This is a genomic window from Peribacillus sp. NPDC097675 (assembly GCF_050277655.1).
Classification (GTDB): Bacteria; Bacillota; Bacilli; order Bacillales; family DSM-1321; genus Peribacillus.
Genome location: NZ_JBNNSK010000010.1, coordinates 57,672 through 173,014, shown reverse-complemented (window position 1 = coordinate 173,014; position 115,343 = coordinate 57,672). Strand labels below are relative to the sequence as shown.

At 40.7% G+C, this 115,343-nt stretch carries 99 protein-coding genes and 1 pseudogene (2 of these 100 cut by a window edge); 21 read left to right on the top strand and 79 right to left on the bottom strand.

Annotated elements, in window-relative coordinates; genetic code table 11:
• The 14 genes from ACQKL5_RS15940 to ACQKL5_RS15875 form a co-directional block, all read right to left on the bottom strand.
• On the bottom strand, window positions 1-697 hold the 5' portion of the coding sequence (locus ACQKL5_RS15940) for a flagellin (protein WP_427609863.1). Its footprint begins 1,028 nt before the window's first position; 697 of the gene's 1,725 nt are visible here — the first part of the coding sequence; the start codon lies at window positions 695-697; its stop codon lies off the left edge, out of view.
• Between the two features lie 138 nt (window positions 698-835).
• Window positions 836-1,069 (bottom strand): carbon storage regulator CsrA, encoded by a 234-nt coding sequence (gene csrA / locus ACQKL5_RS15935; RefSeq protein ID WP_427609862.1) that lies wholly within the window; start codon window positions 1,067-1,069, stop codon window positions 836-838.
• Window positions 1,069-1,515, bottom strand: a complete 447-nt coding sequence (fliW, locus tag ACQKL5_RS15930) for a flagellar assembly protein FliW (RefSeq protein ID WP_427609861.1) — start codon at window positions 1,513-1,515, stop codon at window positions 1,069-1,071. Before fliW ends, csrA begins: the two co-directional genes overlap by 1 nt.
• 8 nt (window positions 1,516-1,523) lie before the next feature.
• Entirely contained in the window at window positions 1,524-2,102 is a 579-nt protein-coding gene (locus ACQKL5_RS15925; protein ID WP_427609860.1) for a DUF6470 family protein, read from the bottom strand.
• Window positions 2,103-2,151: 49 nt separating this feature from the next.
• Window positions 2,152-3,033 (bottom strand): flagellar hook-associated protein FlgL, encoded by an 882-nt coding sequence (gene flgL / locus ACQKL5_RS15920; protein ID WP_427609859.1) that lies wholly within the window; start codon window positions 3,031-3,033, stop codon window positions 2,152-2,154.
• Window positions 3,034-3,047: 14 nt separating this feature from the next.
• Window positions 3,048-4,622 carry a flagellar hook-associated protein FlgK gene (gene flgK, locus ACQKL5_RS15915; protein WP_427609858.1) on the bottom strand — a complete coding sequence of 525 codons (1,575 nt, stop codon included), beginning with the start codon at window positions 4,620-4,622 and terminating at the stop codon, window positions 3,048-3,050.
• 30 nt (window positions 4,623-4,652) lie between these two features.
• Window positions 4,653-5,141 carry a flagellar protein FlgN gene (locus tag ACQKL5_RS15910; protein WP_427609857.1) on the bottom strand — a complete coding sequence of 163 codons (489 nt, stop codon included), beginning with the start codon at window positions 5,139-5,141 and terminating at the stop codon, window positions 4,653-4,655.
• 76 nt (window positions 5,142-5,217) lie between these two features.
• On the bottom strand, window positions 5,218-5,481 hold the full coding sequence (gene flgM, locus ACQKL5_RS15905; RefSeq protein ID WP_427609856.1) for a flagellar biosynthesis anti-sigma factor FlgM: 264 nt from the start codon (window positions 5,479-5,481) through the stop codon (window positions 5,218-5,220).
• 239 nt (window positions 5,482-5,720) lie between these two features.
• Window positions 5,721-6,137, bottom strand: coding sequence for a TIGR03826 family flagellar region protein (locus ACQKL5_RS15900; RefSeq protein WP_427609855.1), 417 nt, complete (start codon window positions 6,135-6,137; stop codon window positions 5,721-5,723).
• An 87-nt stretch (window positions 6,138-6,224) separates the two neighbouring features.
• Window positions 6,225-6,917, bottom strand: a complete 693-nt coding sequence (locus ACQKL5_RS15895) for a ComF family protein (RefSeq protein ID WP_427609854.1) — start codon at window positions 6,915-6,917, stop codon at window positions 6,225-6,227.
• Entirely contained in the window at window positions 6,910-8,298 is a 1,389-nt protein-coding gene (locus ACQKL5_RS15890; RefSeq protein ID WP_427609853.1) for a DEAD/DEAH box helicase, read from the bottom strand. Before ACQKL5_RS15890 ends, ACQKL5_RS15895 begins: the two co-directional genes overlap by 8 nt.
• Window positions 8,299-8,412: 114 nt before the next feature.
• A complete protein-coding gene (locus tag ACQKL5_RS15885) occupies window positions 8,413-9,255 on the bottom strand; it encodes a DegV family protein (RefSeq protein ID WP_427609852.1) in 843 nt (280 codons plus the stop codon).
• Between the two features lie 169 nt (window positions 9,256-9,424).
• The gene (locus tag ACQKL5_RS15880; RefSeq protein ID WP_427609851.1) at window positions 9,425-10,108 is read right to left on the bottom strand and encodes a response regulator; all 684 of its coding nucleotides are present in this window, start codon (window positions 10,106-10,108) and stop codon (window positions 9,425-9,427) included.
• Between the two features lie 48 nt (window positions 10,109-10,156).
• Complete coding sequence (locus tag ACQKL5_RS15875) at window positions 10,157-11,308, bottom strand: sensor histidine kinase (protein ID WP_427609901.1); 1,152 nt, start codon at window positions 11,306-11,308, stop codon at window positions 10,157-10,159.
• A 604-nt stretch (window positions 11,309-11,912) separates the two neighbouring features.
• Here ACQKL5_RS15875 and ACQKL5_RS15870 point away from each other — a divergent pair.
• Both ACQKL5_RS15870 and ACQKL5_RS15865 read left to right on the top strand, forming a co-directional pair.
• Entirely contained in the window at window positions 11,913-12,548 is a 636-nt protein-coding gene (locus tag ACQKL5_RS15870) for a YigZ family protein (protein ID WP_427609850.1), read from the top strand.
• A gap of 162 nt (window positions 12,549-12,710) precedes the next feature.
• Window positions 12,711-13,733, top strand: coding sequence for an LCP family protein (locus ACQKL5_RS15865; protein ID WP_427609849.1), 1,023 nt, complete (start codon window positions 12,711-12,713; stop codon window positions 13,731-13,733).
• Window positions 13,734-13,792: 59 nt separating this feature from the next.
• Here ACQKL5_RS15865 and ACQKL5_RS15860 read toward each other — a convergent pair whose 3' ends face one another.
• The 7 genes and pseudogenes from ACQKL5_RS15860 to ACQKL5_RS15830 form a co-directional block, all read right to left on the bottom strand.
• Window positions 13,793-16,681 (bottom strand): CDP-glycerol glycerophosphotransferase family protein, encoded by a 2,889-nt coding sequence (locus ACQKL5_RS15860; RefSeq protein WP_427609848.1) that lies wholly within the window; start codon window positions 16,679-16,681, stop codon window positions 13,793-13,795.
• 186 nt (window positions 16,682-16,867) lie between these two features.
• Window positions 16,868-17,917 (bottom strand): glycosyltransferase family 4 protein, encoded by a 1,050-nt coding sequence (locus ACQKL5_RS15855; protein ID WP_427609847.1) that lies wholly within the window; start codon window positions 17,915-17,917, stop codon window positions 16,868-16,870.
• 547 nt (window positions 17,918-18,464) lie between these two features.
• Window positions 18,465-19,208 carry a WecB/TagA/CpsF family glycosyltransferase gene (locus ACQKL5_RS15850; RefSeq protein WP_427609846.1) on the bottom strand — a complete coding sequence of 248 codons (744 nt, stop codon included), beginning with the start codon at window positions 19,206-19,208 and terminating at the stop codon, window positions 18,465-18,467.
• 335 nt (window positions 19,209-19,543) lie between these two features.
• Window positions 19,544-20,341 carry a teichoic acids export ABC transporter ATP-binding subunit TagH gene (tagH, locus tag ACQKL5_RS15845; RefSeq protein WP_427609845.1) on the bottom strand — a complete coding sequence of 266 codons (798 nt, stop codon included), beginning with the start codon at window positions 20,339-20,341 and terminating at the stop codon, window positions 19,544-19,546.
• A gap of 15 nt (window positions 20,342-20,356) precedes the next feature.
• Window positions 20,357-21,166, bottom strand: a complete 810-nt coding sequence (locus ACQKL5_RS15840; protein ID WP_427609844.1) for an ABC transporter permease — start codon at window positions 21,164-21,166, stop codon at window positions 20,357-20,359.
• Window positions 21,167-21,169: 3 nt separating this feature from the next.
• Window positions 21,170-22,372 (bottom strand): annotated as a pseudogene (locus ACQKL5_RS15835) (CDP-glycerol glycerophosphotransferase family protein); the annotation flags it as partial.
• A gap of 59 nt (window positions 22,373-22,431) precedes the next feature.
• Window positions 22,432-24,567 carry a CDP-glycerol glycerophosphotransferase family protein gene (locus ACQKL5_RS15830; protein ID WP_427609843.1) on the bottom strand — a complete coding sequence of 712 codons (2,136 nt, stop codon included), beginning with the start codon at window positions 24,565-24,567 and terminating at the stop codon, window positions 22,432-22,434.
• 420 nt (window positions 24,568-24,987) lie between these two features.
• Between ACQKL5_RS15830 and tagD the strand changes: the two genes are divergently transcribed.
• From tagD to ACQKL5_RS15815, 3 genes are all read left to right on the top strand, one after another.
• Window positions 24,988-25,386, top strand: coding sequence for a glycerol-3-phosphate cytidylyltransferase (gene tagD / locus ACQKL5_RS15825; protein ID WP_427609842.1), 399 nt, complete (start codon window positions 24,988-24,990; stop codon window positions 25,384-25,386).
• Window positions 25,379-26,560, top strand: coding sequence for a CDP-glycerol glycerophosphotransferase family protein (locus tag ACQKL5_RS15820; RefSeq protein ID WP_427609841.1), 1,182 nt, complete (start codon window positions 25,379-25,381; stop codon window positions 26,558-26,560). Before tagD ends, ACQKL5_RS15820 begins: the two co-directional genes overlap by 8 nt.
• Window positions 26,561-26,685: 125 nt before the next feature.
• Complete coding sequence (locus tag ACQKL5_RS15815) at window positions 26,686-28,416, top strand: transglycosylase SLT domain-containing protein (protein ID WP_427609840.1); 1,731 nt, start codon at window positions 26,686-26,688, stop codon at window positions 28,414-28,416.
• A 38-nt stretch (window positions 28,417-28,454) separates the two neighbouring features.
• Here ACQKL5_RS15815 and ACQKL5_RS15810 read toward each other — a convergent pair whose 3' ends face one another.
• Window positions 28,455-30,659 (bottom strand): PA14 domain-containing protein, encoded by a 2,205-nt coding sequence (locus ACQKL5_RS15810; protein WP_427609839.1) that lies wholly within the window; start codon window positions 30,657-30,659, stop codon window positions 28,455-28,457.
• Between the two features lie 271 nt (window positions 30,660-30,930).
• On the opposite strand from ACQKL5_RS15810, the gene ACQKL5_RS15805 reads away from it, so the two are divergent.
• The 5 genes from ACQKL5_RS15805 to ACQKL5_RS15785 all read left to right on the top strand — a co-directional run bounded on the left by ACQKL5_RS15805 (window position 30,931) and on the right by ACQKL5_RS15785 (window position 38,109).
• On the top strand, window positions 30,931-33,072 hold the full coding sequence (locus tag ACQKL5_RS15805) for a S8 family serine peptidase (protein ID WP_427609838.1): 2,142 nt from the start codon (window positions 30,931-30,933) through the stop codon (window positions 33,070-33,072).
• A 204-nt stretch (window positions 33,073-33,276) separates the two neighbouring features.
• On the top strand, window positions 33,277-34,332 hold the full coding sequence (locus tag ACQKL5_RS15800; RefSeq protein ID WP_427609837.1) for a LysM peptidoglycan-binding domain-containing protein: 1,056 nt from the start codon (window positions 33,277-33,279) through the stop codon (window positions 34,330-34,332).
• 112 nt (window positions 34,333-34,444) lie between these two features.
• Window positions 34,445-36,148 (top strand): M14 family zinc carboxypeptidase, encoded by a 1,704-nt coding sequence (locus ACQKL5_RS15795; protein WP_427609836.1) that lies wholly within the window; start codon window positions 34,445-34,447, stop codon window positions 36,146-36,148.
• Window positions 36,149-36,354: 206 nt separating this feature from the next.
• A complete protein-coding gene (locus tag ACQKL5_RS15790) occupies window positions 36,355-37,281 on the top strand; it encodes an LCP family protein (protein ID WP_427609835.1) in 927 nt (308 codons plus the stop codon).
• 420 nt (window positions 37,282-37,701) lie between these two features.
• A complete protein-coding gene (locus ACQKL5_RS15785; RefSeq protein ID WP_427609834.1) occupies window positions 37,702-38,109 on the top strand; it encodes a hypothetical protein in 408 nt (135 codons plus the stop codon).
• 171 nt (window positions 38,110-38,280) lie between these two features.
• On the opposite strand, the gene ACQKL5_RS15780 is transcribed toward ACQKL5_RS15785, so the two are convergent.
• Together ACQKL5_RS15780 and secA2 are read right to left on the bottom strand one after the other, a co-directional pair.
• Complete coding sequence (locus ACQKL5_RS15780) at window positions 38,281-39,165, bottom strand: accessory Sec system S-layer assembly protein (RefSeq protein WP_427609833.1); 885 nt, start codon at window positions 39,163-39,165, stop codon at window positions 38,281-38,283.
• Window positions 39,165-41,540 carry an accessory Sec system translocase SecA2 gene (gene secA2, locus ACQKL5_RS15775; protein WP_427609832.1) on the bottom strand — a complete coding sequence of 792 codons (2,376 nt, stop codon included), beginning with the start codon at window positions 41,538-41,540 and terminating at the stop codon, window positions 39,165-39,167. Before secA2 ends, ACQKL5_RS15780 begins: the two co-directional genes overlap by 1 nt.
• A gap of 253 nt (window positions 41,541-41,793) precedes the next feature.
• Here secA2 and ACQKL5_RS15770 point away from each other — a divergent pair, with 253 nt between their 5' ends.
• Window positions 41,794-42,441, top strand: a complete 648-nt coding sequence (locus ACQKL5_RS15770) for an NlpC/P60 family protein (protein ID WP_427609900.1) — start codon at window positions 41,794-41,796, stop codon at window positions 42,439-42,441.
• A gap of 83 nt (window positions 42,442-42,524) precedes the next feature.
• Here ACQKL5_RS15770 and ACQKL5_RS15765 read toward each other — a convergent pair whose 3' ends face one another.
• Entirely contained in the window at window positions 42,525-42,989 is a 465-nt protein-coding gene (locus tag ACQKL5_RS15765) for a hypothetical protein (RefSeq protein ID WP_427609831.1), read from the bottom strand.
• A gap of 433 nt (window positions 42,990-43,422) precedes the next feature.
• Here ACQKL5_RS15765 and ACQKL5_RS15760 point away from each other — a divergent pair, with 433 nt between their 5' ends.
• From ACQKL5_RS15760 to ACQKL5_RS15750, 3 genes are all read left to right on the top strand, one after another.
• A complete protein-coding gene (locus ACQKL5_RS15760) occupies window positions 43,423-46,134 on the top strand; it encodes a YhgE/Pip family protein (protein ID WP_427609830.1) in 2,712 nt (903 codons plus the stop codon).
• A gap of 88 nt (window positions 46,135-46,222) precedes the next feature.
• Window positions 46,223-47,644, top strand: coding sequence for an alkaline phosphatase (locus ACQKL5_RS15755; RefSeq protein ID WP_427609829.1), 1,422 nt, complete (start codon window positions 46,223-46,225; stop codon window positions 47,642-47,644).
• 140 nt (window positions 47,645-47,784) lie between these two features.
• Window positions 47,785-48,333 (top strand): undecaprenyl-diphosphatase, encoded by a 549-nt coding sequence (locus ACQKL5_RS15750; protein WP_427609828.1) that lies wholly within the window; start codon window positions 47,785-47,787, stop codon window positions 48,331-48,333.
• A gap of 50 nt (window positions 48,334-48,383) precedes the next feature.
• Here ACQKL5_RS15750 and ACQKL5_RS15745 read toward each other — a convergent pair whose 3' ends face one another.
• The 6 genes from ACQKL5_RS15745 to ACQKL5_RS15720 all read right to left on the bottom strand — a co-directional run bounded on the left by ACQKL5_RS15745 (window position 48,384) and on the right by ACQKL5_RS15720 (window position 56,200).
• A complete protein-coding gene (locus ACQKL5_RS15745; RefSeq protein WP_427609827.1) occupies window positions 48,384-49,598 on the bottom strand; it encodes a right-handed parallel beta-helix repeat-containing protein in 1,215 nt (404 codons plus the stop codon).
• A gap of 187 nt (window positions 49,599-49,785) precedes the next feature.
• On the bottom strand, window positions 49,786-51,585 hold the full coding sequence (locus ACQKL5_RS15740) for a SpoIID/LytB domain-containing protein (RefSeq protein ID WP_427609826.1): 1,800 nt from the start codon (window positions 51,583-51,585) through the stop codon (window positions 49,786-49,788).
• Between the two features lie 111 nt (window positions 51,586-51,696).
• Entirely contained in the window at window positions 51,697-53,892 is a 2,196-nt protein-coding gene (locus ACQKL5_RS15735) for a bifunctional glycosyltransferase/CDP-glycerol:glycerophosphate glycerophosphotransferase (protein WP_427609825.1), read from the bottom strand.
• Window positions 53,893-54,516: 624 nt separating this feature from the next.
• Window positions 54,517-54,708: a hypothetical protein gene (locus ACQKL5_RS15730; RefSeq protein ID WP_427609824.1), complete on the bottom strand. Its 192-nt coding sequence runs from the start codon at window positions 54,706-54,708 to the stop codon at window positions 54,517-54,519.
• A 187-nt stretch (window positions 54,709-54,895) separates the two neighbouring features.
• A complete protein-coding gene (locus ACQKL5_RS15725) occupies window positions 54,896-55,081 on the bottom strand; it encodes a hypothetical protein (RefSeq protein ID WP_427609823.1) in 186 nt (61 codons plus the stop codon).
• 987 nt (window positions 55,082-56,068) lie between these two features.
• Window positions 56,069-56,200, bottom strand: coding sequence for a hypothetical protein (locus ACQKL5_RS15720; protein ID WP_427609822.1), 132 nt, complete (start codon window positions 56,198-56,200; stop codon window positions 56,069-56,071).
• Between the two features lie 244 nt (window positions 56,201-56,444).
• On the opposite strand from ACQKL5_RS15720, the gene ACQKL5_RS15715 reads away from it, so the two are divergent.
• Window positions 56,445-57,766 (top strand): IS3 family transposase gene (locus ACQKL5_RS15715; RefSeq protein WP_427609821.1). Its coding sequence is split into 2 segments (ribosomal slippage): window positions 56,445-56,580 and window positions 56,580-57,766, totalling 1,323 coding nucleotides; the frame shifts between segments, so codons are not numbered across the junction.
• A 338-nt stretch (window positions 57,767-58,104) separates the two neighbouring features.
• Here ACQKL5_RS15715 and ACQKL5_RS15710 read toward each other — a convergent pair.
• From ACQKL5_RS15710 to ACQKL5_RS15700, 3 genes are all read right to left on the bottom strand, one after another.
• Complete coding sequence (locus ACQKL5_RS15710; RefSeq protein ID WP_427609820.1) at window positions 58,105-61,068, bottom strand: hypothetical protein; 2,964 nt, start codon at window positions 61,066-61,068, stop codon at window positions 58,105-58,107.
• Window positions 61,069-61,649: 581 nt separating this feature from the next.
• A complete protein-coding gene (locus ACQKL5_RS15705; protein WP_427609819.1) occupies window positions 61,650-63,662 on the bottom strand; it encodes a penicillin-binding transpeptidase domain-containing protein in 2,013 nt (670 codons plus the stop codon).
• 152 nt (window positions 63,663-63,814) lie between these two features.
• Complete coding sequence (locus ACQKL5_RS15700) at window positions 63,815-65,254, bottom strand: hypothetical protein (RefSeq protein ID WP_427609818.1); 1,440 nt, start codon at window positions 65,252-65,254, stop codon at window positions 63,815-63,817.
• A 221-nt stretch (window positions 65,255-65,475) separates the two neighbouring features.
• Between ACQKL5_RS15700 and ACQKL5_RS15695 the strand changes: the two genes are divergently transcribed.
• Window positions 65,476-65,622 (top strand): hypothetical protein, encoded by a 147-nt coding sequence (locus ACQKL5_RS15695; protein WP_427609817.1) that lies wholly within the window; start codon window positions 65,476-65,478, stop codon window positions 65,620-65,622.
• Window positions 65,623-65,651: 29 nt separating this feature from the next.
• Here ACQKL5_RS15695 and ACQKL5_RS15690 read toward each other — a convergent pair whose 3' ends face one another.
• Window positions 65,652-65,984: a hypothetical protein gene (locus tag ACQKL5_RS15690; RefSeq protein ID WP_427609816.1), complete on the bottom strand. Its 333-nt coding sequence runs from the start codon at window positions 65,982-65,984 to the stop codon at window positions 65,652-65,654.
• A 237-nt stretch (window positions 65,985-66,221) separates the two neighbouring features.
• Window positions 66,222-66,350, bottom strand: a complete 129-nt coding sequence (locus tag ACQKL5_RS15685) for a hypothetical protein (RefSeq protein ID WP_427609815.1) — start codon at window positions 66,348-66,350, stop codon at window positions 66,222-66,224.
• A 195-nt stretch (window positions 66,351-66,545) separates the two neighbouring features.
• On the opposite strand from ACQKL5_RS15685, the gene ACQKL5_RS15680 reads away from it, so the two are divergent.
• Window positions 66,546-67,439: a helix-turn-helix domain-containing protein gene (locus ACQKL5_RS15680; RefSeq protein WP_427609814.1), complete on the top strand. Its 894-nt coding sequence runs from the start codon at window positions 66,546-66,548 to the stop codon at window positions 67,437-67,439.
• 200 nt (window positions 67,440-67,639) lie between these two features.
• Here the strand turns inward: ACQKL5_RS15680 and ACQKL5_RS15675 are convergent, their stop codons facing one another.
• The gene (locus ACQKL5_RS15675) at window positions 67,640-68,188 is read right to left on the bottom strand and encodes an REP-associated tyrosine transposase (protein ID WP_427609813.1); all 549 of its coding nucleotides are present in this window, start codon (window positions 68,186-68,188) and stop codon (window positions 67,640-67,642) included.
• Window positions 68,189-68,334: 146 nt separating this feature from the next.
• Here ACQKL5_RS15675 and ACQKL5_RS15670 point away from each other — a divergent pair, with 146 nt between their 5' ends.
• Window positions 68,335-69,957 carry a hypothetical protein gene (locus ACQKL5_RS15670; protein WP_427609812.1) on the top strand — a complete coding sequence of 541 codons (1,623 nt, stop codon included), beginning with the start codon at window positions 68,335-68,337 and terminating at the stop codon, window positions 69,955-69,957.
• Entirely contained in the window at window positions 69,950-72,922 is a 2,973-nt protein-coding gene (locus tag ACQKL5_RS15665; RefSeq protein ID WP_427609811.1) for a DEAD/DEAH box helicase, read from the top strand. The genes ACQKL5_RS15670 and ACQKL5_RS15665 overlap by 8 nt, the downstream gene beginning before the upstream one ends.
• A 32-nt stretch (window positions 72,923-72,954) precedes the next feature.
• Here ACQKL5_RS15665 and ACQKL5_RS15660 read toward each other — a convergent pair whose 3' ends face one another.
• From ACQKL5_RS15660 to ssb, 9 genes are all read right to left on the bottom strand, one after another.
• Window positions 72,955-73,377 (bottom strand): hypothetical protein, encoded by a 423-nt coding sequence (locus ACQKL5_RS15660; RefSeq protein WP_427609810.1) that lies wholly within the window; start codon window positions 73,375-73,377, stop codon window positions 72,955-72,957.
• Between the two features lie 204 nt (window positions 73,378-73,581).
• The gene (locus ACQKL5_RS15655) at window positions 73,582-77,322 is read right to left on the bottom strand and encodes a S8 family serine peptidase (protein ID WP_427609809.1); all 3,741 of its coding nucleotides are present in this window, start codon (window positions 77,320-77,322) and stop codon (window positions 73,582-73,584) included.
• A gap of 226 nt (window positions 77,323-77,548) precedes the next feature.
• Entirely contained in the window at window positions 77,549-78,451 is a 903-nt protein-coding gene (locus tag ACQKL5_RS15650) for an ABC transporter permease (RefSeq protein WP_427609808.1), read from the bottom strand.
• Between the two features lie 11 nt (window positions 78,452-78,462).
• Window positions 78,463-79,467: an ABC transporter permease gene (locus ACQKL5_RS15645; protein WP_427609899.1), complete on the bottom strand. Its 1,005-nt coding sequence runs from the start codon at window positions 79,465-79,467 to the stop codon at window positions 78,463-78,465.
• A gap of 113 nt (window positions 79,468-79,580) precedes the next feature.
• A complete protein-coding gene (locus ACQKL5_RS15640) occupies window positions 79,581-81,197 on the bottom strand; it encodes an ABC transporter substrate-binding protein (protein WP_427609807.1) in 1,617 nt (538 codons plus the stop codon).
• Between the two features lie 47 nt (window positions 81,198-81,244).
• Window positions 81,245-82,213, bottom strand: coding sequence for an ABC transporter ATP-binding protein (locus tag ACQKL5_RS15635; protein WP_427609806.1), 969 nt, complete (start codon window positions 82,211-82,213; stop codon window positions 81,245-81,247).
• Window positions 82,194-83,198 (bottom strand): ABC transporter ATP-binding protein, encoded by a 1,005-nt coding sequence (locus tag ACQKL5_RS15630; RefSeq protein ID WP_402962240.1) that lies wholly within the window; start codon window positions 83,196-83,198, stop codon window positions 82,194-82,196. The genes ACQKL5_RS15635 and ACQKL5_RS15630 overlap by 20 nt, the downstream gene beginning before the upstream one ends.
• Before the next feature lie 295 nt (window positions 83,199-83,493).
• Window positions 83,494-83,793 carry a hypothetical protein gene (locus ACQKL5_RS15625; RefSeq protein WP_427609805.1) on the bottom strand — a complete coding sequence of 100 codons (300 nt, stop codon included), beginning with the start codon at window positions 83,791-83,793 and terminating at the stop codon, window positions 83,494-83,496.
• Between the two features lie 17 nt (window positions 83,794-83,810).
• A complete protein-coding gene (ssb, locus tag ACQKL5_RS15620; protein ID WP_427609804.1) occupies window positions 83,811-84,176 on the bottom strand; it encodes a single-stranded DNA-binding protein in 366 nt (121 codons plus the stop codon).
• 323 nt (window positions 84,177-84,499) lie between these two features.
• Between ssb and ACQKL5_RS15615 the strand changes: the two genes are divergently transcribed.
• Window positions 84,500-84,934: a YwpF family protein gene (locus tag ACQKL5_RS15615; protein ID WP_427609803.1), complete on the top strand. Its 435-nt coding sequence runs from the start codon at window positions 84,500-84,502 to the stop codon at window positions 84,932-84,934.
• An 80-nt stretch (window positions 84,935-85,014) separates the two neighbouring features.
• Here the strand turns inward: ACQKL5_RS15615 and ACQKL5_RS15610 are convergent, their stop codons facing one another.
• The 8 genes from ACQKL5_RS15610 to ACQKL5_RS15575 form a co-directional block, all read right to left on the bottom strand.
• A complete protein-coding gene (locus ACQKL5_RS15610) occupies window positions 85,015-85,335 on the bottom strand; it encodes a hypothetical protein (RefSeq protein WP_427609802.1) in 321 nt (106 codons plus the stop codon).
• Window positions 85,336-85,589: 254 nt separating this feature from the next.
• A complete protein-coding gene (gene fabZ / locus ACQKL5_RS15605) occupies window positions 85,590-86,018 on the bottom strand; it encodes a 3-hydroxyacyl-ACP dehydratase FabZ (RefSeq protein ID WP_402962230.1) in 429 nt (142 codons plus the stop codon).
• A 120-nt stretch (window positions 86,019-86,138) separates the two neighbouring features.
• Complete coding sequence (locus tag ACQKL5_RS15600) at window positions 86,139-86,396, bottom strand: DNA-directed RNA polymerase subunit beta (RefSeq protein WP_427609801.1); 258 nt, start codon at window positions 86,394-86,396, stop codon at window positions 86,139-86,141.
• Between the two features lie 187 nt (window positions 86,397-86,583).
• Window positions 86,584-87,432: a flagellar hook-basal body protein gene (locus ACQKL5_RS15595; RefSeq protein WP_427609800.1), complete on the bottom strand. Its 849-nt coding sequence runs from the start codon at window positions 87,430-87,432 to the stop codon at window positions 86,584-86,586.
• A gap of 54 nt (window positions 87,433-87,486) precedes the next feature.
• Complete coding sequence (locus ACQKL5_RS15590) at window positions 87,487-88,323, bottom strand: flagellar hook-basal body protein (protein WP_427609799.1); 837 nt, start codon at window positions 88,321-88,323, stop codon at window positions 87,487-87,489.
• Between the two features lie 283 nt (window positions 88,324-88,606).
• Window positions 88,607-89,608, bottom strand: a complete 1,002-nt coding sequence (locus tag ACQKL5_RS15585) for a rod shape-determining protein (RefSeq protein ID WP_427609798.1) — start codon at window positions 89,606-89,608, stop codon at window positions 88,607-88,609.
• 303 nt (window positions 89,609-89,911) lie between these two features.
• Complete coding sequence (gene spoIIID / locus ACQKL5_RS15580) at window positions 89,912-90,184, bottom strand: sporulation transcriptional regulator SpoIIID (protein WP_402962220.1); 273 nt, start codon at window positions 90,182-90,184, stop codon at window positions 89,912-89,914.
• Window positions 90,185-90,639: 455 nt separating this feature from the next.
• Window positions 90,640-91,539, bottom strand: a complete 900-nt coding sequence (locus tag ACQKL5_RS15575) for a peptidoglycan DD-metalloendopeptidase family protein (RefSeq protein ID WP_427609797.1) — start codon at window positions 91,537-91,539, stop codon at window positions 90,640-90,642.
• Between the two features lie 151 nt (window positions 91,540-91,690).
• Here ACQKL5_RS15575 and ACQKL5_RS15570 point away from each other — a divergent pair, with 151 nt between their 5' ends.
• Window positions 91,691-92,116 carry a VanZ family protein gene (locus tag ACQKL5_RS15570; RefSeq protein ID WP_427609796.1) on the top strand — a complete coding sequence of 142 codons (426 nt, stop codon included), beginning with the start codon at window positions 91,691-91,693 and terminating at the stop codon, window positions 92,114-92,116.
• Between the two features lie 21 nt (window positions 92,117-92,137).
• Here ACQKL5_RS15570 and spoIID read toward each other — a convergent pair whose 3' ends face one another.
• The 25 genes from spoIID to ACQKL5_RS15445 all read right to left on the bottom strand — a co-directional run.
• Complete coding sequence (gene spoIID / locus ACQKL5_RS15565) at window positions 92,138-93,172, bottom strand: stage II sporulation protein D (RefSeq protein WP_427609795.1); 1,035 nt, start codon at window positions 93,170-93,172, stop codon at window positions 92,138-92,140.
• Window positions 93,173-93,374: 202 nt separating this feature from the next.
• Window positions 93,375-94,676, bottom strand: a complete 1,302-nt coding sequence (gene murA, locus ACQKL5_RS15560; RefSeq protein ID WP_427609794.1) for a UDP-N-acetylglucosamine 1-carboxyvinyltransferase — start codon at window positions 94,674-94,676, stop codon at window positions 93,375-93,377.
• A 32-nt stretch (window positions 94,677-94,708) separates the two neighbouring features.
• Entirely contained in the window at window positions 94,709-95,458 is a 750-nt protein-coding gene (locus ACQKL5_RS15555; RefSeq protein ID WP_427609793.1) for a YwmB family TATA-box binding protein, read from the bottom strand.
• 166 nt (window positions 95,459-95,624) lie between these two features.
• A complete protein-coding gene (locus ACQKL5_RS15550) occupies window positions 95,625-95,867 on the bottom strand; it encodes a DUF1146 family protein (protein WP_427609792.1) in 243 nt (80 codons plus the stop codon).
• A 149-nt stretch (window positions 95,868-96,016) separates the two neighbouring features.
• Window positions 96,017-97,543, bottom strand: coding sequence for an NADH-quinone oxidoreductase subunit NuoN (gene nuoN / locus ACQKL5_RS15545; RefSeq protein WP_427609791.1), 1,527 nt, complete (start codon window positions 97,541-97,543; stop codon window positions 96,017-96,019).
• 2 nt (window positions 97,544-97,545) lie between these two features.
• Window positions 97,546-99,069 carry a complex I subunit 4 family protein gene (locus tag ACQKL5_RS15540; RefSeq protein ID WP_427609790.1) on the bottom strand — a complete coding sequence of 508 codons (1,524 nt, stop codon included), beginning with the start codon at window positions 99,067-99,069 and terminating at the stop codon, window positions 97,546-97,548.
• Complete coding sequence (nuoL, locus tag ACQKL5_RS15535) at window positions 99,066-100,937, bottom strand: NADH-quinone oxidoreductase subunit L (protein WP_427609789.1); 1,872 nt, start codon at window positions 100,935-100,937, stop codon at window positions 99,066-99,068. Before nuoL ends, ACQKL5_RS15540 begins: the two co-directional genes overlap by 4 nt.
• Before the next feature lie 43 nt (window positions 100,938-100,980).
• Complete coding sequence (gene nuoK / locus ACQKL5_RS15530; protein ID WP_427609788.1) at window positions 100,981-101,295, bottom strand: NADH-quinone oxidoreductase subunit NuoK; 315 nt, start codon at window positions 101,293-101,295, stop codon at window positions 100,981-100,983.
• Complete coding sequence (locus ACQKL5_RS15525) at window positions 101,292-101,816, bottom strand: NADH-quinone oxidoreductase subunit J (RefSeq protein WP_427609787.1); 525 nt, start codon at window positions 101,814-101,816, stop codon at window positions 101,292-101,294. The genes nuoK and ACQKL5_RS15525 overlap by 4 nt, the downstream gene beginning before the upstream one ends.
• Window positions 101,813-102,232 carry an NADH-quinone oxidoreductase subunit NuoI gene (nuoI, locus tag ACQKL5_RS15520; protein ID WP_427609786.1) on the bottom strand — a complete coding sequence of 140 codons (420 nt, stop codon included), beginning with the start codon at window positions 102,230-102,232 and terminating at the stop codon, window positions 101,813-101,815. The genes ACQKL5_RS15525 and nuoI overlap by 4 nt, the downstream gene beginning before the upstream one ends.
• A gap of 34 nt (window positions 102,233-102,266) precedes the next feature.
• Window positions 102,267-103,271: an NADH-quinone oxidoreductase subunit NuoH gene (gene nuoH, locus ACQKL5_RS15515; RefSeq protein ID WP_427609898.1), complete on the bottom strand. Its 1,005-nt coding sequence runs from the start codon at window positions 103,269-103,271 to the stop codon at window positions 102,267-102,269.
• A 1-nt stretch (window position 103,272) separates the two neighbouring features.
• Window positions 103,273-104,373: an NADH-quinone oxidoreductase subunit D gene (locus ACQKL5_RS15510; RefSeq protein ID WP_427609785.1), complete on the bottom strand. Its 1,101-nt coding sequence runs from the start codon at window positions 104,371-104,373 to the stop codon at window positions 103,273-103,275.
• Window positions 104,374-104,377: 4 nt separating this feature from the next.
• A complete protein-coding gene (locus tag ACQKL5_RS15505) occupies window positions 104,378-105,262 on the bottom strand; it encodes an NADH-quinone oxidoreductase subunit C (protein WP_427609784.1) in 885 nt (294 codons plus the stop codon).
• Window positions 105,263-105,739, bottom strand: coding sequence for a NuoB/complex I 20 kDa subunit family protein (locus ACQKL5_RS15500; RefSeq protein WP_427609897.1), 477 nt, complete (start codon window positions 105,737-105,739; stop codon window positions 105,263-105,265).
• A gap of 26 nt (window positions 105,740-105,765) precedes the next feature.
• A complete protein-coding gene (locus tag ACQKL5_RS15495; protein ID WP_427609783.1) occupies window positions 105,766-106,140 on the bottom strand; it encodes an NADH-quinone oxidoreductase subunit A in 375 nt (124 codons plus the stop codon).
• 366 nt (window positions 106,141-106,506) lie between these two features.
• Window positions 106,507-106,908: a F0F1 ATP synthase subunit epsilon gene (locus ACQKL5_RS15490; protein ID WP_427609782.1), complete on the bottom strand. Its 402-nt coding sequence runs from the start codon at window positions 106,906-106,908 to the stop codon at window positions 106,507-106,509.
• Window positions 106,909-106,932: 24 nt separating this feature from the next.
• Window positions 106,933-108,330, bottom strand: coding sequence for a F0F1 ATP synthase subunit beta (gene atpD, locus ACQKL5_RS15485; RefSeq protein WP_402962187.1), 1,398 nt, complete (start codon window positions 108,328-108,330; stop codon window positions 106,933-106,935).
• An 87-nt stretch (window positions 108,331-108,417) separates the two neighbouring features.
• The gene (locus tag ACQKL5_RS15480) at window positions 108,418-109,278 is read right to left on the bottom strand and encodes a F0F1 ATP synthase subunit gamma (protein ID WP_427609781.1); all 861 of its coding nucleotides are present in this window, start codon (window positions 109,276-109,278) and stop codon (window positions 108,418-108,420) included.
• 37 nt (window positions 109,279-109,315) lie between these two features.
• Entirely contained in the window at window positions 109,316-110,824 is a 1,509-nt protein-coding gene (gene atpA / locus ACQKL5_RS15475; protein WP_427609780.1) for a F0F1 ATP synthase subunit alpha, read from the bottom strand.
• Between the two features lie 24 nt (window positions 110,825-110,848).
• Window positions 110,849-111,385, bottom strand: a complete 537-nt coding sequence (locus ACQKL5_RS15470) for a F0F1 ATP synthase subunit delta (protein WP_427609779.1) — start codon at window positions 111,383-111,385, stop codon at window positions 110,849-110,851.
• On the bottom strand, window positions 111,382-111,903 hold the full coding sequence (gene atpF / locus ACQKL5_RS15465) for a F0F1 ATP synthase subunit B (RefSeq protein ID WP_427609778.1): 522 nt from the start codon (window positions 111,901-111,903) through the stop codon (window positions 111,382-111,384). The genes ACQKL5_RS15470 and atpF overlap by 4 nt, the downstream gene beginning before the upstream one ends.
• Window positions 111,904-112,071: 168 nt before the next feature.
• Window positions 112,072-112,296 carry a F0F1 ATP synthase subunit C gene (gene atpE / locus ACQKL5_RS15460; RefSeq protein WP_048685857.1) on the bottom strand — a complete coding sequence of 75 codons (225 nt, stop codon included), beginning with the start codon at window positions 112,294-112,296 and terminating at the stop codon, window positions 112,072-112,074.
• 63 nt (window positions 112,297-112,359) lie between these two features.
• On the bottom strand, window positions 112,360-113,055 hold the full coding sequence (gene atpB / locus ACQKL5_RS15455) for a F0F1 ATP synthase subunit A (protein WP_427609777.1): 696 nt from the start codon (window positions 113,053-113,055) through the stop codon (window positions 112,360-112,362).
• 22 nt (window positions 113,056-113,077) lie between these two features.
• Window positions 113,078-113,446: an ATP synthase subunit I gene (locus tag ACQKL5_RS15450; RefSeq protein WP_402870330.1), complete on the bottom strand. Its 369-nt coding sequence runs from the start codon at window positions 113,444-113,446 to the stop codon at window positions 113,078-113,080.
• A gap of 477 nt (window positions 113,447-113,923) precedes the next feature.
• Window positions 113,924-115,343, bottom strand: the 3' portion of a protein-coding gene (locus ACQKL5_RS15445) for a S8 family serine peptidase (RefSeq protein WP_427609776.1). Its footprint extends 815 nt past the window's final position; only the last 1,420 of its 2,235 coding nucleotides appear in the window; its start codon lies beyond the right edge, outside the window; its stop codon occupies window positions 113,924-113,926.

Here is a 115,343-nt window from a genome sequence, read left to right as displayed (position 1 = left end):
GAGTGTTCGCTGAACCATCTGTTGCCCTAACATCTACCGTAAATGAGTTTGCAGCATCACGTGTAACCTTGATATCATTAGGTTTACTCGTATCTAAAGCATTCCAAGCTAAGCCATTATCTGCTGCACCAGCAACATTGAAATCGAATTTTGCTGAAGCACCATTTGTCCATGTAATAGGATCAACACCCACTTTTACAGTGCTGTCTTTTGCTAACACTTGTGTTACCTTTGTTGGTGTTGTTGTTACTGCAGGAGATACTTCAAATTTAGAAGAAAGGTCACCATTCACTAGTTTTTTAGTGTTAAACTCAGTAGTATTACCGATACGGTTAACTTCAGAAGTCAACTGGTTGATTTCTTTTTGAATTTCATTTCGGTCAGTGTCAACATTTGTATCGTTACCTGCTTGAACAGCAAGCTCACGCATACGTTGAAGAATGTCATGCGTTTCGTTTAAAGCTCCTTCAGCAGTTGCTATTAAAGATATACCATCTTGTGCATTTTTAGAAGCCATATCTAAACCACGGATTTGTCCGCGCATTTTTTCAGAGATTGCTAAACCAGCTGCATCGTCCCCAGCTTTGTTGATACGCATACCTGAAGCTAATTTCTCCATTGATTTAGATTGTGCTGAAGTTGCACTTGATAACTGACGATGTGTGTTAAGAGCTGCGATATTGTGATTGATAATCATTTTTGTTTCCTCCTTGAGTTTTCTGTTCCCACATCCATGTGGTTTTTTACGAAGAGTAGTGAATAAGTCGGCCGCCTATTTCACTAACCATCGTTCTATATATAATATCGACATGCTTAGAAACATATTTAGTAGATTTTAAGATTTTTTCTTAAAAAATGCATTTAAACTTTCCAGTAGATTGGTTTCTATTTTGGAAGCCTTGTTATTTTCCTCTTGTATGGAGAGGTAGACTTCTTTTCGGTGTATATCCACATTTTTTGGTGCATTGATACCAAGCTTAATCTGTTCCCCTTCTATCGCAAGCACTGTAATTTCAATATCATTTCCTATTACGATCGATTCATTTGGTTTCCTTGTTAAGACAAGCATTAGTCTTCCCCCTGTTCTACTTCTAGAGGTTCAATAAGCAAATGCTTATTCATATAATTACTACCATTCATGATAAACTGTTTTCCAGTTTTTTTATGACTATTTAAAATAATAGGAGCTTGAAGATTGGCAGTTGTTTGATTGAAAGGATCATGAATGGTTAAAATGACAAGCGTTATGACATCTTTTTCTGTTTCGATTTGTAAAGTAGAAAGTACTTCATCAGTCAGCTTCACTTCATAGTCACGAAAAGTATCAAAAGGATTCGTTACGATGAAGGCCACTTCTTTTGTTTCAATAGATTGAAGAACAAAGAATGGTGTTTCTTCTAATGGTAATAAACAAAACTGCTTTTCCTCCAGAAACCCTGGTATTCCGCTTTCAAATCTATAAATATCTTCCTCTGCTATTTCTAATTCACCTTGAAATTTTGTTGATTTAATCATATATGTCTTCACTCACCTATCTCATCTGGAAATAAATTAATGAAATCTATATCCAGAGAATTTTTTTGTAGAACTTCTACATCCGTATTACCTGGCATATATTCATGGGTTGGTCTATTAATTTGCACATTAATATTTGGCTTTTGCGGAGTTACTTCAATATCAACTTGGGCCGGTTGATAGTCTAGCTTCACACTGAAATGGGAGGGAATCCACCCGAGATTGAATTGCTTCTCTGGACCTTTGCTATTTTGTTTTGCCAGTGAAGCAATTGTATTCCCACCGTTTTCAATATGCCTTAGCTCTGTCCCCTGTTGAGATCTTCTTGCCATACCAGCCAGCCAATCTTGGTACCCTTGCTGGGCAAATTCCTCCACCCGTTTGGATAGGCTTTTCAAATCCATATCTTCTCTGGCCTTTGACTGATCGATCGTCAGTTTCCCCTGTGTTGTTTGAATTTCTAAAATGGCTTTCGGCTGTTCAATTGATAGATCTGCTGCTTTTTGTTCCAGTTGCTGTACCGGTTGTTCGATGTTCAATCCAATTTGCATCGATGTAGATTGCATCCGAATTTGCGGCATTTGCATCTTCATCACTCCTCTCTTTATAGAAAAAAACTATCCGGTTACGAATAGCTTAGCGAAGAAAGTCTAATAAACTCGGTTGCATGATTTTGGCACCAATACTCAATGAAGCACTGTGAACACTTTCTTGTGTCGTTAAATTCATGATGGCTTTTTCGATATCGACATCCTCGTTTTTTGAAAGAATCTCTGTTGCGAAAACCTCTTGCTGGCCTAGGCGGTCCGTCATCAACTCGATTCGATTCTGCCTCGCACCCACTTGGGCCTGCGTAGCTAAAAAGCTATCAATCGTTTTATCAAGTTCTGCCAACATCGCACCAACATCACCATTGCCTTCGAGCGCATCAATTGTTTGTTGAATACTACCATCCTTGGCAAGAGCATCTCCAAAAACCTTTGATCCATCTGTATTAATTTGAATTGAAATTCCAGAGAACACTTCAAGATTAATAGGTTCCGTACCGTATGAGATTTTCCCAGTAGTAGCATCAGTCACAGATGAGGGTTTCACATTCGTATTCTGTCCATTAAAAATATACTTACCGCCAATCTGTGTATCACCGATACTGACTAGATGTTCTTTCAATTGCTTAATTTCTTCAGAAATATTACTCTTCTGGTTTTCTTCATACGTCCCATTACTTCCCTGCACTGTTAACTCACGAATTCTTTGAAGTGCAGATATCGATTCGGTAATCGCATCATCCGTACTATCAATCCAGTTCGTTGCTTCCGAGATGTTACTCTTATATTGCTGGATTTGATTGAGGTTCGTCCGATACCCCATCCCCATCATCGCTGCAACAGGATCATCGGAAGGCTTCGAGAATTTCTTTTGCGATGAAACTTGTTCCTGCAGTTTGCCCAATTTCTCATAGCTACTGCTTAGGTTGGTTAACATATTATTGGTTAGCATCGATTGTGTTACGCGCATCTATATCACTCCTATTATCGACCTACAGTTCCCATTCCATTAATGATTCTATCGAGCATTTCGTCGACCATCGTCACCATTCTTGCCGATGCATTGTAAGCCTGCTGGAATTTAATCATGTCAGTCATTTCCTCATCTAATGACACAGAACTAACAGATGCTCTATTTTGGTCCACAGATTCTGCCAGCGCTGCTGAGTTAGAGAGGTTCTTTTGAGAACTTTGAGAATCAACACCCAAGTTCCCAATAATTCCAGAATAATAGGTGTCGAAGCTGCCTGTTAGGTTCATTTTCTTTAATTCTTCTATTCCAGCTGAGGTTTTGAGAGTTTCATAATCACTAAAAGCTTTCTTTTTCAAATCAGCCAAGAGCTTAGCATTCTCATTATCCCCTGAAGCTCCGCTTGTTTTCCCTGCAGCAATCAGTGAAGAATCTTTTAAAATAACACTATTCACCTTAATACTTTGAGCAGCACTTCCATCAGCACTGATTTCGAAAAAGTTGAGACCTGATTTATCATTAGCTCCTAAAGCAAACCCATCTTGATGAATCTTATTAAATTCATTCACAAAAGCCTTCGTCATATTATCAAGCTTTTGCAGCATATCAGGATAAGAGCCCCCTGTTGTGCCATCAGTTTTTTTATATCCGAAGTTTTCAATCAAACCAGCTAGTTCTCCAGAAAACTTGAAGTCTTTCAAGGTTTTCGAGCCGAACTTTACTCCGTCTACCACACCTGACTCATCATAGCTCACTTCCACTTTCGCTGTCCCGAGCATCCCCGTCTTGTTCACGCTGATTAGATTGACTGGAGGTGCATAAGAGGAACCGTCTTCTTTCATTAGCTCGATGTTGTATAACCCAGTTGCCACATCGCTTGCTTTGCCGTAGTCGGTTGGAATGACGTTTTTCACGTTGACGCTGACAAGCTGCGATAGGTTGTCAACGAGCACGTCCCGTTTATCATAGAGTTCGTTCGGAACCAAACCGTGTGGTTCCACTTTACTGATCTGCTGATTAAGCTGATCGATTGAGCTGATGATTATGTTAATTTCGTTCGCTTTGACGTTGATTTGATTGCCAATGTCCGTTTTCACGCTTGTAAGCGAGTTGTAGTAGTAATTCAGTGTATCAGCGACCATCACACCTGTTGAGGCCACAACTTCACGAGCACCAGAATTTTCGGCGTTGGCTGTTAACCCTTGGATTGAATTCCAGAACTTCTCCATCGTGGCTGCCAAGCCGCTATCGGTAGGCTCGTTCATGATGCCTTCCATTTTTGATAGTGATTCGCTCATGGCACCGTAATAGCCGAGTTTATTACTTTGCGTTCTGTATTGGGCATCCAAAAAACTATCACGGATTCGTTGTACAGTTTCTGCTTCAACACCCGTCCCAATTTGACCGGCTATACGCGGGCTATTCATCCCGACGGTAGGAAAACCGGATGTTTGTTCCAGGTTGACCCGTTGCCTTGAGTAGCCTACCGTGTTGGCATTGGAAACGTTATTTCCTGTCGTATACAAGGCACCTTGCGAGGTAGTCATTCCACGCTTTGCTGTTTCGAGCCCCATAAAGCTTGAAATCATATGTTCAAACCTCCATCTATTTTCTCTATCTTACGCTTTTGAATCAAACATGCCTAAGCCGCTTTTCGCAGACTTTTGGGCCGTCTTGCCATAGTTCATATTCTGATTTTGTGGTCGTAGCATATTTAGGGAGACATTTATGAATTGAAGAGATTGATAGATCAATTGCTGGTTTAAGCTGTTTTGCTCTTTCAGCTTGGCCACTTCTTGTATCAATTCCGTTTTAAGGTTTTCAAGCGCAATCGTTTCACTCGTATTAGTGAATTCCCTTACAGTGGTAATGGAAAATTCCTGATTTGCCGCACCATTTGCTGTGAGAAATTTCTCGACGGCGGCTTCCCTTTCTTGATCCGTTTGACTGATGGCTTTAATATGCTTTTGTTCATCAATTAGCAGGGCGGAGATAGCCTCCGTGTCGCCGGCTTTCAAGATGTTTGTTTTACTTTGCGCTAATTGGTTGAAGCTTTTATGAAGGGTAACCAATTTTTCAAGCGAGTCGATGATCTGTCGTGCAGACATGTTCGCTGCCTCCTCTGCTCATAGATGATGGACGGAATACGGTTCCGTCCATTTTAATCAAACGTTTGATTAAGGGTTATTTTCGGTAAAAATCAATAAGTCCCTTGGCTGTTTCTTGTGCATTCATTTTATATGTGCCATTTTCCACTTGGATTTTCAGTTCATCCACCTTCGCCTGTCTTGCAGCTGGTATTGGAGATAGATGTTGCATCTCTTTTGCTGCCGAAGAGATTTCCACTTTGTCTGAAGGGTTGACCTTGGATTCTTTGACACTCCCCACTTTATGGATAGAAGTATTATATGGGTTCACACCCGTTACACCGACGTTATTGATTTTCATATTCCAGATCCTCTCCTTCGGTCGATTTCGTTTATCTAATCTTATAAATAACCACATATTTTATGATTCCTTTAACAGACGATGATCCGCTCATGACTGCGTTTATTCTCTATACTAGTATTATCGACAAGGAATAGATTTATTTTATAATTCCTGGGAATCTTTCCTTCGACAACCTTTGTCGAATTCCGTTCTCAATACAGAATATTCTAACAAAGTATCAGCAGAGAAGCTAAGATTTACACTTTATTGTTTTTCATAAAGTATGTATTCTTTTTATCACGTTCTTGAATTTCAATACGGCGCTTTTCTTCATTTTCATACGTCTCCAGCCCGGAACGAAGGGAGTCGCTACAAGTGCCACATAATCTGCCGCTTCGGATGAATGTTCCACATTTTTCACAGGGAACGCCCAGATTCGGAAATTGGGCGATTCTCAGTTTCCCCGTTTTCACGAATTTAATGATCAATTCTTCCTCAACACCAGTCGCTTCAACGACCTGTACCATGGACGCCGTTCGGTTACTTTTCTTACGGATGTATTCATACACCATATCGAATTGCTCTTCTTCTTCTTTATAGCAAGCATCACAAACATCACGGAATTTTGTTTTAACGAATAGCGAATTGCAGTTTGGACAGTTATATAAATCCATTTGGGTCTCCCCCTCGCCTATATTCTTGTACTTTATATATCGAGTATTACGAGCGATACTTTAGAAGGTTTTTAAAAATACTTACTTTTACCTAGCTAGCGTGATGGATGATACTTCTCTTGCACCAGCTATTTTCAAGATTTTAGCAGCATGCCTAAGCGTTGATCCAGTCGTGTAAATATCATCCACAATCAAAACCGATTTGTTCTGTATCACGTCCGTTTGGGTAACTTGAAAAACCTGGGGCAATGAAATTCGCTCTTTTCGGGACTTTTTCGATTGCTTTTCGGTATGAACGCGCGTTAGCAATTGCAACGCTTCAAGGCATAATAAATCTGTAAAAGCTTGTGCCTGGTTGAATCCTCGCTCCTTCAAACGCTCTTCGCTAAGCGGGATGACCGTTATGATTTCAAAGTCCATCTCCTTCATTTTCTCTCTTAAGAAGGGGACAAAAGCTTCGGCCAGTGCATAATCTCCACGGTATTTATATTTCGCAATGATGTCTTTCAAGTAGTCATTATAATGAAAGATCGATACGTTCTTCGTTAAACATCCCTTCCACTTCTCATCTTTTTCCCACCTCACACAATCTAAACATCGATCTCCCATCCGGAACTTCTCATCCAGCTCCCGTGAGCATACTGTGCAGGTCTCACCACTTATCTTTGCAAGTCTTGATTCACATCCTTCACAGATTACTTTCGCATTAAGCCTCAGCAATAAACTTCTCCAAGTCAGGACTTCTTCCATCTCTTCGTCGCAAAACAAGCACCTACGCATCTAGTAGCCCCCTTTTCCTGGCCTCTTGATTCATCATGGAAATGTGATGAATGCTCTCTAGCATCGCCCTGCTTTTTCCGTAATGGAAAAATGTAACCGTGCCTCTCGGGTATGCAAAGCTTCTACCGACGCGTCCCGCAATTTGGACGAGGGCACTCTCGGAAAAGACCTCATGTTCAGAACCAATCACCGCAACTTCGAGCCGTTCGATCGTAACGCCTCTTTCTAAGATGGTCGTCGTCAATAACCCCGGCACCTCGCCATTCCGTAATGCTTGCACCCTTTCTTTTCGCTTTGGATGCTGCGAGTGGACGGCTTCTAATTTTGGTTCCAACTCTTGAAAAAGGGGAAGCACCTGCTCCATCACTTGGATGCTCGGGAAAAATAATAAAAGCGGTGTCTTTTTCTCTAGGCGATCCCTTACCCATTTCTGGATTTCTGAAGGAATCTTTTTTTGGAGGAATTGCTTTTGCCAATTGCCGCTCCATTTCATTTCGGGTAAAGGGATGGGTTGCCGGTGATATCGTGCTGGAATGGTCACCGCTTGCAGTTTTCCGGTTCGGTAGGATCGTTGCATGTGTTTGGAGGGAGTCGCCGTTAGGTAAATGGTGATAGCGGTAGGTTTTTTTGATGTAAGGACTGCATAATGCAGCGATTGATCCATAGAGTAGGGAAAGGCATCGATCTCATCAATGATGATGACATCAAAGGCTTCTGAAAAGCGAAAAAGTTGATGGGTGGTGGATACGGTAAGGGGGGTTGCTTTATGCCGGTCTTCACTGCCGCCATAGAGGGCGGATACTTCGACCGCCGGGAAAGCTTGTTTTAACCGAGGCGCCAGTTCAAGTACGACATCGGTACGTGGCGTTGCGATGCAAATACGCTTCCCAGCAAGCAGTCCCGCTTCGATGCCTGCAAACAGAACCTCAGTCTTCCCGGCTCCGCATACAGCCCATACGAGGAATTCCCCTTTCTCTCTGATTGCTTTAACGACCAGGTCCGAGGCCGTTTGCTGACCAGCAGAAAGTGTACCCTCCCATTCCATGACTTTATCGGGTATGGAGAAACTGAGGGGAGGACCTGTCCAACCGTATAATGGGGTACATTCACTGACCCGTCCCATCATGATGCAGGACCGGCAATAGGTACAATCCAGATTGCATATTTTACATGGAAACGTATAAAACAAAGTGGAATCCTTGTTTCCACACCTTATACATGCGAAGCGTCCATTCTCGCGCTGCACTCCACGTATTTCCGAGACATGACCCAGCTTGATTTGTTCAGTAAGGAGTCCTGGAGAAAAGGGGATTTCCGCTGCCAGCAGCAGCCGTCCTGCGAGGTGATTTTGAAGTTCTTTTGAATAGGGGGGAGTATTCACATTTCAACCTTCTTTCATAAGATGATACACTCCTGATTAAAATTCGCTCTCTCCATGATAATCCCTTTTTTTTTCGCAAAAAAACGCCTCTCCATTTGGAAAGACGCTCTTTATTTATAGTTTGTACCAGCCCATCCCCATCGAACCTTCGCCCAGGTGCGTGCCGATTACCGGACCAAAGTAGCTAAGATCGAACTCAACATTCGGGAATCTCTTTTCCAGTTCTGCTTGCCATTCCTTCGCTTCCTTTTCACGCTTGGCATGAATGATGACCGCTCTATACGGGAGACCGCTTGCTGCGTCTTCCCCGAGTAGATCCGCAATCCGTTTCATCGCTTTTTTTCTCGTGCGGATTTTCTCAAACGGGACTATGACCTTGTCAACGAAGTGAAGAACAGGTTTCACTTGAAGCAGGCTGCCAATCAATGCTTGCGCACTACTTAGGCGTCCACCACGTTGCAGATGAGATAGATCGTCTGCCATGAAATAGGCCCGGATGGACTGTTTCATTTCCTGAAGTCTCGCCATGATTTCCTCTACCGATTTTCCTTCAAGCGCCATCTGTGCTGCTTCAAGAACATAAAACCCTTGAACCCGGCAACTGATTTCGGAGTCAAAGGCATGAACGCGTATCCCTTCGACCATATCACCGGCAGATATTGCTCCTTGGTACGTTCCACTTATTCCACTCGACAAATGGATCGAGATGACATCATCATATTCTTTTTTCAGTTCTTCAAACTTCTCGACAAACAAACCAACAGGAGGCTGCGAGGTGGTCGGAAGCTTGTCCTGCTTTTTTACTTCCTCATAAAACTCATCCGCTGTAATATCCACTTCTTCTCGGTAGGCTTCGTTCGAGAAAATCACATTAAGCGGCATCATATGTATATGTAATCGTTCGCGCGTCTCTTTAGGTAGATATACAGTGCTGTCTGTTACGACTGCCGTTTTCATAGTGAAGTACCATCCTTATACATATTTACTCTATACACTTATTCAACATTCTATAGGAAAATGCCTTCATTTGCATTAATACCTTTCTTGTGTAAAAATAAGGAAATAAAAAACCGGTCCTTCCTTACGCAATGCGTAATCTGAAGAACCGGATAGTCTATTCAAACATTTATTTCACTTCGACCCAGCCGTTTTTAATAGCCATGACAACAGCTTGCGTGCGGTCATTCACATTCATTTTCTGAAGAATGTTACTTACATGGTTCTTGACGGTTTTTTCGCTGATATAAAGCGTTTCACCGATTGCACGGTTGCTTTTTCCGTCAGCTAAAAGTTGAAGGACTTCACACTCGCGTCGAGTCAATAAGTGAAGGGGTCTTCTGATTTCCACAGCATGTAGAGAGTCGCGATCAGCGCCTTCTTCAGCGGCTAAACGACGATATTCCTTGACCAGGTTGTGTGTCACTTTCGGATGCAGGTATGAACCGCCTTCTGCAACAACACGAACCGCATCGATCAACGCATCTGCGTCCATTTCTTTCAACAGATAGCCTTGTGCTCCTGTCTTCAATGCATGCTGCACATAGTTTTCATCATCATGAATTGATAAAATGATGACCTTCGTATCAGGATAACGTTGTACAAGCATCTTCGTTGCTTCTACCCCGTTCATATTCGGCATGTTGATATCCATGATGACAACATCTGGTTTGTGCTCTTCGACGAGGTCCATAGCCTCGCTTCCGTCATCGCCCTCGGCGACAACGTCAAAGGATGATTCAAAATCTAAAATACGCTTAACGCCTTCGCGGAAAAGCTGATGGTCATCGATAATGATGATACTAGTCTTCAACGGCTTCTTCCTCCTAATTTCTATTTAAATGCTTCTGCATTTGGTTGTCTATTTTAATTCATAAGGGACTTGGATCAATACCATCGTTCCTGCCCCTGGTTGCGAGTCTATCGTCATGCTTCCCTCAAGGAGCTCGACTCTTTCCCTCATTCCAACCAAGCCGAAAGAGCCCTCTTTTTGGATGGCCGCATCAAATCCTTTTCCGTCATCTTTAATGACGACGGTCACCAACTCTTTGGAAATGGAAAGTTTGACCTGGATTTGTTGGGGTTGAGCATGCTTTAGTGAATTTTGCACGGCCTCTTGGACCAGTCGGAACAAAGCGACTTCCATATCGGAGGGTAATCTTATGACCTGGCCGATATTCACAAAATTCAACCGAACGCCACTATTGGTATTATAATCTTCGGTCGTTTGCAGATATTTCCTGAGAGTAGGAACGAGTCCCAAATCATCTAGTGCCATAGGACGAAGATCATAGATGATTCGGCGCACCTCATACAATGCATTCCGTACCATGACTTTTAAACTGCGAATTTCCACAAGCGCTTCTTCAGGGCCTCTCTCCCGTTGTACACGTTCAATTAAATCCGAACGCATCATCACATTGGCCAGCATTTGCGCTGGACCGTCATGAATTTCCCGTGAGAGTTTTTTACGTTCCTGCTCCTGGGCTTCGATGATTTTCAAGCCGAAGTCTTGCTTACGCTTGGCTTCTTGAAGGGCTTCCCCAACAAACTTCAAGTCTTGTGTTAAATAGTTCTGTACAACGGAAATCTGCGAGACAAGATGTGCGGCTTTTTCTATTGTCTGTTGCAACCCTTTTAACCTGAGTTCAAGTTCATCCCGTCTATTACGTAGTTCTTTTTCCAGCTGCCTGTTCATTTGTAAATCGACTTGTAACTTATGAGCCCTTTCATAAGCATCGCGAACCTGTTCCTCAGAAAACTGGTTGAAGTGCATACTGACTTCTGAAAGCCTTTTTCGAGCAAATCTTGCTTTGGAATCCAGTGAATCGCTGTCGTTTATCATAATGGCCACTCTAATTTTCACATCTTCAAGCTCTTTTGTTAGTGACTCAAAATCTTTTCGACATTGTTCTTCGATATCAAAGACTTCATCTCGGCTTTCACTAACCGTGCTTACCATTGTTTCTAAGATCATGTCCAATGCTTTAGCATCAACCTTGTGTATGGACATCAAGATCCCTCCACTTAAATCAACACACTTTAACCATGTTGTTGTCATTTAGACTATGTATACGGAAAAAAATCCTTTTCCCCAATTCATGAATGTTTAAATTACAGCAGGAAACTTATAAGAAGAAACCTTCATGAACATATTGTACCAAAAAAAGAAGAAAAATACGTCACATTACAGAATGGAATTTCACAAAATATACATATTTAGCATACTTCGAGCTTATGGGTCTTTACATAAATGAGAATAAACGGCCCAATGCAGAATTATCTTGTTCAACAAAATAAATATTCTACTTCTTTAATTATTATACGAAATAGAACAATTACTAAAATGGCATAATTCCTTATATGCGAGAACTCTATCAGGAATAGTCAAGATTATAGGGTCAAACGCATTGATTTAGCCATAAAGATATTCTTTTAAGCATAAATATACGAATATGAAAGATGGACAGTCAATAAAATTAATTATAACACGTACAAATTTTTCTTATATTAAAGTTTCTTTACACATGTCGAATTTATGTCAATCTTCGTTGCCAGTTTTTATGCTAAGACTTATAATTAATCAATTATATAGAAAGAACGAAGGTGAAATAGCCATGCTCCCTCAATATTTAACGGTAAAAGGACGTGGGGAACATGAAATCGTCATTGATAAATCTCGGTTCATTTCCCATGTCGCCCGAGTCGAAACTGAAGAAGCAGCACAGGACTTTATTCAAGAAATAAAGAAAAGGCATAAAGATGCTACCCATAATTGTTCAGCTTATATGATTGGCGAACAAAATCAAATTCAAAAAGCCCTTGATGATGGAGAACCAAGTGGCACTGCAGGCGTTCCAATCCTTGAAGTGCTTAAGAAAAAAGATTTGAAAGATACAGCCGTCGTAGTGACGCGTTATTTCGGGGGCATCAAGCTTGGAGCCGGAGGACTCATCCGCGCTTATAGCAAAGCCACTTCGGAAGGCATCAACACGACAGGTGTTGTCGTACGTAAATTAATGCGCGTCATCTCCACTAGCATCGAGTATACATGGCTCGGAAAAGTAGAAAATGCTTTACGATCCTCGATTTATCAAATGAAAGATATCCAATATCTAGATCAAGTCGTTCTCCTTGTTTATGTGGAGGAAGGACAAAAAGAAACGTATATAAATTGGATGACTGAGCTGACGAATGGCCAAGGCCGCATAACGGAAGGCGAAATGCTGTACTTGGAAGAGGAGCTCATTTAAGATGCTTCACTACCTTTTTTTACTATATTTCACTTGAAAAAGAAATATTTATTTTACGAATTCGTGAAATCCATGTAAAATTAAGTGTAATGCATGACGATATATATCTGAAGGATTCGAAGAATAGCAATTCATATCTGCTATTTAAAAGGAGAAGAAAAGATGTCTACTACTAGACGTGTTTATAAAATCAAGAAAACGAAGAAGAAAAGACGTAAGAGGCTTTGGTTATTTCTAGTCCCCCTGTTGGTTCTCGCTTTAGGCGCTACTACGTATGCCGCAACGTTATATGTAAAAGCACAGAACGTTTTCGACGGTTCCTACGACCCTGTTGCAGCTTCAGCCAAGCGAGATGAAGCGGTAGACCCGCTCGAAGATAACTTCTCCATCCTGTTCATCGGAATTGATGACAGTGATGAACGTAACTATCAAGGAAATTCCCGCTCAGATGCTTTGATTCTAGCTACATTCAATAAAGATCAGAAATCAATCAAGCTCTTAAGCATTCCACGTGACTCCTATGTGTACGTGCCCGAAAAAGGAGTGACAACGAAAATCAATGCAGCACACGCAGCCGGTGGTCCTAAAGCTACAATGGACACGGTTGAGAGATTGTTTGACATACCAGTTGATTACTATGTCAGAATGAACTTTCATGCGTTCATCGATGTCGTGGATTCTTTAGATGGGATTAAAGTTGACGTTCCTTATGAAATGAACGAAATGGATTCCCATGATAAAAAGAATGCCATTCATCTAGAAGAAGGATTACAGACTGTCGATGGGGAAGAAGCATTGGCCTTTGCCCGGACACGTAAGAAGGATAGCGATATCCAACGCGGTGAACGTCAGCAGGAAGTTCTGAAAGCTATAATGTCCAAAGCAACTACCGTTGGAGCATTAACGAAGTATACCAACGTTATGGAAGCTGTAGGCGACAACATGACAACGAACCTTCAATTTTCACAAATCAAAGGGTTCATCAAATATGTGACGGCAGACAATGGCCTTAATCTTGAAACGGTCAAGCTCGAGGGAACCGATTCTACCATCAATGGTACCTATTACTATCAATTAAACGAAACCTCCGTTGAAAATATTAAGCAGCAGTTAAAATCCCACTTGAATTTGGGACCGACAAAAACTACCAGTCAAGCGGAAGCTGTTGAATCAGAGATGGAATAAGAAAATCCCCACATCAATTGATGTGGGGATTTTCTTATTCCAACAGGTAATTTCCTATCTTACCTTTTAATCGTTGTTTCCAAGATATGTTTCAAGATCCGTTCATTATTGTTCGTATCAATATACGTAAAGATTAGCTCTTTTCGCAAAGCTACGTCATTTCTTTCCTTCAAACCTTGCCTAATGACCTCTTCTAGCTTGGCTAACAGATCTTCCTCCGTATAGACGACATCTCCTAAGAATGTCTCTTCTATCGGCCTTAAAATACCATTCGCGAAGAATACATCCTGATCGAAGTGATAATAAATCACCGGTTTACCCAATAGAGTAAAGTCAAATGAAACGGAAGAGAAATCCGTAATCATGACGCTGTTTTCTTTGAGGAGATCCTGCACTGTCCTCGTTCCTAGTTCCACCAACTGAATTCTCGATGTTTCGAACTTAACATTGTCCGCCATATATTCCTGCATCCGATAATGAGGATAGAAATTAAGCCTTAAATCATGTTCCTCTAGCAACGATTGTAGTTTCGCAGATTGTAAAAATCCAATGTATTTTTCGAAATAAAGCGAGTTCATGAGCTTCTCTTCATTGGTAATCCATTCACGCCAAGTTGGTATCAAAAGAATTTCCCGTTTAGGATGGTGATTTTCCTGCAATTTATCAAAGCGGGAGAGACCTGTTACGATGACTTCATCCTCTAGGTACTCGAATTCTTTTACGACCATTTTCTTTTCATGTTCAGAGGAAACGATAAACAAATCAAACGGATATTTATAAAATTTCTTATGATATTCGACGTTTTTCCTACCTAACACACCATGTTGAAGAAATATCTTATGTGCTTTTTGGTAATTTTTCATTTTGATCCCCTTGAAAGGGAGGAAGTATTCTAGGTCATGCGTCCCAATGAGTTTAGTGGCCCGTAAGCATTTCTCTATATGCTCCCTGCTACCGATATCAAGTACATGATCTAGGTCTTCCAATCGTTCCTTATCCTTTGCCTTAGGATCAATTGCATAATAGACTTCCACTTCAGGATAGTTATCTCTCATGAACCTAAAGAACTGATACCCATTATCTTGAGCAGTATCCGGTCGTTCTCCGACTATCCAGATTTCTTCATCCGTTTCTTTCATTTGGAATTCTTGAATCTCATTATAGATCTCTTTTTCATATAAAAAGCTCTCAAGTTTCAAGTTTCCTTTAGGGGTAGTCGTTAAATGATACTCAACCACATGGTCGGCTTTGTCATGCATCCCTTGGAAGGTCAATAAAACGTGATCCTTAAAATAATCAAATTCCTTTAACCCAAGCTTAACTTTACGATAAAATTGGTCCCCTTTTAACACAATGAATAAATCAGTGATTTCTTTGAATTCCGACACAAGCTTTCCTAATTCCATTACCGGTACCTTACAAACAAAACCATTGTGATCTGGATCGCTTCCACCGACCATTTCTAATGGCAACTCAAAGAACTCTTCGGATTGCCGATTCGTTAAGCAAAGGTTAAACTCGCAGGTTTCCGTACTGTTTGGAATATCGAACAGGGCATTTCCTTCAATGACGAGTTGATTATCTTCCATATAGAAAGTATGGGCATCCCGATGAAATGGCATTTTGGCAAACCTAAAGGAAAGGTTGCCATACATGGTTGGATAAAATTCACCAAAATAGTACTCGTCCAAATAGTGCGTTTTGTATTGGCTTTCTAGATCGAGTGCTGTCTCTTCCTCATCCAGTTTGATTCTAATATTATAAAATAAAGAATCCCCCAGTTTACGACTAATATAGACATCCAGCTTTTTCGACCACTCAAGGGACCCAGCCAGGAACTTTTCCAACTCAATAGAAGTATGTACGTACACGATTTCATCTTTATTGGAAAGTTTAACAGGGACATCAATAAATTCATTTGATTGTCTTTCTCTTAGACGAATATAGAAATCGCTTCCTTTTTCAGCAAAAATCTCATGGAAAATTGGTGGATTAAATTCAAGGGATAAGTCCACTACCGTCTCTTTAAAATCTGCTACTATCTTACTGGCCATAATATTGATAAGAGAGGTCTTTGCTGAAAGTTTCCCATGTTTTGATTCTACTTTAACAAGTATCGCATCTTTGTACCGTGGCACTTGGAATTCACAAAGCTCGTTTTTCTCCTGCAAATCACTCACATAGCATGGATAAAAGAACTCATCGTTTTCATGTACGACCATAATAGATAAATCCCACTTGCCTTTTGGAAACATCGGATACATATCCATATCAATTTTCGCAGTGAAATTGTTTCCTTCAATATTTAAAGGTGCCTTTAGATACATTCCATTCTTCTTCTTGAACGTAAAGAAATAGTCTGATTCCGGGAATTTCTCTTTAAAGAAGTGATGGTGAATTTCCCCTTCTACAAGAATTTCCTGCCCGTTATAATTCACGGCATGAATGACATTCGGGATATCATAGATGGCATTGATTTTATTTTTATACCCCGCCCTGAAAAAGACCTCGTTATCTTTACTGACATTCATGATGAACATGTAGTTTTTCGATTCGAAAAACGAATTCAATTTTTGCTCCTGATAATCATTTTTCAATAGAAGACGCGCTGTCTTCCCTTCTACCCCAATAAACACATCATAATTTCGCTTTTTCTTTTCTAACTTAAGTTCTTCTTTATTTATCGTGAAAGCATATAAATAGTGATCGGAATTTTCTTCTACCAATCTTCCCACTTGTTGATACACCTTTTCTTTCTTTCGATTATGTAGTTCAAGTGATACGGTTGTTTTCTTTGGTTTTGGGACAGACTCGTTAGTTATTTCCACATAAAATTCGACTTCACCCGGATGATCTATGACTTTAGATAGTTGAGATTCCGGTGGATTATTAGGTATATTCAGTCTTGATATTTTCCCCTTGATTTTCTGTATATATGAATTAAGCACAGAAAAGCCCCCTTCGTTTCTTGTATATATCCATAAACTAGCTCTCATCTACGATGCTTTCTTACCGAAAATATAATAAAAGGCCTCCAAACGAACGTATGTGTAGATACGTTATGGAGGCCTTTTATATTCATTCATCAAACTTATACTCCATAATAAGAGGCTATTTATACAGACATTGAAAAGTTATGATTTATTTTTAAAATTAAGCATTTTTAACAACGGTTGATAATCGGAACCGACCAGCCCAATTTTCTCCACTAAAATCTCAATGAGCACGAGGATACCTGCTACAAGAATCAACGCTCCCCAAAGGGTAGCAAAGGAGAAGATGATGGCAGCAAGTCCAAAGCACGCCGCTAACGCATAAATGAGTATAACTGTCTGCTTATGGGTGAATCCTAAGTTTAATAAGCAATGATGCAAATGCGATTTGTCAGCAGCCGAAATCGGTTGTTTATTAACGACCCGGCGAATGATTGCAAAAAATGTATCCGAAATCGGTACACCCAAGATGATGATCGGTACAATCAAGGAAATCATCGTTACGTTTTTGAATCCAAGTAAAGACAGAACCGCAATGATGTAACCAAGGAATAGTGCACCTGTATCACCCATGAAGATTTTTGCGGGGTGAAAATTGTACTTCAGGAATCCAAGTGTACTTCCAATGACGATCAAGGCGATCGTCGCAACAAATAAATCCCCTTTAATAAGGGCCATCGTCGCAATCGTCACTAAGGCGATCGTTGAGACACCGCCTGCAAGCCCATCTAGGCCATCAATCAAATTAATAGCATTAATGATGCTGACGATCCATAATATAGTGATTGGTATACTAAAAATACCAAACTCAAGTGTATCGGTAAAAAATGGCAAATTAATAAATTCCACTTCAAGTCCGCCCCATAACACAATGATGAGAGCGGCTAATATCTGACCTAAAAACTTAGGCGCGGCCCTTAGTTCATATATATCATCCAAAACACCAATCAATATGATGACTATAGCGCCGACTATAAGTGGCAACTGTCCTAACAAATCATCCGTGAAAATGAGTAAGGTAATCAAAAAACTCAAAAATATTGCTAAACCACCCATACGTGGCATAATTTTTACGTGAACTTTTCTCTCATTCGGTTTGTCGGTTGCTCCAAGTTTAAAGGCGAGTTTCCCGACAAATGGAGTCAAAAGAATAGATAAAAAGAATGCTACAAATAAGGCCCCTATTAACATCAAGAACCACCTCTATTCAACTTAAAATCTAATACCCTAATAATCTATAAAACAAACTATATATTTCATTACTTAATTAATATTCATCCTCAAATAAATATTATATATGTTTTTAGGCAAAATCTCTATAGGAAAGTTGTTTTTTGCAAATTTATGTAAAAAATATCCTATCTTTGTCAACTTTCTGTATTTTGCATATCATAGGTTGCAAGAATGTTTTAAATCATATACTTTTTCCAGAATCTCTTTCTCATCCAACGACCTCGCTCGTAAGTGCTGGTAGTCCAGCACTTCCAACTTAACAAAAGGAAAACTCTCGCTTATTGGTGTCAGCAAGGTCATGTCCGCAAGCGAGTATATCTATTTTATATCCTCACTACACCCTAAAAAGAACACATGGCTAGATAATTCCTTATCCAAAACCATGTGTTCTGATACACGCCTTCTGCTACCATCTCCAGCATGCGGGCCAGAAAATGAAACATACCGGTGCCCGTTTCATTTTCTGCGTTACTTTCAAGATCCTCATCCAGTCCACTTCTTATGATTAGGAACGCTGAAGCTTTCTCCTTTTCCGCCTAACCTTGAATACGAACACCGGCAACACGAGCATCCTCTTCCATCTGGAAGGCTCCTGAATCAGCCGGTACAGCCATTCAAGGCGCATCTTTTGCCATAGAAGGGGTGCTCGATTCACCTTTCCTGCAAGCACATCGAAGCTTCCTCCGACTCCCATGAAAAGGCCTTTCTTAAACAATGGATAGTGGAGCGATGTCCACTTTTCCTGCCTTGGAAAGCCCAAGGCCGTCAAGATGATGTCCGGCTCAAGATCCGCTATCGATTGTGCCAAAGTTTCGTCCTCTATATCCACATAACCGTGGTGATATCCGATCAGATTGATACCAGGATACTGCTGATGGACCTTCGAGGCCGCCTTTTCGATCACGGATTCTTCCGCTCCCAATAAATACACCTTTAAGGCTTGTTCGTTGGCAATGGAGAAGAGCTCATTCATTAGATCAAATCCGGTGATTCTCTCCTGTAGCGGTTGGTTCAGCCATTTAGAAGCCATGATAATCCCGATTCCGTCTGGCGTAATGTAGTCCGCTTTCGTAATGATGTCCTTATAATCCTGATGTTCATTTGCATATTCCACAATTTCAGGATTTGCCGTTACGACAAACGTTTTTTCTTGATTTCTTATTCTTGGAAGAATCATCTGATGTATAAATTCATCCATATTCGTATCTATAAAGGGAATCGTTAGGATTTCCACAAGTTTCTCGCTCATAATTTTTCAGCCTTTCATATGTACTATACAACTTGAGGGTCGGGTATTATTCTAGATTTTTTTCATACAGATCATATGAGGGAAATTTTATGCAAGGCGGTTTTAGTAATGATTGCTACCGATCCCGATTGCATGTCTCATCTTCTCATTAGCCGTTCCAAAACCCATTGTAGACTACACCGCGACCTTCTTGCTTGTTACCATTATCGGTGAACGGCATCTAGAAAGAAAGGATATCATTCTTTTTTAGGGTGACCGTCTTTTTTGCGGTTACTCTATATCCCTATTTTGAGGAGCTAAAACAGGCAGACCCAAGGTTTGAGTCTGCCTGTTCCTTATACCGTTGCTTGACTGCGTTTCTCCATTTGTTCTTCGCGGTATTTTTTTTGTTCCTTTTTGGACATCGCTTTATATTCCTTCAAGAACGTTTCATATTGAGGCATGACTTCTTTCATCGTGCCATATGCTTTAACTTCCCCATATTCGAGCCATAACGCCTTCGAACAGAATTTCTTCATCTGACCGATCGAATGGCTGACGAAGAACATCGTCTTGCCTTTTTCTTTGAATTCATTCATCTTTTCCAAACACTTTTCAGCAAAGTTTTTATCTCCGACAGACAAAGCCTCGTCAATGATCAGGATATCCGGATCGATATGAACTGAAATCGAGAATCCAAGTCTGGATTTCATCCCACTTGAATAAGATTTTACCGGTTGGTCGATGAACTTGCCCAGTTCCGAAAACTCGATGATTTCAGGCTCCAGCTCACGGATCTGCTTTTTATCGAATCCGAGCATCAGCATTTTCAATTCGATATTTTCTCTCCCGGTCAATTGATTGTTAAGACCGGATGAAACGGCAATCAATGCCGTTTTACCATTCGTCACGACGTTTCCATCCGTTGGTGGTACAATCCCGGCAATGATATTCGATAACGTGGATTTCCCGGAGCCATTGACCCCGACAAATCCGATGACGTCACCTTTTTCCGCTTCAAAGCTAACGTTTCTCAGCGCATAATATTCTTCTCCATAGCTTTTGGGCAAAAGGAGGTCGAGAATTTTTTCCGAATTTTTATTATATAATTTATATTTCTTCGTTACGTTTTTGACAATTACCGATTTTTCCAATATCTCACTTCCAGTTTACTTAAAGTCAACAAAGCGATCTCTAAATCTAACATGCAGCGAGGAACCTATCAAAAAGAAGACGAGTACGACTGCCCAGAAATAAAGTGTGTATTCCCAATGCCCGATGAAGTACCATGATTCCCCCAATAACGAAGCGCGATACCCTTTCACTATATAGTATAGCGGATTTAGCTTCATAATATTGGCGATTATCGGATACTCGGTTGCATCTAGTATCCAAAGAATGGGTGTTAAATAAAACAAGATTTTCATTAGCGACTGAATCATATTGTGCACGTCACGGATGACAGTTGATAACGTCGAGGTAATCAATCCGAACGAGAACAGCAACGCTACCGTCGCAACGATGTAATATGGCAGTTGAATGATGTAAAACGTCGGGACAAACCCCGTGAACGCTAAAAGGATGATGATGACTGCTAGTAACATAAAGTGCTGATACAACTTAGCAATAATGACATAAGAAGGAATGACACTCATGGGAAAGTTCATCTTGGACACCATATTCAATCTCGAATAGATGGATTTGGACGCCTGAGTCGTGGCTGGGTTCACGAAGAACCAGACAACGATCCCCGCCATCAGCCATGGTAAGAACGGATGGCCATCCACATCTTCACGATTGAAGATCCCAAACCCGAACACGAACCAATAAATCGCAATCTGAATCATCGGATTGATGATTTCCCAAAATATTCCCAAGTAGTTATTGCTGTTGGCACTTTTCATTTCATAGGCTGACAATCGTCTAACCAAATAGAAATTATTGATTTGCTCTTTTAAAACGGTCAAAGCTGAACTCATATATTACACAGACCTTCCTAAAAACACTTTTTCTACGACTCGGCGGGAAGCCTGACCATCCTCTAATGCACAAAACTTCTCATGGAATTGGTCCCACTGCATGGGCTTCTCCAATTCCATCGCCTTGATGCTTGCAATGACGGCATCCGACGACCTTACTAACGGACCTGGTGCCGTTCCTTCAAAATCAAAGTAAAACCCTCGAAGCTTGTCCCTGTACTTTTCTATATCATATACATAGAACAACATCGGTCGCTGTAAACTTGCGTAATCAAAGAAAACTGATGAATAGTCCGTTATTAATAAATCTGAAATAAGATACAAATGACTGATATCTTCATAACTCGAGAAATCATAGGCAAAACCTTGATAAGCTGACAAATCCAAGTTCTCAGATATTAAATAATGAAGGCGAAGTAGAATGACATACTCCTCCCCTATTTCCTGTCTCATTTTATCCAGATCCAGTTTTATTTCAAATTTATATTTCCCTTTGCTATAAAACTCATCGTCTCTCCAAGTGGGGGCATATAAAATGACCTTTTTTTCCACCGGTAATCCTATTTTCTGTTTCAATGAATCGATTGTATCACGATTATTCCCATTATACAGTAAATCATTGCGTGGATAACCGGTTTCCAGAATTGTAGAGGGGTCGACATTAAAAGCCCGAGCAAAAATCTCGCTGGAATAGGTATTCGGAGAAATAAGATAATCCCATTTTCTTGATTCTGCATGGAAATTCTCTTTATAACTCTCCGTCGTCGTCCCAGGCATATGGACTTCCTTCATGTCTGATGCAAGTTTCTTCAATGGCGTACCATGCCATGTTTGCAAATATACGGTATGATTCGGCTTAGGAATCCATAGCGGCATCCTGCTATTTGTCACCCAATAATGGGCACGCGTCATCTTAAGTAACCATCCTACCGAAAATCGTTTGAGATGGGGAATGCCCGCCTCTTCAAATGACGCCGTATACCTTTTATCGACACTCCAATACATTTTATATTCAGGATGATTGCTCTGCAAGTATTCATATATTGCACGTGGATTACAGCTGTATTGTTTTCCTAAAAAGCTTTCAAAGATAACAAGCTTTCGATTGACCGGCAGCACCTTCCCTGCCAGCGTGAAAGCTAATTTATATGCGTTGGTGAGTAACCCCTTCACCTTTCTTACTATCGATGACATACCTTTCTCCTTTCAAAAAAAGAACCAGCTGGTAGACAGCCGGTTTATTCACGATCTTCCTACCATCCGTATCATTTCGTGCCTTTTTCAAACACTTCTTCTACAACACGTTTAGCAGATTGACCGGATTCCAAATAACAGAATTTCTGATAAAACTCTTCAAATCTTTCGCTCAACTTAAAATGGTTGCTCTCCATATGTTTAACCTCTGCGATCAGCTCTTCGGTCGTTTTTGTTAAAAGACCAGGCGCCTTTTCTTCAAAATCAAAATAAAAGCCCCTTAAATTATCGCGGTAATCCTCGATGTCATACGTAAAGAAAACCATCGGCCTTCTTAAATTCGCATAATCGAAAAATACGGAAGAATAATCGGTTACCAGTATATCAGATATCAGATAAAGCTCCCGAATATCTTCTAGATGAGAGAAATCATACGCAAAACCATCAAATTCACTGAGGTCCATATTTTGGGCCACTAAATAATGCATACGCATAATGACGATATATGAGTCACCAAGTTCTTTACGCATTCTTGCCAAATCCAGTTCTAGATTGAATTTGTACTTTCCTTTCTGGAAAAACTGATTGTCTCTCCAAGTCGGTGCATACAGAATAAGTTTCTTACCAAGCGGAAGATTGAATTTCCTTTTCAGTTCCTTGATTGTTTCTTCATCATTACAGGTATGCAGGAAATCATTTCGTGGGTAACCCGACTCGATGATTTCCTTATCGAACTGAAACGCGCGTTTGAATATTTCCGTTGAATAGGCATTCGGAGATACCAAGTAATCCCAATTGCTCGCTTCCTTCAGGAAATTCGCTTTATATTTATTCGTATTCGTTCCAGGCATATGCACTTCATCCATGTCCATCGCGAGTCGTTTAAGTGGCGTACCATGCCAGGTTTGGACGTAAACCGTATGTTTTGGCTTTGGGATCCAAAGCGGAAAACGTACATTATTCACCCAGTATTTCGCCCTGGTCATGATCAAAAGCCAACGCATCGAAAATCGTCTGACATACTCGACGTCTTTTTGAGCAAAATACTTCATAGAAGCACGGTCCACACTCCAGATCATTGTATAATCCGGATAATGTTCCTTCATGTATTCATATATTGCCCTTGGGCTATCGCTATACTGCTTACCATGGTAGCTTTCGAAGACTACCAACTTTTTATTGGCCGGCAGGAGCCGGCTGGCGATTGCAAACGCAGCTTTGTACCATCCTTTAATGCGCTTGCTTCGACGGGTCCTCACCCATTTGTTTCTCAAACCTTGGACGACCTCGGTTTTGAAGTTGTACCGGGAAACGGATAGAGAGAAATATTTCGAAATTTTTGTTGCTTTAATTTTAACTTGAACCTTTTTCCCAGCCTGTGTCAGAATGCTTCTGCTCGGAAGATTTTCAAGCGAGCTACATTTCATCCTTAAACTGGTTAGCTGATCTTGAATGCCGTCGATTTGATAATCAAGCACTACGAAGAAAGAGAAATACTTAGCCTCGTCATAGTCTATTTTATCAAGGAGATTAACGGAGCCTTTAAAACCGATCTTCTTCGGTAGATGACTTCCACTATACTTTTCGACCAAATCCATACGGTACACATTTTGCAAAGGGACCACCGTTTCCTCATCGGTTCTATTATTCCGAACAAGCATGTTAATCTGACCGAACGTGTACTTCTTCAATTGAAATAAAGGTGGATAGTTAAAAAAACCGGAAAACTCCAGGGTACCGTCCTTCTGCAGTTTCAGTGCATCAAACATGGAAAAGAGTTTATAGTCATTCGCATAAAAGGAAAGGTTCCCCTTTTTAGTTGAGAACGGATAAAACATTTTCTTGCGATTCTCAAGAACGATGGAAAGCATATTTAATTGCCGATCTTGAGAACTGATTCTAGATTTAACTGCATCTTCCTCTATCTTCCTTACAATATGAAGATCCCACATTTCACCATCAAGAAATTTATCCGTATGTGAGCTGAACGGCACCGTTACCTCAAATATAAGATACTCATGCGTTTGTTCCTTTTTCACAAATTCCAAGTTGATGATATCATCTTCGTTATACCGATTCGTTAATATAAAAGAGAAATCTTCTATGCCTTCCAAAAAGGTCTGCTCAATGGCCACTTTCATGTAATATACGCCATTTTCCAGGCGTACACTCATCGTCTTTCTATTCTTCAAAACATTACTCTCCATACGGAAGAATTTCCCCTCTCAATTACATGCCAGCATTAAGTAATATTATTATAGGATTTCACTAACGCAAATTCAAACATACATTACACAAGGTCACATTTATCATTCCACAACAAAGAAAATAAAATAATATATAGGAGAAGTATCCATACATGTACCATCATCGATTGATAGCTTCGTGAAATAAATAGTAATCCTTGAATAACAACCGATTTAACTGTAAAATGATATCCAAATTGAACAAAGATATTATAAATTCAACAGGATTGTAAAAATTTTGTGGCCCAATTGTAAATTTAATGCGGTATAATGAATGCGACCATCAAATGGCCCATAGATGATAGGCTAATTTTTCACTATATTCTTAATATCGACATTCAGAGTAAATATATAAATTTTCGTTAAATAGGAGGAACAAACATGAAAAAAGTTATAACATACGGAACCTTTGATTTACTTCATTGGGGACATATTAATCTACTTAAACGCGCTAAAGATTTAGGAGATTATTTAATCGTTGCTATTTCCACGGATGAATTTAATGCATTAAAAGATAAAAAATCATACCATAGCTTTGAAAACAGAAAAATGATTCTTGAATCCATTCGCTATGTGGATGAAGTGATCCCGGAAAACACTTGGGAACAAAAAAGGGAAGATATCATTCGTGAAGATGTAGATGTTTTTGTCATGGGCGATGACTGGAAAGGCAAATTCGATGAACTAGCCGAAGTTTGTGAAGTCGTATACTTGCCAAGAACAATCGGAATATCCACTTCACAAATTAAAGATGATCTTTTAAAAGTTACCAATGGCTAGGGAACTCGCGATAAATATCTACTTGGTATGTTTTAAACTATTTTTCTCTATTTTCAAGCTCTTTCCATTAAAAGATAAAACGACCTTTGTCACTTCTTTCGGAGATAACTGTCAACACATCTCAGAGGAAATGGACGAGCAGGGTCTCACTCTTCAAAAAGTTTTCTTAATAAAATCGAGCAGCCATATACAAGTTAAGGACGATGGGAAAACCATCGTCCTTCCGTTTGAAACCAAACATATCATAGCCATGATCCGCTCCATTTATCATCTGGCCACATCCAAGTGGATCATCATGGATAACTACTTTGGCTTTCTCTCGGCTATAACATTTAAAAAGCCCGTCATCCGTGTACAAGTTTGGCATGCGGCAGGTGCAGTCAAGAAGTTTGGCGCCAAGGACCCTTCCATTCAAGCCCGTTCAGCCAGGGCAAGAAAACGTTTTTTAAATGTCTATCACCAATTTAATTATGTCACGACGGGTTCTGAAAAAATGGCCGAGATTTACCAGGAAAGTTTTCAGTTGCCGGATTCTCGTATACTAAGAACCGGGATACCTCGCACAGACTTCTTTTATAATGAAGAAGCGAAACAGGATGCAAGACAGGCATTATTAACGAAATATCCCGAACTTGAGAATAAGAAAATCATCTTGTATGCCCCGACTTTCCGAAACGCCGACTTAAATTCGGGAAAGATTGCGCTAGATTTAGCAATGCTTTACAAGGAATTACAGAGTGAAAATTACGCCCTATTGCTCAAACTCCATCCAGCGGTTAAAACTGAACATGATGTCGAGCTTAAGTTTCCTGGATTCGTGTATCCCATAACTGAAGATTTTCATGTGAACGAGCTACTCATAAGCACAGATCTTCTCATAACGGATTACTCATCGATTCCGTTTGAGTTTTCCATTTTGCAAAAGCCCATGATTTTCTTTGCTTATGACCTACAAGAATATGAAGAAGAACGTGGCTTTTGGGAAGATTACCCGTCTTCGATGCCAGGGCCCATTGTCACGACAACAGAAGAACTTCTCGAAAAAATTCGCACCGCAGATTATCAAATAGAAAAAGTTCCTCCCTTTAAGCAAAAATGGAATCAGTATTCCGACGGCCATTCTAGCAAGAAGCTAGTCGACTTTCTATTTTCGAAAAAAGTAGATGGATATTGATTTCAATAGGATAGTAGATTCTTTCGCCACCCCGTATGCACACAGGGGTGGTTTTTTATGTTAATTAATGTATTTTCTGGTAGAATAATAGTATCAGAGACTATTTCACTAGGAGGTACCATTTCTTGATACAAATCAAAAAACTATTTCTTACCCTCTCTACCCTTTTTCTCTTAGTTGTCCTTCTACCGCCAAGTTCGACGCACGCCGTTTCCAAAACAGAGGCCACGGTCGCCAATGCGGAAGAGGCAGCTTCCACTTTATATAATTTGAGTTATCTCCCTGGGAAAGCTACCGGGAAAAACCTGCCGGAAAAAGAATATAAAGCGGCAAACAGTACATATACAACAGCTCAAAAGGAAGTAAAAAAGCTATCAAAAAGCAAGGCGAAAACCAAGTATAACGACCGCCTCAAAAAAGTGAAGACAAAAATAGACACCGGTAAAATCTATATCACGGCGGTTAAGGCTGGGAAAGAAATAGACAATAAACGATTGGCACTTGAAAAGGCCTTGAAAACCGGTCCATACACAGAATCAGCACATAATGCCTATCTCTCCCTTACAGCGACCTTTGACAAGCAATCTTCAAAGGTCACTAAGGTAAAAGGATTCAAGACAAAAGAAAAGATGACAGCGATATATATCCAACCAGTCGAAGATTATAAAGTTCAGTTAAAAACGGTTTCGACGGTGAAACAAGCCATAAACGAAACGAAGAATAATATGAATGCTTCTAACGCTAAGATCCTGCCGCACTACAAAAGTGTCATTCTCTATATCGACACGATCCCTAATGCAAAACAGAAAAACCAGCTAAAGAAAGAATTCGCGGCGATTCAAAAGGAGCTTGTAAAAAGGGAGCTCCAAAAAAAAGATAGTCTTGGCGACTGGATTGCCCTTCAGTCAGAGTATGATACCTTGGACAGGTTAATTTCCCCTGGGAATTCTAATGCAAAGGCCCCAGAAATCCATGATTCCATTATGAAGGAAATTAAAACCCTACCTTCAACCGAAAAGAACTTATTGGAGCAAAAATTAACAACAATCATGTCCGACATGTTTCTAAGTACGAAAGAATTAAAAACCTTGCTAACGAAGAAGGCGATTGAAAAGAACATTCCGCCTGAGGTGGTTAAAGCCATCGCCAAAACGGAGAATGGAAAGTGGCGTCAATTCACAGATGACGGCAATGTATTTAAAAGTTTCGATAAGGGGTACGGAATCATGCAAATTACACCCCAATCAGAAGAAGACAAAAGCTATGACTGGGATAAAGTGATGTATGATACGGAGTATAATATTCAGGCTGGTGTAGAGATCCTGTTGAAGAAATGGGACTATGCCAATGCTAAGAAGCCTATACTGCCTAAGGTCAACCAGTACAATACAGAGATGCTAGAAAACTGGTACTTCCCCATCATGGCCTATAATGGTTTATCGAAACGGAACCATCCAGCTGCAAAAGATCCCTATCAGGCGAAAGTCTATCAATTAATGAATGATCAAGCCTATGTCTCTCCATATGTATTCACCAAAAATGATGTAGATATCAAGATTAATGACAACGGTATTCTTATCTTCAATGTTGAGGACATATTAAGTACACCTAAGCAAACATGTTCAACCCAGTTATATAAAAAAGGGAAATCTCTCACATTGGAGAAAGATTCTACTTTCAGAAATGAGCCTTCGACAACCAGCTCCAAAAAGCAAATCTTTAAAAAAGGAACAAGTTTCAAGATTGTAGAAAGTTCGATAGAAGACAACAATGCTGCCAACCTATTCAATTGGTACAAGATCCAAGTAACAGGTTCAAAAACGATCTGGTATGTCGCCTCTTCTAATGTTCAATAACGCCAAAAAGGGTACCCGTCCGGGCACCCTTTTTTGCGTTATTGATAACTTGGCTCATCATACACGATTGTATAACTATTGAGTAGAGAATAAAGCTCTGCATAGTTTCTTGTCTGCTTCACAGCCCAGCCAATGTCACTGGCATATTGATGGGTTGCATATCCCTTCGCCGCTAACTGCTCTGGATTCCACCTCATTTTATAAAGGGTATCCTGACCTGCGTAAATATAGTTTTCAGCAGCAAATTGCGCGCCTTCTACGATAGCCTTACCTGGAGTTGTCCAGCCTTCATTAAACGCCCTTCTCGCACCGCATTCAATGGCACAGCTATCATACGCACCAATCCCATACATATTGTAGACCTTCTCTTCATAGTCCTTTGCAGTATCCGGCAGTATGACAATCTCTTTTTCCTTATTAGCTGCATAGATGATATTGCCCGTACTATCTGTTTTCGTTTTCACCTTAATTCCATTCGCCAATCTGGAACCCCCTCTACCCGTTTCAAGATTAGCGTGGGAAATAAGGTAAATTTCGTTCACGCCATACTTGAAACCAGCCTGTAGGAAGGAATTTGCTTGATCTTTCAGGATTCCCCGATTATAAAGGATTTTTTGGTTGATTTCATTTTCACTTAAAGCTGAAAAAGTTGATAGTTTAGCAAATTGATAATAAGATTCATCCGTACTTAAGAAGTTCTCCGGATTCATATAATACTTCGTATCGCTTTGGGAGGCACTGACCCATCCCGTCGCAATCTTATAGTATTTCTTTTTATTAATCGTTTTATCATCTTGAATTGTTACCTTCGAATCCTTTGATAACGTGCCTAACTTCCTGGAATCCGTAGTAATGATATTTACCTTTTCCTTCGTTGTCCCGCTCGTCTTGGTAGAGGCCAATTTCACACTGCTTGCAGGGATATAGGCTGCGTACTTTTTATCCGTTTGCGGATTAGTCGACATTTGCTTCGCCAAAGCTGTATCTAATGATACGGCATACCCTGTCTTCGCTGCCCTGGTTATATTCGATTTCTCTTTTAAATCGACCTTAACCTTAGCAAAACCCGTATTATCATAGTACTCCACTTTGATGATGTGAATGCCAGCATCCAGATTCATCTCTATGTTAAAGGGGTGCGTCCCGTTTTTCCACTGGTCTATCATTTTTGTTCCATCCACATAAACCCGCACTCCATCATTAGCACCGCCCGATAGGATATACGTACCCGAGCTTGTCAGATTTGTCCGTTTTTCGTATATCGCCGAAAAATGATTGACCGGAATTCCATTAGCCGGTTTTTTCGTGCCCCAATCATAATCCAGTGTAGAAGCACTCTGATAGACCTTGTTACCAGTCAGGTCCTGCTGATCATATAAGGTCACTGCCCACCTCTCAAGTGGCGTAACATCTTTGGATTCCTTTAGGTTAACAATTAATTGCGCACTTTCACTTTTATTATAGTATTCTACTTTTATTGTATGAGTCCCTTTTTTCAACGTGAGGTTCTTTTCAAAATTACGCGTTCCGTCCTTCCACTCGTTCACTTCCATTGCCCCATCCACATAAATGCGGACACCATCATTAGCTTTCCCCATTAACACATATTTCATGTCTTTATTCACGACTACCTTCTTTTGATAGATGGCCGAATATGTACCTTTTGCTATATCAACAATCGGAGCTTTCGATCCCCAAGAAAACTTTAGATTACTAGCCGTGGTACTTACTGGCGTTCCCGAAAAGTTAGAACTTGGGAAAAACAAACCAGTCCATTTGTCTGTCGGGATGGGGTCCGATACTTTCTTAATGTCCGCATTCAAGTAGGCACTGCCGTTTTGGTCATAATATTGAACTTCAACCTTATGATCTCCCTTTGCCAACATAAGATCTTTGGCAAAAGAGTGCGACCCATCTTTCCAGTAATCTACTTGTTTCTTACCATTTACATAGACTCTGACACCATCATTTGCTTTTCCGGAGATACGATATTTCGCACCCTCTTTAACCGTAAGTGTTTTCGTTAATTTAGCCGAAAACTTGTTGACAGGAATCTTCGCCGCTGGAGATTTAGTGCCCCAGGCAAAATTGATATCGCTTACCGTCTTCATGACAGCCGTTCCTTTGAAGTTAAGTTTTGGATAATAATTTACGCTCCATTTACTACTGCTTGCTTCAGCAGTCGAACCTGGAAATCCTCCACTTGAAAATAACACTAATCCTAAGGTAACTACGCCAACCATTAACCACTTTGTTTTGATAATTAACTCACTCCTAGTTCAATTTTATCGATATAATGTTAATAATATCGTATATATACATAAATTGTTAAGATAAATGAGTAATTTTAGCATAAATAAGGTACTAAAAACCTAGGTTTTTTCGCTCATACAAGGTAATAGCGCACTACTTAATATAATTCCAAGTAGGTAAATACTAGGTTGTGTATTAATGCATGTTACTATTTAGATACTATGAATCTTCTAGAAACAACAATGAGGGGGGAATAATTGAATGAAAAAATTAATTCCATTGCTATTTATACTTGTATTTTGTTTGTTGGACTTGCCACATGCCTATGGTTCTGAAATGAATACGAATTCGCATAATCAGAACGAATTGAATCCTTCAACCAAAAGTCACGAAACAGGACAATTAATTATCCAGTTCAATGGGGAGACAACCTATAATATAAAAAAATCAATTTTACAATCCATACAAGCAAAAGAAATTCAAACCATCCAAAATGGGCATTTCACACTTGTCTCTCTTCATAAGGGAACGGATTTGCAAGAAGCGGCTGCCTCTCTTAAGAAATGGGATGAGGTGGAGTCGGTAGAGCCCAATTATAAAGTGAGAACGAGCTATATCCCTTCGGATTCGGGGTATTCCAAACAATGGTATGCAAAGAAAATCAATATGAATACAGCCTGGGATCTATCAAAAGGAGCACCAGACATTAAAGTGGCCGTCGTTGATGCAGGTATCCAAGCAACTCATCCCGAACTGCAGGGACATATTATTATGCCATTCAACGCCGTCAATGGAAGCAAAAAAACGCTGCCCTCGAATGATCACGGTACACATGTTGCTGGCATTATCGGCGCTTCCCTTAACAGTAAGGGAATTGCAGGGATTGCTCCTGAAGTTAAAATAATGCCCATCAATGTTTTTAGTGGAAAAGAAGCGGATATCTTCACAATCGTTGACGGAATTGATTATGCGGTTAAATCAGGGGCTGACATCATTAATTTAAGCCTGACTATGGAAGATTACACAGAAGTATTGGACTACTCCATACAAAGTGCTTGGAAGAAAGGCATTCTGATCGTTGCTGCGGCTGGAAATGATGATGTGGAGACAGAACAATACCCGGCAGCCTTAAATCATGTTTTGGGTATCAGTGCTACAACAAAACAAGATAAGAAAGCCGATTTTTCAAATTATGGAGCCTATATCGATTTGGCTGCACCTGGGGTTGACATCTATTCCACCATTCCTTGGAATTCATATGAGTTAATGAGCGGGACATCCATGTCTGCACCAGTAGTCAGTGGCATATCCGCGTTGGTGTTATCCAAAAATCCTTTTCTTACTCCTTCAGAAGTAACGGATATCTTACAAACATCAAGCAAGGATCTTGGACCAATAGGCCGGGACGATTTATACGGATATGGCCGTGTTGATGCCCATAACGCATTAACGCACACTCCGGCGCCTTTATCCAAGCTGACTAAGTCCGGCACTACCCTGATAGAAAATGGAAGCAATACTCTTTCTCTATCATTCAAGGCAAAAAAAGGAACGAATATATCCGTTTCTATTCATGATGCCAACAATAAGCCCATCCGAAAACTTGTCACGAATAAAGCTTCTGACGGGAACCTTTTTTCAACGAACTGGGATGGGAAAATGGATAATGGATCCTATGCGCCTGCTGGAAAAGTGAAGTTCACTGTGAAGGTTTCTAATAAGAAACACAGTGTCTCCAAGAGCACTTATGTCAACATTAAAGATGAAGTAACACCTGACCTTGTTTTCAATCTGAAATCGACCCGCTATTCCCCACTTGGAGGATCTCTATTGGAAGTTCCTTTTCACCTGAATAAAAGTGCGGCATTAACGGCAACCATTGTTGACATGGATGGACAGAAAGTAAATACCCTATCAAAAGCAAAGACCTTTAAAGGAGGAAAGAATACTCTTAATTGGGATGGGAAGGACAGCAAAAACAAGCGAGTAAAGGACGGCACTTATTCGCTCAAACTTTCTCTGAATGATACGGCAAAACGTCATGGAAAAAAGAAATCGCTACCGATAGTTGTAGATACTAAGTCACCGCAAGCAACCATGGAGAATTCAAGCACTGTCCTTAAAATGACGGGGACCTCTACAATCAGTACGAAAATGACAATAAATGAAACGGTTGCTTCCACTGTTTCTATTATCGATTCAAAAGGTGACACCGTGAAAAAACTTGAGGAAGCACAAATCTATTCAAAAGGGAGCCATACGGTTAACTGGGACGGTAAGCTATCCAGCAATATTTATGTAATGGAAGGCACCTACCATTTTAAAGGAAAACTGGTAGACAGCGCTGGGAATACGAGCACGATAAAAAGCGCTGCTTTCAATGTAATCGACAAAAGAAGTTGAATGAGACCATATGGGTTTCTCTCTTTTTAGAATCAATCAAATAAAAGTCACAATATAGAAGAAAAATGGAGAAGTACATAGTCACCTTTCAACAAAATAAACCAGTAAAATAAACCCATTTTAACCATGTAACATAAATGTAATATATTTTTTTCCATTTAATTTGTTAGAATAGGGAAAAAGACATGTCAGAGGTGACTACCCATGAAAAAGAGTATCGTTGCATTTTCGACAATTGCCGTTCTTTCTTCGACTTTCGTTTCTCCCGCACTTGCCGATTCATATACAGTAAAAAGCGGTGATACCTTAGGCAAGATTGCCCAAAAGCATAAAACGACCGTGAACGAGTTAAAACTACTTAATAACTTAAAAACAGATATGTTAAAGATCAATCAAAAAATAATAACATCAAAATCCAAAACTACTACTACCAAAACCAAAGCTACAACAGCTTCAGTTTCCGTAGAGCAAACAAAAAACTCCACATATACCATCGCACCCGGAGATACGTTAACTAAAATCGCCAATAAACATAATCTTACACTTGCTGAGTTGAAGAAATTAAATAACCTTACAACGGACATGATTTATGCCGGTAATAAGCTAATCGTATCAAGTTCCAAAACTACCACTACCATCGATTTACCAAACAGCAGTGCCAAACCGGCGAATGTCACGACCCCTAAAGCCGAACCAACTTCGAATACATATATCGTTGTAAAGGGCGACACTCTTTCAAAAATCGCTAAACAAGCTAACATAACAGTAGATAATCTTAAATCATATAATTCATTAAGCTCCGATATGATTAGAGTAGGTCAGAAATTATCCTTGGTTAAATCGGCCAATACAGCTTCTACTGATACCACTCCTGACAAAGTTGTCGTTTCTGATAATAAAGTAGATATACTCGTCGCAGAAGCGAAGAAATTAATCGGCACACCTTATTCATGGGCGGGAGCTTCCCCTTCTGGATTTGACTGCAGTGGATTCATTTACTATACGTTTAAACAAGCAGGTTATGATGTGGCCAGACTATCCTCGTCTACCTATTATGATATGGGCAAAAAAGTGGCTTCACCTAAATCCGGCGATCTCGTTTTCTTTGCTACCGGATCGAGTAAATCCGTCGTCAGTCATATGGGCATCTATTTAGGAAATGGCCAATTCATTCATGCCTCATCAAGCAATGGAATAGAGATTAACGACGTATCCAATTCTTATTACAAAAGCAAACTAGTAGGCTATAGAAGTTTATAATTCCTTTTACCAGACTTCATTTTTGAGAGTCTGGTATTTTTATGTTAAAATAACTATTTTTTCTATATCAATGTGTTAATATGGTTATTATTAACTAAAAAGGTGGCAAAACATGTCTACATTTCGTCTTTTATTACTATCCTTCATCATTCTCTTTGGTACTTTCCTATTCTCAGAATCTACTTCTGCACAATCCATTGTTAACCCTAACCAAACCTATTCCACTACTAAATTGTTAAATGATATAAAAAAATTGGAAAAGTCCTACCCTGGGCTGGTCAAAAAAAAAGTAATCGGGAAATCCGAATACGGACGGAATATTTACGCAGTCTCTCTTGGAAAGGGAGAATCTACAGTCTTCATCCATGGATCGCACCATGCGCGTGAATGGATTACAACCAATCTTACTATGAACATGATCGACAAATATGCAGCAGCCTATAAAAGCAACACCAACATCAACGGCTACAATGTCAAAAAGCTCCTCAACAATACGACGATTTGGTTTGTCCCAATGGTCAACCCGGACGGAGTCACCTTACAACAATCCGGTCTGAAAAACTTCCCGGCAAAGGACCATGCCAAAATCATTAAAATGAATGCAGGTAGCCAGAATTTCAAGCGCTGGAAAGCCAACGCGAAAGGCGTGGATTTAAACCGACAATATAGCCCAAACTGGAATTCCCTTGGCGGACCTAAGAGCCCCTATTATAAAAATTACAATGGACCAAAGGTGGCCTCGGCATCCGAAACGAAAGCTGTACTTTCATTCGTAGATAAGATCGATCCGGAAATGGCGATCGCCTATCACTCTAGCGGACAAATCATTTTCTGGAAGTATCAACAAACAGGAAGCCGCTATGCCCAGGACGCTAAGTATGCAGGTAAGCTGAGTACAATAACTGGTTATAGTTTGGTCAAATCGAAATCGTTCGGTGGAGGCTTCAGTGACTGGTTCTCTAATGTAGAAAAGAAACCAGCATTCACTATAGAGGTGTCTCCAGCGGTTGGTGAAACCCATGTACCTCTTAAGAATTACGCTAAGATTTGGAGTCAAAACGCAAGTATCGGACTATATACAGCACAAGAAGGTTTCAAGCTATTTGATACCCGCAATACTATAGCTAGTGATAAAGTGACCAAGCAAATACAAACATACACTAAGACAGCGTCCAAACTGAAAAACTATTACTCTACCGACATTAAATCTCAAAGTAAATTAAAAGTGACCAGTGCACATAAGTCCCTGTACGACAAAACAAATAAAGAGATAAAAAAACAAGAGAAGGCTATCGCCAAGCTTCCAGCTGGATACCGCACAAAGCCTAATGCAGCCTTAAAAACGACTAAATCATATCGTGATAACTCTCTGGCCTACCTAAATGCAATTCAAGCTGGAGATGACCTTGCTAAGGTAAACAAAAAATTAACGGATTACGCAATTGCAGGAACGCTGAATAATTCAACGCTCACAACGTATGAGAAAGTATCAAAAAAGATAACAACTGCCGAAAGTCAAATTAAAAAAATGGAAAGCAATAAGGTTCAAAAGCTGGCCATAGCCAAATATGTAGCTCCAGCCACAAAAAGCAAAAAAGATATCGGGTACGAACTTGCAAGATATGAATTATTAGTAGAAATGGAAGAGCAATTAAACAAAGGTGACTACGATAAAGTCAAAGAAAACATTACGAAATATGAGAAATTGCATTCTACGTATTTCTACAAAAAAACGGAGACCACTTTGGCTAGCATGCTACAAGCGATTGAAGATGAACTACTACTGTTAAAACCGGAAGAAGGCGCAGCTTCATAAGTAAAAGTCCATTACCTAAATAGCGAAGGAAATCTTGTTGTCTAGATCCCCTTCGCTATTTTGGGTAAACTAGGTAATAATTATCTACTTGTACAAAAAGTTACTATTCATTTTTCAGTAAAAAAAAGGTATATTAGACATACCAGCTAGGTCTTTTATCATATCTTTCCATCTTAGTGAGTGGATCGGTACAAGGAGGAGTAAACATGAGATCCGATCGTAAAAAAAAGCAAAAGAAACGTAAATCATTAAAAATATTCGGGTTAATCCTTCTTATCCTTTTCATCGGTGGTGGTGCTTATGCAGCATCAGTATACCAATCCTTGATAGGGGCGGTTAACACCATGAAGGGAACAGAGCATAAAACGGATAAACGCATTGAAGATATAACATTTAAAAAACAGGATCCCTTTTCATTACTCATACTTGGGGTAGATGAAAGGAAAAATGATAGCGGACGTTCGGATACAATGATTGTTATGACAGTGAACCCTAAATTGGGATCCATTCAAATGTTAAGCCTCCCTCGTGATACACGTACGGAAATCATCGGAAGAGGCACGACAGAGAAAATGAATCATGCCTATGCGTATGGCGGCATCACCATGGCCATTAACACCGTTGAATCCTATTTGGATATACCGATTGATTATTATGTCAAGATGAATATGCAAGGTTTTCAGGACATAGTCAATTCTGTAGGTGGCATCACAGTCAATAATGATATGAACCTCGTCTATAAAAAGTATAGCTTTGCAAAGGGAAATATTGATTTGAATGGAAAAGAAGCGTTAATTTATTCACGGATTCGCAAGGAAGACCCACGTGGTGATTATGGACGGCAAATGAGGCAGCGACAAGTTATCCAAGCCGTCATCAAAAAAGGCGCAAGTTTGTCCACACTGACCAATTACGATGATATCCTTGACGCAATCGGCAAAAACGTAGAGACCAATTTGACCTTTAATGAAATGTTAAGCATTCAAAAAAACTATAAATCTTCTCTCAATAAAATAGAACAATTCACTCTTGCAGGTGACGATCAACGAATCGATGGTCTTTGGTATAATATCGTTTCCGACGAAACAAAACTAGAAGCTCAAAACCGCATAAAAACACATCTTGGAATTTAATCATAAAAAGGGCTGAACTTTACCAGTTCGCCCTTTTCATTCATTTCATCTTAGATTCTTAATCCCTTTCATTCTTATTAATCAATCGTTTGATTAACATCTTATCCACTGCAATCGGAGTCACTCAATCCATTTACTATCTGGAAACTATCTTCCTCTTTCTTATATAAAGGGAACAGATTTTTATTCCGTATAAATCTCTAAAGTTTTTTAACTCCCATGAAAAACCACCAAAATTCTATAAAATTATTCATGCTTTACTATATTAAAGAATTTAATAGAGACATATTAGAAGTTCTTCCTAATTGTTATTTTACCAATTAGGAAAAGATAGGTATAATAAGAAATGATTGAATTATTAGAAGCATATTTATAGTATTGGTATAACATTGAACTTTCACTGGAGGGAACAAGTAATAAATGACTAATCAAAAAGAAACGAATAATCTTTCACAGAAATTGCAGGAGAATCCTCCTAAAATTATTGGCGGTTACAAAAAACAAGGGTGGGCTGTAAAAACTTTAGAGAAAACGACTAATCCTGATTTCGAAGAAGAAGAAAATAATCTGATTACTGCTAAATCCGTATTGAAGGCAAGTGATGAGACCTACTATCCGGCATTCTTGACGTTGAATATGGCAAATAACGGCCAAGTTATAGGTGCTTATCTTATCTCCGAGACTGAAGAAGAGTTCGAATTAATTCCTTTTGAATTAGCCCTTCCTTATACTGGGAAAGAAGAAAGCGAACTTCTACCCTTTACTTATCGTACCCTCGTTCAAATTGATGGAGATCAAAGTCAAAAAAATTGGCCTGATTTTTCTTAATCCCTAAAAAAACATCTCTATAAAACTCATATAAAGTAAGTAAACCCTAAACAGGACACTCTCCATGAGAGTATCCTATTTCGGTTTTTTATTATGAAGTAAAAGAAATGACCCCACTATCATAGCGGAGTCATTCAAAAACTTTCAATCAAGTCCTATATTCCGGATACGTCAGACAGAGCTTGGTGGATATACTTTCCAATGGGATAAATCAGGATTCTTCATTTTCACAAGTTCTCCTGGGAAAATGAAGGTCCATGGCTTACTTGTATTCGCCTTCACTTCAAAATCATCGAGAGAGAACCCACCTTGACAAACTTGAACTCCATTGCCATCCTCTACAACCAGAGGAAGCTTCTCAATCTTAATTTTTTTATCGCTACCATTTCGGATCAACACCGTTACAGCCAACTGTTCGTTATCCTTGAACTTAGCCTCCAGACCCATGAAGTTCACTTCGCCCTCGTTAAGCTTTGGAAGTCCTGCAACTAGTTTTCTCAAGTTCTCTTGTTGAGCCTCTGGGAGCTGTTCTTTCCAAAGGGGGGCCAAGTCTAGCTCATGCTCTATCTTCTGATTCTTCAGCTCAAAGGCGATTTTCCACCCTTCATCAGGGATAGCCATATCAAGGATGTCATGCTCTTCAAATAGGAAACGCCAAGGTACACTGGAAAGCGCAGGAATCTCTCCCATTGATGATAGATCGAACGTCTTCCTAGCCATGACTTTTCCATCATCATCTAGCAATAGTAAATCAATGACTTCGAAGCTTACAGCTCGCTCTAATGTATTACGTAGAAAAGCCAAGATGACTACATCATCTTCTACCCTTGTTAGCTTCACACCAGAAATAGAAATCTGATTTGGTTTTAATGAAGGGAGCTGTTCGTGATGAAATTTAAAAACATACTCTTCCTGTTTGGAAGATTCCCAATCCTCATGAAATACCAAAGAAGTATATACCGCATCTTTCTCAGTTGAGATTGCCTCTTCAGCTGATGCTGTATTAATTGTTTCTTCCAGTATTTTCACTTTGTCTTTTTTCCCGAATAAACCCATTAATGACTCTCCTCCATTTCATCCTCATCCTGCGAACTTTTTACATATTCCATAAAGTGAATACTAATCTCTGATTGAATTTTATTTAATAGATTATTGAACTGGCTCAGTGCTTCTTTGTCAAACAACATATAAGGATCTTGTTGGCCATAACCACTTAACCCAATCCCTTCCTTCACCCTGTTCATCTCGTCTAGATGACTCATCCAGTTCGTGTCGATCTGTTGTAACATGTAGGCACGTAATTGGTTCCCCCACTCAGCATCTTCCTGTAACGTTAACAATATAGGTTCCATCTCAGCAAGTGCAGCAAGTGCTTTCTCTTCTATTTCAGAACCATTTACATTCTGTAAATCGCTTTCCTGCCAATCTAATGATAAGATCACAAGCGAAAGTTCATCAATAACAGCTTGGACATCCGGTTCTTCTATCTCTGGGGAATAATGCACCCTGACAATTTGGTTGATATAATTTTGGATATATTCCTTTAAGACCGTGAACATCTGATCAGGTTTCATATCTAGAATCCGATCTCTCATCGAATAGATAATCTGACTTTGCTCATTCAAAGGATGCTCCAATTTCAATAAATGGGTACGGCTTGATTGATGAATTTGCTCAATCGTTTCCTGGACCATTTTCACAAATTTCTCCGGAGAAGGGCTTAATACCAATCCAGTGTCATCCGTCTTGACCTTCTTCATATATTTTTCAGTTTCTTCTTCGTCATAGTAGGAAAACAGATCATCTTCCAAGGAGATAATAAATTGGGTAGAACCCGGATCCCCTTGGCGTCCTGAACGTCCCCGTAACTGCATATCTATTCGATTGCTTTCATGACGCTCTGTTCCAATGATTTGGAGTCCTCCCAATTCCTTCACATCGTCATCCAGCAAGATATCCGTTCCTCTTCCTGCCATGTTAGTCGCAATCATTACCTGTCCTTTTTGCCCAGCCTTGGTGATAATCTTCGCCTCATCCGCTTCCGTCTTCGCATTAAGAATTTGATGGCAAATTTTTTCCTTCTCCAAATAGACGGAAAGCTTCTCCGATTGCTCTATCGAAGTCGTCCCGATCAGAATAGGTCTACCTTCCGCATGAATCCGTTTTATTTCTGCAACAATTTTTTTATGTTTGCTTACTTCATCTTTAAAGATTAAATCCGGTTCGTCGACACGCCGTATTGGTTTATTAGTCGGTATTTCGATTACAGGCAGTTGATACGTTTCCCAAAATTCCCCTTTTGAAGGCATGGCGCTCCCTGTCATTCCTGAAAGCGAGTCATATAAACGGAAGTAGTTTTGAATCGTAATCGTTGCTTGCGTTTCATTCTCTGCTGAAATCTCCAAGCCCTCTTTCGCCTCGATTGCTTGATGCAGCCCTTCACTAAAGCTACGGCCTTCCATCACCCTGCCTGTGAACTTATCTATTAAGGAAATCTCTCCATCCTTGACGATATAATCTACATCCAATTTCAAAACGGCATGCGCTTTAAGCGCTTGCGTTACATTGTGTAAAAGGTCCTGATGCTCTAAATCATACAAGTTATCGACACCAAATGCCCTTTCGATTTTGGATGCACCTTCATCAGTAAGGAAGGTAGCCTTCGATTCGTTGGAAATCTCGTAATCTACCTCTTCTTTGAAAGTCTTCATGATTTGCGCCGTGATATGGAACAACTCAGCGCCCTCGCTTGATTGTCCGGCAATAATTAAAGGGGTCCTAGCTTCATCAATTAAAATACTGTCAACCTCGTCGACAATCGCAAAATGATGACCTCTTTGCACCTTTTCCTCTTTTCGGAAAACCATATTGTCACGTAAGTAATCGAAACCGAATTCCGTTCCCGTTCCATACGTAATATCGGCTGCATAAGCTTCCCGTTTATCGCTTGGAAGCATTTGAGAAATATTCAAACCGACTGTCATGCCCAAAAACTCATGGACCTCGCCCATCAGACCTTTATCCCGGCTTGCTAGATATTCATTTGCCGTGATGATATGGACACCTTTTCCTTCCAATGCATGCAAATAACTTGGTAAGGTGGCTACAAGTGTCTTTCCCTCACCGGTATTCATTTGGGCAATGGCCCCTTCATTCAGGACAAAGCCACCTATAAGCTGAACGTCATAGGGTCTAAGACCCAGCACACGTTTGGACGCTTCCCTTACCACAGCAAAGGCCTCCGCTTGTATGTCCATCAAGGTCTTTCCAGATGATAGTAAATCCTTGAAGTGGTCTTTCATTCCTCTTAATTCTTGATCTGAAAATTTTTCATATTTATTCTCTAATTCATTCACATTATCTACAAGCTTATAAATACGCTTTAAGTCTTTAGAACTCTCATTAAAGAACTTTTTCATACTAGTTAGCATGGGGTTCTCTCTCCTATAATTTCAATTAAACACTATAGAAATTATATCATATATAGTTATAAACTGGTGTGCTAACAATAATTACCTATATAAAGCAATTAATAGAATTAAGAGATGAAATAACCCTTTATTATACACAAATTTACTTTTTGTAACATAAATGTAATGTAATATGTCGTTTATTGTAACAAGACTATAATACTATGTAATTACCAATTTATATTAGTTTCAGGAGGAAAACCCATTGAAGAAAATGTTAAGTTGCCTTGTCGTCGCTGCCGCCATACTTATATTGCCTTTCCAGCATCAAGCTTCCGCTAACATAGGGGATCAAACTCTTGAGCCTGAAATGAAACATTCTGACGTCCGCCAACTTCAAAAGCTTTTGAAGTTCAAAGGATACTTTAAACCTTCTGGTTCCTACTCCAATCATTACAACGAATCTACTACAAAAGCAGTAAAGGACTTTCAAAAAGACCACAAACTAAAGAAAAGTGGTGTAACAGACCGCTCAACCTTTAATGCTCTTGGTGTATATAACATAGATAATACAAAGTTAATAGAAAAAGCTAAAGAATATATGGGTGTACCTTATAGATGGGGAGGAACCTCACCTAAAGGTTTTGACTGCTCTGGCTTCATCTATTACGTTTTTGAAAAATCACAGGATGTGGTCTTACCGCGTACAGCTGCAGATTTGTACTCTAAAGTCGGGTTGAAAACATCTGAACCCGAACCAGGTGACCTTGTCTTCTTTAAAAGCGGCAAACGAGTTACACATGTAGGAATATACATAGGTGATAATGAATTCATTCATTCTGCCACATCAAGAGGAGTCAGTATTTCAAGCATGGACAACACCTACTGGAAGCCGAAATACCTCGGGTCGAAAACCCTATAAGATGAAGCTGGCTCTCCATTTCTGAGAGCCAGCTTTCGTTTACTCAACAATCTTTTAATCAAATGATTGTTGAGTAAACGATTTTACTGTTTTAGTTGAAATATGACCGCTTTATTAAAATCGTTTTTCTTATAACCAAAACGATTTTTCATGACAAAAATGGTTTTCCTTTTTGAATCCCCAGTTATAAAGGACTCCCCGTATTCTCCATATATATTACGAGCTACCGAGATCTTTGAGATTATTTTACCTTTATCATCATGAACAGTGATAAATCCATCAGTCCTATCTCTTTCACCAGAATAATTATTCACATAAACCTTGCCGTTCCAAACTAAACTGTTCCCGAGGGACCCTAAAATGTTTGTATACCAAGCGGTGGAACCATTGGCATTGAACTTAACCAACTTCTTGCCTTTTTCCACATATACTTCTCCGTTATCTGTCATCATAGCGTGATGGATTGTAGAATCATCCGTATGCGGCATTTTTATTTTCTTAATAAGATTTCCCTTGGCATTCAATTTGTAATAATGGCGCGTATCCAATAAGATCTTATCATTCTTATGTTCAAAAACCTTATTGACCAGCCCATACCTAAACCATTTTTGAAGTGCATTTTCCTTACCTTAATACGATTTGTTACGCATACTAAAGAAATATTTTTTTATTTTTTTACAGTAATGTTTCTTTGTACTTTGTAAAATAAGCACCTATTTTGACAAACTGGGCGTACCCAAAAAATGAATGAATGTCCATTCATTACTCACTTTTTAGACAATATGGATAAAAAATCAGACTTTAGGTTCTAGTACTCGTGAAAAATATTACTATTTCATGAAACTTTTATCCTAAAAACCCCTTTTTTAGTTGTCTTTAATAAGAAGGAATTAGAATAAATAGTCAGAATATACTTATATTAAAGCTGATTGGACGGCTCCCAATCAGCTTTTATAAAATTTTATAGGTAGGGGGTTATGTATGAAAGAATCTGTATTTCAGTTTGGTGGCTCCCAAAATAGGACGGGATGGATTATTGCCATCATTGCTGTCTTATTAATCCCATTCATCTATGCAGCCATCATTCTAACTGCAAAATGGGGGCCATACGACAATTTATCCAAATTACCTGTCGCTGTCGTCAATAAGGATCTAGGTGGCACTTCAGGCGGGAAACCCATTAATGTCGGCAATGATTTAGTGGCCGAGTTGCGGTCTGGCGATACCCTGGGATGGGACTTCGTTGATGAAAAGACCGCTAATAAAGGGTTAGAAAATACCGATTACTACATGGTCATTGAAATACCGGAAAACTTTTCACAGAATGTAACAACGGTATTGGATGCAAACCCGGTAAAACCCGAATTGATCTATACACAAAATGAAGGGTTGCACTTCATGGCTGCCCAAGTAACCAAAAGTGCTACGGAACGCATTCGAGAAAGCTTGGCTGATAAGGTGACCGCCACTTATACAACAAGCTTGCTCAGTCAACTGGGTGATATTGAAAACGGTTTCAAAGACGGGGCGGACGGTTCTCAAAAAATCAATGATGGAGCCGGTGAACTGAAAAATGGTACCGCTCGAATCCTTGATTCCTTGAAGCAAAAGGCTCCAGACATCGCAAGGCTTGCAAGTGGAGCAGCTGAATTAAAGGCTGGAACGAGCGTGATGTATAGCTCTCTTTCTGGTAAACAGGGAGACATCGGCAAGTTAGCGGATGGTGCGAAGCAAGTAGACAATGGAGCTCAGACCTTAAATGGCGGAGCTAGAAAATTAAATGCTGGGGCCAATGAGCTAAACGCAGGAGCGGGCAAGCTTAATAATGGAGCTCAAGCATTGAATAGCGGTGTGAACCAAGTCAATGTTGGGGCCAAAAAACTCGATGGCGGTATTGGTCAGGTTAACGATGGCGCTCAAAAATTAAATGCTGGGGCCACTTCTCTAAATGCTGGGGCTGCTTCTCTGCAAGGTGGCGCAAGTCAAGTGAATGATGGTGCTCAAAAATTGAATAGTGGAACAAAAGAATTAGTTACTGGTGCCACTACTTTACAAGGCGGCGCGAAGCAAGTATTGGATGGTTTAACAAGTGCCGAGACAGGAAGTAATTCGTTAAAAGCCGGTATTGCGACTCTTGCTGAAGGTAGCAAAGGGCTTTCTACAGGTGCTGAAGGCGTGAACTCTGCGGTGAAACAATTATCTCCAGCCGCTAGTGGTGTTGCATCGGGCTTAGCCCAACTTGCTGAGCAAGTACCTGAACTTAAGGCAAGCCCAGATTTCCAAAAGCTATTAGCAGGAAGTCAACAGGTCGCCGGCGGATTGGGGCAATTAGCCAACCAAACGCCTGGTTTAGTAGCGGGAGCTAATCAGATATCAGGAGGGTTAGCAAGCGCATCAACGGGTGCTAACACGTTAGAAGCTGGGTTAAATACCTTAGTAGCAGGACAAAAGCAAGTGTACGGGGGAACACAAAGTATTGCTAAAGGTGCAGGAAAGATTTCTACCGGGGCTAGTCAACTAGCAACAGGAACGGGTTCATTGGCACAAGGCACCTCCACTCTTGCGGCTGGAACAGCAAGCTTGGCTTCCGGTAGTGAGGAGTTGGCTACCGGGGCTGGAACTTTGGCTTCTGGCAGTAAAGACCTCGTAGCTGGAACCAGCACTCTCGCTAAAGGCAGTAAGGATCTCGCAACCGGGGCTGGAACGCTGGCTAACGGTACAAAGACTCTTGCCTCTGGAACCAGTACTCTAGCAGAAGGTGCTGGTAAGCTTGCCGCTGGGACGGGCACGCTTGCTGCGGGTAACCAAACCGTGAAAGCCGGATGGAACGACCTTACAATAGGCGCAAGCAAACTGGATAACGGGATGACACAAGTGAGTGACGGCACGAAAACCGTGAAAACAGGTTGGGGCACTTTATCCGCTGGCGTCCAACAAGTAGACGGTGGAGTCGGACAAATCAAAGATGGCAGTAAGACTTTGACAACAGGCCTATCTGGCGGTGCTGATAAATTAAGTACCATTAACACAGGTGAAAAGAATATTGCCATGTTCGCGGCACCAGTTGAATTGAATGGGAAATCCATTAATACATTCCCTGGATACCGTTATGCGAATGCTCCATATATCCTTTCGTTGGCTTTATTCGTAGGAGTTTTGGTCATGGCTTGTCTCTTCAACTTACAATTTCCAGCGGCGACAGAGGTTTCCGCATTTAGATGGTACGCGATTCAATTCAGAAACATGGCAGTGCTTGCCATAGCCCAGGCGCTCATCGCTTCTATTTTCGCTTCTTTCTATTTAAAATCAACCTTTACAAATGGGATTATGTTAATCCTATTCTCGGTATTCATCTCTTTAACTTTCTTGGCCATCGTGTTCTTCCTAGTGGCCTTAGCTGGAAATATCGGACGCTTCATCGCTTTTGCATTCTTGGTTTTACAGCTATCCACAACAGGTTCAAGCTTACCGGTTCAGATGCTCCCAGAAGGATTGCAAACATTAAGTCAATTTCTACCACTTACGTATTCGATTAACGGCTTTAAATCAATCATCACTCTTAATAATTATGATGTATTCTGGTCAAGTGTCAGCGTTCTTGCCATTTTTCTTGTCTTGTTCGCTACCCTTTCCCTGGCTGTTATTTGGTTCAAGTCTGGTAGAAATTCAGAACGTGCAGATGTTGCCGCATAAAAGATTTTACCTTCCTGATATTCAGGAAGGTTTTTTTTATGAATCTCTACAAATAATAGAAAGACATACATCTAATGGAGGATTCCACATGACTAAAAAAACCAGAAGTATTCAATTATTCATACGCCCGTATGGTCTAGCATTTCTATCCCTCCTCCTCATTTTCCTGGCCTACCCGATTCACGGACAAGCTCAAAAGCCTCCCAAAAATGTAATCCTGCTCATTGGTGATGGCATGGGTGTAGGGGCCATCGAAATTGCCCGCCAATTCGAATATGGTAAATCCGGGGTGCTTCATATGGAGAAGTTAGAACATGTCGCCTTGATGCGCACCTACTCCGCTAATAATTATGTGACAGATTCAGCAGCAGGAGGGTCAGCCATTGCCACTGGCATCAAAACCAATAACGAATCGATCGGGGTTGATCCCAATGGTACAGAGGTAGACAGCATTCTCGATGCCTTTCAAGCGAAAGGTAAGAAAGTCGGTCTCATTTCCACTAATATGGTGATTGATGCCACCCCCGCGGCTTTCGGTGCCAGCGTCAAAAACCGCTGGACAGGTGGTTCCGAGATTGCCCGGCAGCTCTTTAATCATCGAATCGACGTCATCCTTGGTGGAGGTGCTGCCTATTTTGAGAAGGAAAAACAAAATGGTGTAGATTTAATTCCCAAATTTAAAGAAGCCGGTTATGCCTATGCTGTAAATAAGGAAGAACTTACTTCCGTTCAACAACCTAAAAAACTGCTGGGGTTATTCCACCCTACCTATATGAATTTCAAGCTTGATAAAGAAGAAGTCCATTCACAAGAACCCACGTTACCCGTGATGACAGCAAAGGCACTCGATGTCTTATCTCAAAGTGATAACGGATTCTTCCTGATGGCGGAAGGGGCACGCATCGATTCAATGGAACATGCTACTGATTATACGGGGATTTGGAAGGAAACAATCGAGTTTGACCAGACGGTGAAAAAAGCTGTAGAGTGGGCCAAAAAAAGACAGGACACCCTCATTGTTGTGCTAGCTGACCACGAAACGATGGGAATCTCCGCATCGGAAACCATGGATATTCCAGCATTGAAGAAAATCAATGTTTCGACAGAATACATGGCCAAACAGCTCACCTTTAATAAAAATAATGAGATTGAATTGCAAAGCGTCATCTCCGTATTCAAGAACCATGCCCATATCTCTCTTACAACTGAAGAAGCCCAACATTTCATTAATAACATAAAAGCTAATAAAACCCTTGTGTATCCTAAGCATCGCGTCGATTGGGAGATTGGCAGTACCATCGCCAAGCATTATAAAGCTGGCGTGGCGGACCGAAGTATACGTGCAGCCAGTTCGACAGGAGGCCACACCGCCAATATGATACCTGTCTTTGCAACCGGACCTGGAAGTGAGGCATTCGATGGTGTACTCGACAATACGGATATCTCCCAAATCATTGCCAATGTGGCCGGCGTTCCCTTTACCCCAGGACAACAACTATCCCAAAACTAGAGCTGACACATAGTCAGCCCTAGTTTTTTTATATGTAAGGCTCTAGCCAAAAAGGATCGAACATGTATTATAATGATTCATATATCAAGTTTACATGAAAGGAAAAGACCACTTTGGAATTGAATATCAAGTTATTTAGGATGATTAATGATTTGGGCAAAGAGCATGATTTCCTGAATCCTCTTTTCATATTTTTCGCAGAATACTCCCTGTACTTCTTAGCCCTGGCTGTTATTATTTTCTTTTTCACAAGAAACGGGAGAAATCGGATCATGGTCGTTTGTGCAGGGTTAACATTCATCATTGCCGAGATAGTCGGCAAGTTAGTGAGCAAGCTTCATACAAATTATCAACCATTTGCCGTTTTGGACGATGTAAATAAATTGATAGAGAAAGATATCAATAATTCTTTTCCTAGCGATCACACCATTCTCTTCTTTTCCTTTTGTATGACCTTCTGGTTATTCAGTAAAAGTCGATATCGTTTTCTATGGTTGGTCGTAGCCGTACTAGTCGCACTTTCCCGGTTAGGGGTAGGTGTCCATTATCCTGCCGATATCACGGTTGGCGCATTGATAAGTATGGTTGTATCATTTATTGTTTACAAAATCGTGCCTCCCTTGACGATTACAAAACGTCTTTTCCATCCCCAAGGAAATATGGACCGAACCAAATCAGAAGATTTGTAATCACACAAAGAAGACCGCCAATTCATTTCATTGGCGGTCTTTTGTAAAGTCTATTGGAGAACAAGGAATACTCTTTCCGTATTTAAAAGGAACTCATTATATTGGTTATTGATCCGGATGAATGGTTCGGCTGTTTCTTTCGCTACATTATTCGCTAGGTCTAGTTTGTTTTGTTCATTCAGTTCATTATACGTCACCCGATAATCCGAACCGGGTCCTGAGTTCTTCCAGGCCATTAACTGAACGGTCCTACCGACTTTTTGAAAGGTATTATTCGTGATGGTTGGATTTATCGCCCCGCTCGCTAAAATGCCTCGGGTGTCTGCCTTGCCATTTTCCACATTCTTGATGGTATTGTTTCTAATCTGGGCATTGGACCAGTTCATCACGCGAATCGCATCGCTACGTGTTTTCTCGATATGATTATTTTGAATCACAACTTTATCGTGGTATTTGCCTTCGGAATATTTATGGGTTCCCACTGCGCGATCCAGATTTTTGAATGTATTATTTTCAATGGTTACATTCTTATTGGCTGTTTTGTCAAATTTACTCCAAGTTTGGCTCCAGCCTTGTGTGCTTTTGTCCGGTGTATCAAGATTAATGGCTTCTTTATTTACATTTTGGGAAGCCTTTGAATCCATGAACGTATTCTTGCTAACCAAGACGTTATCCGAAGCATCCATTTCAATGAAGTGACCGGAATACATATTCTTGAACTGGATGTTCTCGACTTTTATGTTTTTGTTATGCCCCATAATGATGGCGATCCCATCTTTTATATATTTCATATCAATCGTTACATTACCTTCGCCGATAAAGGAAATATTCTTCTCCCCATTATGTTTACCATATACCCCCTTCTTGGAGGATTTCGATGGCCTGATAAGTTGAAACATGGATTTGGCGGCAACGAACTGGCTCGTGCCGGTATTCTTTCCTTTAACCAACTTCACGCCATCCTTCATCTTGATTGTCACATTCGAAGGAACATAGAGCGTATTACTGATCGTATACGTCCCTTTATTCAGGACTAGCATACCACCGCCCTTTTTCTCTAGCTGCTCAAGGTATGAACGCAATAAGTAGTAATGCTTTGTATACGTGTTATATGTAGAAAAATTCATCATATTATTCTTATATGTTTTACTAGCAGGTGTTATGGTATAGGTCGGTTTGGAAGCCGCCTCTGCCGAATGCATCGGCAATCCTCCACTGATTAATAACATAATGGCGATACACAACAATCTAACTTTCTTCTTCACGATGCTAACTCCCCTTTTTATATACTTTTCCCCAAAAATCCCTTTGATTAACAACGGTGTTTTTTAACACATTACCTATAATATCACTTTTTCTCGACGGAATAAGTATATATAACCACGAATGTTCCATTTAATCCTAAAAAAATGAACAAAAAGACACCATTCAGTTTATGAATGGTGTCACGCATTATGATTTCTTTATATAGGCTTTATAGACATACCCGCTTTTGCTACCACTTTTCACTTTATACCAGTTGCCTTGTTGCGCTAAAACGGTAACGGTTTGATTTTTCTTCAGCTGTGCAACAATCTTGGAGGTAGTATCTGTCTTCTCCCTCATATTCAACACCTTAGCTGTCACTTTACCCGTGGTCTTCTTGATTGTAATTTTTGTAGTAGCTGTTTTCTTGTTCTGACTGCCATCCATTGCGGTGATGGTTGCTACATACGTACCATTGGATACATTCTTAAAATCCCAATTAGCCGAATGATCACCTTTTTTTAGCGATTTAGCTTTAGTCGGAGTGGCAATCACTTTTCCCTTGCTATTCGCGATTTGTACCGTAACGATGGCGGCTTCGTTTATGCTATACGAAATGCTCGCCTTTTCGGTGCTGTAATTCCCAGATGTGAGGATGTTTGTGATTTTCGGCGCCGTCGTATCCTTATTGACAATAGGCTCTGCTTCAGGTCCTGATCCGGCATCGCTATATTCTCTCACTATTGATGTATTCGGATAATAAAACGCTAGAATTTCTTGATATGATTGGCCAGCTTCGGCTCTGTATTTCGCGCCATATTGGCTCATCCCAACACCATGCCCAAAGCCTCGCCCCTCTACCACAATCTTATCCGGGTTTGCTGACTTTGAATCCAAAACGAGGTAGCTCTTCATCATGTCCGTTCCAATCATCGCTCGGATTTTTGAAGCTTCGTCATTCATGAGGGTGACTGTTTGGGGCACTAATTCCCCGTTGGTCCCGACGATATCCTTCACAAGGAAATTCAACTGGATGGAGCCTTTCGTGACCCGACCCCCAGTTGTTTTATCCGAAAATGAAAGTTCTGGAATGTCCGTTATTTTTATATCCTTTTTGCTATAGCCATTACTTTTGAGCCACGTTTTCAAATTCGGGACAATCGTTGTATCCTTCTCTTTCACGCTTGTCCACCAATCATCTGGCTTCAATACATCTATTTTGGAAACATCAATCTGCTGTTTATCCACTTCAATCGACCACTTTGTCTTCGGATCAAATGAATCCTCTTTGATAGCCAGGTACCCAAGAGGTTTCCCGCTCGGCCACACATTAGAATTCAGTTCGGTCATCCCGCCATTGCTCGAAGAAAAAAGCGCCTCGATTAATTTCCCCTCATGCTTGACGACAAGCCCCTTTGTCTGTTCTACCGCTAAATTAGAGTGATCGTGACCGTCATCCCCTCCATAAACCTGATAAGAAACGGTATCATCAATCAAAGTAGATTGATATCGAAGGGCATAGGTACGAGCTGCAATCGTTTGAGCTTTCAGGGCTTCGATATGCCATAATGCCGGCATTTCCCTTGGTACAACCCCCTTTACATACTCTTCAATAGGAACATGATTGATGGGGCGTACATAACCGCCTTCCACAGTAAACTCCATCGATCCCGGATAGATCCGGTCATTTATGGAAAAAAGGGACCCTTCTTTAACCGGCCTTGCGGTAAACGAAACAAACGTGTCCACCTGTTTTCCATTCTCATATACCGCAAGCTTACCTGACTCCACCTTGATTGTCAGTTCTTCTCCACTCTTGATAATCGTTTTTCCATCAGACAGTTGATAGTCCCCTGTAGCCATTACGGTGACGGTGTTTTGGTTGCCTAGGTAATTTTTCAGTTTCACTTTCATCTCTGTAGACTCTTCCGCAGCCGCTGCTTCATAAGCAGGAAATGTAGTAAACACGATAAAGAAAGCCAAGCACATATACTTCAAACTTCTCATCTTCATTCAGCCTCATTCCTATACTAGTTTCTAAGTAAAAGATTACTATAGTCATACTATCGGCAGTTCAGGCAGAATTCTAAGAGGAAAAGGAAACCGATATAAATTTACTTATTTGAGTTTTTTCACATCTGCACCAAATACGGTTTTCACAACATTCTCGGCAGCCTTTCCATCATCCCAGCGGCAATATTTAGCGTAGAAATCATCATAAATATCTTGATATTTTGCTTTTACTTGCTCGATATTCGTCACGGCATCAATGATTTCATCGGTGTTTTTCACTAATGGCCCTGGCACTTCCGTTTCGATATCGATGTAGAAGCCCCGCAGTGTATCGCGATATTTCTCCAAATCATAGGTGAAAAACAAAATCGGCCGTTTCAGATTCGCATAATCGAAGAAGACGGAAGAATAATCCGTGATTAATAGATTGGAAATCAAATAGAGTTCTGCAATGTCATCGTATTTCGAGAAGTTGTACACGAACCCGTCCAATCCTTCCGTATCTATTTCATCGGCGATAAAGTAATGCATCCGCAGTAATACCACATATTCCTCACCCAACTTCTCCCTCATTTTCTTAAGATCCATTTGTAGGGCAAACTTGTATTTCCCCGGCTCATAGAACTCATCATCACGCCAAGTCGGGGCGTAAAGGATCACCTTTTTATCACTTGGTATTCCAAGTTTCTCTTTTAAATTGGAGATATACGCCTCGTTATCATTTTGATAGAGAACATCATTCCGAGGATAGCCAAATTCCAGCATTTCCTTTTCATACTTAAAGGCGCTCCTAAAAATGTCCGACGAATACTGGTTCGGGGAGATTAAATAATCCCATCTTCTGGACTGATTAAAGAAATGCTTCTTATAATTCGGGTTGGCCGAGTAAATATCGTTCATATCAAACACCAACTTTTTCAACGGTGTCCCGTGCCATGTCTGCAGATAGACATTACCTTCACGCTTGTTCAATTTAAGGGGCAGTCGGGAATTGCTGACCCAGTATTTAGAAGTCGCCAAATAGTAGTAATAGGCTAAGCTGAAACGCTTCACCTGTTTTGCATTTCCAGGCAGTTCTTTCCCCGTCTCGTTAAATATCCACACATACTCGTAATCCATGTTTTGCTTGACCATATATTCGTAGATATACTTCGGACTATCAGAATAATTTTTCCCTAGGAAACTTTCAAATACGATCGTCTTTTCCTTCAATGGCTTGTTCATGAAGACAGAACGGTATAATTGTATATACAGCTTCTGTCTGCCTTTCACGGCCCGTTTCGTATTGCGCGCAAAATGATGGAAGCCAATCAATCTTTTGTACGATTCCGGTTTCTTCTTCTGCAACAGCTTCAGCTCACGCTTGACCACGACATTCAGTTTCTTTCTTCTTGATAGATCCACCTTTTCCACAGCCGTTGCCAGTTCATTGAAGAATTCACCAATCCGGTCATTATCGGAAAAGATCATGATGACCTGCTTGCGGTAAATATTCAAGAATAGCCAATCTAAATAAGAAGCTACACGTTCATCCGTGCCATATAGATCTTGAAGCTGATTATAGATCATCAAGAAATCCGTGACCTTCTTCTCCCGGTCCATCTGCATCAACGCAGGATTGGAAATGGGATCATTACGCCGACGCTTAAAATAGTAGCACCGCGTCAGGAACGGGTAGGTATTCAACTTAGCGATGACTGGGGTAATGAAGGATAGGTCGGAATAGCATTCGACTTTCTCTGAAAAACGAAGAGAATTCGCTTTAACGAAATTATGCGAGAAAAGGATGTGCAAGGCAGACATCCCACGGAACGTCCGTTGAATTCCCCTACGCAAACGCACTTGTGCCTCCTCTACCTTCTCTTCCACTTCTTCGATTTCCATGCCATCGTCCACTTCTTCATCTACCATGTTATCAATATTGCTATCTTCCTTATTCTTCAAACGAATCCGCTTACCCGTAAGCATCTCGTACTCGCCAATATTTTCGACCAGACGCCCAATTGTATCAAGGGCGATGAAATCATCACTATCAAGGAAATAGACAAAATCACCAGTTGCCTGAACCAGGCCAAGATTCCGGGCCGCTCCCACACCTTTTCTAATATCGTTATGAATACAAATGACCCGCTCATCCCGGCTGGCCACGTCATTTAAAATCGCAGCAGATTGATCATTAGACCCATCATTAATCAATATAATTTCAAGATTCCTATACGTCTGATTCACCACAGAATCTAAACATTCCACCAAAAACTCTTCCGTATTATAAACAGCAATGATGACTGATACTTTTTTCAATTTTTAAAACCCCTTAGGCTTATCTTATTCCCTAATCTTCTATATATTTAATAGGTAGGTTCATTATACAATAATTCGCGTATTTATATTAAGAAATACATTAAAATGGTTTATTTTGTAAAAAATAAACAAGACCGCTTGTTGGATTAAATTCAATAGAATCTTCAAGCCATCTAATACGTCGATATTCACATCCTGAAAATCACTTTAGAAGAAAAATCTATTATTTATCAATTCAAATCTCGCTTCTTTTGATTTTCGTAACAATAGATTCTACCATTGAATTTTTCACTTGTTTCGCAGAAGTTTTTTACCTTTTCTGAGACTACTTAGTTGCAATTAATACATTTGCTTTCTTGTACATTTTTATTTTGAGTGTTAGATTCCTTCTTTCCGGAAAGTATCTTGTTATGCTTTTCACGCTCGGTAGTATCTACATTATTAATGTTTAGCAAGCATTGATAGACCATTTCAATTTCACTGTCATCGAGAAGAGCAACAGTGTTTTGTAGTTTTAAAACAGATATTTTTTTCGATTAATATAGTCAGACAATTCTAAATCATATATGACTAACTCATTTGAAGAGGTCTAGGTAAGGCTTCAAGCTCTCAATATGTCCGTAGTTATGTACTAAAGGAAGGCTTTGTTTCAATGTGATCACTTTCCTGCTCCTCCTCATCATAAACTTCCATTTCTTCATAGCCTTCTTCTAATTCTTCATTCCAGTCATCTTCATCTGTCAGTAAGCGTTTTGAATTATTCGTTTGATCATCTCTTAATAAACTTAAATTTCTTTTTCGTCTTTCCCCATACATCAGAATATCTCCCTATATCGCTTATACATTTACATAGAAGTAGATTCTACTACTACTTAAACACATTATTTTATTGTTTGTATATCTGTGTGAAGAAAAGATAAAAAAATGAATGGCGACCAAAGAAAATTGATGAAGTTTTACTGCTCGCTTACAACACATTACGCAAACAAGCAGTAACTATTACTCAATAGTCTTCAGGAAATAATACAATGACTCCTTCACTGCCTTGATCAATCACCCAGACCTTGCGATAATAGGCAAACTGATTGATTTCTATCTTTTCCACATACTCTAATGTATCTGGATCATTAATCTTTGATAATACATCATCCCCCTTTTCAAACACAAAAAGAGCTTGCCACGGAGACAAGCGAAATTCTAATAGATATAAATCATTACTTTCAGCTTGATAGAAGTTAAGAAAGTCTTGTTCAATTTTTTTATTAGTGACATCGATAGCTTACTACTTACTTTTAGATACTCAATGTCACTTAATGATTGAATGATTTTCAATGGTTTCTCCTTCCTTTTTAGTTTTTTCGGATTCACCTGATGATTTTGACTGGCACACAGGAAAATTCACCTTCTATTTTTTTCCGAGACCTTTTCCCTTCTAGAATTCTAAATCAAGTGATTGGAGAATTTCTATACTGTAATAGGGAGCGAACGCTGCCGATTTCAGTTATTGTTTTGCATTATTTCCCTTCGGTCTACAGCTTATCAACGGCATTTTATCGAATAGTAATTTTTCAATTTCTTCTTCAGATTAAGACGTTACAGTATGTTCACTTCCTGAAGCTATATGTACCTTGTCCTTTTTTAATTGGATGTAGATTCCATCAATTTATCCCTAGTCTGTAGGAAGTCGTTATATACTTTTAAACTATTGATTTTCTTATTGATAGTAGAAATGGCAAATTTGTAATCCAAAAGATGTTATTTGTATATTATAAAAGAAAACCGTGAAAGCGGCATTAGAGCTCCACATAGTCCATGTGTTTTTTGGACGATTTCCCGCTGGTATCGGTCTGATATGTTGGAAATCGCTCTCTCAATCTGTCCCTTATCCACTTCGATGACTTCCTCAGCTGCCTCCTCCAATAACTGTTCAACAAGCTCATCCTCCGAGATTGTCTGTTCCTCATAGAATCCTGTTGCCTCGTGAACTTCCCTATATTACACTTCCCCGTCCATAACAATCTTGTGGTTCCTAGTCATTACTCATTCCTCCATTCTTTATCCATACTTCATACAACGTCTCTCTTGATTCTTCTTCCAACACAAATCCCGCTAGCCATTCATTCCCCTTTTTATCGACATAAAAAAACGTTTCGAAGAGTAGCGGATTCGGCAGCTTTTACAGGTGCTCCGCAGGAACCAACAATTCATCCAGTTCTTCATGATAGGAGTCATAGGCTTCATAGCTCACCTCATCTTCCCGGACTTCTATGTTGAACATCTCCTTTATTCTCCACAAACCAATCTTCATTCAGCATTTCTTCTCCTCCTCAAATAGAAACACCCCTAGCTCCTCGAAAGGAACTAAGGGTGTTTAGTGATACCTTCATAGTAATAATATTTACTTATAATTCTATTTGATACAACTAATAGAAAAAAGAGAGCGATAAATATAAACTGGTACCTATAGATCGGACACTTGAAAAAGAGTGTTTCATCTATAGGTATTTTTTTATATACTTAATTCTTATATATCGCGGAGTAGGGGATTTACTATGAGCAAAGTTACATTTACAGATCAAGATATAAAAATACTTCAAAACAACCCTCATGTACAGCATATCAGTCAGGTAAAGATTACCTATACGGAAGAGTTTAAACAAGCATTTATTAATGAATATTTGAACTTCCTAGACAAATATTTGAGGAACATGGATTCGATATCCATATTATTGGAATAAAATGGGTCGAAAAATCAGCCTATAGATGGAAGAAGGCCTATGAAAAGGATGGATTAATTGGACTGTCAGATTCCCGAAAAACAGCTTCAGGTAGATTACTCAAACGAGAACTTACACAAGAGGAAGTCATTCAGAGACAAGAAGCCAGAATTAAGCTGTTAGAAGGACAAGTGGAACTTTTAAAAAAGCTAGAAGCGACAGAAAGGCGGCTGTTGAGCAGAAGCGAAAAACTCCAAACCAATCAGATATTTAAGTTGATAAAAGAAACGATTGAGGAAAATAATTTTAAGAACCTGACGAAATACTTTTGTGACCTAACAGGGGTATCCCGTTCGGGATACTATAGCTTCTTGAAAGCTTCCAAACCTCGATTAGAAAAGAAAGTAGTGGATGGAGAGGCTAAGGCAACAATTTTAAAGGCGTTTAACCAACATGGCTATATAAAAGGTTCCCGTTCCATCAAAATGGTATTAGAGAATGAGTACGGCATTGTTTATAGCCGGAAGAAGATTCAGTGGATTATGAGAAAGTATCAAATCGTTTGCCCATATAGAAAATCTAATCCTTATAAAAAGATCGCAAAAGCGACCAAGGAGCACCAAGTCGTGCCCAATCAATTAAATCGGGAATTCAAGCAAGAAATCCCCGGGAAGGTATTATTAACAGATATTACTTATTTGCCATACGGAAATAAAGCGATGGCTTATTTGTCTACCATAAAAGATGGTACCACTAATGAAATTTTATTCTATCATATTTCTGATCGAATCACTTTAGACATCGCCACAAAAACCATAGATAAATTAATGAGCAACAAGAAAATAGAACTACATAAAGACGCCTTTATTCATTCCAATCAAGGGTGCCATTATACAAGCCCTACCTATCAAAAGTTACTAAATAAATACGGGTTAGGACAATCAATGTCTAGACGCGGAAACTGTTGGGACAATGCGCCACAAGAATCATTTTTTGGCCATTTGAAAGATGAAATAGACTACGAGTCTTGTCAATCGTTAGAGGAATTGAAGGCTAAAATCAAACAGTATATGATTTACTATAACTATTCTCGATACCAATGGAATTTAAAGAAGATGACCCCCATTCAGTATAGGAATCATCTTCTAGCAGCCTAACCTCTTTTTTTAATGTGTCCTTGACAAGGGGACCAGTTCAATACTCTCTGCTTCCTTTTATTTTCACGCAACTCAATTCTCTACTTGTTTTTCATCAATTAAGTATAAAAGAATTGGAAGTTATGCGAACGAATTGTACAGGTACCTCAATAACTAGTATAAAGCCAATTTAATTATCTTCAATTTCACTCAGGTAGTCTGTCTTAGCACCGCCTGTAATATAGACCCTTTTTATCACAAAACAAAAGCCCTACACGAATTTCTTCCATGTAGAGCTTTTGTAAAATTATGAGCAATATAAAATTTTCATAATTTTTTTTAGAATATTGCCTGAATACTTATTCACCAATCGCTTTGATTGAAGTTGATAATCCATCAATTCGAACATTTAATTGAATAGATTTTGTAGGCACTAAAGTTACAGAAGTTCCAGTTACAGAGTTACCAGTTTCCGCGTTTGTACCTACAACTACTAAACCTGTAGTTTTAGCTACACCATATTGGTCTTTTGCTGAGAAATGGAAATCTGCATTAGAATCTGAAAGATCATAAGTATCTGCAGCTACTTGTACTGCACCTGATACTTCTTTACCGTTATATTTAGCTACTAATGATTTAGCAACTGGAGCCGCATCACTGTATGTTACCTCTTTAGAAACAGTATATGTGTTTTTGCTGTTTGCAACAAGAACAGTCAATGTTGAAGCAACATCTTTTCCATCAGTATCAATTACATCACTAGCAGTTGCAATTGTGAAAGCTCCGTCAGAACCAATTTTAAGTCTATTATTAGCGGATACATCAGCAACCATTGATTGTTTAACTTTAACCTTTTTGCCATTTAATAAACCATGAACCGTAACTTGTTGATTATGTTTTGCAGAGGTTGCACCAGTATAGAATTTATTCAAATCATCAATACCGAATGCTGTAAGTTTATCTGCGTCAACAACACTTACTGTAACTTCCATAGTATCAAGAACTTTTGTACCTTCTTTTAAAACAACCTCATAAGTTTCAGTACCTGCATTTGCACTTGATGAAATAACACCGTTAGCAGTTGCTGAATTATAATCTGTAACATTGTTATTAGCATCTTTTGCTTTGATAGTGAAGTCTAAATCTGATGCTGTATTATTTGCATCCTGAGCATCAAATGTAGGTTGTACAATCTCTTCACCAAACTGGTCAGTGAATTCAACCGCAGATTTCAAATCAGTTGTTAATGTTTGATCGTTAGCTAATAAAGAAACAAAATCTTTATCAAGGCCTTTGATACCAGCTGGTACTGGAGCATCTTCAGCTTTGAAGTTTAATACTTGTGATTTACCTGTAGCTGTAACTACTGTGATAGTAATATTTTTGGCAGATGGAGTTACTTTTAGAACAGCCTTTTTATTTACATAATCTTGTTCAACTTTTAAAGTTGCTCCAATTGCAGAAATCTTTGTATTCGTATCTAATGTTAACTCCGTATTAGCTACATTAGCAGACACATTTACATCTTTAAGAGCTACACCTTCACCATAAGTGTTTGTAATAGATACAGGAAGTTCAGCAGCAACACCTGCTTTAAGTGTAGTTGACGGAGCTTCAAGTGTTACATTATCAAGTTTAGAGTTTTCCTTAACAACAATTGAAGTGTTAGCAGTTTTACCTGTTCCTGAAGCAATTACTGTTAATACAGCTGTCCCGTGAGTAGCAGTAGCTGTTGGAGTATCTAACTCAATTACAGTACCATTTTTTGTATCCTTAAATGGAGAAGCTTTTGGTTTAACGATATTGTTATTTGAAGACACTACCGTTACACCTGCTAAATCAGCAGCTTTAAGGGTGTTTCCATATTGATCTTTAACTGTAACTGGAACATAATATTTATTTCCATTAGTAGACATATTTGAAACGTTAACTGTCTTTTTAGCTAACTCTTCATCATCTGTTTTTAACTCACCTAAAACAATTGATTCTACAGCAGCAGCTTTAGCAACAGTTAATGTTTTAGTTGCAGTAATGCCTGTAGATGAATCAACAACTGTAACTACCACTTTATCATCAGCTTTAAATTCGTTTGCACTACCAGTAACCTTTAAATTTCCATCTTTATCAATTGAAGTACCAGTTCCTTTAGATGCAGTAACTGTAATATTTGAGTTCGTTGATGTATTTAATTTAGAAGTGATGTCTTCACCATATTGATTTTCTGCAGTCACTTTTGCAACAATATCATCTGTCGAGAGTACTGCTGCATCACTTAAGAATTTGATATTTGTTAACTTTTCAGCAGCAACAGTTGTTTTACCAGTAAGAACTTCATCAGTTAGACCTGTTACATTAACTGTATACTCCCCTTCAGCCATAACTGTGCTGAATTCGATAGTTGCAGTCTTTTTGTCTTCTGAAAATTTAATTTCTTTAACTGTTGGTTTGATTGTGCCCCGTTTCACTTCAAACTTAGCTTTTGTATCGTCAATAGCTTTGCTGAAAGTTACTTTGATCGATTTAGCGTTAACCGCACTTACTTCTTTAACTACAGGTACTTGAGCTGCTTCATATGCTTTGTCATTTTTCTCAACAGCTACAAGGATGTTTTTGGCTAGTTTAGTATCTTTTGCTTTTAGTTTTGCAACTTCAGCTTTAACACTTTCAATTACTTCGCCAGCTTTTTTAAGATCTTTTTCGATAAGCTTCTCGCCTTCGATTTGTTTGTATGCATTATAAACTTTCATTTCATCGTTTACAGAGTCAACTAATTTATGAGCTGGTGCTGCATACTTTTCTTTTAAAAGATTACGAGCATCTGGTCCGTAGATTTTGTCTACTTTCGCTTCGAAACCTTCGATTGCTTTGTTATAAGCTGTTTGAGCAGCTAAAACAGTTTTTTGTTTTCCGCCTTCAACCGCTTCATTGAATGCAGTTTTCTCAGGGTTAAGGTTTGTGTTAACAGCTGCTAAGTATGCTTCAGCACGATCAAGGAAGTATTTTTTAGCTTCTAATTTTTTTGTGTACGTCGCTTTTTGAGTTTTGCTTCCGCCGTTTTTAGCGATTTCTTTTGTTGCAGCAGTATAGTAATCATTAGCCAATTTCACTTCGTTTCTGATTGTTGCAGTTTTAGGAAGTGTTTTTTCATCTTTAGCTGCTTTATGATATGTATCATAAGCCTTTGCCATTTGGTTTGTTGCTTTTGTAATCGCTTTGTCAACTGAGCTAGTTGCAGCCTCTGATTGTGTTGGTGCTACTGCTACGAACGCTGATGCGGCAATTGCAGTTGCCGTTGCTAATTTAATTGCTTTCTTTTTTCCCATGTTAGAAAAAACTCCCTTTCAATATCTAAAGTAGTGCGTTAGGCACGCAAGCTCTTTATAGAGCAAAATAACTAACGACTTACAAAAAAACAAATTCATTACTAAATGACCAATTCATAATTCCTACGACAAGTAATAATATCACTGGCTAGTTCTATTAAACTAGAGAACTATAATTGGGTTAATTACCAATCCGTTCTACTTAATCTATAATAATACAAGTTTTTTGGAATTTCTACCTTTTTGCTAATATTTTTTCTTAAAAATCTTAGTAATTGTTTCCAATTTTACTTTTATATAGATTTAACTGTAACTTCATTTACAAATAATTGTTTTATATTCCATAAAAGTTAATAAACAAAATAGAGATAACCATTTTGGAAATAACAAATACTATTGAACTACAATTTGTTATGATATGTAATTTTATTGTTATATTCGTTAACTAGAAACTTCACTTCAAAAGTTAAACTGATAGAAAATAATGATTTTTGAATATTCACTCAATTTATTCTCACCTTCTATGCAGGCATTTAGATTCACAAAAAAGACACCTATTGGAAACAGGTGTCTTTTTTGTGTCATTTCAAATATTTCTTCAAGACCGGCTTCATTTGCTTGCTAACCAAATGGCTGCCGCCCCGTCCTTTTACATCTTCCATCATCCAGGCCATGATAAGCTCTGGGTCTTCGGTATCCATGGCGACTAACCAGCCATTTTCCGTACCACTGGAGTTCTTGGACGCTTTTGTCTCGGCTGTGCCTGTTTTGACAGCTAGCTTGATGCCAAGGTCATTTAAGTCATGTGCGGTCCCTTTAGGATGTTCCACGACTTGTGTAAGCATCTTGGTAATCGTATTCGCTTGATCGGCCGAGATGATATTTTCTTTCCATTGTTTCTTTTCTCTTTTATCACCTGTCACTAATGAAGGCGCGATGATGTTTCCTTCATTTAAGAACGCGGAGTACGTCATTGCCAAGTGTAGGGTGCTCATTTGGACTTGCGCTTGTCCGTAGCTCGCATCGGCTAGGCGCCCTTCGCTATCGAGCTTCCCGATGCTTGATGCTTTAACCGGGTAGTCAAAGTTTAGGGATTCATCAAAACCGAAGTCTTGAAGCCCTTTTGAGAATTTATCCTTGCCAATTTTCAAGGCTTGTTGAGCAAAGTAAATATTATCGGAATAAATGAGCGCTTTTTCCATATCAATCGGCACCCCTGGATTAGAAACCCTTGTGATGGAATGGTCTTTCCAGTTCGATTTCGCCCAAGTTGTTCCTTCTATACTAATAGTCGATTTAGGGTCCACTCCATTTTTGAGTTCAATGGCCGCTGTCAGTGCTTTAAGCGTCGATCCTGGTGCAAAGGTTGAAGTGAACCGATTCAATAATGGTTTGTCCGGATCCTCTTCCAATGCCTTTTGTTCGGCGTTCGTGATGCCGAGGACATATTTGTTCGGATCAAAAGACGGGCTGGATACAAGTGCCAATGTCTCGCCCGTATTCGGGTCAAGTGCCGTTGCTGATCCTACTTCATTATCGTACTGTTTAAAGATATCCTTTTGAAGTTCGGCGTCAATCGTTAAGGTAATCGTTTCGCCTTCTTCAGCCGGTTTCTCGGCGATGACTTTTTCCTGGCCTTCTTCTGTCTTAATGAAGATCTTGCCGCCTGGCTTCCCTTTTAGGCGTTCTTCTAATATTTGTTCGAGTCCGCGTTTACCGATGACGTCATTTGCGGTATATCCTTTGCCTTTCAATTTCTCCAGATCCTCCGCCGACGCCTCGCCCACATAGCCGATTAAATGTGCAGTGGCTTTGTTATAAGGGTAGATACGCTCCTCGGCATTATTCACTGAGACCCCTGGAATGCTTACCAGCTTATTCAAGGTAGCCGTGTCATCTGCGGACATTTGCTTAATGGGCACGAAATAACTCGGCTGTACCCATGATTGGTTCAATTTCTTTTCTACTTCATCACTTGTCATGTTCAGTATGCCGGCCACTTCTTGAATCGTTGCTTTTTCACTTTCCATTTTCTCTGGTACGATTCCGATTTCGGCGACCGTTCCATTCATGGCCAAGCCACGTTCATTCCGGTCGACAATTTCACCACGGATGGCCGGATAGCTTTCGACCGATATCTTTTCGTCGGCTTTGAGATCGGGGAAGATATAGCTTTCGTCCCACTTGATATACCAATTCTCTTCCTTGTCTCTTTCTTCTTTGACAAGGGTCGCCTTATGTTTGGAACTGACAGCTCCCGCTAGCGTTTCCATGTCAACGGTATAAGCCAAGTTCACCTTTTCGTCATCTTTATGTTCTTTTGCTTCTTCTTCTTTTGGCTGTGTATAGCCAACCTTGACTTGGTCGGCTTCGATTCCTTTATAGATCTTTTTATATCGCTCTGCGAATTCATCTGCACTGACTTTTTTCCTCGTGTCCTCTGACAGATAGTCATACATTTTCGTGAAATCTTGTTTATTCCATAGTTTCGTATATGCCGCAAAGCGTTCTTCTGGGCTAGGTTCTTCCGAGCATCCCGCCAAAAATAATACACTCATCAACAAACAGCCGAAAACTAAAGCTAACTTTTTCATAATCTCCTCCTAGTGAACAGTAAGAATGATATATATAGTTTATCAAAGTCTGGGAGGAAAAGGGGAAATTTGTAATGTGACTTTCCCTCTTTTTGTTATTTTGGCTAGTTGGCACAAACAAAAGTCCTGCACAGATGTGCGGAACTTGATTGTTACACCACTTTCTTTTTTCGGCTCTTTTGTTCTTGAAGCCATCTTTTCAAGAAGAAGACGCCCAAGACAAACGAAATAATCAGGCCAGAGATCGTAACGAGGACGGCCACCCACTCACTAAATGTGTAATTCATATAATCATTAAACGTTAATTTCTCTTTCAAATCTTCTATATGCAGGTTCATTCCGAATATACCGGAGATGACCGTATAGATGGTGAGGATTTGCAGCAGGTAATTACTTCTTTTCCCCGAAAGCTTATCTTGAATTTGAAATAAGTAGGAGAGGGTTTCTTTTACTTCAAGATAAAGCGGTTCAATCTTGAAGACATCTTTCGTAATCTTGAAGAGCTCTTTCCCTGTGGAGGTACTGTTCACTTCAGCAAATAGGTATTTTGCCGAAAACTCGGTGATCATGAAGATTAACAGTTCCGTATCCGATTGATCTTTTTCCACATCGATTCGGGAATGTTCATGAGCGAGTTTCAACAACACTATTTTATAGAAGAAATAAAGCAGGATGGAATAAAAATGCTGGCCGTACATTTCACTCGCAAGTTGGGCTTCCAGCTTGCCTGTTGCTCTTGTAACACAGGCAAAATGCCGATCGCTCGTGACATAAAACGTTTCCTCCCCCCACCTGTCATAGACCCTCTCCTGGTAAAAACGATTAATGTATCTCCGATTCAGGGCCCCCACAAAGGGCTCTCCATCATTATCATATCCATTTAACTGACTAATTCTGAATAAATCAACTTTTGTAATATCACGTTCTTCCGGAAGCGCAATATAACTGATGGCAAACATTCGTTCATCCACGAAGAAAGGCAAGCTACCGAAGTAGGAAGGTTGGTCTTCTTCGTCATTGATAAATTTCTCAGCCGGCGGTACCAATTCTTTGAAGATGAAGTCTTTCACGTACCTATATTCTTTATTCCGAAAACCGATTTTCATTTCCAATTCATCATCCATTATGGGTTCGAGAACCCTAAACGTGTCTGTGAAATAAAGGACATCGTTATAGGGAAGTTTCTCAGGTAATGTGACCCGGATATTAATCATGCCAATATGAAATGGGCAAATGGTAATATCAATCGAGTTGATGATGAAACCAGTGTTTAAAAACGGTGATTGGAAGGTACAGGACAGATTTAATTTTTTCGAGAAACGGCGCATTCCCTCTTTTTGCTTATAGCTATTTGGAAATAGTACAGGAACGAGGTTTGGCATAAAGTATTGTTCTAAATTACGATGGGAAACTTTATGCTCTCCATAAAATTCGTCCTGCAGATCCAGGTCATCCATTTTCATAAAGACGTATTCATCCTTGAGCAACCGTTTTATAAATCCCTCAATTCTATCTCCTTCAAGCATAAAAGGAAAAACAAACTGTTGGAAGGAGTGCTTCGTCTGGTCGTTTATTCCATTACCCATATCCATAATTTTGCCTCCACCTAAACCGTGGCTCTCCGGTTCTCATTCATTGTGCTACTATACTTTTACCCCAGTTCCATCAAATAAAAACGGTGCATATTATGGAAAGAAAGCAGACAAGCTTACCTTTCATAACTTCTTGCGTAGGGAAATGAAGGTGCTCCTGGGTTTAACTAGCATGAATACGGGTACAAAGTAAATAAGAATAACGGTAAAGGAGCAACATCGTGAAAACTGATAAGAAAAATAAACACTTCGAATTATTAGAACGAGTAAAGCCGGCGGAATCAAGTGATCGTAAGCGAATGAGCGAATTCATAAAAAAAATGAAAACGAATGCAGAGAACTCTCAATTAACGAGCAAAAACTCATGACATATGAGGTGTCATGAGTTTTTTACGTTTCAATATGCAACTTTTTTCTGATGATCTTGCTCAATGCAATTTTCTATTCCGATTACGTCCAAAAAGTGCTGAATCTTTTTCATAGAGCTTGCTTGGTATTCATCTACGATGGAAAATTCTTTTATATAAGCGATTTTTTCTTGACTAGTCGGGTCAAGGAGTTCATCTGTATCTATATTATCTTGGTTGTATTTTTCTCCATTTGATTTCTTGCATGTGTAAACCACAGCTTCTCCGACCTTTTTGGCAGCCCTATCAAAATAAAAAGAAAATACAATGGCACATTCATCATCATAAAAAGAGGGTTGAACTTTCATATTAATATCAATCATTAATCTTCCACCTCTCTCTTGTATTCTTATTCATACTATAACAAACTTTCTACATGCATCGATGTGTTCATATCCACCCTCACGATTCATTCATGCCCCTCTATATCACCTTATATTGTAAAACCCTAGATAAATATAACTAAAGGCATATGCGTGAAAGAATAATTCACTAGATGAGAACAAAAAAAACACCCCATTAGAGGTGCAAACGAAAATTTATTCATATATATTTATCAGTTATGCTTTTTGATGAATTGATGGTAACTCGTGAATACTTGGTAATTCAGATGTTGATGCTAAACCCCCAACCACGACTACAGCTACTAGAAGAAAGGATACCGCCATCCCTTTAAGATTTTTTTTCATGGGTAATTCCTCCTTATTTTCAATAAAAATATTGGATTTAATAGAAATAAATTCTATAGTTGTATTTAACCATAGTTTTATGAATAACGTTTTCGTCGTGATGATACTCATTATATAAAGAAAATAAATCATTCTTATTTATTCTTCTATTTTTCACTATAAATATAACTCTAGGCATATTTAAGGAGAGTTAACATGGATTTTTCAGCAGTAGGGAAGAAAATAAAAGAACTAAGGAAGCAAATCGGTCTTTCACAAGAGGAACTTGCAGAAGGTATTTGTACTCAAGCCCAGATTAGCAAAATTGAAAAGGGAGTGGTCTATCCGTACGCCACGACTCTATATATGATTTCAAGAAGGTTAGGCGTAGATGTCAATTACTTTTTTGATATAGGAATGACGCCTCGGTTAGACTATGTACAGGAAGTCGCCCACCAGTTAGAAATAACTAGAAGAACCATGAATTATCAAGAAATGAAAGATATTGTAAAGACAGAGGAAAATAATCCCCTATTCACGCAAAACAAGCGGAATTATCAATTGTTATTGTGGCATAAAGGGATCTATGAATACATGATGAATAAAGATTTGAATAAAGCAATGCAACATCTTGAAGAAGCCATTTCGTTATCTGATATTACGAATAAGGTATATTCCGAGCGGGAAATTGAATATCTGCTAAGTATGGGTGTTATCTATTTCGAAGAAAAACTCTATGAAAAAGCTTTATGTACATATAAATTGGCTCTGCATCACATGAATCACTTGCCATTTTTAAATGATAAAAAGATAAAAACTAGGCTTTTCTACAATTCTGCACGAGTTTCCACCCGATTGGAAGATTATGAAGCCTCCATTATATATTGTACAAAAGCGATTAAATGGTGTTTGGAAGAAGATCATATGTACATTTTAGGTGAGCTCCATTACCACCTGGGATATAACTACGAATTGCAAAATAACTATAAACAAGCGAGAAAATATATGGAGCGAGCTCGCCTAATCTTCGATCTACAAAAGCAAAACCGTTTTGTCACCTTTATAGAAGATAAATTCAAAGTCTGGGAAGCTCTCATAGAATCCAATTAAGACAAAGCCATTCCCAACTCGGGAATGGCTTTTCCCATTCAAACAGCAAACATATTCCAAAACCTGTATACAACATTTCAAATTCCAAGCCCAAATGAAGTATAATAAAGAGATGACCTCGAAATGGTGCTGGGAAATGGGGTCTGACCCCTTACCGCATGCTCCATAACCCTTAACTGGCAAAGGTTCTTTGATTTTTGTTAGAGTTGGGAAATAGGGTCTGACCCTCGCATTACATTAATTTCGTAGTTTTGTGGGGTTTGGAAGTAGTGAAGGATTTGTGTGGGGTTGACGTGTTTGCTTGGTTTTCCTGTTTGGAAGGCTTTGTAGCTGCTCCACTTATATTCGGCGGGGTTTTTGACGATATTGGCTTGTACAGGGTTTAAATGAATATAACGGCTTGTGGCCGTGCATTGCTCGATTGATTCGATTAAGACGGAATGGTAACGGCCTTGAAAGAGGTGACCATCATGGTCATGTCGCTTATTGAAGGAGATGGCATAGCGTGAATTCAGCTTATGCATAATATCACTGATTGGGTGTTGTTTCGTTTCGAGGAGTAAATGCACGTGATTCGTCATGAGGCAATAGCTGTGGAGTTCGAAGTAATACCTTTCTTTCGTCTCCTCTAAATAATGGAGGTATCGAAGACGATCCTTGTCGTCTAAAAATATGTCACTGCGGCGGTTGCCGCGGCTCGTAATATGATACATCGCACCAGGGTACCATATCCTCGGTTTGCGAGGCATAAAACATCATCCTTTCCTATGCCGGGAAATAGGGTCTGACCCCCGTCAGGTATTGTTAAAGTACTGATAGATCAATGATAATACAAAAATATATTTTTGGGAAATGGGGTCTGACCCCTAAAGGTGACCCCAGAAAGGAGGAGAGTATGGAGCGGGAGTTGTTGTTTGTTGGGGAGCGGATGGCGCAGTTGTTGGAGGCCGGTGATCCGGATGATTTGGCCGTTGTGAATCAGGGTCTTCATTTGTATCGCCAGGGGCTCGTTGATCTGAAAGAGGAAGCGGTAGACATGATTACCGCAGAGGTGCAGGATGTCACGCGCTATAAGGCTAGGTTGAATTTGCTTTTCCCTCAGGATGGAAGCTGTACCTGTGATTCCAGGTTTATATGCCGACACCAAATGGCCGTATTCTTCTCCGGGTATTCCGAGTACGCCAGCGTCTCCAATTGGGTTAGCGAATGGAATGCGCCAAAATCCACCCCCACCCAGGCTTTACAGCAAGTAAAGCGGGCAAGTGAAATATTTAAACATACAAAGGAGAAATCCATTATCTTAGATAAAAGCTATCCATCATGGAAGCAATTCGTGCATGATACTTTCACGGAACAAGTGGAACCATATATAGAGGAACCGCCTTACATGATTGAAAATCATATACAAACCTACTTTAAACGTCTCAGCTCCAAAATCCCGATGGAACGGGAATGGAAGCTGCTTTATCATTTTGTGACCCATTTTTGCACGTTGCAACTGACCATGAAGATGATTCAGTTACATAAAAGCCACACCCAGGCCGTCCGTGTCTTTTATGCACTCGCAGCTGATCTGGCTGAGGAACTTCATGATACGGTACAGCCACTCAGTCGACAGGCTCGCCCATTTGCCTTCGACCCCTTCGTTTTCAGCATTAAAGAAGATGTCGCGAAGCTACTGGATGGCAGTGAAGGGTTGGAATATGAAAAGATCGATCTCTATCGGGAAATCTGGAGCTACCTCTTTACCACATCTTCTTGGCGTAAAGAGGAACTGAATCGAGTTCAGGAGGAACTGCCCAATCAATATGAAGGCACGACTGAGCGTATTTCTTATACCCTGGCTACGATTCATCTTTCTCTAATGGAAAATCAAGATCAACAAGCGATCGAACTTCTCCATGAATTGAAGAAAGAAGCCTGTCCGTATATTTTTTATTGGTTGGAGCTCCTTTCTGACTCAGACGACCGTTCCCGTGCCATTCCTTTCATTGAGTTCATCAACGCTCATGTTCAGGAATTCTTGAATGGCCTTTCCGATTATTATCAACGGGTGGATTTCGTGCGAACCTTTACGACTTTGATCACCAGCTGTTGCTTTAAATTGAAGCGAAATGACTTGCTTGAGAAGTTCTTTCGGGCTACCCTGCCCCACAGCTATTGGAACTATGCTAATTTCCTTTTTGAACAAGGCCAATATAAAAAATGGGTGGAGATGCATATATACTCCGAGATTAGCATTGACTTAATAAGCAATGAATCCATCAAGGAAGTCGTTTCCAAGGACCCGGAAGTGATGCTTCCCCTCTATTATCATGCGGTACAGGAAAAAGTGTCGTTGAAAAATAGACCGGCCTATAAACAGGCGGTCCGTTATTTGAAAAAAATGCGAACCATCTATAAAAAGACGAAAAAGGAAGATGTGTTCGAACGTTATATGCAATATGTAGTCGATTCAACGAAACGACTGCGTGCTTTTCAAGAAGAATTAAAAAGGGGTAAGCTAATCGATGTTTAATACAGGGAAATTAAAAATCAAAATAGCGGCTCTCGAAAACGGGTCCTACGCCCTTGGTGTCGTCAATGAAGAAAACAGCTTCCTCAGCACGAATTATATTCGAAGACTGTTATTCAATTGGGACGACGCCAGTTTTTATGGCACAAAGATGACGACAGATACGATCAACGAGAATCCTGTTTTCATTCTGGACGCCTGGGGACTGCTGAACTTTTTCGCGAAGGAAAGCTTCAACTCCTTCATAGAGTGGGAGTGGTCCGAGCTCTCCTCCCTTTGTCTGTCGGCGGCTCCCGTTCTTCATGAATCCATTGAAGCGGGGATTCCCGTACCGGATTTCACGAATTTACAGTTGGACTCCATCGGTTGGAAACTACCGGAAGAGGTCGAGGAAGAATTTCTCCCTTCCTTCTGGGAAGAGGAAATCCCTTTAGACCTACCTTCACCTGAACTGGAAACCAATCGAACCTTCATTGAGAAGTGGTATAATGGCGCCGCTAATATGTATTTGAAAACCTATTCGCCGATGCACAATAAATGGAGCGAAGCTGTCGGAGCATTAAAGGATTCAAGGCTTTCTCCGGAAGAATTACAGGTCTTTTTTGATCAAGACAGCTGGCAGGAATGGCTCGGCGTTAACCCGGACCCTAAACCCTTCACCATCGGCCTGCGGTTGACCGAGCCGCCTGAGGGGGATGGACCCTGGAAGCTGGAGGTCACGCTCCGCTCCAAAAGAGATGATAGCATCATCGAAACGTATACAGGTAAAAAATTGCCGCGTGGCTGGAATAAGTATGCAAGTGAAGTAGTGAAGGCAACGAAACGCTGGCAGCTCGTCGTTCCATGGATTGGGGAAAAAGGACGCTTGAAGAGTGAGCTCTCCGAAACCGATGCCTGGGAGTTTTTGACCGATGCGAGTGAAAAGTTGCTCTTTCTCGGCGTTGAAATCCTCCTTCCATCCTGGTGGCTAGCTCTGAAGGAATCTTCCCTCAAAGTGAAGGCAAAAGTAAAAAGCCAATCAAACCGTGGCCCTTCTTATGTGGGGCTGAAAGCATTGATGGACTTCGACTGGCGGTTCTCACTGAATGGCAAAGACCTCACCGAGTCGGAATTCGAGGAGCTCGTCAATGAAAAACGTAGACTTGTCTATATCCGCGGCCAATGGGTCAAGCTCGACCCTGCATTCATAAAGCAAATCCAGACCCTGATGGAAACGGCTAACGAAAAGGGCATACAGCTAACGGATTTGTTGCAACAGGAGCTTTTGAATAACGAGGGAGAAATGGTCGAAGATGATTCAGATAACGGCGAAATGCTCCGAATTCAATTTGAATTGAACCAGGAGCTTAAAAAGATGGTAGGCCGACTCCGTGAAACCAAGAACATTTCAATTTTGCCTGCCCCTGAGACTCTAGAAGGTGACCTACGTCCCTACCAGGAACTTGGCATGAGCTGGCTCCTGTTTTTAAGAGAGCATGGTTTTGGCGCTTGTCTCGCAGACGATATGGGACTTGGGAAAACGGTTCAGATGATTGCCTATCTCCTTTATGTCAAGAATGCCGAAGCGAAACCCAAGGAGCTCCCTACCCAGGAAGAGAATACACAACCGGTTGAACCAATCATTGTCGATGAAGAGAGTGAGAAGGAAAGTAGTGATGCGGTCGAAGTCATCACCTCCTCACCCGTTTCAGTTCCTGTTCAGGCTGCGCTGATTGTCTGTCCGACATCCGTGTTAGGCAACTGGCAGAAAGAATTGGAAAAATTCGCTCCGACACTTAAGGTTCATCTTCATTATGGCTCGAGCCGGGCTAAGGGCGATGCGTTCATCAAGAAAGCGGCTGCTCACGACATCATCTTGACCTCATACGGCCTGACTCACCAGGATATGGAGGAATTATCCTCCATCCATTGGAGCAGTGTCATCCTTGATGAAGCACAGAATATCAAGAACGCCCAAACGAAGCAATCAAGGGCCGTACGTAAGCTCGATGGACGCCATCACATTGCCTTAACGGGTACACCGATGGAAAACCGCTTAAGCGAGTTATGGGCCATCTTCGACTTCATTAACAAAGGGTACCTGGGAACACTTGGTCAATTCCAGGAAAAATACGTGACGACCATCGAACGAGAAGAACAAAAAGATAAAATTAAAGAGCTGCAACGCTTAATTCAGCCCTTCTTGCTCCGTCGGACAAAACGCGATAAAGAGGTCGCTTTGAATCTTCCGGATAAACAGGAGCAAAAAGAATTCGTACCGCTTACCACTGAGCAGGCTTCACTATATGAACAGCTAATTAAGGATACCTTTGCCAATATCGAGCAGTTGTCGAGCTTTGAACGTAAAGGAATCATTCTTGCCATGCTCAATAAATTAAAACAGCTTTGCAATCACCCTGCCCTTTACTTAAAGGAAATGGAAAAAGAAAATATCACGATGGCGGCCAGCCGCTCCGGAAAGCTTGAAAAACTGACCGAAATCGTTGATGCTGTCCGCGAGCAGGATGAAAGCTGCCTCATTTTCACCCAGTATATCGGAATGGGTAATATGATGAAAAAGCTGCTAGAAAATCGTTATGGTTTCGAAGTTCCCTTCCTGAATGGAAGTGCAAACAAGAAACAGCGTGATGATATGATTACCCGCTTCCAAAATGGGGATTTCCCCATTTTCATCCTCTCGCTGAAGGCTGGGGGAACAGGGCTCAATTTAACGGCTGCCAACCACGTCATCCACTATGATCGCTGGTGGAATCCTGCGGTTGAAAACCAAGCCACTGACCGGGCCTACCGCATTGGACAGCAACGGTTCGTTCACGTTCATAAATTAATATGTACCGGGACGCTTGAAGAGAAAATTGACCAAATGCTTGATAAAAAACAGGCCTTGAACGACGAAATCATCAGCAGTGATAACTGGATCACAGACCTATCCACTGATGAAATCAAAGATTTAGTATCCCTTCACTAAGTCTCTCTGCTAACCACTCATGGCAGCCCTTATCATTGGGGCTTCAGGCTATGGGTGGTTTTTCTTTTTGTGTTCCATTCTTTCGGTTTGACGATAAAAAAAGATTGATAATCTCCATGATTAATCAAGATATGTTCCAAAGTTTTTGTAAGCGTTTCCCCTTTATTGGACAAATACCTTTCTGAACGTTCTTCAAGGATTATTTTTTCTCGACGGGGATCATATGTTATGGAAGTCTTAGCTGTATCCTTTTCAAATAGCGAAAGGGCCACATCCGGGATAAGCGGATATTCTTGATAGGATGAATCCTTCCGGGGTTCCTTTTTAAATGGAGAATTAGCCAGTTGAAGTGCGTCAAAGAAACTCGTCTTTGCTAGTGACCTATCATATTTTTCATATTTAACCGTGATACCACGTCCATAATCCTTCTTAATCATATTCTTTTTTAGATTCATGGATTCCCTCCTCCTATTTAGTTCCATATACCTATTTCGTTATCGTCGTTGATTTTCCTTCTCAAAAATCAAAAAAGAATCCCTCTCAGAGATTTCGTTATAAATAACGTGATAACTACGTAAAGCATGCATTATCTAAAAGGTGCATATTGCTTAAAAAAAGAGAAAAGCAGCCCCCCTTAAAAAAGGGAGCTGCGCTTTTCTTTATCTTTTTGCTTTATAGATGTAGCTGGTTTTCGTCGTCTCATTTCCGGCAAGATCCGTTACCTTCCATTCGATTTCATTGTTGCCTACTACAAGTGGCAGTTCCACATCCTCTATCGTTTCTTTGAATGAACGCATTTTATATGGTTCCTTAAATTCATGATAGAATACTTCGCTTCCGTTCATGTAAAGGCGGATTTCATCGAAATTGTCTTCGACTGTCACATCCACTTTTGGATTCGGTTTTTTTGCTCCCACGATCAGTGGTACACCTTTCACCTTCAAGCTCGGTTTCTTTGTGTCCACCATGAACATCCGCTTAAAGGAAACTGTATTTCCGACGGTATCTGTTGATTTAATCATGAAACTTTGGACGCCGTCGTTGTATTTCTTTTTATACGAGAATTCGTATTGTTTCTTCTCTTCATTAAATGTCACTGGGACATTTTTATCGTCGATTTTAAATTCCTTGATGCCAGATGCTTCTTTAATGTACCCCGTAATCGTCACATTCTTCTCGTTGGTCACGCTCAATACTTCAGGACTCGTGACATAGACGGATGGTGCCGCTTTATCTTTTTCCACCGGCTCCGTATCCTGAGCCAATTTCGCTTCAGCTGTCTTCTCATTACCTGCGAAGTCGATGGCAACAACCTGTACTTTTTCACCCTTCACATCCGGCAAAGTATATTCCTTTGTATCCGCTGCTAATGGTTCTTTTAGGATCGATTTCCCGTCAATCTGCACATCATAATATGCCAAGCCTGATCCTTTGGGATTATCCGATCCTTCGATGGCGATCACCTTGTCACTTTTTGAAATCTTGACCGTAGGTGCGACTGTATCGACTTTGACAGGGATCTCAAAGGTCTGCCATTTAGCTCCCTCGTAATCGATCACTGCTTTGACTTCATACATGTATTCACCGTCTGCAACGAGCTTATTATTGATTTTTCCATCCCATTTGCGGGCGGGATCTAACGTATAAGCCGTACCGGTTCCGCCGTCATAATAGTCCTTGTGCACCTGATTCTCCGTGCGGATTGTCCGGACCGACTTTTTCGAAGCATCCATGATGTTGTATTGTACTTTTTTCGCATTTCTCAAGAATGATAGACTCGGGATAAAATCATCCTGCACTCCATCGCCATTCGGAGAGATTGCGATATATTTCCGGTCAAATGTCTTTCCAACTGGTTCATAACCCAGGTAGGTAAAGTCTTCACCTGCAGTTGATACCGCCCCAGCCATGCCGTAGAAAGATTCTTTATCATATTTCGTTCCGTCCAAGATAGGTGCCTTGTCCCATTCTCCCTTGAACCCTACATACGGAACGTTCAGTTCTGGATTACTATCAGCCGGGTCTTTCAGTGTCACGAACCCTTCGACAAAGTAGCCATTCGGGAAGACCTTATCGATGGCAACTAGCGTTTGGAGGTCATCCCCGAGCACCTTAGCTTTGGAAAGGTCGACCTTCACTTCTACGTTCACCGATTTGTTAGCTGGAATGGTGATTTCTTCTTGTTCACGGTTATTGATTTTAATCGTAGCATCCTGAATTTCCTGTGCTTCTAATTGATTGGCTGCATATCCAAGCTGTCCCTGAATCGAATAGTCTGTTTGGATATTCCCCAATACATCATATTTGACCGCTTCATCACTGACATTTTCAACCTTCAAAGTAAAAGCGAACGTATTTCCTACTTCTTTCAATGCAACTTTCGCAATATTAGTAAACGCCTCTGTCACGACCACCGGCGTAGACAACGCGGAATTCAATTGCATGATTCCGGCTCCCTGCCTGCGCGGCGAGTAGGGAATATCCCATCCATAAGCTGCATTTACCATGCCTTGATCGGTTACAGGTTGAGAGGTATTCATCATTAGGTTTTTGGCCAGGCTAGCCCGGTCGAACCCTTTTGCGTTAAAGTCTTTGTCGACTCTTTCCAGAACGAGGGCAGAGCCACCCGCCACGTGAGGTGCCGCCATCGACGTACCGCTCATCATCCCATATTCGTTATTGTTCAATGTCGAATAGATTTGTCCGCCCGGCGCTGTGATTTCCGGTTTGAAATCAAGGTTCGGTGCTACGCCCCATGAAGTAAATGCACTCATTTTCCCGGCCTCGGGATTGGCTGATTTCACCTTATCTCCCTTGAACGTAAGTGACACTTTCTCACCTTCTGATAAGGCAGCTTGCAGCTTTGCACCATCAGATTTAAGCATGAATAGCTGTGGAATCGTTATGCTAGTTTCTGTTGCCATGGATACGTATCCATCAGCGTTGTTATAGATGATGACACCTGCTGCACCTGCATTCTGAGCATTTTTCGTTTTTTCGATAAAAGTGATTCCCCCACGCTCGATGAGGGCAAACTTGCCTTTGACATCCACCTTGGCTAGCTCCTCAGGGGTTCCAAGACCTGCATCGACTAGTTCCTGCGTCTTTTCCTTTAAATCGTTAGGATGCACACTGGAAGCCGACATGAACGGTGCTTTCCCTTCCTGCCCATTCAGCTGATAGGTAGCAGCATCTAAATCAAGATACTTGTTTTCAATCGATGCCACTTGAAGCGAATCATAGGCAAGTCCCGGAGATCCCGCTATGCCGATGTCTGGATTCGTTGCCCATGGATTGGCGAACCCATTTCCGAAGTGGGCAGAGTTCCCTGCCGAAATCGACATCACGATTCCATTTTGAACGGCCCTTGATACGGCCTGTTGCTCAGGATCTTCCTCTGAGACAAAGCCAGCCGTCGAACCAAGGCTCATATTCAAGACATCTGCTCCAAGAATAATGGCATCATCAATGGCCTTGATATAAATATCCCCCCAGGTCGTCTTCACTGCAGGGTCATTCCCGAACACCTTCAACGCTAACAGCTGCGCTTCAGGGGCCACCCCTTTAATGCCGCCATTCTCTTCATCCCCATTAGCCGCTGCTGTCCCGGCAACGTGCATTCCATGCATAGAAGCTCCCGCAGCAAGGTCGAGGATTTCTTGATTGTCATCCATATAGTTATATCCGTAAGGAACCTTTTCCGTATAATACTTTCCATGTAACTGGTTGGCTTTTATCATTTCACTGACTTCCGTATCCGTCAGTTCCGCCTTTGAAGCATCACTAAGGATCATGTCACGGTGAGACGGATCAATCCCGGTATCAATGATTCCGATGACCATCCCTTCCCCCTTATAGCCATACTCCCTCCAAGCTTCCTGGGCTTGGACCAGTTCCTTGCTATATACCATGTCCGGCTTTTCGACAGGTCGTTCATATTCATTTACAATATGTACTTCAGCCACTTCAGGCAAGGCTGCCACTTCTTTTACCTCTCCATATTGAAGCTCTGCACTGAACCCATTCAAGACCGTCGTAAAACTTTCAAATTCCTTAAAAGCTATCTTCTTCTCTTTTACTTTATTTTTTACTTTTTTCTGAGCTGATAGTTTTTTAGACTTCAATTCTTGCCTTTTACTTTTAGAAAGGTCTTTAAACCTTTTGCCTTCCTTAGAGGCATATTCAATGGCAGGGACTTCCTTCATCTCTACGATTACCCTGACCTTTTCATCACTTTTATACCTCTTATCTGTCTCTTCTTTCTTCAATTTCAGGATACTTTCCTGATTTTTCTGTCCCGCATTCTTTCCAATCGAAGGATTAGGAAGATTAGCAGCGGAAACCGTTGCTGTAAAGACCAATAGAAAGATTGCTAGAATGGGCAAAATGCGTTTAATCAATGAACGACTCCTCCTCTAAAATTAGAATTTTCTATAATTTTCCTTATAGGTATAAAAGTATCACACCCCTTAGCATGATTTTAAGAGATAATAGTCACCTTTTTCCTATAGCATTCTAGTATAATAGGTTTATTTTTCAATAATGGCAATAATTACTAGGTATATATAAAGTTTACAAAAAAAGAAAAAGGCAATGGTTTTCAAAAGAAACCATCGCCTTTTTCTTCTAGTTTTTCATTCTTGGATCCAATGCATCGCGCAGACCATCTCCCATTAGGTTGAAGCCAAGTACCGTCAGCATAATAGCAATCCCTGGGAAAAGAACCGTCCAAGGAGCCTGAATGATGAACTGACGTGAATCGGCAAGCATCTTACCCCATTCTGGTGATGGCGGTTGTGCACCAAGCCCGAGGAATCCAAGCGCCGCACATTCAATGATGGCTGTCGCTATCGCTAAGGTACCTTGGACAATGATTGGGGCGAGGCTGTTTGGTAGAACGTGATGAAGCAATATCCTCACATCTCCCATTCCAATCGCCTTAGCAGCCGTTACGTATTCCTCTTCTTTTACGGTCAAAACCCGCGAGCGCAAAAGCCGACCGAACGTTGGGACATTGACGATGGCAATCGCGATGAGTGCATTGCGTAGGGACGGCCCCAATACCGCTACAACCGCTATCGCTAGCAGGATGCTCGGAAACGCCAGTACAATGTCAAACACCCTTGAAATGACCGTATCAATCCACTTACCGTAATACCCGGCAATGATACCGAGGAAAGACCCGACAACAACAGAACCAGCCACTGATAAAAAGCCGACCCACAGCGATAATCGCGAGCCATAGATGATCCGGCTCAAAATATCACGGCCAAATTCGTCGGTTCCAAACCAATGATCAGCCGAAGGAGCCAAATGTTTATCGCTTAATTTCTGCCCTTCAAATGAATAGGGGGCAATAAGCGGTGCAAAAATAGCCAGTATTATGAAAAATAAGACAATCCCAAGGCCAACTAGGGCGACCTTATTTTTCCTGAAGCTTTTCCAACCTTCCTTCCAGGGAGAAATGGCTTTTTCCTCTGCCTCTTGAGGAGGAATGATCGGCGGTGTATTCGTTACAATTTCAGCCATGTGATTTCCCCCTATTTATATTTAATCCTAGGATCGATTGCTGCATACAAAAGGTCCACAATCAAGTTAATCATGACAAACAAAAAGGCGATGACGAGAATTCCCGATTGAATGACTGGATAATCTCTATAAAGAATCGCTTCATAGATATATGTACCAATACCGGGCCATCCGAAAATGGTTTCCGTCAAAATGGCGCCGCCCAGAAGTAGCCCTGTCTGCAGTCCAATAACAGTTACTACTGGAATTAAAGCATTTTTCAAGGAGTGCTTATAAACTACCCAGAACATTTTCATGCCCTTAGCACGAGCCGTCCGGATGAAATCCGCCCTCATGATTTCAAGCATGGATGAGCGTGTCATTCTTGCTATTATCGCCATTGGGATGGTGGCAAGTGCAATTCCCGGTAAGATAAGATGTTTCACTACTTCAATGAATTGATCGAATCTACCAGAAACAAGAGTATCTATTAAATAAAAGCCCGTCATCGCTGCTACAGGGTCTCTTATATTATCCCGACCTGTCGTTGGGAGCAGATCCCACTGAATTGCGACTAAATACTGTTCCATAAGGCCAAGCCAGAATATCGGCATCGATACCCCAATTAAAGCAATAATCATAGCTGCATAATCAAACCAGGAATTCTGGAACCATGCCGAGATAATTCCAGCATTCACGCCTATGATGACCGCAATGATCATAGCAACGAGCGCCAATTCCATCGTGGCCGATAAATAAGGCCAGATTTCCTCCGAAACAGGAGTATTCGTTTTTAGGGAAACTCCCAAGTCGCCCGTCACCAACCCCGTTAAGTAATCCCAGAATTGAATGAACCATGGTTGATCCAAACCAAGTTTTTTGGTCATGGCTGCAACGGCTTCTTTTGTTGCTTGTTGACCTAGTATTACCTGGGCGGGATTTCCCGGTATCGCCCGAATCATCATAAATACAATAAACGCCATTCCGAGAAGCACCGGAATAAGTGAACCCAAACGTCTTATGGTATAGGAAAACAAACCATTCACCTGCCTTTTTTACACATGGGCGCTTTAATCGCCCTTGATTCTTTAAAAAATACTTCGCATAGCAAAACCGGGGAGCATACATGCACACCCCCCGGTTCGTACAATTAATTTTCGATTGACACGTTAATTAGAGACTGAGAACCAGTTGGATGCGGAACGAATCCTTTGATTGTCTTAGTACCAGCTAATTGTGGCAACGAATGTACAAGTGGTACCCAAGGTGCATCGTCATGAATGATTTCCTGTGCTTTTCCGTATAATTTATTACGCTTCGCTTCATCTGCAGTAGATTGAGCCTCGATCAATAATTTATGGACATCTTCATTTGCATAGCGAGAATAGTTGTTAGATCCGATTGTATCTTTATCCAATAATGTATAAAGGAAATTATCAGCATCTCCATTGTCACCTGTCCAGCCCATCATGAATGTTGGAGCTTCACCGGCTCGTACTTTTTCCAAGTATGCAGCCCACTCGTACGTCATGATATTCGCTTCAATATTGACTTGTTTCAGACTTGCCTGGATCGCCTCAGCAACTTTTTGTCCATCTGGCATATATGGACGTGGTACCGGCATCGCCCATAGATCCATTTTGAATCCTTTTTCAAGTCCAGCCTTTTTCAATAGTTCTTTTGCTTTTTCAACATCATATTCATAGTCTTTGACACTATCGTTGTATCCAGAAACGGATGGTGGCATTGGATTTTTCGCAGTCTCAGCCGTTCCTTCAAAGAAGTTATCGACAATTTCCTGCTTATTGATCAAATGAGAAATGGCTTGACGCACTTCTTTTTTATCAAATGGCGCTTTTTCAACGTTGAATCCGAGGTAGCCAACGTTCATGGATGGACGTTCAAAAATTTGTAGATTTTTGTCGCCTGTCACTTTACTGATATCACTAGGGTTCAATCCGTCCATTAGGTCGACTTCACCTTTGATTGTTGAATTCAAACGAGCAGAGTTATCTTTAATGACTTTGAAAGTGATGCCATCAAGTTTTGGCAATCCTTTTTGCCAATAGTCTTCATTTTTCACGACTTCAATCGTGTCGCCTGGCTTCCATGATTTGAACTTGAAAGGACCCGTTCCAGAAGGATTCTTGCCGAAATTATCTCCATCTTTCTCAACTGCCGTCGGACTTGCAATGGCGAATGGTGACATCGCCACGTTTTTCAGGAATGGTGCTTGCGGACGTACTAGCGTGAATTCCACTGTGCTATCATCAAGAGCTTTTACTTCTTTGATAACGTGGCCTTCATCCCCTTCAAAACCACCGAACATGGAAGCATAGTAAGCAAATTTCGCTTCATCTTTACTTTTTGCCCAACGCTGGAAGTTCTTGACGACCGCTTCCGCGTTGAAATCAGTGCCATCATGGAACTTGATGCCTGTTTTTAATTTGAACGTGTATGTTTTGGCGTCTTTCGAAACTTCCCATGACTCTGCAAGTCCTGGTTCGATTTCTGTATTATCTTCTCCATATTTCACAAGTGTTTCGTAGATTTGCTGTGTGACGATATAAGACTCGCCATCCGTTACGATTGCGGGATCGAGTGAAACTGCATCTCCGCCTTTACCGTAGATTAAAACTCCGCCACCTTTTGCTTCTCCTGAGCCGCCTTTATCATCTTTATCTTTCGATGTCGATGATGAACAGCCAGCAAGAGCAAATGAAATTGCTAAAATACTGGTTAACAATAAAGCCATTGTCTTCTTCATATTCTTCCCCCTTGTTTTCTATGAATATATATATACGTCCAGTCAAATCAATTATATAAATGACAAGAGACGTAGTGACCTGGTTTATGTTCCTTTAAAATCGGTTTTACTGTGCTACATTCTGCCATCGCTTTCGGACATCTTGTATGGAAAGGGCAGCCACTCGGCGGATTGGATGGACTAGGGACATCCCCCTGCAATATCACCCTATCCCCCTTATACTCAACATCCGGAATCGGTACTGCCGATAATAAGGCCTGTGTATATGGGTGCAGCGGGTCTTCATAAAGTCCTTCGCTTTCCGTCAATTCAACAATGTGTCCAAGATACATAACGCCAACACGATCTGAGATGTGCCTTACGACGCCAAGATCATGGGCAATGAATAGATAGGTGAGATCAAAGTCCTTTTGTAAATCTTGAAGGAGATTTAAGACCTGTGCTTGAATGGATACATCCAATGCCGAAACGGGCTCATCCGCGATTATTAGCTTAGGATTAACTGCTAGCGCCCTCGCGATGCCTATGCGTTGCCTTTGACCACCACTGAACTGATGTGGGTACCGCTTGGCGTGGTAACTGCTTAAACCCACAACTTTGAGTAGCTCCTGCACACGCTTTTTTCGTTCCTTCTTATCTTTGACACCATGAACGATTAGCGGCTCTTCCAGTATCTTTTCAACTGTGTGCCTAGGGTTAAGTGAAGCGAATGGGTCTTGAAAGACCATTTGCATTTCACGGCGCATCTTTCTCATTTCACGGGTGGATAGTTTCGTCAGGTCCTTGCCTTCGAAATAAACATTGCCTTCACTAGGCTCAAGTAATCGTAGCAAAAGCCTTCCCGTCGTAGACTTACCGCATCCACTTTCGCCAACAAGGCCCAGCGTCTCCCCTTTGTGAATGGAGAATGACAAGCCATCAACAGCCTTCACTTCACCTATCGTTTTCCCAAGCACCCCCCCTTTGATTGGGAAATGCTTCTTTAGGTTTTCTACCTTAACTAACGGTTGAGTCATGCAATGGTGCTCCTTTCGCATCTTCATACAGCCAACAACGCACTTGCTGCCCTTCTTCAAATGTCCGCAGAGATGGGGTTTCACTCAGGCATTGCTCCATCGCATGAGAACAGCGAGGGGCAAACTGACAGCCCAGCTTGCTAGAACCTGGTTTAGGCACATTTCCGGGGATTGAATATAGCCGATCCTTCTTTATGCGCATATCGGGGATTGATTGCAGAAGGCCAATTGTATACGGGTGCTTAGGATTTTGAAAAACCGTTTGCACTTTTCCTTCTTCGACTACCCTCCCGGCATACATCACGATGACACGCTGACACATTTGTGCCACCACGCCAAGGTCATGAGTAATCATCATGATGGCTGTATCTGTTTCTTTATTCAAATTCTTCATCAATTCTAGGATCTGGGCTTGTATCGTGACATCCAAGGCCGTAGTCGGCTCGTCTGCTATGAGAAGCTTTGGTTCACAAATCATGGCCATGGCAATCATGACACGCTGTCTCATCCCACCCGAAAGTTGATGTGGGTACTCATCAATCAGTTCTTCAGCTCGTCCAAGTCCAACCAATTTCAACATATCAACCGCTCTTTGGCGGGCCTGTTTTTTATTCCATTTTCTATGTATTCGGAGTGTCTCTACCAATTGTTCTCCGATTGTAAAGACAGGATTCAAGCTTGTCATCGGTTCCTGAAAAATCATTGCGATTTCATTTCCACGAATCTTTCGCATTTTGGCTTCAGATGCGTTGGCTATATTACTTCCTTTAAACTTAATTTCTCCCTCTACCTTCCCGGTAGGCGAAGGAACAAGTCCCATAATGGACAAGGAGGTTACACTTTTCCCACAGCCCGACTCCCCGACAATCCCTAACACCTCACCAGGATTAACATGAAAATCGATGGAATTCACGACAGGTATTTCTCCATCGTCCGTAAGAAAACTGGTTCGTAACCCATTGACCTCAATAATTGGAACGCTCATAACATCACTTCCTATATATCTTTAGTTTACATTTTTTAATATTATTTGGTTTATTATTACATCAAACTTAAAATTTTACAATATATTTTCTTAAAATTCTAACTTAACAGAATAATATTTTAAATTAGTTCTTTGGTATTAGCTTCAAAAATAAAAAATGACTGTAGGGTTACAGTCATTTTTAAGAGGGGAATCAAGCCTGATTGATTCCATATAGGGGAAGAGACGGAGGTAATGCGGGGGAAAAGCCAGCTTGGCTTTGGGGGAAAAGAGACATATAAGGACCTGCTCACTATTATGCTTTTTGAAGATAACTACTTTCTGTAGATTTATTGTTCTGTTCTAAATGTGTAACCCTTTTTTCTAATTTTTCATTATGTTCATATAAATACTTGTTATGCGATTCTAATTGGGCTACCTTCATCTTAAGGTGATGCAGTTCATCTTCATTCACCTTTGTCTGTACATGAGTCTTAGCAACATGACGAATTAAATCACCAATGAGTTCTTCTAGCCGCTGCTTGTCCTGTACCGAGCTGAAAAGGAGAGGAATTCGTTTCTGTCCATCGAGAAGCCTTTCATTTCCTTCACTCATGTTTCACCCCCAAGTAACTATAAGCCAATATGCTCGAAGTCCTTTGTCTTTTCATCTTTTTGCTGTTTGGTCCCTATGAATTGAACCAGTTCGGCAACGACTTCGGTGACATACACTTTTTTACCTTCTTGGTTGTCATATCTCCTCGTTTGAATTCTGCCAGTAACGCCAACAATCGATCCTTTCTTGCAATACTGTGCTGTATTTTCAGCCGTTTTTTTCCATATGGTGCAATGTACAAAGTCTGCCTGATAATCCCCTTCGTTATTTCGAAAGTTACGGTTCACAGCCAGCGTGATATTGGATACCGCCTTGCCATCCGGCGTATACCTTAATTCGGGGTCCTTCGTCAATCGGCCAACAAGGGTTACTTGATTGATCATCTTTTTCCTCCTTTCCCTTTCATGCTCTTATCATAATGACTTCTTTTCAAAAGGTGAAATCGGTAAAATGATTGATTTTTACACATTTTGGCTCAAAAAAAACGTTATTACCTTTCCAAAAGATCTTTTTCAAGGAAGAACTTCTATGAAATTGGAAAACTGCACTAATTTATTATTTTTTACTTTTTAGCATCCAACAGGTTTTTTGTTTTAAAATTCTAAATATTCTAGTATGCTATAATTACCTGTAAAAGGGTTAACAGGAATTAACTATACATTTGATTGTCTCTGCTTCATATGGCAAGGAATGGAGGTATTTAATAATGAAATCTTTCAAATTAATCTATCTACAAATCGTTACAGAGGATTCACGATTAATTGATATACCATTAGCCGATGGGCTCATTATTAATAAAGAGAATGAGGCCAGCACATGGCTCCTTGAAGCCTTTGTGGCAGAAAGCCAGTATAAAGAGTTTGCGTCCTTTCTTCCCGCTATAGACGGAGAAGTAACCATTCAGGCTGTTATTACTAAAAAAGACAACGAACCCGCTCTATTCAATACCATCATGCGTACCATAAAACAAGTCGGCGATCACTATAGCCTCTTATTCGTCGGACATATCAAAAAAAACCGCACAAAATATGCAGAGCTTCTTCTTGAAGATTTAGTTCACAAAGGGTTAGAGGGCGAAGAGTTAATTAAGGAATTCAAGGAAAAAATCATATCCCGACCTAAACTGGCCACTTATAATTAAGTCCAATAAATCAAAAACTGGCTTAGACCGAAGGGTTTTTCTCCCTCCTTCTCTAAGCCAGTCTTCTTTATCATTTCAAATTATTTCATTTTATCTTCGCCTTTTTTCTCAGCGTCTTCAATCATATCATCCGTTTTGTTATCATCATCATTCATCGTATCATCATTTTCAATCATGCCGTCATCATCTGTATCAAGGTCATTTCCATCGTTATTGTTGGCGTCTGTCCCATTATCACCGTTTTGATTCTCTTCGATCATGTTATCATTTTCAGGTGCTGGATTGTTATCGTCATCATCTCCACAACCGGCAAGGAACATAGCAGACATCAAAGTTCCCCCGATTAGCGCAAAAAGTTTTTTCTTCATCATGTTTGGCAACCTCCCTTCTTTCTTAATCATTAGGTATTTTGCCCGAATGTAAAAATAACTTACGCCTTATTTTAAATTAGCAAAAAATGCATGTACCTTTAAACACAAATAAAAGATGCCGAACATAAATGTCCGGCATCAAAGGGAGAATAAAAAGAAATGGTTTTAAAAACCAACTGCAATTAAAGTAGCTAACATCTGCATCGTATATGTATTATATACACTTATTTGGGTATATCTAAACATTTGGCACTAAAACGGTGAATGTCATGTAATCCTTTAGTTTATTTATCTCCAAAGGCAAACATGATTTCCGTTTCACAAGCAACCTCGCCGTCTACTGTCGCGACCGCTTTACCCTTACCAACTGTTCCCCTTAGACGTAATATTTCCACCTCAAGGCGAAGTTGATCACCAGGTCTTACCTGACGCTTGAATCGGCAATTATCAATACCCGCAAAAAAGGCCAACCGCCCTTTAAATTCCTCTTGTTTTAAAACGGCTACAGCACCTACTTGTGCCAACGCCTCTACAATCAATACCCCAGGCATAACAGGGTAATCCGGAAAGTGCCCATTAAAAAATTCTTCATTGGCTGAAACGTTTTTTAACCCTACTGCTCTTTTTCCTTCTTCAACTTCAATAATTCGGTCCACCAATAAAAAAGGATACCGATGGGGAATGATGTCCTTTATTTCAGTAATATCTAACATTTCGATTCCTCCTAATCATGTAATTTGCTTGTTTTTAACGAAAACTCGCCCCTCCTGTAATGAGGAAGAGGCACGCAAATGGAATATTAAAGCAACGAAACCTACCTCGACGGACTGTTTCTATGCGCCTTCATTTACAATATCGATAATATGGGTCCACGTGGATTTTTTGAAAACATCCGTTGCTTGACCTCCACCGATCACACTATACCCTATAAGCGAACCAGCTACTAAAGCAACGATAATCAATCCCATGATAATAAGCAAACGAAGCCAGATAGGCAAAAGACGGACCCTGATTCTCTGGTTTGGTTGTGTAGTTTCTACTTCCTTTACTTCTTCACTCACTTCTTGTCTCATTACACTTTTTTGTTCCATACAGATACAAAAGCTCCTTTTTCTCAGAAAACTCGCCAAATAAAAGCGTCTCTAGCTTATACATAAATACAAGCATTCCCTCACATGCAAAATCAAGATGAATGAGCGTCAACGATCCTCTTTGCTAAAGTATAAATGAAAAGCGCTTCAATATGAAACCTAAAGTCATGATTTAATCCTATCCCACTCACCGAATCCCGTTAATAAGTCCACCCATTTGATCGGCCATCGTTATCGCCCGCGATTGAAACTGGTATTGTCGTTGGGCAGTAATCAAATCCGTCATCTCTTTTGAAAGATCGACGTTCGAAGACTCCAGCGAACCTTGCTTAATTGCAATTTCTCTGCGACGATCACCCGTCAATAACGTCATGATATTATCTTCGGTAACGTCCAATCCATCAAGGTTTGCGGGAAGTCCAAGCAGATTACCGCCTAACTGTTCGAGGAATTGCGGTTTGTTTACAGAAACCACACCAAGGCCATAGCTTTGCTCTCCATACTCTTCTGTATCCACCGTCATTAAACCTTCTTCTGAGATTCTTATATCCTTGATGCTTCCATCAATAAGAATCGGGTCTCCATATTCATCAAGGACTTGATTCCCGGCAGAGGTAACGAGCATCATTCGATCTGGATTTTCCTCACTAGGTGATAAATAAAAAGCTCCATCTCTCGTTAAACGCGTATTGGTCCCATTTTCATCCTGAACATTGACCGTGAAGAATAAATCCTCCTTCGTCAATGCCACATCTAAATTGCGGTCAGTATTCTTCAAGGAACCTTGTGTGAGCACGATTTGGGAAGGATTCAGTTTAGCACCCGTTCCTTGTCGAATTCCAGGCATTGTCAACCGTCCGATTTCCTTCGTCTCACTCGGTTGGTTGTTAAAACTTTGAGTTAACAAATCACTAAAGCTGGTTTGTGTTTTTTTATAAGCCGTCGTATCAACATTGGCAATATTATTGCTGATTTGATCGATCTGACTTTGAATTTGATTAAGCGTATTCGTCGCTGTTAGCATGGTTCGATTCATGGACATTCCCCTAACATTTCATATTTCCGAAGACTCCTTCTCCACATCAATGAATTAGAGCTTACCCACTTCATTAACCGCTTTGTCGAGACTCTTATCATAGGCTTGAAGGACTTTTTGATTCGCTTCAAAGGACCGGTATGCTGACATCATTTCCGTCATTGTCCTCGATTGATCAACATTCGACCCCTCAAGGAAGCCCTGTTTGGTTGAGAAGTCCAGCTCTTCAATAGCATATGCACTAGGCAAAGGATTTCCAACAGCTCGATATAGACCTTCGCCATCTTTCTCGAGCTGATTAGATGGATTGTCTGAATAACCAACGCCAATGCGGGCCGTTTGAATATTTCCTTCTAAGATAGCTCCTTTATCGGTCACCGTGAATCGATCACTATCAAGTTGGATCCGTTCATTATTCTCATCCAGTACATAATAGCCTTTAGGCGTCGTTAAATAGCCCTGTCCATCCAATGTAAAGCTGCCGTCCCTTGTGTAACGTAGTTGGCCGTCATTATCTTGAACGGTAAAAAGGACCGACCCTGTCTTCCCCGTTTCTTCATTGATGGGAAGATTTTCGTCTGCTAGGGCAATATCTGTATTAAGTTCCGTTTCTTCAAGTGTACCCTGCGCGAATAAAGGATTCGCTTCTTGTAGGTAAACACCTGTACTAAGACTGCCTACTTGGGACATCTTAGGCATACTTAACTTATTGTCAGTAGGCACTGTACTACTTTGCATATTACCAAGTAACAATTCCGGAAAAGAGCGCACGCTCGTTTGATCGGCCTTATACCCAGTTGTATTCGCATTGGATATATTATTTGTCAGCATTTCAGTCCGTCTTTGCTGTGTTAGCATTCCAGAAGCCGCTGTATAAAAACCTCTTAACATTTTTTTCACTCCTCATTCTACAAAAATATTCCGTTCATGTTCTTATATCTATCTTATCGGATATAAACGTCTATATTTAAGGGAAAAAGAAAATGCGTTGGAGCAGAAGAATTCATCTATTGTTTTAGGATAGGTCAGAGTTAAAGGAATAGTGTTAAATTTTCAAGATAAAAGAAGAGGGTCTATTGCTCATAAGTACTAGAACTGCACGGACTTTCACTATGCTTCTTTGTGTCTGAACCTTAGACCCTTATCTTATAATGCAGCTTTTGACGTCCGCTTTTTAATTGAATTTGTGTCGTGGTAATTTGTCCATATTATCTAGCATGATTCCTGTTCCAATAGCTACGCAATCCATTGGCTGTTCTGCAACTAGTACAGGGACTTTAAGTTCCTCTGCTAAAAGCAGATCGATTCCATGAAGTAAAGCTCCCCCACCTGTTAAAATGACGCCACGGTCAATGATATCGGCAGAAAGTTCTGGTGGTGTCCGTTCAAGCACAGCTTTCGCAGCTTGTACGATAACGGAAACTTGTTCCCTCAGCGCTTCCTCGATTTCTTCCGAATTAACGGAGATGGTCCTTGGTAATCCTGAAACCATATCACGTCCGCGTATATCAATTTCTTCGTTGCGTGAACCAGGGAAGACCGTTGCAACCTGCATTTTGATATTTTCCGCTGTACGTTCCCCAATTAGGAGCTTATACTTACGTTTAACGTAATTTAAGATTTCATTATCGAATTTGTCACCAGCCATTTTGATGGAAGAAGATGTGACGATATCACCCATTGAAAGAACCGCGATGTCCGTTGTTCCACCACCAATATCCACGACCATGTTACCGCTAGGTTGGAAAATATCCATGCCAGCGCCGATGGCAGCCACTTTAGGCTCTTCTTCAAGGAACACTTTCTTTCCACCGCTTTTTTCTGCAGCCTCTTTGATTGCTTTCTGTTCAACACTTGTAATGTTTGTTGGACAGCAAATCAAAATTCTTGGCTTAGAAAGAAAGCCTTTTACATTTAACTTATTTATAAAATGCTTAAGCATCATTTCCGTTACATCAAAGTCAGCAATGACACCATCTTTTAGAGGGCGAATTGCAACAATATTTCCAGGTGTCCGGCCTACCATTTTACGAGCCTCTTCACCGACAGCAAGAACTCGATTTGAATTCTTATCAATCGCTACTACCGAAGGCTCATTTAACACGATTCCTTTACCTTTGACATGTATTAGAACATTGGCTGTTCCAAGATCTATCCCAATATCTCTAGCAAACATTTCTTAAATCCTCCTTGAATATCCTCACATAAAACCTACTTCTGTCCTAATTGTTTATTTTACCATATCGCCTGTTCACAAAGTAGTATGAAATATAAATAAATTCAAAACCTCTACTGAAAATTTAATTAAACATAGATATATTAAGGATTTCCATATTAACAAAATTAATCCATTAAAAAATTCCGGGTTGGAGATTCTTAAGTGAGGATGAAAAAAGGAATCACAAATTCATGCAGTCCTTTGTCCATACCTCTGTTCTTTAGAATCCTTGCCAATGTCCGGAATCCTTTTTTGAATGATTTACTTAGCTATTTCTTCTTCTTGTTCAGTTCGTTTATATTTTAGCTTTGTCGCTTCTCCACCCCGAAGGTGACGAATGGATTTATGGTAATCCAATATATCCTTCACTTCGTTAGCCAATTCAGGATTAATTTCCGGAAGTCTCTCCGTTAAGTCTTTATGGACTGTACTTTTAGAGACACCGAATTCTTTAGCAATGACGCGGACCGTTTTTCTAGTTTCCACGATATACTTGCCTATCTTGATAGTTCTTTCTTTGATGTAATCGTGCACACCACTCGACCTCCCCAAATTGGATGTGAGAAGTGTGAAATGAGATTCGTATTTTTCGAATCGAATACCCCTGTCTTATAAACAATGAAAGATAGAATGATCAACTATTAGGTTTTTTGTAATAAACGATTCCTCACCTCAAACACTCTCTTTGCATGGTTTATAACATCTTATTAGCTTGGTTAAGAATATATGCCTAATGGGACAGGGCATTTCTCTTTATTTATCCTTTTCAACTTATCATCTTTCTAAAAACTAGATTATTTCCCAAGAAATTTGTCAGAATTTCAGTTATATTCTAGTAATTACCACTATTTCCTCGAAAATAATAAATGTTTCCCTTGTTTTTATTTATCACCAAAAGAGGGAGCCGTTCATGTAGAACGGCTCCCTCTTTACCAATTTTTCAGTTGTTGTACATCTTAACATGGTTTATGTTTTGCTTGTATTTTTTATTAATTTGTTTCTTTTAACGAATCCTCTATGGTGTCGCTTTTCTCAGTAGAATCTTCATCAGGAATGGCGCTTCCATCTTCTGTGCCTTTTTCTAACTCAGTGCCTGCTTCTGATTCGTCAACGGCTGGAGATTCCTCCGCACCTTTTTCAGAATCCTCGACGGCTGGAGATTCTACTTTTCCAGCTGAATCATTTGAGCTATTTTTTGTTTCTTCAGTTGCTGTTTGAATAGCAGATGCTTGCTTTTCAAAGAAATCAACTGGGTTCAATGCGATGTCATCTTTTCTGATTTCGAAATGAACGTGGACGCCTGCCTCTTCATTGATCTGGCTTTTGCCTGAAGTAGCGATAGCTTGTCCCTGTTTCACTTTGTCCCCAACGGCAACCTTGATGTCTTTAACAGATTGATAACGAGTGACCACACCATCTTCATGCTCAACTTCAATTAAATTGCCAAGAAGGGCGTCTTCTTGTACTTTCGTTACATTTCCACTCAATGATGCTTTTACATCGAAAGATTTTCCATTTTCCATGGCGATGTCGATCCCTTTGTTCTGCTCATATCTATTGTTGTAGAAAACTAGCGCGTCTTCTTGAGCCTTTTCATCTGCATTCACGTCATAGAATTGTTTTTTAATGACTGTTTTATCGGCATTGGCAACAGGCATCTTAACGGTTTCCTGATCACTATTGACTTCGACTGAAGGCTGATCATAGTTTTTTCCTGTTTCAGCTAGATCTTTTTTCTCGTCCTTAGCTGAATCATCAAAACTATTTTGTAATAAAAAGGCCGCGGCTAAGATTATGGCTGCACTTGCGATGTAGATTGCTGATAATGCCCAACGCTTTTTAAGTATACGTTGGATTTTGGAAGTTGGTCTTTTTTCTTCCTCTCTCATATTAATCACCTCAGCAACCATTCTGAACATTTTGTTAAGTTTATATACATCTTAAGTAAAAAATTTTAGATTTATTTTGTGAAAAAGAATCCGATTTTATTCGTAGAATGGTAAAATGTTTGATATCTCACTGTTGAAGGATGTTTAATTGATGAAAAAAACCCTTAAGATCTTAGTAACGATTCTACCTTTTCTATATATGATTGCCATCTGGATAATGTCGAGTAAACCTGATGATATCATTCTAGACCTTCCTTCCTCATCAGTTGACCGATTTATTAAAGAGGCCCTCCATTTAGTTGAATTTGCGATTCTGTATATATTATTCGTTTCTGCACTAGCCATAAATCAAAAGCTGAAACCTGGATTTAGTTTGGCAGCCGCTATCATAGCCGGTCTTTACGGTATCGTAGATGAATATCACCAGTCATTTATCCCCTACCGCTCTGCATCCTTGATTGATGTGGCTAAAGACATCATTGGCGTCCTCGCTGTCTATTTTCATGTGCAGTACCATTATTTCAAACACACACGTGGCTTTTTGACCCTTATAGAAAAATTCGGCGAAAAAAAATGAGAGATGGGGAATTCCCTTCTCTCATTTTTTTGCTGTCAATGTATTGATCCACTTGCTAGATGACTGTACTTTAACACCTTTGTAATAGTACTTTACGATATCTTCATAGTTTTTCCCTTCACGAGCCATCCCGTTAGCACCGTACTGGCTCATTCCGACGCCATGACCGTAACCCTTTGTCGTAATGACGATTTGGTTTCCCTGCCGCTCCCAGTCAAAATCGGACGAATTCAATGCTAATTTTTCCCGGATTTGTTTTCCCGTCAATTTCTTTCCTCCAATATCAACCATCCCCACACGATTGCCCGACGTCCTTTGAACGACTGTGCCTATCGTGGTTCCTGACGACAAACTTACGCCTAGCTTTCTCTCAAAGTCACCGGCATTAACGACCATTTTATTATAAAATTTTGGTGATTCTTTATCCCATGGACTGGACACGCTTTTCAAATAGGGGAACTCAGCCTGCCAATACTCTTCGGAATTCTCTGTGTATCCGTTACTTGTGGAAAAGAAGGTAGCTGTAATTGGATTACCATTATAGGTTAGGATCTGGCCTTCTGTTTCCTTTATGGCTTTGTCTATTTTCTTCATCTTCCATTTATAATCAGAGCCCCACTGCTTCTTCAGCTCATTATCATTTTTATATACTTGATGCATTACTGTATCACCTACATCAGCTCCTTCTGGCAATCCCTGGCGATTATTGCTGATTAACTGATTCACAATGTAGGTCCTTGCCGTCAACGCTTGCGCTTTTAATGCCTCCTCCTCAAAATCCGCAGGCATTTCTGCTGCCACTACACCAGATAGATATGACTCAAGTGGGAGCTTTTGAATCTTTTTCGTAGCTGATCTGTAGACAGCCACATCAATCGAACTCATTTCATTTGCGGTCACTTCTTTTCCTTCTTCCTTCTCTTTTTTCTCTACATGTTCAGCTAACTTTCCACTTGTTGCATCATTGGAAAACGGAAGCACAAGCACTGCTGGAATCATGATTATGACGAATGCTACGGCTATGGATAGTACAATCACAGGTTTCATTGCTTTCAAATTCCTGGGCCTCCCTACACTTGTTCTCTGCTGTACGCACTTTGAGCCAGCAGGTTTCTCTACAAGATAAATGTATGTCGAAGGACAAGCTTTTATGAATAGAAAAGTGGCAGGAAGGTAGGTCAACCCCTCTTTTCCCAGGGTACACAAAAAAACCCATCCGGGCTTCAATGACTGAAACCGAATGGGTTTATACGTAATCTTATGCGTTCAAATCAGCTATCGTTTTTGTTTCTGCTGGGACCTCTTCATTGATACGTTCCACATCAGCACCTAAAGATGCTAATTTACCGTGGAAATTCACGTATCCTCTGTCAAGATGCTTCAATTCTGTAACACGGGTAACGCCCTCTGCAACCAATCCAGTCAGGATAAGCGCAGCAGCAGCCCGCAAATCTGTGGCAGATACTTCTGCACCTTGAAGATTAGTTGGCCCGTTGACAATAACAGAACGACCTTCTATTTTAACGTTAGCATTCATACGACGGAATTCTTCAACATGCATGAAACGGTTCTCGAAGACTGTTTCCGTAATCATACTTGTTCCTTCAGCACGCAATAACAATGCCATCATTTGTGATTGCATATCAGTAGGGAAACCAGGATGCGGCATTGTTTTAATATCAATGGCCTTCAAGGTTTTTGGACCGATTACACGCAATCCATCTTGTTCTTCGATAATTGTAATACCCATCTCTTCCATTTTCGCAATTAGGGAAGTTAGATGCTCAGGAACCGCACCTTGAACAAGTACGTTACCACCAGTAAGTGCGGCAGCCGTCATGAATGTTCCAGCCTCGATGCGGTCAGGTATAATTGAATGTTCAGCGCCATATAATTTATGGACACCTTCAATTTTCATCGTACCCGTACCAGCGCCTTTAACTTTGGCACCCATTTTATTAAGGAAGTTAGCTAAATCCACGATTTCAGGCTCTTTCGCCACGTTTTCTAGTATTGTCGTACCTTCAGCAAGTGTCGCTGCCATCATAATGTTCTCTGTGGCTCCTACACTTGGGAAATCAAGGTATACTCTTGCTCCCTTAAGTCTGCCTTCTACTTCAGCATCAATGAAACCATTACCGACCTTCACTTTTGCTCCCATCGCTTCAAAGCCTTTTAAATGCTGATCGATAGGACGGGAACCAATGGCGCAGCCACCCGGTAAAGCCACACGGGCCCGGCCATTCCTTGCTAATAATGACCCCATTACTAAAACGGAAGCTCTCATTTTGCGTACATACTCAAATGGTGCTTCGTCTAATAACTCTCTTGATGCATCTACAGTTACTTGATTATCTTGAAAGGCAACATCAGTGTTTAAGTTGCGCAATACTTCGTTGATTGTATATACATCGGAGAGCGTAGGAACGTCTTTAATGATACTTTTCCCATCACTTGCTAATAATGTTGCAGCGATTACTGGCAAAACGGCGTTTTTAGCACCTTCTACTTTTACTGTTCCGCTAAGCCTGTTTCCGCCGCGAACGATGATTTTTTCCAAAAGTATTCCCCTCCGCGTCCATTTTCTCTATATTAATATTCAAACGTTATGATTGGTGTGCCAACTACAAAGTTCGTCCGGTCACCCAATCCTTCTGTCCGTAGCCCAAACTGCAAATTTAATTTTTCTTTAGTCAAAGGTTGTTTAAACAAAGTTGAATGTGCAGATATAGATGTAAAGTTTGTTTCATGCACACTCTCAATTTCCCTCGCTTGGAATTTATCTAATAGGCCTTCGGTTTTAGAGTTTAAAATCGAATCCATATTATCATTGATAGACCCAGAAATACAAGAAAAAATTGAAGGAGTTCCCCTAAATATGTCATTCACTCTGTTTTGGTACGTGCCGGTAAAGTAGGCTGGATAGCCTTCTCTCCATTCCTGTCCCTTTACTTCGTAAATAACATAGGTAACTTTATCAGATTCTTCCTCGGTTGTCATTAATTTAATAGACTCCGTCAGACCCGAATCGACATGGTAAAAGAACGCCTCAGCCTTCATGGCAGATGCGCCATCTTCCCGGTACCAACTAAATTGAGGATATTTTTGTTTTAAAGCGACCACTTCTCTCTCAAACTCTTGTTTATTCGTGATCTCTTCATTTATCTCTCGTGCATACACAGACCAATTTCCTATGTTTACCGCATTATCTTGTTGCAGCAGTTCCACCAATTTGACTACATCGGCTTTACCCTTTGCCGCAATTGTACTATTCCCAATTAAAACCACCGTCAAACCAAGAATTACTATGTATGATAACATTTTTTTATTCACTACAAACATGTTAAATCCCTCCCCTTTTAAGCATTATTTCCATAAAAGGGGAGTTCATACTTCGCATTTCCCGACAATAGGTGATGCTTTCTTCTAATGCTATAAAAATCAGTAGAATAATGGCGAATACAAGAGTAGAATCATATTTTGCTATAAATAAAACCTTATAGCTTTTTTAATCCTCACTAAACATATAAGGAAGTTGGTTAGCAAATCCAAGGTAATCAAGGAAGAAGTTGCTCACAACAGAACCAATCGCCACCGTTAATAAAATATATAATACCCTGGCCTTAAGGACCGAATTGGATCTTAATATCTTATCGAAATGTATGGCCTGCAGAGCCCACCATGTAACTGCAATGAAAAATAAGTGGGAAACTATACCCAGCAAGGCCTGCTGTCCCATTGTTGAAAACATGTACATACCTCCTAAAAGACACCCGTCTTCCATTCTATCACAGATCCCCTTGAAATTTGGAATTTAAAAGGAAAAACCGCAAAAAATATTTCAGAATTGAAAGACAGAGACTGAATCCTTTGGAACCAGCCTCTGATAAAGGCATTATATCATTCACTTGAAATAAAGTCTTTAAAATCACCAAAATGGTTATGCAGGAAGTCAAAGGCAAGGTTAGGGGCAAATCCAAAGAGGATTGTGCCGCCTATACAGACCATTATAACGATGAATAAACCTGGACGCACCTTTATCAACTTGTCTATATGGGGCGGGCGGAAAAAGACCTGGACCAGTAAGCCAAAATAATAGACATAAGATACGACCGTCCCCGCTATCATGATCCCGGCCAGTACATAATGTCCCGGTTCCGTAATGAAAGCACCGAGAAAGATATTCAGTTTCCCTATAAATCCTGCCGTTCCAGGAATGCCTGTCAATGAGAGAATACACACAGTAAAGGCCATGGCCAGATATGGCGATCTTTTTCCTAGACCTGCAAGGATACCGATATCCTCTGAACCACTTTGACTCGAGAGCAATTGAATGATTGCAAAAGCACCCAAGTTCATCAGTAAGTAGGCAAGTAAGTAAAACCAGACTGTATCCATCAAGAAATACCCACCACCCAATGTGGTCACAGCTACAAGGAGATACCCCGCATGAGCGATGCTCGAATAAGCGAATAATCGTTTTAAATTTTGTTGCCTTAACGCAACCACGTTACCTAGTATGATCGTCACCCCTGATACAAAAGCGACATATCCATTATTTTTCTCAAAAAAGTCGAGTGCCCCGATAGCATCCCCGGGTGCAGTTAGGAACAATGAAAGAAAAATGCGCAGGAGGATGACAAATCCCGCTGTTTTCGATATGACACTTAAAAAGGCCGTAACTGGTGTAGGCGCACCCTCGTAAACATCCGGTGCCCACATATGAAAGGGAGCTGCGGCAATTTTAAAGGCTAAACCGATGAAAACCATGAGGAAAGCAATTCCCGTAATGTATAGGAGCTGGCCATCTGTCATGCCTGCCATCGTTCGACTCATTTCCCCCAAATTCACCGACCCGGTCACACCATATAAATAACTCATGCCAAACAGAGTGATGGCGGTGGAGATCCCCCCGTTTATTACATATTTCATGGCCGATTCATTGGACTTCCGATTTTGTTTCCGTATGCCCACTAATATATAGGAAGAAAGTGAGAGTAACTCTAGGCCAATAAACAACGTTATCAAATCTCCACTTGATGTCATGATCATCGCACCTAGCAACGCCGCAAGGAATAGATAATAAAATTCCCCGCGATGTTCCTTTAAGCCTTCCTTGGGCTCATAGCTTTCTGCAAGCAGGATGATAAGCCCCGCTCCGAGCAATAAAATTAGCTTAAACGCTTTTGCAAATGAATCTAAACGAAACGTATCAGATAAAATGCTTACCGTTTCGAAAGACAACAAACTAATCAGAGAAAAAAAGGCTAGTATGATTCCCGTCACAGCAAGCCAGGCAAGCTTTCTCCGATTAAAATGCTTCGGCCAGAATATATCCAATATGGAAAGTGCCATCGCCGTTCCAAGGATGATGAACTCCGGCATCATCGCTCCCCAATCATATGAAAGCATCGTATTCCAATCCATCTTCATCGCCCCCCTACGGCTAGCATGATTGCATCTATCGTTCCTTGAAGAGGCCTGCCGATTAGATTAGGATATACACCGATGGCTATTATTAGGCCGATAAGCACTGCCGTCGGTACAAATTCCGCACCCTTAAGATCATATTTCTCATTCCCTATCAAACTATGATCCTTGCCAAACGTCATCATCAGTACGGCTCTCAGTATATAGACAGCCGTTAAAATGAGGCCGATGGCGCCAATTGCGGCGAGGACAGGCTGACTCTTAAATAAGCCAAGAAAGACCATGAATTCACTGATGAAACCAGACATGCCTGGCAAACCAAGAGAGGCCATCCCACCCACTAGCAGCAGTCCGGAAAAACGCGGCATCGGCTTGGCCAGCCCGCCAAGCTTCGTAAGCACCGTTGTACCTGTGCGCTCATATAAAACAGCAACCAAGAAGAACAGCAAAGCAGCAATCAAACCATGTGAGACCACTTGAAAAATGGCCCCCTGCAGACCCGCTTCATTCAAGGCGCCAAGCCCCATCATCACAATCCCCATATGTGAAACTGAAGAATAGGCTAAGACAAGCTTGAAATCTGTCTGCACTAAAGCTAAGAAGGCACCATACAACAAGCTGATGACCCCAAAGAGAACAAGGATGTAGGCAAGGCTTTGATATTGTTCTGGAAATATTCCCATTCCGAAGCGGATGATTCCATAAGCACCAATTTTCAAAAGGATTCCTGCATGAATCATGACGATTGATGGTGGTGCCTCGGCATGAACCCGCACCATCCAGGTATGGAAAGGAAACATGGGCAACTTAATGGCAAAAGCAATAAGAAGGGCCACGCATAGTCCATACTTCATCGCACCGGAAATGGGTGCAAAAAGAGAAACACCACCCATTGTCATCATCTGTGTTAGTGCCGCAATATTCGTCGTCCCTGTCCGGGCAAACAAAATCAGAATCACCACCAATAAAATGGCCGATCCTATTCCGTTATAGATCAAAAATTGGTATGAAGCTTTTTCTTTCTCGAAATAACCCCACTTTCCTATCAAGAAGAATGTTGGTATCAACGTCATTTCAAAAAAGATAAAAAACAAAATCAGGTTCTCCGCTGTAAAAACGCCGAGCATACCAATCTCTAAAAGTAAGAATAATAGGTAATAACCCTTCCAATCCCGTTTTATATAAAATGACGCCAAGGCCGCCAATGAGGAGATAATCGTCGTCAATAAGAGAAAGACAAGGGCTAAGCCATCCAGACCCAATTCAAAGTTAACCGCGAATAAATTGGGGTCGTACATCGATAGATTCCCAAATCGAATCCAATTCACCTTGATGTCAAAAGACGAAAGAGCCATTCCTGAATGATACTGAGCAAATAAAAATATCGTCAATATCAGGGGTGGCAGTGTACCAAAGAAACCGAACTGCTTAATGGTCCTTTCCTCTGTTCTAGGCATGATGGCCACCATGAAGATACCAAGCAACGGGGAGAACACTAATAGCGTAAGCAAGTATACGTTCATCTCAAATACCCCCCAGTGAAGGCAAAGATGACCATCAGGACCGCAAGTCCCAGAAAGGCAATCACGCCATACTGCTGTACCTGTCCCGTTTGAAGCTTAGCCCCGATTTTTCCTAAACCTTCTATTGAGCTAGCCACCGTGGACACCAATCCCCCGACAATGAACTTTTCCATATAAGATAGGAACAAGCTAAAACCTCTTGTAAGATAACCTACGGTAAAATAGTACATTTCATCTATGAAGTACTTATTATCCAAAACTCTATATATGATGGAATCCTCTCCTATAAGCCAGTTGCGTGATAGCGTCTTTTTTGCGTAGATGAGATAAGCTAGGAAAATACCAGCTAGTGAAACGGCCACCGCCAGCAACATGATCCATATCGGCCCCTCATGGTAACCGGCACCAAGCAGCCATTCGTTTCCGTCGATGAGCCAATTTCCTAGGAAGGAACCGAACCACGGAGTTTGTATATATCCGCTGACTATGGCAAGCACCGCAAGGACCACCATCGGAAGCAACATGTAGCGAGAAGACTCTTGAAGTGGATCGACAGGTCCTCTCGACTCTCCTGCGAAAATTAAGAAAAACAAGCGGAACATATAGAATGCCGTTAAAAAGGAGGTTATCAAGGCGAGTGTGAATAGAAAATAGCTCCCATGCCCCCAGGCGGCCAGCAAGATTTCATCCTTACTGAAAAATCCAGACAAAAGGGGAAATCCCGATATCGAGAGTGTTCCAATTAAGAATAACGGACCTGTCACCTTTAACTTCCTCCATACCCCTCCCATTTTTTCGACATCCTGTGTATGTAAAGCATGAATGACACTACCCGCTGCCAAAAACAGTAAAGCTTTAAAGAAAGCATGTGTCATTAAGTGAAACACTCCGGCAACATACCCTGCCGTACCCAATGCTAGCATCATAAAGCCCAGCTGGCTGATTGTGGAATAGGCCAGCACCCGCTTCACATCTTTTTGGACGAGGGCGATGCTTGCAGCGAAGATGGCTGTAAGTCCCCCTATTACTGCGACAACCTGCATCGCTGCCGTGCTTGCAAGAAACAATGGAAACATCGTCGCTACCAGGTAAACGCCTGCAGCTACCATAGTAGCAGCATGAATCAAGGCTGACACCGGGGTTGGCCCTTCCATCGCGTCAGGTAGCCACGTGTGAAGTGGGAACTGTCCGGATTTCCCGACTGCCCCGATAAAAATTAGAATGGCAATCAGGGTCAATCTCCCACTTGAAATGCCACCAGTTTGAACGACCGAGAAAATATCCCCATATTCGAAACTTCCAGTTTCCCAGAATAACAGAATGATTCCAATTAGAAGCCCCACATCGCCAATTCGGGTCATGATAAATGCCTTTTTCGCAGCGAGCTTCGCTTCCTGTTTGTAAAAATAAAAACCGATTAATAGAAACGACCCGACTCCTACAAGCTCCCAGAAGAAATAAAGCTGCAATAAATTCGGTGCCATGACAAGCCCAAGCATGGCAAAGGTAAAGAAACCAAGGTAAGCATAAAAAGTGGAAAAGCGATCTTCCCCTTTCATGTATCCTACGGAATAAATCTGAACGAGCAGGCTTACTAGAGAAACGATCACAAGCATTAAGGCATTAAGTTGGTTGATCTCAAAACCTGCCGTAAGCTGCAACCCACCAACAGAAAGCCAATCCAACGTCATCTTATAAGTAGGCTCCTGCAGCCGTTCTACCAAAACGAACACAGATAAAATGAACGATGTGAGTGTCAACAATATTCCAATATAGGCGCCTTTTTCCCGCCACCGTCTACCGTATAAAAGCAGTATCACAAACGAGACGAGTGGAAAGATCGGTATGACCCAAGCATTCTCCATCATCGTATCAAATCCCCTTCTTCATACATTTGATTTGTATGAGCAATCAATGATTCATCGTATCCATTTCATCAACATTGACCGTTTTTCGATTTCGGTAAAGCGCCATTAAAATGGCTAGCCCAACAGCCGCTTCGGCTGCAGCGATCGTAATCGTAAATAATGAAAACACTTGACCCGTGATAGACGGAGTCACTCCGAATTTACTGAAGGCCACCAGGTTGACGTTTGCAGCATTAAGCATCAGCTCTATCGATATTAAAACAATAACCGTATTTCTTTTCGTCATGGCTCCATATAGTCCTATACAAAATAAAACGAGTGCCAAGACGAGATAAGCAGACAAGGGGACACTTGTCATAATTGCCCTTCCTCCTCTTCATCATCTTCTTTTTTTGCTAACACGATGGAACCGACTAATGCGACGAGTAAAAGCACGGACAACACTTCAAATGGAATCACATATTTCGAAAACAGCTCGATACCGATTTGTTTCGTATTTTCCTCATGTAGATTCGTTGGCTGAACAGGTATATCCAGGTTGTAAATGCCTAGGTAGACCACTAAAGCAAAGCCAGCAATCCCTATGATCAAAAAGAACTTCCGCCAACCGTCTTTAGCCGGTTTTTCCGTTTCATGATGACGGGTCAGCATGATTCCAAATAGCATTACAATCGTAATCGCCCCGGAATAGATAAGGATTTGTACGACAGCCACAAATTCCGCCGACAAAAGCAAGTAAATGCCGGCAATGCTGAGGAATGTAAAGACCAGCGCAATCATCATGTGCACCACTCTCGTTAACGTAATCAGCAGCAACCCACCTATTATTGCGACGGTTGCTAAGCCGATAAAAGCAAGTAATTCACCAGACAAACTCATACTTTATTCACCTTCCGGATATTTTCATCGTTTTCATCCAACCACTCCAAATTTTTAAATAGCTGGTCGCGACTGTATTCGGCCAGTTCAAATTCGTTCGTCATCACGATTGCTTCAGTCGGGCAAACCTCCGTACATAAATCACAAAGAATGCATATTTCAAAATTGATGTCATACGTATCGATTATTTTTCCTTTTTTCGTTGTGTCCGGATGTTTTTTTCCTGTTAACTGTATACAATCCGTCGGGCAAATCGACACGCACTGATTACAAACAATACATTTTTCAGGATAGAATTTTTGAATTCCCCGAAATCTATCAGGGAGTGGCAGCGGCTCATTCGGATAGTCATACGTCACCTTTTTCCTGGTCAAGTTCTTCAGTGTATACGTTAGACCTTTTGCTAACCCCAGCATATCGATCCCCCGCTTTCTGAAATCTGGAACGCTTTTATAGATTAAATAACTCTTTAAAAAGTGCTGTCAAAAAAATATTGGCTAACGCTACTGGCAGCAAGACCTTCCAACCGAATTCCATCAATTGGTCGACCCTTATCCTTGGAAACGTGACACGGATCCAAACCAAGACGTAAAAGACAAGACTAAACTTCAAGCCGAACCAAATAGCTCCTGTAATAAAATCCAGAAACGGAATAGAATTCCATCCTCCTAAAAATAATACAGTGGTTAGTGTAGCCATTGCAAACATATAGACATATTCCGATAGCATAAAGAAGGCCCAGCGGAATCCAGAGTACTCGACATGATAGCCAGAAACGAGCTCTGATTCTGCTTCCGGAAGGTCAAAAGGGACCCTGTTCAACTCAGCCACGGAAGCGATAAAGAACACGATGAAAGCAAGGGGCTGAACAAAAATGAACCAAACTTTATCCTGCGCGGCAACGATTTCATTCAGGTTTAAGCTTCCTGACAAGAGGACGATGCCCACTAATGACATGACGAGCGGGATTTCGTAGGAAATCATTTGTGCCGCCGCTCGCATCCCGCCAATCAAGGAATACTTATTGTTGGAAGCCCATCCAGCGGTGACGATGCCTATCGTCGTTATGCCCGATACTGCCACATAATAAAGAAGGCCGACACCGATATCCGCAAATTGAAAAGCATCGGTGAAAGGCAAGGTGGCCAAGACCATAAAGGCCGGAGCGAAGGCAATTACGGGGGCTAATATATACAGCGGTTTATCCGCCTTTTTCGGTATCGTATCTTCCTTAATCAAAAGCTTCAACACATCGGCGACTGTCTGTAAAAGCCCCCATTTACCCCCAATTTGGTTCGGGCCGATCCTCATCTGCATGAAGCCCATGATTTTCCGTTCCGAAAGAATACCATAGGTGACAAACCCTAGAACGACGAATAAGAGCAGAACCGCCAAGCCAAAAAAGATACCGAAATTGAGAAGGCCAGGAGCTGATTGAAGCAGATTATGGATCATTTTATCCATCCACCTCCCCTAATACGATATCGATCGCTCCTAATATCGTTATCAAATTCGCCATATTTTCTCCTTTGAGCAACTTTGGCAGGATTTGCAGATTATAAAAGGACGGTCGCCGAAATTTCAAGCGGTATGGCTCCTTTTTCCCTTCACTAGCAATATAGCAGCCTATTTCACCTCGTGGGGATTCAATCCGGACGAAGGCCTCACCTTTTGGCACCTTGATGATCTTCGGAACCTTGGCAAGAATCGGTCCCCCTGCAGGAAATTGCTCCACGGCCTGTTCTAGAATTTTCAATGACTCTTCTATTTCCTCCATCCTACAGTGATAGCGGGAAAAGGCATCGCCTTCTCCACGGGTGGGAACATCGAATTGGAACCGGTTATAAATGGAATAAGGCTCATCTTTTCTTAAATCAAACTTCACGCCCGTACACCTTAAGTTAGCTCCGCTCAACGAATAGGCAAGTGCTTCATCCTTTGAGTAAACACCCACACCCTTGACCCGGTTCACAAAAATCTCATTTCCTGTAACAAGCTCGTGGTACCCAGCTAGTTGCTCCCTCATATAGGGTATAAACTCTGCCACTTTTTCAATCCAATCCTCCGGCGCATCCCACTTCACGCCTCCTACCCTCATATAATTGAACGTGAGCCGTGCCCCTGACAATTCAGTCAATAAGTTGATGATCATTTCCCGTTCACGAAAGGCATATAAAAAAGGACTGGTCGCTCCAATATCAAGTAAATATGTCCCCCACCAAACAAGGTGGCTCGCCACACGGCCCAACTCCATCGCGATAACCCGCAAATACTCCGCACGGTCAGGTACCTCCACTCCCATCATCGTTTCAACGGCATGACAAAGGACATAGTTGTTAGTCATCGCCGCTAAGTAGTCCAGACGATCGGTGTAGGGGATAATCTGCGTATATTGCAGATTTTCAGCAAGCTTTTCCGTTCCACGATGCAGGTACCCGATGACCGGGGTCGCTTCTTTAATGATTTCACCGTCGATTTTGATGACAAGCCGGAACACGCCATGTGTACTCGGATGTTGCGGTCCGACATTAAGTAACATCTCTTCCGTCCGTAACATTGAGCTACACCTCCACATCATAGGGCTGATAATCTTTACGAAGCGGATACCCTATCCATTCCTCCCCGAGTAAAATCCTTTTTAAATCAGGATGTCCCTGAAATTGAATACCAAGTAAATCGTAAGCCTCGCACTCCGGCCAATTTGCGCCCGGCCATAACGGCACTAATGAAGGAATAGAAGGTGAATCCCTATCAACCTTCACCTTCAAGGCAACTGAATGGTTTGTCTGAAAGGAATACAGGTGAACATAAATTTCCATATGCGTCTCAAAGTCCGTACCATGCAACTCTGATAAGAATTGAAAGCTTAACGTTTTATCGTGCCGTAAAAAATCTGCAATATGAAAATATGTATCTGGTTTAGCAACCAAGGTGGGAATATCTTTTGAAAGGGTATTAATATAGTAATCGACTAGGGCATCTTCTCCCAAATGCCGTTCAATGGCCTGAATAAGTTGATCGAGGATAGGTTGGTTGGGTGACGGCTCCTTTGGAGTGGCATCTTCTGGACTCTCTTTTACACTGTTCCTTGCTTTCGCTTTTGCTACAGCAATGGCTTTGGCCTTCTCCTTCTCAGAATCTACTTCTTTATTTGTTGCTCCGTTCTTTTTGGCTAGTGCAGCAGCCTTTGCCTTCGCCGCAGCAGCTGCCTTTTGCTTTGCTTTATCTAGTTCATCTCCTGTTTCCACTCCATCCTCTTTTGCCTGCTTTCGTGCCAGTGCCGCTGCTTTCGCTTTTGCTGCCGCGGCTGCCTTTTGCTTCGCTATATCCAGGTCTCCTTCTGCTTCCTCCCCATTCTCTTTTGCCTGCTTTCGCGCCAGTGCCGCTGCTTTCGCTTTTGCTGCGGCCTCCTTTTTCTGCTGAGCTAGGTCTTTCTCATCGCTCATTTATATCACCCGCTTTCCAGTTTTAGCTTCATACCTGATTTTCTCTTTCAATTTGTTAATACCGTATATAAGGGCAGCGGGATTCGGTGGACATCCCGGGATATAGACATCAACTGGTACAATCTGATCTACCCCTTTGACGACCGAGTAGGAATGGACATATGGACCTCCGGCCGTTGCACAAGATCCCATCGCTATAACCCATTTAGGTTCAGGCATCTGGTCGTATAATCGCCTTAATATAGGGGCCATTTTCTTCGTTACCGTACCCGAAACGATCATGACATCCGATTGTCTCGGTGAAGTACGGAAAAAGGAACCGAATCGATCCAGGTCATAATGGGAGGATCCCACCCCCATCATTTCGATGGCACAACATGCGAGACCGAATGTCATGGGCCATAATGAATTGCTTCTAGCCCATGCCTTTACTTGCTCAAGCGTGGATAAAAAGACACTATGACGCATTTCTTCCATCTCTTCGCGAGTAAGATTATCTAATTTCAATTCCACTTTAACACCTTCTTTTTCCAAGCGTATATTAGGCCTAACAATAAGATAAGGACAAAAAATAGCATCTCAATAAGAGCAAATAAACCCAATTCATCATATGCAACCGCCCAAGGATAAAGAAAGACGGTTTCCACATCAAAGATAACGAACATCAAACCAAATAAATAATACCGGACATTGAACTGAACCCTCGAGTCCTGAAAAGGGCTAATTCCACTTTCGTAGGTCGTATATTTCATCTCATTCGGCTTATGAGGTCTAAGGAGCTTGCCGAGAAATAGCGCCACTACTGGCAGTAAGATTCCCAAGCTAAGGAATACAAAAACAATCAAATAATTATTCTGATAAATATGCAACTCTTCCATGTCCCATCTCCCTTTACAAGGAATCATGTTAAAAAGGTACATTCACAATTTGCTTGTCTTCATTTTTGGGTAGCAAAACCCCTTTAAAAAAAGTATGCGGAGCAACCCTTATTTAGAAGTAAGCTGCCATTTGAAATCCATAGGCAATAAAATGTAAGCGTATACATTATAACATCCAAAAAATGGAGTGTCATCGCATAAAGGGCTCATACGCTAAATACTTTCCCCTCTTAATCGATATTATTTTATACTCGTCAACATGTAACTACAAAATGTGACAAAACTACTTTTCGGGTGATACTTAAAAAAAGAAAAAGCACCTCGCTTTCCATTGTGTGGAGAGCGAGGTGCTTTTTCTTTAAAAGTTTATCGCATTTCTGCAATTTGAATCCGATTTACAGCTCGCTTAAGAGCTAAACTAGCTCTTTTCGAGTCATAAGATCCATCATTATTCTGCAATCTTTGTTCTGCACGTGTTTTTGCTGCTTGAGCACGTGCAAGATCGATAGTTTCAGCTCTTTCAGCAGATTGAGCTAAAATGGTTACCACATCAGGGCGAACTTCTAAGAAGCCACCATTTACAGCTACATAGTCTGTGTTGTTTCCATTTTTAAGACGAACAGCACCGATTGTAAGGGGAGCTACGGTTGGAACGTGTCCAGCCATAATTCCTAGCTCACCACTTTTAGCTTTCGTGCTTACCATTTCAACTTCTGCTTCATATACTGGGCCATCGGGAGTAACAACATTGACTTTAATGGTCTTCATTTCATTACCTCCTAGTTCCCTTAATTAAGCCATTTCTTTTGCTTTAGCAATAACTTCTTCGATACGGCCAACTAAACGGAAAGCATCTTCAGGAAGCTCGTCATATTTTCCAGCTAGGATATCTTTGAATCCTTGAACTGTTTCTTTTACTGGTACGTAAGAACCTTTTTGACCAGTAAATTGTTCAGCCACGTGGAAGTTTTGTGACAAGAAGTTTTGGATTCTACGAGCACGAGCAACGATTACTTTCTCGTCTTCGCTTAATTCATCCATACCCAAGATTGCGATGATATCTTGAAGTTCTTTATACTTCTGTAAAGTTGATTGTACTTGACGAGCAACATTATAGTGCTCTGCTCCAACGATCTCAGGGCTAAGCGCACGAGAAGAAGAAGCCAATGGATCAACCGCAGGGTAGATACCCATTTCAGAAAGTTTACGTTCAAGGTTAGTTGTTGCATCTAAGTGAGCGAAAGTTGTAGCTGGAGCCGGATCCGTATAGTCATCGGCAGGTACATAAATTGCTTGAATAGATGTAACAGAACCTTTATTAGTTGAAGTGATACGCTCTTGTAATTGACCCATTTCTGTAGCAAGAGTTGGTTGGTAACCAACCGCTGAAGGCATACGTCCTAGAAGGGCAGAAACCTCAGAACCTGCTTGAGTGAAACGGAAGATGTTATCGATGAAGAAAAGAACGTCTTGTCCTTGTTCGTCACGGAAATATTCAGCCATTGTCAATCCACTTAGAGCTACACGCATACGTGCACCTGGTGGCTCGTTCATTTGTCCGAATACCATTGCTGTTTTCTTAATAACACCAGAATCAGTCATCTCGTAGAAAAGGTCATTACCTTCACGAGTACGCTCACCTACACCAGCGAATACCGAGATACCGCCGTGTTCTTGTGCGATGTTATTGATAAGTTCTTGGATAAGTACAGTTTTACCAACACCGGCACCACCGAAGAGACCGATTTTACCACCTTTGATGTAAGGTGCAAGTAAATCTACTACTTTGATACCAGTTTCAAGGATTTCAACTTGTGTAGAAAGTTCCTCAAAAGTTGGTGCTTGTCTGTGAATTGGATCACGACGTACATCCGCTGTAAGTGGATCAAATAGATCGATGTTTTCCCCTAAAACGTTGAAAACGCGACCTAAAGTAACATCACCAACAGGAACGGAAATCGGTGCTCCTGTATCAAGTGCTTCTGCACCACGAGTTAAACCATCCGTGGAAGACATTGCAACAGTACGAACTGTATTATCACCTAGTTGAAGGGCTACTTCAAGAGTTAGTCCTGTACCAGACGCTTTATTTTCGATTCTTAACGCGTTATAGATCTTAGGAAGTTGTCCGTCTTCGAATTTCACGTCAACAACCGGACCCATAACTTGAGTAACGCGTCCTATATTCATCGTTTTCCCTCCTTACGTTGCTTATAACGACTATCAAATTTATGGAACGGCCAAGCATCGTCCGCTGGACCGCCCCCATAATTACATCTATTCTAAAGCAGCTGCGCCACCGACAATTTCCGTGATTTCTTGAGTAATTGCGGCTTGACGTGCACGGTTATATTGCAATGATAGTGAATCGATCAATTCTTTCGCATTGTCGGTTGCATTCTTCATTGCTGTCATACGTGCAGAGTGCTCACTTGCTTTACCATCTAACAATGCACCATAAATTAAACTTTCAGCGTACTGAGGTAATAATACCTCAAGAATTTCTTCCGCATTCGGTTCAAATTCATAAGATGTCAATTGAGCATTAGAAGTATCAAAGTCAGATAACGGAAGGACTTGCTTTTCCGTTACATCCTGTTGGATCGGGCTGACATAATGGTTGTAGTACATATAAAGCTCATCACACAGTTCGTTTAGATATAAATCCACTGTTGATTTAGCAAGTGTGTTAATGTCAGCGAAAGAAGGCTGATCAGGAACACCAATTACTTCAAGCTCTACGTGCATACCACGGCTGACAAAGAAATCACGGCCAACCCTTCCGATTGCGATAATGACAAACTCATCATTGGATTTATGGCGTTCAAGAATTGTTTTATGAACTTGGCGAAGGACGCTACTGTTGTATGCCCCTGCCAAACCGCGGTCTGATGTGATTACCAGGTAACCGGTTTTCTTCACTGGACGCTTGGAAAGCATTGGATGAGATGCATCCGTACTTCCGTTCGCAATACTAGATACTACTTCTTGAATTTTTTCCATATATGGAACATATGCTTTAGCATTAGCTTCTGCACGGTTCATTTTTGAAGCGGATACCATTTGCATCGCTTTTGTAATTTGACTCGTCTTTTTCGTTGAAGTTATCCGAGACTTTATATCGCGTAAAGAGGCCATTCATTCTCACCACCCTTTAAAAATTAGTTAGACCTTATTATTCAGAAATAACGAAGTTCTTTTTGAATTCGTTAATTGCAGCAACCATAGCAGCGTCTTCAGGAAGACCTTTTGTTGTGCGAATGTGATCTAATAATTCTGGATGAGAACGATCTAGGAACACATAGTATTCTTCTTCGAAACGAAGGATATCCGAAACTGGAATATCATCTAGGAAGCCTTTTGTTAATGCGTAGAAAATCATAACTTGTTTTTCTACTTTAATTGGTTTGTTCAAGTCTTGTTTAAGAACTTCAACTGTACGAGCACCACGGTTAAGTTTAGCTTGAGTCGCAGCATCTAGGTCAGATCCGAATTGAGAGAATGCTTCTAATTCGCGGTAAGAAGCCAAGTCAAGACGTAATGTACCGGCAACTTTTTTCATCGCTTTGATTTGCGCAGATCCACCAACACGTGATACGGAAAGACCAGCGTTAATCGCAGGACGTACACCTGAGAAGAACAAATCAGATTGTAGGAAGATTTGTCCATCAGTGATGGAAATAACGTTTGTTGGAATGTATGCAGAAATATCGCCTGCTTGTGTTTCAACAAATGGAAGTGCAGTAATTGAACCAGCACCTAAAGTGTCATTCAATTTAGCAGCACGCTCAAGTAAACGAGAATGCAAGTAGAATACATCCCCTGGGAATGCTTCACGACCTGGAGGACGGCGAAGCAGCAAGGAAAGTTCACGGTATGCAGATGCTTGTTTAGAAAGATCATCATAAACCACTAGAACATGCTTGCCTGAGAACATGAATTCTTCAGCCATAGTTACACCAGCATAAGGAGCTAGGTATAATAGTGGAGCTGGTTGAGAAGCTGATGCAGATACCACGATTGTGTAATCTAAAGCACCATTCTTACGTAGTGTTTCAACTGTTCCACGAACTGTTGATTCTTTTTGACCGATAGCCACGTAGATACAGATCATGTCTTGGTCAGCTTGGTTCAAGATTGTATCGATTGCAACTGATGTTTTACCAGTTTGACGGTCACCGATGATTAACTCACGTTGTCCACGTCCGATTGGCACAAGAGCGTCAATTGCTTTAATTCCTGTTTGTAGTGGTTCATGAACTGATTTACGGTCCATAACACCTGTTGCAGGACTTTCGATTGGGCGAGTTTTTGTAGTAGCAATTGGGCCAAGACCATCAATAGGTTGTCCAAGTGGGTTTACAACACGTCCGATTAATTCTTCTCCAACTGGTACTTCCATGATTCTGCCTGTGCGACGCACTTCGCTGCCTTCTTGAATGTCTCTGAAAGGTCCAAGAATAACAACACCTACGTTATTTTGCTCAAGGTTTTGTGCTAATCCCATTGAACCATTAGAAAATTCTAAGAGCTCCCCAGACATTGCATTATCTAAACCATGAACGCGAGCGATACCATCACCAACAGTGATAACTGTACCTACATCGCTTACTTTAATTTCCGACTGATAGTTTTCAATCTGCTTTTTAATCAGCGCACTGATTTCTTCAGCTTTGATGCTCATGAATTTCACCCCTATCTGTGAATATTAACCTAATAGTTGTTTGCTTAGGCGATCAAGCTTACCGCTAATCGTTCCGTCATAAATACGGTTACCGATTTGAAGTTTGATGCCGCCAAGAATATTGCTATCCGTAACATTAGTAATGCGTAAATGTTTTTTGCCGATTTTTGCAGCAAAAGATGAAGACACTGCTTCCATTTCGTTTTCAGTTAATGGACGAACTGTATAGACAGTAGCATCCGCCACTGAATTTTCTTCATTTGCAAGTTCAATAAACTCTTTTGCCATGGCAGGTACTTCATCTGTACGATGACGTTCTACCATTAACAATACAGTGTTAAGAATGGATGGAGAAATGCTTGTAAATGCATTGATAATAACAGCACGTTTAGCATCTTTAGTCATTTTAGGATGAGCTAAAAACCCTAATAGCTCATTATCATTCGTAAAAACTTCATTTACTACGCGAAGTTCAGATTCAAGTTGGTTAATGAGGTTTTGCTCTTTTGCAATTTGGAAAAGGGCAACGGCATAACGTTTTGCTACTGTTATATCGCTCATTTCCCTTCTCCTGCCTCTTGAATGTATTCGTTAATCAATTGCTCTTGATCAGCTTCAGATAATTCTTTTTCAATTACTTTAGAAGCAATAAGTACGGATAGAGATGCCACTTGCTCGCGTAATGCATTGATGGCTTTTTCTTTTTCCTGTACGATTTCACGCTTAGCTGATTCTTTCACACGATCAGCTTCAAGACGTGCTTGTTTCACGATATCTTCACGCTGTGCTTCACCTTGAAGTTTTGCGTTTTCGATAAGTTGTCCAGCTTCCGTGCGAGATTGCTTAACGATCTCACGTTGTTCTTCTAAATATTTAAGTGCTTCTAGTCTGCTAGCTTCAGCTGCTTGAATTTCATTTGCAACATGTTCTTCACGTTGAGTCATGATGCCCATTAGAGGACCCCATGCAAATTTCTTCAGCAACGCTAACAAAATTATAAACATAACTAATTGGAATATCATATCTCCGCCATTGAAGCCGGCAGTTGATGACCCAAGTACAAAGCTGCTTGTTAACACGCTTGGTTCACTCCCTTCACGAGTTTCACTTCTTAAGCGTTCATTTATAAATGAACTTTTAGAAAACTGTGCTCTTAAAATGTATTAAAACAGGATTGTGGACATAAAGGAAAGGCGAAGGTTCACATGGAACGAACTTCGCCATTTTTGAACTTTTTAAAGGTTCTATTAACCACCATATACCATGAATGCGATAACTACTGCGATGATAGGCATTGCCTCAACTAAACCTACACCGATGAACATTGTTGTTTGAAGCATACCGCGAGCTTCTGGTTGACGAGCGATACCCTCTACTGTTCTTGAAACGATAAGACCATTACCAATACCTGCACCTAGTGCTGCTAAACCAATTGCGATTGCTGCTGCAAGAAGACCTACTGAACCTGTCATTATAAATATCCTCCTTAAAATTGTATCAAAATTTTATTATTTCAGTTCTAAATGAACTTATAATTAATGGTCGTCACTGACTTTATGAGACAGATAAACCATTGTTAACGTAACAAAGATAAATGCTTGGATACTGCCGACGAAAATACTATAGCCTTGCCATACTAATGTAGGAACGATTGCTCCAACAAATCCTAGGGCTCCATGCATGGCTAAAGTACCGGCTAGTAAGCTTAGTAAAACTTCACCAGCATAAATATTACCATATAGACGCAGACCAAGTGTCAAGGAATTGGTAAATTCCTCTACGAAAGTCATTGGGTTTTTATAAGCTTTGAAGTAACCCTTCGCGCCTTTCATTTTTATAGCATAGTAATGCGTTAAACCTAAGACCATGACCGCAAGAGTCAAAGTGATAACTGGGTCGGCTGTTGGTGATTTCCACCAAAGGACACCATCGTAACTAATTGCAAATGGAAGACCGAGCATATTGGACACAAATATGTACATCAGCAAAGTCATACCAAGCAGTTGAAACTGACCACCTGTTCTCCAGTCCATATTACTATTGATAATACCCTTAACGAAATCCATAATCCATTCCATGAAATTCTGCATGCCAGTTGGCTTCATTGCAAGCTTGCGTGTACTAATTACTGCAAGAATAAATACAACTAGGCTTGCTATCGTTATCATTAGGACATTACTTAAGTTAAAGGTTAGACCCATAAATTCATGTAAGGGTGCTTCATGATTCAACTATATTCACCTCTCTTCCCCGCTATCGACGTATTAATTGGATGAAAAAATCTATAAAAATGACAATATAAGCTGTCATTAATCCCCATACAACACTAATCAGATGAAAATGCTCCGGATATTCCAATGCAACGAGTACCGCAAAACCTGCGGATGCCATTCGTGTCAATGTACCAAGAGACTTGACTTTTTTGCCCTCATCAAGTGCTCGACTGAATTTCTTGATTTTTTGGTTAATCAGCCATAAATTATACAAACTCAAAATCGTACCCAGTATAAGCCCCGCAAACACGGCTTGGTAACTCGTAAGTCCCCATCCAACAACATAAACCGCCAGAAGATAAACTATATATTTACTCTGCCTGTTGAACATGATTTTTATTTCTGGCATTTTACATTTAATCTCCTGAGAAATATTTTCGTACTGAATGGAGCATTGCTTGTAAACTAACTAATGCTAGTCCACAAAGAAGGCCAATTATTAATTGCAGCGGTTCGAATCATAGTGTCCATACATCTCCCTAAGAAAGTGAAACGGATGACAAAAGATCCGACTAGTTGAGAAAGAATCGCTAACATCAAAGCAACAGCCATAGCCATAAAGGAAGGCGATTTTTTTGATGAAAAGTTGCATCCTCGCGGTTGAATTTGGTGGAGGATAGAAAAAAAATCCATGCTGTATAATTCTGCATGTCGGGCATTTGAAAACCCTCTCATTTTACATCCTTAGTTAGCATACAATAGGCTAGTTTCATTGTCAATGAGTGGTTAGTGAAATTTGTCACAGGTTTGTAAATATTACTGAATTGTTCACAGAATATCTTTTTTTAGCCATTGACATAGATTTTATTTTACATATCTCTATTGTTCACTCAATAAGTAACGTCTTTTCTATTCGATCTTCCCTCCCTCCCCTTCTTGCAAAGATAATGGCCTTATACATTCCATTGGGTGGCAAGTCCTTCTTCATAATGGTTTTTTTGGTTAATCCAGCCGCCGCTGGTCTGGACCAATCCAGAAATCCCGCAAACCTCAAACTATCTGCTTCATAAAGAGCAATTCCGAATTCCTCTGCCCCTCTAGGGAGATACATTTCATAACGGTACGTACTCGCTTGGTCTCCTTTCCCAAACTCGAATCCCATCACTCTAGGATAATTGGGTTCTTCTTTTACATATAGATAGGGGAGGGATATCTTTTTACTGCCTTCCATTATGGAAAGGTAACCGTCATACACTCCCTTATTAAGTTTTTTCGGACTTACTTGAAGCCCCACGTGAACTACTTTCTTATCACCAGGCTTTAGAATAAAGGACTGAGGTAAGTCCCATATGAGCCCCTTTTCTTGCAAAGGGACAACTAACGTATAACGCCTTCTGCTATTTCCTGTATTTTCAAGACTCAACGTTTGATGGTGCTCTTCGATTCCATCCCTTTTGGTGTACATCCCAAATGATAGGGAACTTGGATGTAAAACCGTGTCTGCTTTTAAAGCTTCATCAATTTGAATACGGCCTGCTCCTTGTTCATAAGTATGGTATAGCTGGTGACTAGATTTACTTAAGGGTTTGGAAGTACTCATCAACGCTGACTTTACTTGTTCCGGATTCCAGTCCGGATGTTTTTGTAAGATAAGGGCGCATGCTCCAGCCACGTGCGGGGCAGACATACTCGTTCCCGCTAGGATCATATATCCATTTGGGATTGTGCTATTAATGTCAACTCCCGGGGCAAGCACATCGGGTTTAATATTCCATGAAACGGTTACAGGTCCCCTTGAGCTAAAGTCAGCCAATCTATCCTGCTCCTTCTTAAAAGTAAAGTGGACCTTTTTTGATACATCTTCCACCAATTCATTTTTAAGACGCATCCCATCTTTTCTATTAATAGAAGCAACTGGAATCTTCGTCTCTTTCTCCAGGCTACCGGTAAAAGATCCATTTGTATTATTAAATATGATGACTCCCTTTGCCCCCGCCCTTTCAGCGTTGGTTACTTTTTCTTGAAAGGTGAGTAAACCGCGCTCCAACAATACGATTTTATCCTTCGCGTTCTTTATCTCATTTTCCTTTCCCAGTCCTCCATAGGTGATACCTTCCGAGAAAGTAAAGTTCCACCTAGATGATCCCTGCAACAAGGATAGGTTCGATTGATATTTACTGGCACCAAGCCCGTAAATCATTACAGGAATCTTCATGGGAGGAGTTGATGCCCCGACCGATATAGCTTTCTCCGAGGTTCCGGGTGATCCGACCGTCCAAACGGCAGGACCTGAATTACCGTTGGAA

Bases quoted from the DNA above. Each gene is read 5' to 3' on its own strand.
- ACQKL5_RS15865 (WP_427609849.1), top strand. From the start codon at position 12,711: ATGTCTACTACTAGACGTGTTTATAAAATCAAGAAAACGAAGAAGAAA.
- ACQKL5_RS15635 (WP_427609806.1), bottom strand. From the start codon at position 82,213: ATGACTCAACCGTTAGTTAAGGTAGAAAACCTAAAGAAGCATTTCCCA.
- ACQKL5_RS15755 (WP_427609829.1), top strand. From the start codon at position 46,223: ATGACTAAAAAAACCAGAAGTATTCAATTATTCATACGCCCGTATGGT.
- ACQKL5_RS15685 (WP_427609815.1), bottom strand. From the start codon at position 66,350: ATGAAAAAAAATCTTAAAGGGATGGCGGTATCCTTTCTTCTAGTAGCT.
- flgM (WP_427609856.1), bottom strand. From the start codon at position 5,481: ATGAAAATCAATAACGTCGGTGTAACGGGTGTGAACCCATATAATACT.
- ACQKL5_RS15625 (WP_427609805.1), bottom strand. From the start codon at position 83,793: ATGAGTGAAGGAAATGAAAGGCTTCTCGATGGACAGAAACGAATTCCT.
- ACQKL5_RS15750 (WP_427609828.1), top strand. From the start codon at position 47,785: ATGATTAATGATTTGGGCAAAGAGCATGATTTCCTGAATCCTCTTTTC.
- ACQKL5_RS15660 (WP_427609810.1), bottom strand. From the start codon at position 73,377: ATGAATCTAAAAAAGAATATGATTAAGAAGGATTATGGACGTGGTATC.
- ACQKL5_RS15700 (WP_427609818.1), bottom strand. From the start codon at position 65,254: ATGGATATGGGTAATGGAATAAACGACCAGACGAAGCACTCCTTCCAA.
- ACQKL5_RS15780 (WP_427609833.1), bottom strand. From the start codon at position 39,165: ATGGGTTTATTCGGGAAAAAAGACAAAGTGAAAATACTGGAAGAAACA.
- ACQKL5_RS15785 (WP_427609834.1), top strand. From the start codon at position 37,702: ATGACTAATCAAAAAGAAACGAATAATCTTTCACAGAAATTGCAGGAG.
- fliW (WP_427609861.1), bottom strand. From the start codon at position 1,515: ATGATTAAATCAACAAAATTTCAAGGTGAATTAGAAATAGCAGAGGAA.
- ACQKL5_RS15670 (WP_427609812.1), top strand. From the start codon at position 68,335: ATGGAGCGGGAGTTGTTGTTTGTTGGGGAGCGGATGGCGCAGTTGTTG.
- ACQKL5_RS15555 (WP_427609793.1), bottom strand. From the start codon at position 95,458: ATGTTTGTAGTGAATAAAAAAATGTTATCATACATAGTAATTCTTGGT.
- ACQKL5_RS15500 (WP_427609897.1), bottom strand. From the start codon at position 105,739: ATGGAAGAAATGCGTCATAGTGTCTTTTTATCCACGCTTGAGCAAGTA.
- ACQKL5_RS15790 (WP_427609835.1), top strand. From the start codon at position 36,355: ATGAGATCCGATCGTAAAAAAAAGCAAAAGAAACGTAAATCATTAAAA.
- atpE (WP_048685857.1), bottom strand. From the start codon at position 112,296: ATGACAGGTTCAGTAGGTCTTCTTGCAGCAGCAATCGCAATTGGTTTA.
- ACQKL5_RS15810 (WP_427609839.1), bottom strand. From the start codon at position 30,659: ATGGTTGGCGTAGTTACCTTAGGATTAGTGTTATTTTCAAGTGGAGGA.
- ACQKL5_RS15490 (WP_427609782.1), bottom strand. From the start codon at position 106,908: ATGAAGACCATTAAAGTCAATGTTGTTACTCCCGATGGCCCAGTATAT.
- ACQKL5_RS15690 (WP_427609816.1), bottom strand. From the start codon at position 65,984: ATGATTGATATTAATATGAAAGTTCAACCCTCTTTTTATGATGATGAA.
- atpD (WP_402962187.1), bottom strand. From the start codon at position 108,330: ATGAATATAGGACGCGTTACTCAAGTTATGGGTCCGGTTGTTGACGTG.
- flgK (WP_427609858.1), bottom strand. From the start codon at position 4,622: ATGATTTCAAGCTTTATGGGGCTCGAAACAGCAAAGCGTGGAATGACT.
- secA2 (WP_427609832.1), bottom strand. From the start codon at position 41,540: ATGCTAACTAGTATGAAAAAGTTCTTTAATGAGAGTTCTAAAGACTTA.
- ACQKL5_RS15540 (WP_427609790.1), bottom strand. From the start codon at position 99,069: ATGAACGTATACTTGCTTACGCTATTAGTGTTCTCCCCGTTGCTTGGT.
- atpA (WP_427609780.1), bottom strand. From the start codon at position 110,824: ATGAGCATCAAAGCTGAAGAAATCAGTGCGCTGATTAAAAAGCAGATT.
- ACQKL5_RS15925 (WP_427609860.1), bottom strand. From the start codon at position 2,102: ATGCAAATGCCGCAAATTCGGATGCAATCTACATCGATGCAAATTGGA.
- ACQKL5_RS15525 (WP_427609787.1), bottom strand. From the start codon at position 101,816: ATGAGTTTGTCTGGTGAATTACTTGCTTTTATCGGCTTAGCAACCGTC.
- ACQKL5_RS15895 (WP_427609854.1), bottom strand. From the start codon at position 6,917: ATGCGTAGGTGCTTGTTTTGCGACGAAGAGATGGAAGAAGTCCTGACT.
- ACQKL5_RS15720 (WP_427609822.1), bottom strand. From the start codon at position 56,200: ATGAAGATTGGTTTGTGGAGAATAAAGGAGATGTTCAACATAGAAGTC.
- ACQKL5_RS15640 (WP_427609807.1), bottom strand. From the start codon at position 81,197: ATGAAGAAGACAATGGCTTTATTGTTAACCAGTATTTTAGCAATTTCA.
- ACQKL5_RS15705 (WP_427609819.1), bottom strand. From the start codon at position 63,662: ATGAAAAAGTTAGCTTTAGTTTTCGGCTGTTTGTTGATGAGTGTATTA.
- ACQKL5_RS15480 (WP_427609781.1), bottom strand. From the start codon at position 109,278: ATGGCCTCTTTACGCGATATAAAGTCTCGGATAACTTCAACGAAAAAG.
- ACQKL5_RS15870 (WP_427609850.1), top strand. From the start codon at position 11,913: ATGCTCCCTCAATATTTAACGGTAAAAGGACGTGGGGAACATGAAATC.
- ACQKL5_RS15805 (WP_427609838.1), top strand. From the start codon at position 30,931: ATGAAAAAATTAATTCCATTGCTATTTATACTTGTATTTTGTTTGTTG.
- ACQKL5_RS15800 (WP_427609837.1), top strand. From the start codon at position 33,277: ATGAAAAAGAGTATCGTTGCATTTTCGACAATTGCCGTTCTTTCTTCG.
- ssb (WP_427609804.1), bottom strand. From the start codon at position 84,176: ATGATCAATCAAGTAACCCTTGTTGGCCGATTGACGAAGGACCCCGAA.
- ACQKL5_RS15910 (WP_427609857.1), bottom strand. From the start codon at position 5,141: ATGTCTGCACGACAGATCATCGACTCGCTTGAAAAATTGGTTACCCTT.
- tagD (WP_427609842.1), top strand. From the start codon at position 24,988: ATGAAAAAAGTTATAACATACGGAACCTTTGATTTACTTCATTGGGGA.
- ACQKL5_RS15615 (WP_427609803.1), top strand. From the start codon at position 84,500: ATGAAATCTTTCAAATTAATCTATCTACAAATCGTTACAGAGGATTCA.
- ACQKL5_RS15450 (WP_402870330.1), bottom strand. From the start codon at position 113,446: ATGCCAGAAATAAAAATCATGTTCAACAGGCAGAGTAAATATATAGTT.
- ACQKL5_RS15505 (WP_427609784.1), bottom strand. From the start codon at position 105,262: ATGAGCGATGAGAAAGACCTAGCTCAGCAGAAAAAGGAGGCCGCAGCA.
- ACQKL5_RS15585 (WP_427609798.1), bottom strand. From the start codon at position 89,608: ATGTTTGCTAGAGATATTGGGATAGATCTTGGAACAGCCAATGTTCTA.
- ACQKL5_RS15610 (WP_427609802.1), bottom strand. From the start codon at position 85,335: ATGATTAAGAAAGAAGGGAGGTTGCCAAACATGATGAAGAAAAAACTT.
- flgL (WP_427609859.1), bottom strand. From the start codon at position 3,033: ATGCGCGTAACACAATCGATGCTAACCAATAATATGTTAACCAACCTA.
- nuoK (WP_427609788.1), bottom strand. From the start codon at position 101,295: ATGACAAGTGTCCCCTTGTCTGCTTATCTCGTCTTGGCACTCGTTTTA.
- nuoL (WP_427609789.1), bottom strand. From the start codon at position 100,937: ATGATGGAGAATGCTTGGGTCATACCGATCTTTCCACTCGTCTCGTTT.
- ACQKL5_RS15675 (WP_427609813.1), bottom strand. From the start codon at position 68,188: ATGCCTCGCAAACCGAGGATATGGTACCCTGGTGCGATGTATCATATT.
- ACQKL5_RS15740 (WP_427609826.1), bottom strand. From the start codon at position 51,585: ATGAGAAGTTTGAAGTATATGTGCTTGGCTTTCTTTATCGTGTTTACT.
- ACQKL5_RS15590 (WP_427609799.1), bottom strand. From the start codon at position 88,323: ATGTTAAGAGGTTTTTATACAGCGGCTTCTGGAATGCTAACACAGCAA.
- csrA (WP_427609862.1), bottom strand. From the start codon at position 1,069: ATGCTTGTCTTAACAAGGAAACCAAATGAATCGATCGTAATAGGAAAT.
- ACQKL5_RS15575 (WP_427609797.1), bottom strand. From the start codon at position 91,539: ATGAGAGAGGAAGAAAAAAGACCAACTTCCAAAATCCAACGTATACTT.
- nuoI (WP_427609786.1), bottom strand. From the start codon at position 102,232: ATGCTGGGGTTAGCAAAAGGTCTAACGTATACACTGAAGAACTTGACC.
- ACQKL5_RS15550 (WP_427609792.1), bottom strand. From the start codon at position 95,867: ATGTTTTCAACAATGGGACAGCAGGCCTTGCTGGGTATAGTTTCCCAC.
- nuoH (WP_427609898.1), bottom strand. From the start codon at position 103,271: ATGATCCATAATCTGCTTCAATCAGCTCCTGGCCTTCTCAATTTCGGT.
- ACQKL5_RS15855 (WP_427609847.1), bottom strand. From the start codon at position 17,917: ATGTTAATAGGGGCCTTATTTGTAGCATTCTTTTTATCTATTCTTTTG.
- ACQKL5_RS15510 (WP_427609785.1), bottom strand. From the start codon at position 104,373: ATGTTACGGACGGAAGAGATGTTACTTAATGTCGGACCGCAACATCCG.
- ACQKL5_RS15665 (WP_427609811.1), top strand. From the start codon at position 69,950: ATGTTTAATACAGGGAAATTAAAAATCAAAATAGCGGCTCTCGAAAAC.
- ACQKL5_RS15495 (WP_427609783.1), bottom strand. From the start codon at position 106,140: ATGGAAGAGTTGCATATTTATCAGAATAATTATTTGATTGTTTTTGTA.
- ACQKL5_RS15595 (WP_427609800.1), bottom strand. From the start codon at position 87,432: ATGAATCGAACCATGCTAACAGCGACGAATACGCTTAATCAAATTCAA.
- ACQKL5_RS15710 (WP_427609820.1), bottom strand. From the start codon at position 61,068: ATGGGAAAAAAGAAAGCAATTAAATTAGCAACGGCAACTGCAATTGCC.
- ACQKL5_RS15570 (WP_427609796.1), top strand. From the start codon at position 91,691: ATGAAAAAAACCCTTAAGATCTTAGTAACGATTCTACCTTTTCTATAT.
- ACQKL5_RS15875 (WP_427609901.1), bottom strand. From the start codon at position 11,308: ATGTCCATACACAAGGTTGATGCTAAAGCATTGGACATGATCTTAGAA.
- ACQKL5_RS15900 (WP_427609855.1), bottom strand. From the start codon at position 6,137: ATGGATTTATATAACTGTCCAAACTGCAATTCGCTATTCGTTAAAACA.
- ACQKL5_RS15850 (WP_427609846.1), bottom strand. From the start codon at position 19,208: ATGAGCGAGAAACTTGTGGAAATCCTAACGATTCCCTTTATAGATACG.
- ACQKL5_RS15760 (WP_427609830.1), top strand. From the start codon at position 43,423: ATGAAAGAATCTGTATTTCAGTTTGGTGGCTCCCAAAATAGGACGGGA.
- fabZ (WP_402962230.1), bottom strand. From the start codon at position 86,018: ATGTTAGATATTACTGAAATAAAGGACATCATTCCCCATCGGTATCCT.
- ACQKL5_RS15650 (WP_427609808.1), bottom strand. From the start codon at position 78,451: ATGGCTGAAATTGTAACGAATACACCGCCGATCATTCCTCCTCAAGAG.
- ACQKL5_RS15630 (WP_402962240.1), bottom strand. From the start codon at position 83,198: ATGAGCGTTCCAATTATTGAGGTCAATGGGTTACGAACCAGTTTTCTT.
- ACQKL5_RS15730 (WP_427609824.1), bottom strand. From the start codon at position 54,708: ATGTATGGGGAAAGACGAAAAAGAAATTTAAGTTTATTAAGAGATGAT.
- ACQKL5_RS15470 (WP_427609779.1), bottom strand. From the start codon at position 111,385: ATGAGCGATATAACAGTAGCAAAACGTTATGCCGTTGCCCTTTTCCAA.
- ACQKL5_RS15680 (WP_427609814.1), top strand. From the start codon at position 66,546: ATGGATTTTTCAGCAGTAGGGAAGAAAATAAAAGAACTAAGGAAGCAA.
- ACQKL5_RS15840 (WP_427609844.1), bottom strand. From the start codon at position 21,166: ATGAGTTCAGCTTTGACCGTTTTAAAAGAGCAAATCAATAATTTCTAT.
- ACQKL5_RS15820 (WP_427609841.1), top strand. From the start codon at position 25,379: ATGGCTAGGGAACTCGCGATAAATATCTACTTGGTATGTTTTAAACTA.
- ACQKL5_RS15830 (WP_427609843.1), bottom strand. From the start codon at position 24,567: ATGGAGAGTAATGTTTTGAAGAATAGAAAGACGATGAGTGTACGCCTG.
- nuoN (WP_427609791.1), bottom strand. From the start codon at position 97,543: ATGGATTGGAATACGATGCTTTCATATGATTGGGGAGCGATGATGCCG.
- ACQKL5_RS15600 (WP_427609801.1), bottom strand. From the start codon at position 86,396: ATGGAACAAAAAAGTGTAATGAGACAAGAAGTGAGTGAAGAAGTAAAG.
- ACQKL5_RS15885 (WP_427609852.1), bottom strand. From the start codon at position 9,255: ATGAAAACGGCAGTCGTAACAGACAGCACTGTATATCTACCTAAAGAG.
- ACQKL5_RS15795 (WP_427609836.1), top strand. From the start codon at position 34,445: ATGTCTACATTTCGTCTTTTATTACTATCCTTCATCATTCTCTTTGGT.
- ACQKL5_RS15770 (WP_427609900.1), top strand. From the start codon at position 41,794: ATGTTAAGTTGCCTTGTCGTCGCTGCCGCCATACTTATATTGCCTTTC.